Origin of the sequence: Marinospirillum minutulum DSM 6287 (genome assembly GCF_000422325.1) — a bacterium.
In the GTDB taxonomy this organism is placed as follows: domain Bacteria; phylum Pseudomonadota; class Gammaproteobacteria; order Pseudomonadales; family Halomonadaceae; genus Marinospirillum; species Marinospirillum minutulum.
Genome location: NZ_AULO01000010.1, coordinates 173,015 through 288,357 on the forward strand (window position 1 = coordinate 173,015; position 115,343 = coordinate 288,357).

A 115,343-nucleotide genomic window follows, 5' to 3' on the forward strand; every position below is an offset into this window, starting at 1 on the left:
CCTTCAACATTCTTGGTCGCATAGGTGAACCTACTGCAACCACTGTTGCTTGGGTAGAGCCAGAAACAGCACCAAACAAGGTACAAGAAGCAGCCGTACTAACTGCCAATCCACCTTTAATATGGCCTATAAAAGCCATAACTAAATCGACTAGGCGATTAGCTGACTGCCCACGCGTCATTACATCGGCAGCAAAAATAAACATAGGCACAGCAATGAGAGCCGTTGGCCTTATACCGCCCAACATTTGCTGTATAAACGTATCTATTTGACCAAAACCATCAAACATCATTACAAAACCAATAACAGCCGCCACTGTTAAAGGAATCATCATAGGAAAGCCCAGCAGCAATAGAAGAACCATGCTAGACAACATTATTAACATCATCTTCTAGATCTCCTTATCTTTACAGCTAGCTTCTTCATAACCATCTTGTACTTGAGTAGATAGATGCACTTCGGTAGAAGTAAAGTTTTTTATTCCCGTAAAGAAATACTGAACCCCCGTTACAAAGAAACCAACAGGCACCCATAAAAACATCAGATAAACAGGAATACTTAAGGTGGGAAGCAAGCGCCCAGTGGCATAAGCGCCTTGCACATAACTAATAGAAAACCAGCCTAAAAAAAACATGACACCGCCGGTTGAAAAGGCAATAAACATCATTAAGTAACGACGCATATTTTTAGGGAGCAAGTCATAAAAAGCCGACATACGAATATGCCGACCATGCCTTGCTGCATAACCCAAACCAGCAAAAGTTATTAGCACAATTAAAATGCGGTTTACTTCTTCAACAAAAAATAAACTTTCACCAAAAGCAAAGCGGCTAACAATATTTGCAACCGTATTAAGTGCCATCAACAAAACACCCAAGGCTAAAATAACCGACTCTACTGAACTGATTGCCTTGTCGATAGGACCTAAAAAGCCAGGTAAACTCGAATCTGGTTCTTGCGATAAATCATCCATCTATTACCTACCTCCTAGTGCTCTAGGCCACCTTCCTTGGCAGCCCAATAGCCATTACTTACTTAGTCGCAGTAGCTTCTAAGTCAGCTTTAAACTGTTCTAACAGTTTTTGACCACGCTCACCGGTTATCTCAATAAACTTTTGTTCAACCTGAGGCGCTCGATCCATAAAGGCTTGGCGCTCTGCATCGGTTAAACGAGTAACCGTTACTTCATCGCTTGCATCAAGAATTGCTTGTAGCTTTCTTTCACCTAAACCTGGCACATACTCAGTTATGTAGTTAAAAGCATAGCTAGTTGCATCTTTTATTAACTGCTGATTTTCTGCAGAAAGACCATCATAAAACTCTTTATTAGCCATCATTGCTGTAGTGAACTGGTTGTGACCTGTAAAGGTTAGGTTAGGAGAAACTTCATACAAACCACCCGACTCTATCCAAAATAAAGGGTTTTCTTGACCTTGAATAATATTGGTTTGTAAGCCACCGTAGACCTCGCCCCAAGGTAAGAGTGTAGGAATACCACCAAAGGCTTTATAGGTTTCTAACAATAGCGGGTTAGTCATGGTACGAATATTCTTACCCTGTAAATCTTCAGGTGTACGAATAGGCTCATCTGCCGTTAGTACTGTTTCGCCTTCTGGGTACATAGTCAGCAGCTCTAAACCTTGTTCAGCATAAAGTTTAGGGAACTCTTCTTTAATAGCCTTACTTTTTTTGAAGAACTCAATAATGTGCGTTTCTTCAACAGGCAAAAGGTAGGGGATAAAAAAGATTTGTGCTTCTGGAATTAGCGAGCCGGTAAAGCCTGGTGACTGGTTAACAAACTGCAAAATACCCGCTTGTGTTTGCTCCATAATGTCGTCAGATTCACCTAGTTCACCAAAACGGAATACTTCAATGGTGTTTTCTGAGTTGGCTTCGATATACTCTTTAAACTTATAAGCAAAAACATCCTGCACATCATTTTCGTATTCTTCGTGAGCATAACGCCAATTTTGACCTTTAGGCTCTGCAACAGCATTTGAAGTCGATTTTTCTTCATCACCACCACAGGCAACCATGCCTGTTAGCAGAACACCTGCTATCGCTGTGCCTAGAACTTTTTTAAGCAACATTGATCCATCCTCTTTTTTGGTTTCAGCTGAATAGTCAGCCACAATAAAATATTGAAATAACCTTTACGCCACGAAGAATGACAAATGAATTTATGCATATCAAGCTTTTTGATTATTTATTTTTATACTAAAGGTTAACTTACTAAGGGAAAACCTAATAATGAAAGCACTATTACAAAGGGTTAGCCGTGCTAAAGTTACGGTGGAAGGTAAGCGAGTAGGCGAGATAGGCGCTGGGCTGCTAGTGTTTTTGGGTGTTGATAAAGATGACACACCAGCCCTAGCAGAAAAACTTTTACAGAAGGTTTTAAGTTATCGTATTTTTGCTGATGATGCAGGTAAAATGAATCTCGGCTTAAAAGAAACCGAAGGTGGTCTACTGGTAGTTTCACAATTCACCTTGTCTGCAGAAACCCATAAGGGGTTACGACCTGGTTTTTCTTCCGCTGCTGAACCTATAAAAGGTGAATTACTCTATAATCACTTTTTAACCTCTGCCAAAGCTAACCACCCCAAGGTTGCAAGTGGTCAGTTTGGTGCCAATATGCAGGTTGAGCTCATTAACGATGGGCCCGTTACTTTTTTACTAGAAAGTAAATAGCATTTTTAAGGAGTTCTATTTTGAGTGAATCTAAATCACGCCCCGTTGCTCTGGTTACTGGCGGGGCACAAGGTATAGGTCGTGGTATTTCTAGTGCTCTTTTGCAGCAAGGCTGGCAGGTAATGGTTGCCGATATTGACGGAGAAGCAGGAACAGAATGCATTCATCTTTTTGATAGCCTAGGCAAGGTTGCTTTTCACCCTGTTGATGTTTCTCGTGAAGACCAAGTAAAAGAATTAATTAAAGTAACCAACGAAAAATTGGGGCCTATTAGTTTACTAGTCAATAATGCAGGTTTAGCTAACCCCTACACAGGCGCTTTAGAAGATTTAGATTTAACTACTTGGCAACGTTACCTAGATGTTAATTTAACGGGTGTGTTTTTGTGCTGCAAATATGCCGCAGCCGATTTACGCGCTACCCAAGGCAGCATTATTAACCTAGGCTCTACCCGTGCAACCCAGTCCGAGCCGGATACCGAAGCCTATTCTGCAAGCAAAGGTGGTGTTTTGTCTTTAACTCACTCGCTTGCCATTAGTCTTGGCCCAGATGTGCGTGTCAATGCTATTAGCCCAGGCTGGATAGAAGTGGGCGAGTGGCAAAAAAACAGCTCCCGCTACCAGCCCTTTCATTCAGATGAAGACCATGAACAACACCCTGTCGGCCGTATGGGTAAGCCAGATGACGTTGCAGGAATGGTGTTATGGCTAGCATCTGACTTGGCCGGTTTTGTAACTGGGCAAAACTTTATTCTTGATGGTGGCATGAGTCGTAAAATGGTTTATAAAGAAGATTAAAGCCCTAGCGCATTGGTACGTGTCTCTAGCGCTTCACTGCTCTCTAACCATTCCATTTCTAGCGTTTCTAGCTCCTGCTCTAAACGCCCTTGTTCTTTTAACAGTTTTTGCAGCTCGTCTTTACGCTGGTTGTCAGTGTAAAGTTCTGCGTCGCCAAGTGTGGTTTCTATCGCTTTAAGCTGGCTTTGAATTGAACTCATTTGCTGTTCTAACTTATCCACCTGTTTCTTTAAAGGTCGCAACAACTCCCTTAGCCGAGCAGCCTCTTTACGGTCTAGTTTTTTATTAACCCCAGGTGCTGCCGCTGCTTCTTGTGGCTTTTCTGTTTTTTCAGTTCTACGAGCCGCCTGCTGACGTTCTTTTAACCAGTGTGCATAATCGGTTAAATCGCCATCAAAGTCTTCTACCTTGCCATCAGCAACTAGCCAGTATTCATCCACTGTATTATTTAATAGGTGGCGATCATGCGAAACCACTAGCACTGCACCTGAAAACCCCTGTAGTGCCAAAGTTAACGCATGGCGCATTTCTAAATCTAAGTGGTTGGTCGGCTCATCTAATAGCAGCAGGTTAGGTTTTTTCCAAGCAATCATCGCTAAAGCCAAGCGGGCTTTTTCTCCACCAGAAAAACGCCCTACCTCTGCCAGCACTTCATCACCTTGAAAACCAAAACCACCTAAAAAGTTGCGTAATTCTTGCTCCCTAGCATCAGGTGATAAACGCTGTAGGTGTAACAAAGGCGATGCATCAACATCCAAAGCTTCTAACTGGTGCTGCGCAAAGTAACCAATATATAAATGCTCGCCCTGGGTACGCTGCCCTGTAAGGGGTGCTAGATCACCGACTAGGGTTTTAATTAAGGTTGATTTACCTGCACCGTTAGGGCCAAGCAAACCTATGCGCTGACCAGGATGAAGTGTAAAACCCACTTTATTAAGCACTGGCTTAGCTGGATAGCCTAAATCAGCTTCACGCATCACTAACAAAGGATCTGAAAACTGGCTAGCTTCAGGAAACACAAAATGAAAAGGCGAATCAACATGAGCAGCCGCTATTTTTTCCATTCGCTCTAAAGATTTAATACGGCTTTGTGCCTGTTTAGCCTTGGTTGCCTTGGCCTTAAAACGGCGTACAAAATCTTCCATGTGGGCAATTTCACGCTGTTGTTTTTCATACATGGATTGTTGTTGCGCTAAGCGTTCTGAGCGCTGGCGTTCAAAAGCCGAATAACCGCCCTTGTATAAATGCAGTTGTTTGTGTTCAACGTGTAGCAAGTGATCGACTACATTGTCTAAAAAATCACGGTCATGCGAAATAAGAATTAAAGTACCTTGATAACTACGCAGCCAGCCTTCTAGCCAAAGGGTGGCATCTAAATCTAAGTGGTTGGTTGGCTCATCTAACAACATTAAATCAGAGGGCATAAACAAGGTGCGGGCTAAATTTAAGCGAATACGCCAACCACCAGAAAAACTATCCACAGGGTTAGTAAAAACCGCCTGCGGAAAACCCAAACCAGCTAATAACTGTTCGGCTTCGGCCTTTTTGGAGTAGCCTTGCAACAAGTCATACTGGCCATAAAGTTCAGCTAGGCGGTGATTGTCCCCTGCGAGTTCGGCCGCTGCTAAATCTAACTCTACTTGCTTTAACGCTTGGTGACCTTCTAACACATAATCTAAAGCTGCAAGCTGTAAACTAGGTACTTCTTGTGCCATATAGGCTATGCGATCGTAACCCGACATTTGTAGCTCACCAGCATCTGGTGTAAGTTCACCCAGCAGGAGTTTAAATAATGATGACTTGCCCGCACCATTGGCACCAGTAAGACCGACTTTCCAGCCTGAATGAAGACTAACGCTAGCGTTTTCTAGCAAGCGTAAATCGCCTCGTTGCAGTGTAAGTCCAGCTAATGTCATCATAGTCACTACTCCCGACCTATTCCCATGATTTGGAAGGATAAAAAATGCTGCTGCATGATAACCCTTTCTGGCGTTTTTCGCTGAGCCTCTATCAGCTAAAGCGAATAAAAGATGCTTGTTTACAGCTACAAGATGACGGTGGTGCTAATATTAATTTAGTATTTTTTGCTATCTGGACAGCGCAACAACGGCTACGCTTCAGCCCCGATTGGCGTAAAGCCTTTCAACAGTTTGAAAATTGGCATAGAGATTACACACTTCAGCTTAGGCGGCAACGAAATGAGCTTAAATTAATTGCCGAAAAAGCCGATAAGAATGAAGATGGCCCCTTGCATAGAATGCGTGAGCATATTCAAAAAGCAGAGCTTCTAGCAGAACAACAAGAGCAAGCCGTCCTTTATTTTTATTACCAAGCGCGACAAGGTTTAATAGACTGTGAAAACCGTGAAGCTGCTTTATTGGAAAACCTAGCCTACTGCTTTGACGACCCAAGACTAGTCGATGATGAGCCTATTAAAGTTTTGCTAAACATTATGTTGGATGAAAAAGACGTTGAGCTTACCTCGGTGCGCCTACGTGAACACTTAGAAAAACGCTTTATACGAAGTCAGGGAACTAATCCCTCGACCTAAACCCTAAACTTAGACTGCAAAACTTCATCACTCATTAAGGAGTACCCATGTATAAATCTTTTGCCAAGCTAACGCTAGCCACCTCTCTTAGTCTAGCCGTTGCTTTGCCTAGCCTTGCCTTAGCTGCCCCCAAAACAGAAGAAGAGCGTATTGGCTACAGCCTAGGTATTATGGTTGGCCGCCAGCTACAGCAAGATATTAGTGACCTAGATACCGACAGCTTTGGTGAGGCATTAAAAGACCTTTATGAAGGCAACACGCCTAGTTTAGATGATGAAGAAATAGCGAAGGTTTTAGACCAATTGCAGCAGAAACTAGCGGCTCAAGCTCAAGCCGAAGCAACAGCTGCTGCTGAAGCCAACCAAGCTAAGGGTGAAAAATTTCTTGCTGACAATGCTAAAAAGAAAAGCGTAAAAGTTACTGATAGCGGCTTGCAATACAAAGTTATTAAACAGGGTAAGGGAGACAAGCCTGCTGCTACCTCTAGTGTTAAAGTTCACTATGAAGGCAAGCTAATTGACGACACGGTATTTGATAGTTCTTATCAGCGTGGTGAGCCAGTAACTTTTAAAGTGAACCAGGTTATTTCTGGCTGGCAAGAAGCGTTACAGCTAATGCCTGAAGGCAGTGAGTGGGAAGTTTATATTCCTGCAAGCCTAGCTTATGGCCCTGCAGGTGCTGGTGGTTCGATTGGCCCTAATGAAACACTAGTATTTAAAGTTGAACTACTAGAAATAGAAAAATAATATTTTTTAGCTAGTTTAGAAATAAAAATCCCCGCTTGAGCGGGGATTTTTTTGTCTTGCTTTTAAAGATTAAGCTTCTGGGTTTGCCGCAGCAAAAGCCGCTTTATCTTCTTCTGTTACTTCTTTAATAGACAGCTTCACACGGTTACGGTTATCAATATCAATGACTTTAACCAAAATTTCTTGGCCTTCAGTTAGATAATCTTTAACGGCTTCAACGCGCTTGTTGTCTATCTGAGAAATGTGTACTAAACCATCTTGACCTGGCAAGAAGGTAACAAAAGCACCAAAGTCTGCTAGGCGTGCAACCTTGCCCATATAAACCTTGTCGATTTCAGCAGAAGCCGTTAAGCCAATAATCATATCTATCGCAGCTTTAGCTGATTCCGCTGAATCACCGTAAACTTTGATTTCGCCTGAATCGTCGATATCAACCGAAGCGCCGGTTTTTTCAGTAATACTACGGATGGTTGCACCACCCTTACCGATAACATCACGAATCTTATCAGTATCAATTTTAATTGTGCTCATGGTGGGTGCATTGTCAGACAGCTCGGTACGGGCAGAAGGTAATACTTTATTCATCTGCTCTAGTATGTCTAAACGTGCAGCCAAAGCCTGCTCTAAAGCGGCTTCCATAATTTCTTCGTTGATACCTTCAATTTTAATATCCATTTGCAAGGCAGTAATACCTGCAGCAGAACCGGCTACTTTAAAGTCCATATCACCTAAATGGTCTTCGTCGCCTAAAATATCGGTTAATACAGCAAAGCGCTCGCCATCTTTAACCAAGCCCATTGCAATACCGGCTACGGGTGCTTTTAAAGGCACACCTGCATCCATAAGGGCAAGTGAAGAACCGCACACAGAAGCCATAGAGCTAGAACCGTTAGATTCAGTAATTTCTGATACTACACGCAGGGTGTAAGGGAAGTCAGCTTCGCTGGGCAGCATAGACTGAACGCCCCGCTTAGCTAGGCGACCGTGACCAATTTCACGGCGCTTAGGGCCACCCATAAAGCCTGCTTCACCTACCGAGAAAGGAGGGAAGTTATAGTGGAATAAGAAGCTGTCTTTAAACTCACCCTCTAGGCTTTCAATGATTTGTGCATCACGGCTAGTACCGAGTGTTGCCACAACTAAAGCCTGAGTTTCGCCACGAGTAAACAAGGCAGAACCGTGAACTTTAGGTAGAACGCCAACTTCAATGGTTAAGGGGCGAACGGTTTTGTGGTCACGACCATCAATTCTTGGCGAACCATCTAGCACGTTGTTACGTACCACTTCTTTTTCAATTTGTGCAAAAACCGCTTTAACTTCGTCTTTAGTAGGTGCTGTTTCGGCATCAGTCACTAGTTGATCAACAACGCTTTGACGCACTTCACCTAAGCGGTCATAACGCTGCATTTTGTCTGTAATTTTATAGGCTTCACGAATACCTGCTTCTGCTAAAGGACGAACTAAAGCTTCCGTTGTGGTATCTGCAGGTGCTGGCTGCCAATCCCAAGCAGGTTTACCTGCTTCAGCGGCAAACTCTCTGATGGCTTGAATAGCAACTTGCATTTCTTCGTGAGCAAAAAGTACACCACCTAGCATTTGGTCTTCAGTTAGCTCTTTGGCTTCTGATTCAACCATTAGCACGGCACCTTCTGTACCCGCTACCACCATGTTTAAACGTGAATCAACTAGCTGGGCAGAATTAGGGTTAAGCATGTAGCCGTCTGCATCGGTATAACCAACACGCGCTGCTGCTAAAGGACCATTAAAAGGCACACCAGAAATACTTAGCGCTGCTGAAGCACCAATCATTGCCGCTATATCAGATTCCATACCCCGCTCAGCAGAAACAACGGAACAGATAATCTGAACTTCGTTCATAAAGCCCTCTGGGAAAAGAGGACGAATTGGACGGTCGATTAAACGTGAAATTAGGGTTTCTTTTTCAGTAGGACGACCTTCGCGCTTAAAGAAGCCACCAGGAATTTTACCTACGGCATAGGTTTTTTCTTGATAGAAAACAGCTAGTGGAAAGAAGTCTTGCGTTGGACTAACGTCTTTTTTTGCTACGGCGGTACACAACACGCTTGTATTATCGACAGTAACAAGTACCGCACCAGTTGCCTGACGTGCAATACGGCCAGTTTCTAGAGTTACGGTATTCTGACCATATTGGAAAGTTTTTTTGATAGCTACGGGATTCACAGATTTATCCTTTAAATTCAATTTTTTTCGCCATTAATTAGCCCCTTAATCATACGCTGACTAGCAGCACAAACAAAGTACTAGCGGCTAGAATGCAAAACCCCCCGCTGCTTTCGCAACGAGGGGTCTTAAGATTCGCTAGGGAATCTATAACTTAGCGACGTAGACCTAAACGCTTAATTAGATCTGCATAACGCGTTACGTCTTTTTTCTTCAAGTAGTCTAGCAGCTTACGACGCTGACTAACCTTACGAATTAGACCACGACGGCTGTGGTGATCTTTTTTGTTAGTTTCGAAGTGAGATTGTAGTGCATTGATATCAAAAGTTAGCAAGGCAACCTGTACTTCAGGTGAGCCGGTATCATTTTCAGCACGCGCGAATTCTTTTACGATTTCAGCTTTACGTTCAGTAGTTAACATTTTAAAACTCCACAGTCGCTTAGTGACAAGGGCAAAGCCGTGCGACGTTACAGCCTGCCTGAAAATTTTATTTAGTTTAGGCGGTGCTTTGTATTTTAACGGGCTGCAACATTAAGCTTGTTTCACTTGGTTGCACCTGAGCTAAACCCAAAAAACTTTTATCTAAAGCATAAAGGCGCACATTTTGTCCGATAGTTAAGCTTGAGTCCAGAAGTTTTATTGCTTGGCCATTTAATAGCTGGCTTGCTTCAACTTCATTCACTGTATAAGTTGCTAGGTGCTTAATTAAATAATCGGTTGGTTTCAGTAACGAAGCAACGGCTTCTTCACCTTCTGCTTCATGTAAATCAATTAAGCTTTGCAGGCTAACCAGTTCGTTTTCAGCAACACTGCCAGAAACTGTGCGGCGAAGCGCACTTAAATAACCACCGCTACCTAGCGCTTTGGCTAGATCTTCACCTAGTACCCGTATATAAGTGCCTTTGGAACAGCTCACTTCAAGGCTTAGGCTGTCTTTGGTAAAGCCTACCAAGGCTAGCTTAAAGATGGTGATGTCTCTAGGTGGACGCTCTATAGTTTGCCCAGCGCGGGCTAGCTCATACAGCTTTTTACCCTGAAATTTTAAGGCAGAATACATGGGGGGTATTTGTTGTTGCTCGCCTAAAAAACCTGACAAAACTTGTTCTATTTTTGCCTGCGTCATTTCTGGTAAGGGGAAGCGCTCAATCACTTCACCTTCAGCATCGGCCGTGTCTCTTGTTTCGCCTAGCTGAATGGTGGTTAGATAAGTTTTATTAGCTTCTAAACCATAGCTAGCAAACTTGGTTGCCTCACCAAAACAAAGGGGTAAAACCCCCGTTGCTAGCGGGTCTAAATTACCGGTATGACCTGCCTTTTTGGCTTTTAGCAACCATTTAACTTTTTGCAAAGCTTGATTGCTAGACAAACCTAAGGGTTTATCTAGCAGCAGTACGCCATTAACAATTTTACGGGGAATCTTTTTTTGCATAGCTGTGATAGAGGTTTATTCCTCTTCAGACCCTTTTGCTCGCTTAGCATCTTCATTAACTGCACGTTCAATTAGGCTACTAAGGTACTGACCCCGCTGCACGCTTTCATCGTAATGAAAACGTAATTGTGGAATAACACGCAATTTAATGCTTTGCCCTATGCGGCCACGTAAAAACCCTGCTGCTTGCTTAAGTATTGCCATATTTTCGGCAATAATTTCTGGGTTATCTTCCTTGCCTAATACTGTGACATAAACATCTGCATAGCCTAGGTCTTTACTTACCTTCACACCGCTAACGGTAATCATGGCATCTAGTCTGGGGTCTTTAACTTCACGTTGAATCATTACTGCTAATTCACGTTGCATTTGATCAGCAATACGATCTAAACGACTAAATTCTTTCATAGCTGTCTTCCAATAAAAACAGCCTCGATTCTGACTTATCAGAAAACCGAGGCTGCTTAACGTCTTTATGGACTCGTGGTTTAAAGGGTTCTTTCTACTCTGACCTTGTCAAAAACTTCGATCTTATCGCCGACTTTGACGTCATTATAGTTCTTAACACCTATACCACATTCCATACCATTACGTACTTCAGCAGCATCATCTTTAAAGCGACGTAGGGATTCTAGCTCGCCTTCATAAATAACTACGTTGTCACGTAAAACACGGATTTTCTTATTACGGTAAACGGTTCCTTCAACCACCATACAACCGGCAACCTGACCCAGTTTTGGTGAACGGAACACATCACGCACTTCTGCAATACCAACGATATCTTCACGGTATTCAGGTGCTAGTTTACCTGTCATGGCTTGTTTAATTTCTTCTATCAGCTCATAAATAATGCTGTAGTAGCGTAGGTCGATTTCTTCACGCTCAATGATGGCTCGGGCAGAAGCATCGGCACGTACGTTAAAGCCAAGAAGAATGGCATCTGAAGCAAGTGCAAGGTTAGCATCGGTTTCGGTAATACCACCCACACCAGAAGAAACCACGTTAACTTTTACTTCGTCTGTTTCTAGCTCTCTTAATGCACCTATTATGGCTTCAACTGTGCCGCGAACATCCGATTTAAGGATGATATTAACGCTGGCAACTTCACCTGTTTCTAGGTGGCTGAACACATTTTCTAGCTTGGCTTTTTGCTGACGTGCTAGTTTAACTTCACGGTATTTACCTTGACGGAAAAGCGCAACTTCACGTGCTTTTTTCTCGTCCTGAACAACCATGAATTCATCACCTGCTTCAGGCGTACCATCTAGACCTAGAATTTCAACTGGAATAGAAGGGCCAGCAGAGTCAATCTGTTTGCCGTTCTCATCAATTAGTGCACGTACACGACCATAGTTAAGGCCAGCAAGAACGATATCGCCTTTGCGTAAGGTACCATTTTGAACTAGTACGGTAGCAACTGGACCACGACCACGGTCTAGGCGTGATTCTACAACAACACCTTTACCGGGAGCTTCTGGTACTGCTGTTAGCTCTAGCATTTCAGACTGAAGCAATACTGCTTCTAGCAAGGCCTCAAGGCCAGTACCTTGTTTAGCTGAAACGTGGACAAAAGGTGTGTCTCCACCCCATTCTTCAGAAATCACTTCGTATTGCGATAGCTCGTTACGAATACGCTCTGGGTCAGCGGTTTCTTTATCAATTTTGTTAACTGCAACAACTAGGGGGACACCAGCCGCTTTAGAGTGTTGAACGGCTTCAATCGTTTGTGGCATAACACCATCGTCGGCAGCAACAACCAGAATAACAACGTCGGTTGCTTTAGCACCACGGGCACGCATGGCTGTGAAGGCTGCGTGTCCTGGGGTATCTAAAAAAGTAACCATGTTACCCGTTGAGGTTTCTACGTGATAAGCACCAATATGCTGGGTAATACCACCGGCTTCTGCATCGGCCACACTAGCGCGACGAATGTAGTCAAGTAGTGAGGTTTTACCATGGTCTACGTGACCCATAACAGTAACAACGGGGGCACGTGTAATGGCTGTACCTTCGTAGCTAATGGTGTCGATGACTTCTGTTTCTATAGCGTTATCTTTTTGAAGCTTAGGCTGATGACCCATTTCTTCAACAACTATCGCAGCTGTGTCTTGGTCAATTACTTGGTTGATGGTTGCCATAGCACCCATCTTAAACATTACCTTAATTACTTCAGAGCCTTTAACTGCCATGCGATCAGCTAGCTCTGCAACGGTAATACTTTCAGGAATAAGAACTTCCCGTGTTACCGGTGCTGTTGGCTTTTCAAAACCATGTTCACGTGCTGCACCGCCTGAAGAACGACGACCACCTTTACGCTTGTCATCTTTATTACCACGACGGCTTAAACGACGATCATCAAAGCTATCTTCACGCTTGCCACCGGTTTTTTTACCACCTGCAGACTTGCGGTTACCTGGCTTAGATGTTTTGGGTTTTTCATCAACTGCTGCAACTTTAGTATTTTTTAGCAAAGCTTCTTCTGGTTCCTCACGGGTGTCGTCTTCAACACCTGTTACTACTGGATTAGCTCGCGCTTTTCGTGCTTGTTCAGCACGGCGCTTTTCATCTTGCTTGCGGCGTTCTTTGTCAGCTTCTGCTTTTTTCTGCGCTTCAGCATCTAAAGCAGGCTCAGCAACTTTGGACTCTTGCTTAGCTTTGCGTTGAGCTTCTTCTTCAGCTAAAGCAATGCGTGCTGCTTCTTCCGCTTCACGGCGTGCTTTTTCATTAATTTTACGCTTTTCTTCTGCCTCAGCTTCTGCTTTTTGTAGTGCTTCAGCCTCCGCCGCTTTAAGGGCAGCTTCTTGCTTAGCTTCAGCAGCTTTATCAGCCTGCTCTTCTACTTCGCTACGCTTAACAAAAGTACGCTTTTTACGAACTTCTACATTAACGCTTTTACGACCATCAGTTTTTAACTGTTGAGTCGTTTTACGTGTCATGGTTATCCGTGTTGGTTCATCACCACTACCGCTTGCACGTTTCAAAAACTCAAGCAGGGTTTGTTTATCTTTTTCGGATACTTTCTGATCTTCACTTTTGTGCTGTAAACCTGCTTTTTTCATCTGATCAAGCAGACTATCAACAGGGCGCCCTATGGCTTCAGCAAATTCTTTAACGGTATTCTCTGCCACTATGCATCTCCTCTAACTACGACCTGGTACGCTCAAGCTTCATCTTCAAACCAGTGAGCGCGGGCCGCCATAATCATTTTACCGGCACGCTCTTCGGTCATAGCCTCGATATCCATAAGGTCATCAATGGATTGTTCGGCAAGATCATCAAGGGTGGTTAAGCCTTTAAGTGCAAGTGCTGACGCTAAGGTACGGTCCATACCCTCAAGGTTAAGCAGGGCTTCTTCTGGACTAGCAACTGCTAAAGCTTCTTCAGAGGCTATCTCTAAGGTCAGCAATTCGTTCTTCGCACGGCGGCGAAGCTCATTAACCAGGTCTTCATCTAAACCTTCAATTTCAAGGAATTCTTCTAGTGGCACATAAGCCACTTCTTCCAAGCTGGTAAAACCTTCATCAACTAACGTTCTAGCTAAATCATCATCAATATCTAGGTGCTGAATAAAATATTGAATAAGAACATCGGCTTCTTGCTCTTGTTTGCCAGTAGCTTCTTGTTCTGTCATTACATTAAGACGCCAGCCTGTTAGGTCTCTTGCCAGTTTAACGTTTTGACCACCACGACCTATGGCTTGCGCTAGATTATCTTCAGCAACAGCCACGTCCATTGAGTGCGCATCTTCATCAACTATAATGGATGCAACTTCTGCTGGCGCCATGGCGTTAATAACTAGCTGTGCAGGGTTGTCATCCCACAAAACTATGTCGACTCGCTCGTTGCTTAGTTCAGTAGAAACGGCTTGTACACGTGAACCACGCATACCAACACAAGCACCAACTGGATCTATGCGGCGATCATTGGTTTTAACGGCAATTTTAGCACGTGAACCAGGATCTCGCGCAGCACCACGAATTTCTATTAGCTGCTCTGAAATTTCTGGCACTTCAATTTTAAATAGCTCAACCAGCATTTCTGGGCAAGTGCGCGATAGCACTAGCTGTGGACCACGGTTATTAGGGTTCACTTCTAGTAAAATGGCGCGAACGCGATCATTCATGCGGAATTTTTCGCCGGGAATCATTTCGTGGCGTGAAAGGTAAGCTTCTGCATTGCCACCTAAGTCAATGATTAAACCGTCTCGAGTCGTTTTCTTAACAATACCCGATACCAGCCCACCTTGTTGATCTAGGTATTGGCGAACAACTTCTGCTCGCTCGGCTTCACGCACTTTTTGCACTATTACTTGCTTAGCAGTTTGTGCAGCAATACGGCCAAACTCTATGGAGGGTATTTTTTCTTCTTTTACATCACCAACCACCAAGTCTTCTTCTTTTGCTGCCGTTGCTGGAAGCTCATATTCTGGCTCAGAAAAATCTTCGTCATCTACAACTAACCAACGACGGAAGCTATCGTATTCACCCGTTTTACGGTCGATGCTGACACGGATATCAACGCCTTCTTCCATAAAACGTTTTTTGGTTGCACTTGCTAGCGCAGCTTCTATTGCTTCAAAAATGGTCTCTTTGGGAACGCCTTTTTCATTGGAGACGGCATCCACCACCAAAAGGATTTCTTTACTCATGCCTTAGCCTCTTAGAAACAGTCCTTGTTACTTGTTTGGTTTTTCCAGGACAGGTTTAACTCTTGCCTGGTCGATAGTTTCAAACGGAAAACAGTATTCATCCTCGTCTACCTGAAGAATAATCTCATCTTCTTCTACACCTTTTAAAAGGCCGGTAAATTTGCGCTGACCTTCATAAGCTAGGCGTAATTTTAGTTGTACTTGATGACCTGCAAAACGCTGATAATGATCGAGTTTATATAGTGGTCTATCCATACCGGGTGATGACACTTCTAGGTTGTACTCACTTTCGATAGGGTCTTCAACATCCATCAGCGCACTAATCTGACGACTAACCTGGGCACAGTTTTCAACTGTAATACCCTGCTCACTCTCAATATATATTCGTAGCAGCGTATGTTGCCCACGACCACTGAATTCTAGTCCCCAGAACTCGAATCCAAGAGACTGAACAACCGGCTCAATTAGCTGCTCTAGTAGCTTATCTTTACTTGACACAGAAAAGGCTCCAGCTCTGCATTTGCAGATCAGATGATCAAAGGCCGGAAAACTTCGGGGGATAAGGCTGTACGGCGCCACCTGCGCGAAGATTTTTTCGACCTAACAAAAAGCCCCTTAAAAAAGGGGCTTCTGATTAAATCTTGGTAGCGGGGGCTGGATTTGAACCAACGACCTTCGGGTTATGAGCCCGACGAGCTACCAGGCTGCTCCACCCCGCATCAGAGAAGCAGGAATTATAGGGGCTGAACTAGGTTACGTCAACCGCTAACTACAATTCCTTTATAACTAACAAAACACACCTTGGTGCCGAAGGCGGGACTCGAACCCGCACAGGCTTTAGCCCACTACCACCTCAAGGTAGCGCGTCTACCAATTCCGCCACTTCGGCTTAGCTATTCAAAACTTACTAGAACTTCCAAGGCGGCCAAATGATAGTGCCGCTAAGGGTGCTTGGCAAGCCCTAAGACAAAATAAACTTATTGCTTACTGGTTTTGCTGGTTTTCAATTACATCACTGTCATCAAGTAGTGGTAAGCGCTCTCGCTCAAACTCTTCAATGACTTCATCTGAGGGCATACCTAAATCAGGTGAATATTGTTGAGTGGCTAAATAAGCCAGCCCCATACTGGTTGCAAAAAAAGCCGCAGCAAGTAGGCCTGTCATTTTTCCTAGAAAACCTACTGGACCTAAGCTACCAAAAACAGTATTGGAAGCACCGCCACCAAAAGAGGCACCTGCTTCAGCACCCTTACCTTGCTGCATAAGTACCAACAAAATCACACCAAGACCCAGCATTACATGAATTACTAAAACGATACTATGCATCTTTATTATTCCGCTGCTTTTCCGATTGCTAAAAATTGATCAGCATCTAATGATGCTCCACCAATCAACCCGCCATCTATATCTGGCATTTTAAGTAATGACGCAGCATTATCAGGCTTCATACTACCGCCATACAAGAACAACATTTTTGCTGCCAATTCTTTATCTACCTTAGCTACAACTGAACGAAGGAAGGCATGTACTTCTTGCGCTTGCTCAGGTGTTGCAGTTAAGCCTGTACCTATTGCCCACACGGGTTCGTAGGCTACCACTACTTTTTGAAGCTGTGCTAAGGTTAGCTTTTCTATTAGCGGTGTAAGCTGCTGTAAAACCACCTTGTTAGTTTCACCTGCTTCACGCTGGGCTAGGGTTTCACCCACACAGACAACAGGAATTAAATCAGCTGCCAAAACACGCTTGGCTTTTTCTAACACTAGGGCATCTGTTTCTGCATGGTACTGACGGCGCTCTGAGTGCCCTAGCAAAACATGGCTAACACCTAAATCTGCCAGCATTTTTGCAGAAACTTCGCCAGTATAAGCGCCCTCATCTGCTTGCGAACAGTCTTGTGCGCCTATGCCTATTTCACTCTTAGCTAAAAGCTGTATTGCCTGAGACAAATAAGGGTAGGGCGGAAAAACCAATAATTTAGCGCTAGGTGCTTGCTGGCTAAGCATTTTTTCAAGCAAATGTTTAACCATCTGCTGACTGCCATGCATCTTCCAGTTGCCTGCTACCAATTTTTGTCGCATTAATTCAGCCTATAAACAATTCAGGGGCATGGATTCTATTAAAAATCTGCTCTAAGCTCAACTAGCAACATCAGTAATGACTGCCGCTATCTCTTCTGCCAAGGCTTGAACCACTTCTTTTTCATCACCTTCAACCATTACTCTAAGCAATGGCTCAGTGCCCGATGGGCGCAATAAAATTCTACCGCGACCGTTCATACGAGCTTCAACATCTTTTATTTTAGCTTGCACTTGCGGGTGGCGGATTAGTGCGTCTTTGTTGTCATCGGTGCGAATATTAACCAAGCTTTGAGGCATTTTTTTCATGCCCTTTAGCAAAACATCGACTTGCCCATCGGCTTCCTGAATGGCTTGCAAAACTTGCAATGCAGCAACTATACCATCACCTGTGGATTGCACATGACGGCAAACCAAGTGGCCAGAATTTTCACCACCTACCAGCCAGTTGTTTTTTTGTAATTCAGCCATTACATAGCGATCACCCACTTTTGCTCGCACAAAAGGTATGTCTGCTTCTTTTAAGGCCAACTCTAAGCCAAGGTTACTCATTTCAGTACCAACAATACCGCCTTGCAACTGACCTTTATTTTGTAAGTTTTTAGCTAATATATACAGAAGGTCATCGCCATCTAACAAACGACCAGTACGAGTGACCATGACTAGGCGATCACCATCACCATCAAAGCCTACACCTAAGTCTGCCCCTATTTCTAACACTCTATCCTGCAAGGCACGTGGATTAGTTGAACCATAACCCTTGTTAATATTTAAACCATCTGGCTCGGCACCTATCACATCAACCCTAGCGCCCAACTCACTAAAAACCTCAGGTGCTATGTGGTAAGTAGCACCATGCGCACAGTCTACAACGAGAGATACGCCCTGTAAGCTAGCATTAAAAGGCAGGGTATTTTTACAAAACTCTATATAGCGGCCTGCAGCATCGTTAATGCGTCGCGCTTTACCTAAAAGGGCTGGAGCGACTGTTTCCATGGGTTTGTCTAACCAAGACTCTATTTCTAGCTCAACATCATCGGGTAACTTTTCACCACTTCTGGAAAAAAACTTAATGCCGTTATCTTCAAAAGAATTGTGTGAGGCGCTAATAACAATACCTGCATCGGCGTGGAAGGTTTGTGTTAGGTAAGCAATGCCTGGTGTTGGCATAGGACCCAATAAATACACATCAACTCCTGCCGCAGACAAACCTGCTTCAAGTGCTGACTCAAACATATAGCCAGATAAGCGCGTATCTTTACCAATTAAAATGCGCTTTTTACCTTGTTTAGCAAACACCTTACCTGCTGCCCAGCCTAGCTTTAGTACAAAATCAGGGGTAATTGGATGCTCACCCACACGCCCACGAATACCATCTGTACCAAAATATTTTCTAGTCATTATTTATCCTGAGTTTTAGTAAGGTTTAAAGCCTGAGCCGTTGCTTGCCAAACTTGCAAAGCATCTTTTAAGCCTGCAACTGAATGAACACGCAAAATTTTAGCACCCTGCTGAGCTGCTAACAAATGCGCTGCAATACCTGCAGCATCCCTTTCTAGTGCTGGTTTACCAGTAATTTCACCCAGCATACGCTTGCGTGACATACCAACCAGTAAAGGTCGGTTTAAGCTGGTTAGTTTGTTTAGGTTAGCTAACAAGGTTAAATTGTGGGGTAGCAGTTTGGCAAAGCCAAAACCTGGGTCTAGCAAAATTTTATCTTCAGCTATACCGGCAGCAATGCAAACCTGCATACGCTTAACTAACCAGTCTTTAACTTCTGTAACCACATCAGCATAGGTTGTTTGCTGCTGCATGGAAGATGGTTCGCCACGCATGTGCATAATACAAACAGGCAAACCGGTTGCTTGAGCAGCTTCTAGTGCACCCTCTCGGGTAAAGGAACGCACATCATTCAACAAGTTAGCACCTAGCTTAGCAGCCTCTTGCATAAGCTTAGGATTGCTCGTATCAATTGAAATCATTACTGCCGATTCTTTACGCAAACCTTCAAGCACAGGTAGAACACGATCTAACTCTTCTTGCTCTGCTACACCCTCAGCTCCTGGACGAGTTGACTCACCACCTAAATCAATAAACGTAGCACCTTCTTTTTCTAAGGCTAAGGCTTGCTTAATTGCTAGGTCAACCGTTGTATAGCGACCGCCGTCTGAGAAAGAATCAGGTGTTACATTTACTATCCCCATAATTTGGGGCTGATTTAGATCAACTTGTGGAAAAATATCTGCAAACATGGTTTTTATATTGGTCGGTTTTATCACATAAAGAAAACCCCGCTAAAGCGGGGCTAAACTAAACAAGCTAGTCGTTAGTGAACTGAGCCACCTAACGGGTCGGCAGGCTTAATATCTGGCTTCTTTTCATCTTCGGTAGACTCTTGTTCGCCACTTGCAGCGCTAGAGTCAACAGGAACACCACCTTCACCATCATCATTCCAGTCTTTAGGTGGCTGCGGCTTAATGCCTTTCATTATGTCGTCAATTTGGCTGGCATCAATGGTTTCATATTCCATTAACGCATCTTTCATTAACTCCATAGCATCACGGTTTTCTTCTAACAGCCTAACCGCTTCTGCGTAACAGTCATCGAGTATTTTTCTAATTTCAGCATCTAGCAACTTAGCAGTTTCGCCACTTACATTCATGCCACCACTGTCGCCACCGCCACCTTTAAGGAAAGGATCGCTGTCGCCTTCACTGTAAAGTACCGGGCCAGCTTTATCAGACAAACCCCATTTGGTGACCATATTACGCGCCATTTTAGTGGCTTGCTGAATATCATTGGATGCACCAGTTGATACACCGTCTGCACCATAGAACATTTCTTCAGCAATACGACCACCATAGGCAGAAGTAATACGGCTTAGTAAATAACGGCGGCTGTAGGAAACCTTGTCTTCTTCAGGTAGAAACATGGTTACACCCAAGGCACGACCACGTGGGATGATAGAAACCTTGTAAACAGGGTCATGGTCGGGCAGTAGGCGACCCAAAATAGCGTGGCCTGCTTCATGGTAGGCAGTCATGGTTTTGTCTTTTTCAGTCATCACCATGGACTTACGTTCGGCGCCCATCATAATTTTATCTTTAGCTTTATCAAACTCTTCCATGCCCACCAAACGGCGACCCGTACGAGCCGAAAAAAGTGCCGCTTCGTTAACCAGGTTTGCTAAGTCAGCACCTGAGAAGCCTGGCGTACCACGTGCAATGTAAGAAGGATTAACATCGTCTGCCAAAGGTACTTTACGCATGTGCACTTTAAGAATTTGTTCACGGCCACGAATATCTGGTAAAGCCACAACCACTTGACGGTCAAAACGGCCAGGGCGTAGCAAGGCTTGGTCAAGTACATCAGGGCGGTTAGTTGCAGCTATAACAATAACGCCGTCGTTAGCTTCAAAACCATCCATTTCTACTAGTAGCTGGTTAAGCGTTTGTTCACGCTCATCGTTACCACCACCCATACCCGCACCACGGTGGCGACCAACAGCATCAATTTCATCAATAAAAATAATACAGGGTGCGCTTTTTTTGGCTTGCTCAAACATATCACGTACACGAGAAGCACCCACACCAACAAACATTTCTACGAAGTCTGAACCCGAAATACTAAAAAAAGGTACTTTAGCTTCACCAGCGACGGCTTTAGCTAGCAGTGTTTTACCAGTACCAGGGCTACCCACCATTAAAACACCGCGAGGAATTTTACCGCCTAAGCGCTGAAATTTGCCTGGGTCACGTAAAAACTCAACGAGTTCTGCAACGTCTTCTTTAGCTTCATCACACCCAGCAACATCAGCAAAAGTAGTTTTAATTTGATCTTGGGTTAACAGCCGCGCCTTAGATTTACCAAAACTCATAGGGCCGCCTTTACCACCAGCACCACCCTGCATTTGGCGCATAAAAAACATAAATACAGCCATAATTAACAAGATAGGAAAGCTAGCAACTAATAAGCGCATCCAAATACTCTGTCCTTCAGGCTTTTTACCTTCAACCAGAACATTATTGCTAAGCAGATCATCCATTAAGCGAGGGTCATCTGCAGCCGGACGTATCGTTTGGAAGCGAGAACCATCAACTCGCTCACCGAAGATATCGTAGCCATCAATAACAACTTTCTTTACTCTTTTTTGCTGCACTTCATGCACAAACTGCGAATAGTTTGTGGTGTTTGGCGTGGTTTCAACATTAAAGCTGTTAAACACCGTCAGCAAAACTGCTGCGATGACCAGCCATAGAATGAGATTTTTGGCCATATCGTTCAAGGCAATGCCCTCTTTGTAGATTTTGCCTGACCAATAAACAATTGATTAAAATCAGGCTAAACAGAAAACCTATACTACATCACTTAACAGCTAAGACCGATACCAAAGGGTAACAATTCCATTTATTCTTTTAATGATGACCCTAGTTAAAATTAATTGGTTAGCAACCTTTTTTAACCTTTGTAGCCTCTAGCCAACAAATAAACTTCACGAGACCTAGCTCTAGATGCTACCGGCTTACGCGTTAAAACTTTAGTGAAGCGACTACGCAACAACTTCAAATAGTCTTCATAACCTTCACCTTGAAAAACCTTGGCTAATAAATCGCCGCCCGGCTTAAGCACTTGTTCTGCTAAATCTAGCGCTAGTTCAACTAAATACATCGCCTTAGGCTGATCTATAGCATTCATTCCACTGAGATTGGGTGCCATATCAGAAATTACAAGGTCTGCCTGTTTTCCTTGCATGGACTCAAGCAGTAATTCAAGAATTGCATCTTCAGTAAAATCCCCTTGAATAAACTCCACATCGGGAATGGCATCCATAGGTAAAATATCTGAAGCAAGAATTTTCCCTTCACTACCCAACCTTTCAGATAACAACTGCGACCAACCACCCGGTGCTGAACCCAAATCTATAACAGTCATACCTGGGCGAAACAAACGGTCTTTATCATCAATTTCAGCTAGTTTATAGGTAGCACGTGAGCGATAACCATCTTTTTGTGCTTTTTGTACCCACACATCATCTACATGCTCTTTTAACCAAGCCGCACTCGTTTTTGAACGTGCCACAACAACCTCACAAAAAATTAGCTAGCTTAAAGGATGACCTATACCACCCTCAGGCACTAGAATAGGCAAAACAGCAACTGCTGCCCTAATAAACTAAAGCTGAGTAGATTAACATGAGCCTGAAAGGCACACAAAAGAAACAACTAAGAGCACTAGGCCACGACTTAAACCCCGTGGTATTGATTGCAGAGAATGGCTTGTCAGAAGGCGTTGTAAAAGAAGCTGACCGCGCACTGACCGACCACGAACTCATTAAAATACGCTTTAATATGGATGACCGTGATGAGCGCAATGCCATGATGGCGCAACTAGCGAACAAACTACAGGCAGAATTAGTACAAACCATTGGCAAAATGGGGCTTTACTACCGCGCTGCTCGCAAACCCAACCCCAAGCTTTCCAACTTATTACGCTTTGCTGACTAGCTGATAGTAATTATTTATTAGGCTGTTTTCTATAATACATTGGGCATCTTGATCATTTTTTACTAACCTCAAACTGTGCTGATCATTTGATCGCCTTTAAGGAGTATAAAAAATGAGTGATAAACCTAAGTTAACATCCGTTTCTGGGTGCCCAATAGCCAACAACCAAGATAGCCTAACAGCCGGTGCTCGTGGCCCGATGCTACTACAGGATGTTTGGTTTTTAGAAAAACTAGCCCACTTTGACAGAGAAGTCATTCCTGAGCGGCGTATGCATGCTAAAGGCTCGGGTGCCTTTGGAAGCTTCACTGTCACTCACGATATTACCCAATACACCAAGGCCAAACTTTTTGAAGAAGTGGGCAAGCAAACAGAAATGTTTGTGCGCTTTTCTACTGTGGCAGGTGAACGTGGCGCAGCCGATGCAGAACGTGATATTCGCGGCTTTGCGATGCGTTTTTACACCGAACAAGGCAACTGGGACCTAGTCGGTAACAACACGCCAGTTTTCTTCTTCCGCGACCCATTAAAATTCCCCGACCTAAACCATGCCGTTAAGCGTGACCCACGCACCAACATGCGTAGCGCTACGAATAATTGGGATTTTTGGACAGGCCTACCCGAAGCATTACACCAGATCACTATTTTAATGAGTGACCGAGGCATTCCTGCTTCTTATCGTCATATGCACGGCTTTGGTTCGCATACCTTTAGCTTTATTAATGCAGATAATGAGCGCTTTTGGGTTAAGTTCCACTTTAAAACCCAACAAGGCATTAAAAACTTAACCGATCAAGAAGCAGCAGAACTGGTTGGTCAAGACCGTGAAAGCTCGCAGCGTGATTTATACGAAGCCATTGAAGGTGGTGATTTCCCACGCTGGACTATGTATGTGCAAGTTATGCCCGAAGCTGATGCTGCCAAAGTACCTTACCATCCCTTTGATTTAACCAAAATTTGGCCCAAGGGTGACTACCCTTTAATTGAAGTGGGTTATTTTGAACTAAACAAAAACCCAGAAAACTACTTTGCCGATGTTGAGCAAGCTGCATTCAACCCTGCACACATTGTTCCTGGCATTGGTTTCTCGCCAGACCGCATGTTGCAAGGTCGCTTGTTTTCTTACGGCGATGCTCAGCGCTACCGCCTAGGTGTGAACCATTCACAAATTCCTGTGAATACACCCCGTTGCCCTGTACATAACTACCACCGCGATGGCGCAATGCGCGTTGATGGTAACCAGGGTAGCCGTTTGCATTATGAGCCTAACAGCCAAGGTGAGTGGCAAGAGCAGCCCGACTTCTCAGAACCACCTTTAGCCCTTGAAGGTGCAGCTGACCGCTTTGATTTTTGGGAAGATGAGCCAGACTACTTCACTCAGCCCGGCAACCTGTTCCGCTTGTTAAGCCCAGCAGAGCAACAGGTGTTGTTTGAAAATACTGCGAGAAACATGAAGGGCGTGCCAGAAGAAATAAAACGCAAACACATTGAGCATTGTAGTAAAGCAGACCCCGCTTATGGTGAAGGTGTTGCTGCTGCCATGGGATTAAAGCTAAGTCAGTAAGTTTTGCCCATAAAAAAACCGTACTGCCTTAGTTCAAGTCAGTACGGTTTTAATTTTACAAATGAATAAGAAGCTTAGTCTTCTTCACCGTAACGAATTTCACCTATCTCAAACTCAACATCACCCTTAGGGGTTTTAATGTGAGCAACATCGCCTTCTTCTTTACCTATTAGGCCACGCGCTATAGGTGAGGTGTAAGAAATCTTGCCAATTTTTACATCGGCTTCATCTTCACCCACTAGGGTATAGGTCACTTCTTCATCAGTATCTAGGTTGACTAAATCAACCGTAACACCAAAGACTACTTTGCCCACTTTAGGCAAGGTGGTGACATCTATAACCTGAGCATTAGATAATTTACCTTCAATTTCTTGAATACGACCTTCAATAAAGCCCTGCTGCTCTCGTGCAGCATGGTATTCTGCATTTTCTTTCAAATCACCATGCTCACGCGCTTCTGCAATAGCAGCAATAACTTTGGGGCGGTCTACACTTTTTAGCTGGTTTAGCTCTTCTCGTAGACTTTTTTCACCCGCTACTGTCATTGGACTTTTTTGCATAACTATACTTCTCCTTGATGCAGATCCTGCAAACGACGCACTTGAATGTTCATACCATATTCAAGTGCTTGGCACAGGGCAGCCGCTCCGGCTAGGGTAGTGCTATAAGGCACCTTATGTTGTAACGCTGCACGTCGAATACCAGCAGAGTCTGCCGTAGCCTGACGCCCTTCAGTAGTATTCACTATGTAGGCTAGCTCATCATTTTTAACTTTATCTACTATGTGCGGACGACCTTCGGCAACCTTGTTCACTATTTGTGTTTCATAGCCTGCTGCTTTTAATACTGCCGCAGTACCACTGGTTGCTATTAACTTAAAGCCTAGCTTGTCTAAAGAGGCAGCAACACCTGCAATAAAGGGTTTGTCTGCTTCTCTAACAGAAAGGAAAGCTAAACCGCCCGCTTTAGGCATTTTTTCGCCTGCACCTAGCTGTGATTTCATAAAGGCTTCAGCAAAGGTAGCACCACTACCCATCACTTCACCTGTCGATTTCATTTCTGGACCAAGGATAGGGTCAACACCTTGGAATTTATTGAAAGGGAAAACGGCTTCTTTAACACTAAAGAAAGGTGGAATAATTTCCTTTTCAAAACCCTGATCTTTCAGGCTAGTACCTGCCATGCAGCGGGCAGCAATTTGAGCTAAAGAAACACCAATGCACTTAGAAACAAACGGCACTGTACGCGAAGCACGTGGGTTCACTTCTATCACATAAATAGTGTCATCTTGGTAAGCTAGCTGTACGTTCATTAAGCCAACCACGCCTAGCTCACGTGCCATTTTTGCAATAACCACACGCATTCTGTCCTGTACTTCGGCAGGTAAAGAATAAGGCGGTAAGGAACAGGCTGAATCACCTGAGTGAACACCGGCTTGTTCGATATGCTGCATAATGCCACCTATCACCACATCTTTACCGTCACACACTGCATCAACATCAATTTCAATCGCAGCGTTTAAGAAGTGATCTAGCAGTACAGGGCTGTCGTTAGATACTTTAACAGCACTGGTTAGGTAGCGTTCTAATTCTTCTGGGCCATAAACAATTTCCATTGCCCGACCACCTAACACGTAGGAAGGACGCACAACGAGCGGATAACCAATGTTTTCTGCTTTGGCTAGGGCTTCATCGAAACTACGTACAGTAGCGTTAGGTGGCTGTATTAAACCTAGCTTTTCTATCATTTGCTGGAAACGCTCACGGTCTTCAGCACGGTCGATAGCATCAGGTGTTGTACCAATAATTGGCACACCAGCCGCTTCTAATTCACGCGCCAGCTTCAGTGGGGTTTGACCACCAAACTGTACTATCACACCTTTAGGCTGTTCTTTTTGAACAATTTCTAATACGTCTTCTAGGGTTACTGGTTCAAAGTAGAGACGATCAGAAGTGTCATAGTCAGTAGAAACGGTTTCTGGATTACAGTTCACCATGATGGTTTCGTAACCATCATCGCGCATAGCAAAGGCTGCATGAACACAGCAATAATCAAACTCTATACCCTGACCTATACGGTTAGGTCCGCCACCCAGCACCATGATTTTATCGCGGTTTGAAGGGTTGGCTTCGCATTCTTCTTCGTAGGTGGAATACATATAAGCTGTATTTGTTGCAAACTCTGCCGCACAGGTATCCACACGCTTGTAAGTAGGGTGCACCTTGAGCTGATGACGCAGCTTACGGAAAGAACTTTCAGACACGCCGAGCAATTGTGCTAAACGGGCATCAGAAAAGCCTTTGCGTTTAAGGCGATAAACCTTGTCATAATCCAAATCACCAAAGCCGGTACGAGCCACTTCTGCTTCTAAGTTAATTAACTCTTCTAGTTGAACTAGATACCAATGATCTACGTGGGTTAAACGGTGAATTTCTTCTAAATCCATACCTGAACGGAAGGCATCACCTATGTACCAAATACGATCAGCGCCTGGGTTTTGTAGTTCACGGCGAAGGTTAGCTAAAGATTCTGTATCAAACTTTTCTAGCTTAGGATCTAAACCATTCACACCCACTTCTAGGCCACGCAAAGCTTTTTGCAAAGACTCTTGAAAAGTACGACCTATTGCCATGACTTCACCTACCGACTTCATTTGAGTGGTTAGGCGATCATTAGCTTGGGGGAATTTTTCAAAGGTGAAACGAGGAATTTTAGTTACAACATAGTCTATGGTTGGCTCAAAGGATGCCGGTGTTAAACCACCGGTAATATCATTCTGTAGCTCATCCAAGGTATAACCTACCGCTAACTTGGCAGCAATTTTTGCAATTGGGAAGCCAGTTGCCTTAGATGCTAAAGCTGATGAACGGCTAACACGCGGGTTCATTTCTATAACAACCATGCGGCCAGTATCGGGGCAGATACCAAACTGTACGTTAGAACCGCCCGTTTCAACACCAATTTCGCGCAAAACAGCCAAGGAGGCGTCACGCATGATTTGGTATTCTTTGTCGGTTAGGGTTTGTGCTGGTGCTACAGTAATTGAATCGCCGGTATGCACACCCATGGCATCAAAGTTTTCTATAGAGCAGACAATAATGCAGTTGTCATTTTTGTCGCGCACTACTTCCATTTCATATTCTTTCCAGCCAATGAGCGACTCATCAATTAACAGCTCTTTGGTGGGCGAAAGGTCTAGACCGCGCAAACAAATTTCTTCGAATTCTTCTTTGTTGTAAGCAATACCACCACCAGAACCACCCATGGTGAAAGAAGGACGAATAATGCAGGGAAAACCTAAGTCTGCCTGTACCTGCCAAGCTTCTTCCATACTATGAGCAATTTTGGCACGCGGGCATTCTAAGCCAATCTTTTTCATTGCAGTGTCAAAACGCTGACGGTCTTCTGCTTTGTCGATAGTGTCAGCATTAGCACCTATCATTTCTACGCCATACTTTTCTAGTACACCGTATTTTTCTAAATCTAACGCGCAGTTAAGTGCAGTTTGCCCCCCCATGGTAGGCAACAAAGCATCGGGGCGCTCTTTTTCAATAATTTTTTCTACAACTTCCCAAAGTATCGGCTCAATGTAGGTTGCATCAGCCATTACTGGGTCAGTCATAATGGTGGCGGGGTTAGAGTTAACCAAAATAACTCGATAACCCTCTTCACGCAGTGCTTTACAGGCTTGCGCACCTGAGTAGTCAAATTCACAGGCCTGGCCTATAACAATTGGTCCAGCACCTAGAATCAGTATGCTTTTAATATCTGTACGTTTTGGCATAAAACTCTCAATTTCTAACGGGTTCAGGCGGCCGAATTTTTACGGGCTTCGATCAAAGCAATAAAGCGATCAAACAAGGAAGAAACATCCTTGGGACCTGAGCTAGCTTCTGGGTGACCTTGGAAACTAAAAGCAGCTTTATCAGTACGTTCAATACCTTGCAGCGTGCCATCGAATAGTGACTTGTGTGTAGCACGCAAAGTTGTAGGTAAGGATGCTTCGTCCACTGCAAAGCCATGATTTTGGCTAGTAATCATCACTGCCTTGGTGTCTAAGTCTTGTACTGGGTGGTTAGCACCATGGTGACCAGTGGGCATTTTTACCGTTTTAGCGCCTGAGGCTAGGGCTAATAGCTGGTGACCTAAGCAAATACCAAATACAGGAAGGTCTGTTTCTAGTATTTCAGCGATGGCTTTAATGGCGTAATCACAAGGTTCTGGATCACCCGGACCATTGGTTAAAAACACGCCGTCTGGATTCATTGCTAAAACTTCAGCAGCAGGAGTGCTTGCAGGTACTAGAGTGACACGGCAACCACGGCTAGCCAACATGCGTAACATGTTGAACTTCACACCATAGTCATAAGCCACTACATGGTAAGACTGCTTAGCTGGGTCTTGCTGAGGGTAGCCTACACCTAGTTCCCAAACACCTTCAGTCCAGTTTTGAATCGTTTTAGTCGTAACCTCTTTAACAAGATCTAAACCTTTCAAACCTTCTGAGTTTTTTGCAGCAGCTATGGCTTGCTCTTCCGCAGCGCCAACAGCAGCGGCTTCACCTGCTAGAATACAGCCTTTTAACGTGCCTTTATTACGCAACAGGTGCGTTAAACGGCGCGTATCAATTTCACTAATAGCAACGAGGTTGTTCTTTTTTAGGTAAGCTTCTAGCGACATTTCACTACGAAAATTACTCGCTACCAAGGGTAGGTCACGGATAATTAAGCCCGCAGCCCCCATAGCGGCCGATTCAATATCTTCAGAGTTAATGCCGGTGTTACCTATATGCGGGTAGGTGAGAGTCACCAGTTGGCGGGTATAAGATGGGTCAGTCAGAATTTCTTGATAGCCGGTCATTGAGGTGTTGAATACTACCTCACCGACTGTTTGTCCATCGGCACCTATAGCGATACCTCTGAACACACTGCCGTCTTCTAGGGCCAGAATAGCGGGTCTGGTCAAAACAGTTTCCTCCCATAACAGGCTTTCAGCAGGGCCGTCTGTTCACGACCAATACCGATTTTGGGTTGCAAAAAAGCGAGATGAACTGGTGTCCATCCCGCTTTTTTATATAATTTGGTAGGTAAGCTTTTGCCCTGCAATTGGACGCTTATCTAAGCAATTCTACCGCAAAAAGCCTTGAAAGGTCTACAACCAAATTATTTTAAATTAAGTACGTCCTGCATATCATAAAGACCTGCGGGTTTTTCCTCTAACCAAGCTGCTGCTCTTACCGCTCCCTTAGCAAAAGTCATACGGCTTGAGGCTTTGTGTGTAATCTCTACTCTTTCACCTTCATTTCCAAAGACTACGGTGTGATCACCCACCACATCACCCACACGCATAGTGGCAAAACCTATAGTTTCTGGCTTACGCGCACCGGTTTGACCTTCTCTGCCATAAACTGCCACTTCTTTTAAGTTACGACCCAAGGCTTTAGCCACCACTTCACCCATACCCAAAGCAGTGCCTGAAGGCGCATCTACCTTATGGCGATGGTGAGCTTCAACTATTTCTACATCATAATCATCACCCAACGCAGCCGCTGCGAGTTCTAACAAGCGAAAACAGACATTCACACCCACACTCATATTGGGTGCAAAAACAATCGGTGCATTTTGTGCTGCAGCAGCTAGCTCAGCTTTTTCATCATCATTTAAACCTGTGGTACCTATAACCATTGCTTTGCCATTGGCTGCACAAAAAGCAGCATTAGCCAAGGTTACAGTAGGAGCTGTGAAGTCGATTAATAAATCAAAATCGTTCACCACTGCTTCCAAGGTGTCCGCTACCTGGATACCTACTCGACCCACGCTTGCCAGCTCGCCTAAATCAACACCCACTAGACTAGAGCCCGGCTCAACTATCCCTGCTGCTAACTTTACTTTGCTGCTTTCACTTACTGCTTGTATCAAGGTTTTTCCCATGCGGCCACCCGCACCCATGACTGCAACTCTGACCATAACCTTCCCCATAAAATTTAATAAAGTTAAGATGCTTGGCATTATACTTTAATTTTGTCAGTCTAAGGCACTCGAGACTTAGCAAGCTGTATTTGTGAAGCAGTTCACCTTTCTGAGAAGGCTTTTTGCTAAGATAAGTTTTTTATATGCTGTTAAACTAGGGATCAATAATGACACCTATGCCCTCTTCTAACCCTAGCTACGAGCGCGTCAAACGTTTAAATGCCATAGGGGTCGCTCTTTCAGCTCAGAAAGATCAAAGCAAGCTACTAGAAATGATCCTTAATAGCGCCCGCGAACTTACACACGCAGATGCAGGCACGCTTTATATGGTTGAGCCGAATAATGACTCCCTTCGGTTTGTTATGGTGCAAAACGATCAACTCAATATTCATTTGGGTGGTAGCGGCCAACCCGTTGGTGATAGCTTTTCACTTATTCCCTTGCACCTACCCGATGGCTCACCTAATGAGCGCATGATCGTTGCTTGGTCAGTGCTTAACAAAAAAACAGCACGTATTAAAGATGCTTACCACGAGAAGGGCTTCGACTTCTCAGGGACACGTGCCTTTGATGAAAAAACAGGTTATCGCTCTAAATCTTTTTTAACCATTCCACTGCTTAATCATGAAGGCGAAGTAATAGCCGCACTACAACTCTTAAATAAAATTGATAGTGCAGGGACTACCGTTGAGTTTGATGAAGAAGATCAAGGTATTGCTGAATCTCTAGCATCGCAAGCCGCCGTGGCGTTAACCAACCGTCGACTTATTGATGAACTGCGCACCCTTTTTGATAGCTTCACTCAAGTAATCGCTAGTGCCATTGACTCCAAGTCTGCACACACGGGTGCGCATTGTCGCCGTGTACCTGACGTAACACTCATGCTTGCTGAAGCGGCCAACGGAATTAACTTCCCGGGTCTTGAAGGTTTTAGCATGACGGATGAAGACAGGTATGAGCTTAAAACAGCAGCCTGGCTACATGACTGCGGCAAGGTTGTTACACCTCATCACATAATGGAAAAATCAACCAAGTTAGAAACCCTTGTTGATCGCATCCATTTTATTGCCGACCGCTTTGAAATTTTACGCCGCGATTTAGAAATTGCGAAACTCAAAGAAACGTTAGCTGCAGCGAAGCAAGGTAAGCAACTCGATGAATCCCGCTTAACCTTTTATAACCAACTTGAAACACAGCTAAAAGATGACCTTGCCTTTTTACAACTAGCCAATACGGGCGGCGAGTTTATGGCAGACGAACATCTAGCCAGAGTTGCCAACCTAAGCAAACAAGGCTGGATAGATGCAAATGGGCAGCGTAAAGCCTTGCTGAGTGATGACGAGGTTGCCAACCTATGCATACGTCGCGGCACGCTTAATCAAGATGAGCGCAAAATTATGGAAGGGCACATGGTTCATACACTAGCCATGTTAGAGCAGCTACCCTTTCCACGTCATCTACAGCGAGTACCAGAGTATGCTGGTGGGCATCACGAGCGAATGGATGGCAAAGGCTACCCAAGAGGCTTAACACGCGATCAAATGTCGATACCCGCACGCATTATGGGTATAGCAGATGTATTTGAAGCCTTAACTGCCCATGAAAGGCCCTATAAAAAACCCATGCCCTTATCTCAGGCGCTTACCATTATGGGGCGAATGGTTGAAGACAAGCATTTAGATGGTGATATTTACACCTTATTTGTTTACAAAAAAGTTTACCTTGATTACGCTAAAAAACATTTGCGTGATGAACAAATTGATGAAGTAGACATTAACACCCTTCCTGGGATTCAGCTGCAGTCAATTAATGATATAAAAGCAAGGAACTAGCGATGAAGGTAGAAATTTTAGGCTGTAGTGGCGGTATGGGGGCAGAGCAATACACCACCTGTTACCGAGTTAACGACCACATCTTACTAGATGCTGGTACCGGCCTAGGCAAACTAACGCATGACGAACAGTTAAAAATTAAGCACATATTTATAACGCATTCGCATATGGATCATATTTGTTTTTTGCCGCTGCTTATTGACAACCTGTTTGAGCATCTTGAAGAACCACTTCAAGTTTATGCACTACCTGAAGTGCTCGAAACTTTACGCGTTCATATTTTTAACTGGGAAATTTGGCCTGACTTTTCAACCCTGCCTAATGATAAAACGCCCGTTGTTAAATTTAATGCCATAACACCGCATAAGCCTTTAACGATTGAAGACCTAACCTTTACCGCCTTTCCCGTTGAACATATTGTACCCACTTGTGGTTATCACCTAGTTGACCAACAAGGAAAGTCCTTGGCTTTTACTGGTGACACCACCTTTGGGCCAGAGGTTTTGAAAGAGCTAAACAAGCTAGGCAAACTCGATGTACTAATGACCGAATGCGCCTTTCCTAACCGGTTAGACGAGCTAGCTAAACTAGCCAAACACCTCACCCCCTCGTTACTAGACAAATTTATTCATGCCCTAGATAAATCCCCCAAACAAATTTGGCTATCGCACTTAAAACCTAGCCAAACAGAAGAGATTAAAGGAGAGCTAGCACAGCTTAATTTAGACACCCAAGTAAGGTTGCTTGAGTCGGGTGAGCTGTTAGCGGTTTGATAAAGCTTAGTAAAGCTTTTATTTACAAGTCTTTGTCATATCGCTTCTAAGGCTTCGCTTAACCGGCTAACGCCTATCACCTGCATACCGGCTGGCATGTCTTTAGGCACATTGCCTTTGGGTACTATAGCTCGGGTAAAACCATGCTTAGCCGCTTCTCTAATTCTTTCTTGGCCACTGGGTACTGGGCGTATTTCACCCGATAAACCTACTTCGCCTATTACCATTAACTCATGGGGTAAGGGCTGGTTTTTTAGTGAAGAAACAATTGCCATAACAGCGGCTAGGTCAGCGCTAGTTTCTAGCACTTTTACGCCACCTACCACGTTCAAGAACACATCTTGGTCACCCGTAAAAATGCCACCATGCCGGTTTAAAACGGCCAAGAGCATAGACAAATGATTACCATCTAGCCCAACTGCAACTCGCCGTGGGTTGCCTAGCTGAGACTCATCCACCAATGCTTGCACTTCCACTAACAAGGGGCGTGTGCCTTCCCAAGTTGCCATAACCACACTACCAGCTGCTGGCTCTTCATCACGCGATAAAAAAATAGCTGAGGGGTTTTTAACTTCTTTTAGCCCGCCTTCCAGCATGGCAAACACACCCAGCTCATTCACTGCCCCAAAGCGGTTTTTTTGACCTCTTAAAGTACGAAAGCGTGAATCACCATCGCCTTCTAATAAAAGTGAGGCATCAATCATGTGCTCTAACACTTTTGGTCCAGCCAAAGAACCATCTTTAGTTACATGACCCACTAAAAAAAGCACCGTGTGGGTCTGTTTAGCAAAGCGAGTTAAAAATGCAGCGGATTCTCTAACCTGAGCCACACCACCTGGCGCTGACTGAATATCGCTAACATGCATGGTTTGTATGGAGTCCACAATGAGTACTTGGGGCTTTTCTACTTCTGCTACCGCCAAAATATTTTCAACGCTAGTTTCTGCCAGCATTTTTAAGCCTTGAGTAGGCAGTCCTAAGCGCTGCGCTCTTAAGGCCACCTGCTGCAAAGATTCTTCACCTGTGACATAAAGCACTTTCATTAACTGCGCTAGCTTACAAGCCGTTTGTAGTAGCAGGGTAGACTTACCTGCACCGGGATGACCGCCCAGCAAAACAGCAGAACCGGGTACTAAACCACCACCTAGAACGCGATCAAATTCATTAAAGGTGGTTGAAAACCTAGGAAGGTCTTGTAAGTTTATATCGGAAAGGTCTTGCACCTGCTTAGATAATCCACCAGCAAACCCACTGCGCGCAGCAGTAACGGGTGCGCTCCTACTTGTTGCACCTAGGCGAATTTCTTGTACGCTATTCCATTCTTTGCAGGCGGTACACTGACCCTGCCACTTACTATATTCTGCTCCGCATTCTATACAAACGTAGGCGGTTTTTTGTTTTGCCATAACACCCTGCTTTTTATTGACAGTTATAAGAAACACATTCAATATAACCAAAAGTTAAATCTTGCTTAAAATAAGGATACACAGATGAAACGTGAAACGCTTGCACTACACCATGCTTATGAACCCGATGGCCAACATGCGGTTGCTGTACCTATTCACCAAACCACTTCTTTTAGTTTTGATTCTGCCCAACATGCAGCGGATCTTTTTGATTTAAAAGTACCTGGCAACATTTACACCCGCATAATGAACCCAACTTGTGATGTGCTAGAAAAACGCATCGCAGCTTTAGAAGGCGGTATAGCTGCATTAGCTGTAGCTTCTGGCATGGCCGCTATTACTTACACCATTCAAACTATAGCGCAAGCTGGCGACAATATTGTTTCTATTAGCGAGCTTTATGGTGGTACTTACAACCTTTTTGCTCACACCTTACCTCGTCAAGGTATAGAAGTACGCTTTGCAGATAAAAATGATCTAGCTGGCCTAGAAGCATTAATTGATAAAAATACCAAAGCTGTTTTTTGTGAATCCATTGGCAACCCTTCGGGTGGTGTTGTTGATATGGCTGCCTTGGTTGAAGTGGCTCATCGCCATGGAGTACCAGTCGTTGTAGACAACACAGTAGCAACACCTTTCTTATGGCGCCCTATTGAGCAGGGTGCAGACATAGTTATCCACTCAGCAACCAAATACATAGGTGGACACGGCACAACCTTGGGTGGCGTTATAGTTGATTCAGGCAAGTTCCCTTGGGCAGAACATGCAGAACGCTTCCCGCTACTTAATGAGCCAGATGCTTCTTATCATGGTGTTAGCTATACGCGTGACGTAGGTGCTGCCGCTTTTATTACCCGTGCTCGCGTTGTGCCTTTACGCAATATGGGTGCTGCACTGTCTGCCCAAGCGGCGTGGAACTTATTGATGGGTTTAGAAACACTTGCGCTACGCATAGAGCGTACTTGTGAGAATGCACAAAAGGTTGCTGAATACCTTAAGCAACACCCCCAGGTTTCTTGGGTTAACTATGCTGGTTTAACCGACCACCCTGACCACGCCTTAACCCAGAAGTATATGGAAGGTAAGGCCTCTGGCATTCTTAGTTTTGGTATTAAAGGTGGCAAAGAAGCAGGTGTGAAGTTTTATGATGCACTGCAATTATTTAACCGCTTAGTTAATATTGGCGATGCTAAAAGTTGCTCTTCTATCCCTGCTTCAACTACTCACCGTCAACTTAATGCTGAAGAGTTAGCTAATGCTGGCGTTAGTGAAGATATGGTGCGTTTATCTGTAGGCATAGAACATATTGATGACCTATTAGCAGATTTAGAACAGGCTCTAACTGCTGCCAAATAGGTTTTTAATACTTTTAATGCCCTGCTGGCGATGACTAGCAGGGCATTTTTTATGCTTGTCATTCAGTCTTTAGGGCGGCAATCTAGTTGTGGATAAACTATAAAACCATAACAACAATAAGGAACTAACCATGTCAGCACCTCTTAGCCCTTACTTTAACCTACCAACAGAAATTACAGACCTGCCACAAGATATTCAAAAAACAATTCTTGAAGTTCAGGAGAAAGCAGGCTTTGTACCCAATGTGTTTTTAATGCTTGCCTACCGACCTGATGAGTTTCGTGCATTTTTTTCTTATTACAATGCCATCATGGAAAGAGAGTCAGAAACCTTAACCTTGGCAGAAAAAGAGATGATAGTGGTAACAACCAGTGCACAAAATCACTGCCTCTACTGTGTGGTTGCTCATGGTGCTTTACTGCGTATTTACAGCAAAGATCCACTGATTGCAGACCAAGTAGCCATTAATCACCGTACCGCTCCACTGAGTGAGCGTCATAGGGTAATGTTAGATTTTGCTTTATACGTTAGCTTAGAAGCAGGCGAGCTTAATGAAGCCTGGGTAGAAGAATTAGAAGCCGTAGGTTTTACGCGTGAAGATATTTGGGATATAGGTGCTGTGTGTGCTTTTTTTGGACTATCTAACCGCATGGTATCGCTAACAGGCACACCACCCAATCAGGAATTTTACCTGCTTGGGCGGCAGCCTAAGAGCAACTAAACCTTAACGCTTATTTAGCTGACGGCTTCTTTTTAGAAGCTGTTGGCTTAGGTTTAGTTTGATTCGCTTTTGTTGAAGTGGCTGCTGAAGCAGCTGGTTTTTCTTCAACCCTACCTTCAGGTGGAGGACAAGGATCGGGTGTTCCAGGCTTTTTGTTTGGAATATATACGGGTGGCTCATCCTGCAAGAAGTCAGTAACCAACTCTAAAAACTCGGCAAGCAATCGCTTACTTACCACAAAGATATGGCCTACATTCTTCTCAATGGTACGATTCAAACCACCACAAGTCATTTGCAAGTTGCCTTCTTTACGACCCCACCTTTCACTCGTTAAGCACGAGCCAACGGGTGCAATAGGATCACGCAAGCCACGGTAATCAAAGAGCGCGACATCAGCTAGATTCAACATATCCATATTTACTGGCTTACCATCTAACTCTGGGTACTTAGAAGGCAGAGCATACTTCCCTTCCCAAATTTCGTTATCTAGGAAAATTTTCTGAATCCATTCACGGTGCGCACGTGCTGGAAAACGAGTACCCGAGTTTAGCCAATGCATAAAAGGTGCAGCATCATCGATTGCACCCGGGAAGTTAGCACGGGCATAAAAACCTTCGGCAACACTAAAGGCAACACCTGGCTGAATCGCATGCATACCGACTTCAATTGTTTGCGGTGGAACGTTTGAGCCAGCATAGAAGGTTTTCATTACTTCTGGTGAATAATGCTCGCGTATTACATCACGCATGGGTTTATGACCACTAGCTTCATCATCAAAGAAAATAGGTGCAGTCATAAGTACTACCTGACGTATTTGTAGCTCACCACCTTCAATGTTTAATTCTTCAATTCTACGAGCTAGGTAAGGCATAAACAGAGTACCACCCATGCAATAAGACATTACATCAATGCTTTGCTTGGGATGGCGCTCAATAATCATCTCTAAGTATTTGTCATGAACTGTTTTACCGTAAAAGCTCAAACCTAAGTTGGCTTGGTCTGGTTCAGGGTTGCCATAATCAACCATGTAAAGGTCATAACCCTGCTGCAACATGCCTTCAACAACGGATTTGCCTGGGGCAAGGTCAAAAATTTCACAGCGGTTAATCATAGGACTAACCATGTAAAGTGTTTTGCCGTTAGGCTTAACACCCTTGGGTAGCGGGTAATGCCTTAGTTTTACAGAATAAAGGGCAGAACCAGGTACTTCTTCCCACTCACAAGCACCTAGAAAGGAAGCGGGCGACTCTAAAGCAAAGCGGCGTACATCAAAAGCATCACGGGCTAACAATGCAAGCAAACGCAATTCACAGTCTGCTAAATACTTATCGTCTTCTTGCACCTTTTCACCTTCAGGTGTGAGCTTGCGATAAGGATTACGCTTTAAGTCACTTAAAGGTTCACCAGCAATAACTTGTAAGAGTGAACGCAATAATTTTTTCATTGCTCTTAAGCGTGTTTGACCAAAACTATGGTACTGCCATTCCAAACGCTGAAAGGCAGCCAAACTGCTTAGCAACCAAGCTTGTCCTGCTGCTTGTTCACACACTCGATCACAAGCTGCTCGGTCAAAAACTAATTTATAACCTTTACGCGTAACATCATCACGACCCGATGCTATTTCTTCTTCTGTTGCTTTAACTTCTTTAGTTAGAGCAATAACTAAACGCTTAATCCGTGCAGCATAAGCTGACTCAATTCGAATATTGTCTGTTGCAACAGGGTCTGGGTCACGGCCAGAAGCGACTGCTTCGTGCGTTGCTTTAACTAAAGGCTTAAGCCAACCAGTAAATAGTTCAGAAGGCACACCAAAGGGCGCAAAAAAATTACTTTGCTGATGTGAAAAAGACATCATGCCTTTAAGGATTTGACCATTGTAGTTACTTAACCAATGGTTAGTATCTTTTAACCGAGACACGTTATCTGCAGGTGTCACGGTTAAAAAGCTATCTAGTTGATCTGCAGTAAAACGAGGCACAGGTGTGGCTATTCCTTTTAGCATAGTTGAAAGCACATTTGGCAACTCATCATTCATTGTAAACATTGATACACACCTCAGTTTGCTGGTTACATTTTGTAATATTAGCAAAACCTTAAAAAACAATAAAGCCTAGCTTCTACTTCGAATTATGGTACGGCACACTTAACTCATGCACGGCATCAATTAAAACCTTGGCATGTTCCGGATTCACAAACTGGTTAATACCATGGCCCAGATTAAAAACATGCCCATTGCCAGGACCATAGCTTTCTAAAATACGACCTACCTCTGCACGAATAGCAGCAGGTGGTGCAAAAAGACCGCTAGGGTCAAAGTTACCTTGTAAAGCTACACGATGACCCACACGGGCACGTGCATCACTCATTTCTGTTGTCCAGTCTAAGCCCAATGCATCGGCACCCACTGCCGCCATGTGCTCTAGCCATTGACCACCACCCTTAGTAAACAAAATAACCGGTACTTTGCGGCCATCGTGTTCACGAATAAGACCGTGGACTATTTGTTCCATGTATTTCAAAGAAAACTCTAGGTAAGCAGGCGTTGATAAAGTACCACCCCAGGAGTCAAAAATTTGTACAGCTTGAGCACCAGCACGTATTTGTGCGTTCAAGTAGTCAGTCACCGTGCGTGCTAATTTGTCTAGTAGCTGATGCATTACATCGGGCTGACCGTAAAGCATACCTTTAGCGTGACGGTATTCTTTACTGCCTTGGCCTTCAATCATGTAGGTTGCCAAAGTCCAAGGGCTACCTGAAAAACCAATTAAAGGCACACGGCCATTCAGTTCTTTACGAATACTGCTAACAGCATCGGTCACGTAACCTAAATCACTTTCAATATTAGGAATGGGCAGGTCTTCTACATCTTTTGCGGTACGGATGGTTTTTTTGAAACGTGGGCCTTCACCGGTTTCAAAGTAAAGACCTAAACCCATTGCATCAGGAATGGTTAAAATATCTGAAAACAAAATAGCCGCGTCTAAATCGAAGCGCTCTAGTGGTTGCAGGGTTACCTCAGTAGCTAACTCGGTATTACGGCAAAGATCCATAAAAGTCCCAGCCTCTTTACGAGTCGCTAAATATTCAGGTAAATAACGCCCTGCCTGACGCATCATCCAAACCGGCGTAGCATCAACTGACTCACCATTAAGCGCACGTAGAAAACGATCATTTTTTAATTCAGACATGGAACCTTCCCTAAACAGTATTGACTTAAAAACCACTTGATTTGTTAACATTCTAGCCGCCTTATCGCTGGAGGTCAGTTTAATTACAAGAAATACCTTCTTGCAATTGCTGCCTTAACGCTAGTTAGCGAGTAGAATAGCCCAACTTTAATTCCTAAAACTGTGAGACTAACCCTGTGACTTTGCGTTTTGTTGCTGCTTCCCGCTTACCTACCCCTTGGGCTGTATTTACTATGCATGGCTTTGAGGACAGTGAAACTGGTAAAGAACACCTAGTGTTAACCCTTGGTGAGTTAGACAACACCGAACCTGTATTAGCTCGCATTCACTCAGAATGTTTAACTGGTGATGCCTTATTTTCTTTACGTTGTGACTGTGGCTTTCAACTACAAGAAGCACTCAAACGCATTGCTGCTGAAGGCCGTGGTGCCTTATTTTATTTACGTCAGGAAGGTCGTGGCATAGGCCTTCTCAATAAAATTCGTGCTTACCACCTGCAAGATGCAGGTGCAGACACAGTAGAAGCAAATGAGCAGCTAGGGTTTGGGGCAGATATGCGCACCTACGCCATGTTACCTGCCATGTTAGAGCATCTAGGTATAAAAAGTGTTCGCCTGATGACCAACAACCCCCGCAAGGTTGATGCCTTTACTAGTTACGGCATTAAGGTGGATGAACGCCTTCCCCTTACAACAGGCCTTAATCCTCATAACGCTGACTACCTTGAAACTAAAGCCAACAAGCTAGGGCACTTAATGAAGCCTGAAGACTATGAAAAATAACTAGTCGCCCACTACCATAACGGCTTCTGCTTCAAAGGCTACGCCCTTAGGCAACGCAACCACCTGTACGGCAGCTCTGGCTGGGTAGGGTTTGCTGAAATAGCGTGCCATCACATCGTTCACTACAGCAAAGTTAGCTAAATCTATTAAGTAGAGGTTAACTTTTACTACGTCATCCATACTTCCGCCAGCAGCCTCGCACACAGCCTGCAAGTTTTCAAATACCTGTACGGCCTGGGCTTCAAACCCCCCTTCAACAACTTCCATTGTTGAAGGTACTAGCGGAATTTGTCCAGACAAGTAAACGGTATTCCCTGCCTTTACAGCTTGGGAGTAGGTACCTATTGCCTGAGGCGCTTTATCGGTATTTATTACAGCACGATTACTCATAGCATCTTTCTCTTAATATTGAATCTAACGTAGGCGAACCACTCGGTTCACTTCTGGAATTAATCTGAGCTTTTTCATTAACCTAGCTAGGTGCACTCTATTTTTAATTAAGACACCCAAGGTTAAGGTTGAAATTCGGGCATCCCGCTCATCAACACTAATACGATCTATACCTACATCCATTTCTGCCGCTAGCGTTGCAATACGGGCAATAATTCCACGTTGATGTTCTATTTCTAAACGTAGGTTAAGACCAAACTCACCTTCAACTGTATCAGCCCAGCTTAAGGTGACACATTTTTCTGGGTTATTTCTTATTTCAGTTAGGTTGCGACAGGTATCACGGTGAACCACTATGCCGCTACCAAAACTTATATGACCAAGAATAGAATCATCGGGTATAGGGTGACAGCAACGCGCAAAACTCACCACCATACCTTCTGTACCATGAATGACCATTGAGCCTTCTTGGTTTGAATCAGTATCAGCCAGAGTGGTTTTATCATCTAGCAATCGCCGTACAACTACATAGGCCATACGCTTACCTAAACCTATCGCTTCCAAAAGCTCTTGTAAGGAACCTACTTCCATTTCTTTAAGCAGCGGTGCTAAACGTTCATCACTGATTTGTTCTAAATGAACATCAAATTGGCTCAGGGCTTTATCTAATAAGCGACGCCCCAAAGTTTCTGATTCGGTGCGCTGTTGCTGTTTTAAATAATGGCGAATCGCTGAACGTGCCCGAGCCGTAGTTACAAAAGATAGCCAGGCCAAGTTTGGACGTGCGCCTGGTGCAGTAATAATTTCTATTGTTTGCCCACTATGCAGTTTTGCTGACAAAGGCGCTAGCTTACGATCAATACGGCAAGCAACGCAGGCATGACCAATATCTGTGTGTACAGCATAAGCAAAATCGACTGGTGTAGAGCCTTTAGGCAGCTCCATAATTTCACCGCGTGGGGTGAAAACATAGACTTCATCAGGAAATAGGTCGACCTTAACGTGCTCAATAAACTCTAACGAATCACCTGCCCGTTGCTGCATTTCTAACAGGCCTTTAACCCATTGTCTTGCCCGTGCATGACTACCTTCGGCAATGGGGTGATCTGTTTGACCCGCTTTATATAACCAATGAGCAGCCACGCCATTATTTGCCATGGCCTCCATTTCTCGCGTGCGTATTTGCACTTCTATTGGCATACCACTTAAGCCAAATAAAGAAGTGTGCAAAGATTGGTAACCATTGGCCTTAGGGATTGCAACGTAATCTTTAAAGCGTCCAGGCACTGGCTTATAGGTATTGTGTACCGTACCTAGTACACGATAACAGTCATCGACTGACTCAGTAAGAATACGGAAAGCATAAACATCCATAATTTCACTGAAGGACTTCTTTTGGTACTTCATTTTGTTGTAGAGGGAGAGAAGATTTTTTTCTCGCCCAACCACTCGGCCTTTCAAGCCATCTTGTTCTAGCCTTTCTTGTAGGCGTACTTGGATTTTTTTAACAACTTCTTTACGGTTGCCTCGCACCTGTAAAACTGCCCGCTTTAAGCGTTCATATCGCATAGGGTAAATGGCTTGAAAACTTAAATCCTCAAGCTCTAAACGTAGGGTATTAATACCTAAACGGTTAGCAATGGGGGCATAAATATCGAGGGTTTCACGGGCAATGCGCCGTTTTTTATCGGGCCTTAGTACACCCAGAGTACGCATATTGTGTAGTCGGTCGGCTAGCTTCACTATAATAACGCGTATATCTTCCGCCATGGCTAAGACCATTTTACGGAAGTTTTCTGCTTGCGCTTCAGCTTTAGATTCAAAGGTAATCTGGGTTAGTTTAGAAACACCATCCACCAGTTCAGCAACCACTTCACCAAATTGGCGTGTAACCGCTTCTTTATTAATGCCTGTATCTTCAATGACATCATGCAGCAAGGCAGCAATTAATGCCTGATGATCCATGTGCAAATTAGCTAAGATAGTTGCTACGGCAAGTGGATGGGTAACATAAGGCTCACCTGAGCTACGTTTCTGCCCATCATGAGCCTGTTCGGAGTAAAAATAGGCGCGACGAACCTGCTGTACTTCGTCAGCAGGAAGGTAGCCTTTTAATCGATCACAAAGATCATCAATGGTATTCATCACCCTACCTTTTAAGAGTTCAGTACAGCAACAAGGTGGGCAATCAATAGCATGGGATTAGTACTCCTGCGGTGCTTGCTCTTCAACAACTACAGCAGGCTTAACTTCAGCTTCATCTAAAATAGCTGCTGTAGTCATTCCTTCAGCAACTTCTCTTAGGGCAACCACTGTAGCCTTGTCATTTTCCCAAGCTAAACGAGGCTCCTTGCCACCGATTGTTAGTTGGCGGGCACGCTTGCTAGCCACCATAACGAGTTCAAAACGGTTAGCAACATTTTCTAGACAATCTTCAACAGTAACTCGAGCCATTAAGGAACACCTGCTTAAATTTTAATTTAGGGGGGAAAAGATTTACCGATTAACCTAGTGTAACGGAGCAACACACCTTACAACAAGGGGCATCAGTCTTCTGTTGGTACTAGCTCGGCTAATAAAGCTGCATTTTTTTCTTGTTGCCTTGCTAACTCTAACCTGTTGGCAACAAAAATAGCTTTTAATTCACTTAGTGCTAACGAGAAGTCATCATTCACTAGCAGGTAGTCATATTCTTGCCAATGACTCATTTCACTTATTGCCTGCCGCATTCTACCTTGAATCACCTCTGCTGAATCCTGCCCTCGTGCATTAAGGCGCTCTTCAAGTGCCGACAAAGAAGGCGGTAAAATAAATATGCCTATCGCTTCAGGCATTTGCTTTCTCACCTGCTGCGCACCCTGCCAGTCTATCTCTAAAATAACATCGACACCTGCCTCTAAGCGCTCTTGTACCGCTAGGCGTGAAGTACCATAAAAGTTACCAAATACTTCAGCATGTTCAAAAAAAGCACCCGCATCAACCAAGGCTTGAAAAGCTTGCTTCTCAACAAAATGGTAATTAACTCCATCTTTTTCACCAGGACGCATTAAACGTGTGGTATGAGAAACCGATACTTCTAGCTGATTTAATTCTTTTAAAAGTGCAGCGACTAAACTTGTTTTACCTGCACCTGAAGGCGCAGAAATCACATAAAGACGGCCTTTTGATTGCGACATAGCCAACCCTCTAAAAAATAGTTGTTTAATAGTTTACTTGCTCACCAAAAAAGAAGCTAAAAACTTAATGCATTACTTGCCGTAATAATCAGCCTGAGGTATAAATAACACTGTATATATTATCAGGAGGATCGCCATGCTAGTCAGCTTAAGCATTAGACAACTTGCTATTGTAGACCACCTAGAACTTGAGTTTCGCAAGGGCATGACAGTCATTACCGGTGAAACAGGCGCAGGTAAGTCCATACTACTACAAGCACTTGGCCTAGCCTTGGGTGACCGATCTGACAATGACAGCATTCGCCATGGCGCCGACAGGGCAGAAATAACAGCCAGCTTCGACTTAAGCCAATTACCCCAAGCAAAAGAATGGCTTGCAGCAAGAGAACTAGATACTAGCGAGTGCATTCTTCGCCGTAGCCTACTTAATAATGGTCGATCTAAAGCCTGGATAAACGGACAACCCTGCCCAGTACAGCACCTTAAAGAACTAGGTAGCTTGTTACTTGATATTCATGGGCAACACGCGCATCAATCCCTGTTACGCAAAGAAACCCACCTAGAAACACTCGATCAGTATGCTGGCCTAGAAAAACAAACCTCACAACTAACGGCTAGCTACCGAGCTTGGCAGGCTACACATAAACGCCTAGAGAACCTTCGCCAGCAAGATGATTCTCAAAGGGCGCGTATTCAGCTATTACGTTATCAGGTAGAAGAGCTAGATCAACTAGCAATTCAGCCCGATGAGTTATCAGAGTTAGAGGCAGAACAACAACAGCTAGCCAATGCCGAAGCACTTATTCAAACCAGTCAAGCGGCACTCCAGCTTTGTGATAGCGAAGAAGGGGCAGCTCTGCAACAAGTAAACCAGGCCTTACAACTACTTAGCGGCCTTAAAGTTGCCAACCTGCAACCTGTACAACAAATGCTTCAAGAAGCACAAATTCAATTACAAGAAACTAGCCGAGAGCTAGAACACTACGCCAGTACGCTTGAAGTTGACCCTACTCGCCTACAGTGGGTTGAAGACCGCTTGAGCAGCATTTATCAAACAGCTCGCAAACACCACTTGCAAGCGGAAGAACTGGCTGCGCATCACGCACAATTAAAGCAGGAGTTAGATGAACTAGATACAGGTGAGTCAAGCTTAGATGTACTCAGCAATGAATTAGAGAAATTAAGCACTGCCTATCAAATTCAAGCTAAGAAGCTACACCAAAACCGAATCAGTGCTGCTACCAAGCTACAAAAAGCAGTTGACGAGCAGCTGGCGTATTTAGGTATGGAAAAAAGCCAGTTTAGGGTTAGCTTTAAACCTTTAGATGGCTTACATGCCTTAGGCACAGATGACATAGAGTTTCTAATTGCACCCAACCCAGGTCAGCCAGCCAAACCCTTGGTGCGTATTGCTTCTGGCGGAGAATTATCAAGAATTAGCTTAGCAATTCAAGTAATAGCAGCACAAACCAGCAGCATACCAACCTTGGTGTTTGATGAGGTGGATGTTGGTATTTCTGGTGCAACGGCTGAAATTGTAGGTCGCCTACTAAAACAACTAGCAAAACGTGGGCAAATTCTATGTGTTACTCATTTGCCCCAAGTAGCGGCTCAAGGTGATCAACACCTACACATTCATAAACAAATTGATCAAGACACCACCCTCACACAAATGGCGTTACTAGATGAAAAGGGCAGAATCACTGAGCTTGCACGTATGTTGGGCGGTATAAAACTATCAGAACGCACCTTAGCTCACGCTAAAGAAATGCTAAAAGGTAGCCGCCACTAAAGGCGGCTGTTGTTTTAAAGCTAGCTTTGTTTTTTTCGTACATAAAGAACCAACGAGTGATCGACTAACTCTAACCCATGAGACTCTGCTAGCTTGTGCTGTAGTTCTTCTAGCTCCTCATTGTAGAACTCAATTACATCGCCAGTTTCAACATCAACCATATGGTCATGATGCTCCTCAGCCGATAGCTCAAATACTGCATAGCCACCATCAAAGTTATGCTTGTCTACCAAGCCCGCTGCTTCAAATTGTGTTAGAACACGGTAGACTGTTGCTAAACCAACATCTTCACCCGCTTCAATTAACGCCTTATAAACATCTTCTGCGCTTAAGTGGTCGTCTGCATGACGCTCCAACACCTGCAGAATTTTGATACGTGGCAAGGTCACTTTAAGACCTGCTTTTCTCAATTCTTGGTTTTTATCAGCCATCAGAACTCTCAATACAAAAGTGATCAGAACACTTCGCTGTAGAGCAAAGTTTAAGTATCATGTAAACACTACTATTATTGACCGAAGTAAAACAGAGTTAAACACCTAGATGAATAAAAAACCCACTAAAATACTCACCTTTATGCTAATTGCCTTTTTCTTAGGTGGTTGTAGCTGGTTCAGCCCCTACAAACAGGGTATTCAACAAGGCAACATTTTGGATGAAGAAGCCATAGAACAACTAAAAATTGGTATGAGCCAAGAACAGGTTGTCTATCTGCTAGGCACACCTCTGCTTAAATCACCCAACAACCCCTACCAATGGGATTACATTTATCAGCTGCGCCAAGGTCAAAAATTAATTGAGCGCGAAACACTAAGAGTCAACTTTGAAACCAATGCCAAAGGCGAGCTAAGGTTAAGTAAGTTTGTTCACCAGCCTTAAAGTTAGTCGGCTTTTTTCTCAGCACGCTTAGCGCGTGACGCTTTAGGATCAGCTATCAAAGGGCGATAAATTTCTACTCTATCGCCTTGTTTTACTTCTTGCTCTGCTGGTTTAGCTACCAGCTTACCAAAAACTCCCAAGCGGGCAGAGGCAATATCTAAGTCAGGAAAATAATTTTCCATACCTGAATTTAAAGCTGCATCATACACGTTTGTACCTTCAGCCACTTTAACACTTAAAATCTTTTGCTTAGCTGGCAAAGCAAAAGCCACTTCAATTTCTAACTGTTTACCCTGTTCACTAGCCATGCTTTCCGTAGACCTCATCCGCTCGCTTAACAAAAGCTTCAACTTGACTGGCTGCCATTTGGCTAAACAAAGGCGTTAAAGCGGCAGAAACTAATCGACCACCAGCAATTTCAAACTCAATATCAAAGTGAACTTTGCAAGCGTTTTCATTCAAAGGTTGGAAATACCAGCTACCTTCAAGTTTTTTAAAAGGACCATCGAGTAGTTTCAGCTCTATACGTTCTGGCTCAAATAATGCATTACGTGTTGTGAAACTATACTTCATACCCGCTTTAGAAAGCTCTAACTCACCTATTAAATAATCGTCTTCTCGGTGAATCAAACGTGCATTACTGCAACCGGGAAGGAATTTAGGGTAAGATTCACAATCATTAACCAGCTCAAACATTTCTTTCGCAGAATGCATGACTAAAGCGGAGCGACTGATACGGCTCATAATTCACTCCAATTTCTTATCAGTATGGACTGAATTCTAACATGACAGCCAATGACTGCACCTTACCAAAAATCTTTTTATAGTTATAAAACATCAAGAGCTAACAGATAATGGCTAAAAAACCTAAAAAAAAGCTTAGTAGCAACACTATAGCGGTAAACCGCCGCGCTAGGCATGAATACCACATACAAGAAACTTTTGAAGCTGGCTTGGTTTTAGCTGGCTGGGAAGTTAAAAGCCTTAGAGCTGGAAAGTGCCAGCTAACAGATACCTATATTCTCATTAAGGAACAAGAAGCTTGGCTATTAGGCTCGCACATTACGCCACTACTTAGCGCCTCTACGCATGTAGTTGCCGACCCAACACGAACACGCAAACTTTTATTACACCGAAAAGAAATTGCACGCCTACTGGGGCAAATTAATCAAAAGGGCTTTACCTGCGTACCCTTATCACTTTATTGGAAAGGCAATAAAGTTAAATGTGAAATTGCTTTAGTTAAAGGCAAGCAAACACATGACAAACGTGCTACGGACAAAGACCGTGATTGGGAAAGGCAGAAAGGCCGTATTATGCGAGAAAGAAACAAATAAAGTTAATTAACGGAACTTTTTCTTTTGCTTGTGGTTTAACTAGTTGACTGTGGTAGAATACAAGATCACTTAAAGGGGACGTCCTGGCTTCGACGCCGGTAGCAAAACCTAAGGTGCATGCCGAGAGGGAAGTGACTCTCGTAAATAAATTACTTCAAACATTATAGTCGCAAACGACGACAATTACGCTCTAGCCGCTTAAGGCTACTCATGAAGCCATGTTGCCTATCGCCGGTGAATTGAGATTATGAGCGCAGCCAGATAGGATCGCAGCAATGATAGCCTTCGTCGGCGCTGCTAAAACTAAATCGAAGGATCGCTGAAGGGTATCCTGTTCGTCGGAGACCTAACAGTTAAAACAAATGACGAAACTAAGCATGTAGATCCAAGGGCAGAGTGCCGACGGACGCGGGTTCAACTCCCGCCGTCTCCACCAAATACGAAACCCCAACTGTTATCAGTTGGGGTTTTTTATTGCCTGAAACCCGCGCTACAGGCCCTGTATGGCAAGGGTTTACGGACTTCGCACCATTCTTAATCACGGACTTTTCAAGGAAAATATTCTCTAAATAGCCGGATACTCTCTGCGTCTCTCCCCTCCCTGAATACCCAAAGTCCATGACTAGAGAATAGAGAACCCTTTAAAATCAGTGTCTTATTAGTGGACTAATCAAAAGGTTTGTAGGAGGATTGGATAAAGGAAGTAAAACGAACTGTTTATTTAAACAGTATTTATATTGAACTAAAACAGACCTTGATGTACTCTACCGACAGTCGTAACAACAGAGAAGAATAGCTATGGAGCAAGCATTAACTGTTAAACAAGTTGCTGAGCTTCTAAATGTTAACGAACGAACTATCTATAGGATGGCAGCATCTGGAAAAATCCCAGGATTTAAAGTTGCTGACAGCTGGAGATTTCTTCCTAAAGATATCCAAAACTGGATTGAAGACCAAAAAGCTCAAAGCGCAACCAGGGTAGATAGCCAATGAATCATTTAGAAGTGTTAAGCAACGCTTATCCAACATCTTTAACGGATGAATTTAGAAAAAGAGCTACGGGCTGTTATTACTCTCATAAATCAATTGCTGTTCAAATGTTCACCCCCCTGCTGCTGGAAGCTGAATTCGTTAATTCATCCAAGTTAAAGATATTTGACCCATTTGCAGGAGATGGACGCTTAGTAATTTGGCTAATTGAACTCTGCATTGCCCATAACATGCCTAAAGAGTGGGATGTGTACCTATTTGATATCAACCCGTCAGGTCTGCAGGAAGCAGAAGACAGCCTCGAAAAACTAAAGGATAAAGGGGCTGTGATTAACTACACGATAAAATCAGGGGACGCATTTAAAGTTGCTGAATTCTATAAAGAGAAAGCCGATATTGTGGTGACCAACCCTCCTTGGGAGCTACTAAAACCTGATGCGAGAGAACTAAAACAGTTAGATGAGGAGGCAAAGAAAGATTACATTTCATCAATGAGAGGCTATGACAGATTTTTATCTGACAACTATCCAGTTTCACAACCAAAAAGTAAATTTGCTGGGTGGGGCACCAATCTATCTAGAGTGGGCGCTGAACTAAGCCATCGCCTTTTAAAGGAAAATGGCTATTGCTGTATTGTTTTACCAGCATCATTTTTTGCAGATGATCAATCTGAATTAATCCGTAAAGAAATAATTTCGAGTTCAAAACTGATTGATTTAGCTTACTATCCAGCAGAAGCTAAGCTATTCGACAAAGCAGATGTTTCATCTTCCTCTTTGACATATAAGAAGTGCCATAAGCTTGAGAAGAAAACAAAGTTAACTATTTTCAACAAGTTCCTAGAAATTAAATCATCTGGAGAAATAATTCTTGAAGAAGATGATAGCGACGGCTTTATGATACCGATAACACTAGGATCAGAAGCACTAAAAGTATTTCACAAACTCAAGAAAGGAACTCCAGCATGGCGGGAGATAGAAAAAGATAAGTTAGAACTTTGGGCAGGAAGAGAAATTGACGAAACAGGGAGTAAAAAGTGGCTATCTAGTGATGAGGCAGGACTTCAGTTCATCAAAGGACGGATGGTGAATAGATTTGAATTAGACAACCAAGAAATCCTTTACGCAAACAAACCTAACTACTCACCTCCAGAGAGCACGTCTTATAACAGAATTGCGTGGAGAGATGTTTCTAGGCCAAGTCAGAAAAGGCGAGTTATTGCAACAATAATCCCTAAAGATACTATCGCTGGAAATTCTCTAGGCGTTACGTTTTATAGAAATGGAGACGAAAAAAGCCTGTTATCACTGCTAGGAATAGTGAGTTCTTTGTGTTTTGAATTTCAGTTACGTTTCCACTTAGCTACTGGGCATGTATCGCTATCAGCCATAAGAAAAGTTCACATTCCTCCTCAAGGGGTTGTATCTGAACTGACAGAACTTGCAAAAATTTGTGAAGATAGAATCAAAGGTGATATTGCCTCAGATGCAAAAATAGAAGCAGTAGTAGCACGCCAAGTTTATGGTCTTACTAAAAATGAATTTGAACTTGTTATTGATTCATTTGAAAAGGTAACTAAAGAGGAAAAGGATTTAATTTTATCCGAATTTGAACAGCTAATTATGAATAAAAAAACAAGTCATCATTTAATCCCGAATCACTTAAGTTCGAAATTAAGTGAGCTCGATATGAGAATAGTACATTCTGTTCCTCCAGGAGGTAATTGGAAGAATATTCCAGAAGATATCCCCTCAAAAAGAATCGCACAAATACGCGAAAGTTATGCTCAGGGAAAAGGTAGCCGATCAACATATTACGGCAGATTAAGGGCAGATATGCCTTCATATACAATCAATACATATTTCAATAGACCTGGGAATGGTTGTCATATTCACTTCTCACAAGATCGAGTTATTTCTCAAAGAGAGGCTGCGAGGCTGCAATCCTTCCCTGATAACTTCGAGTTCTCTGGACCTCAAACAATAGTAAACACTCAAATAGGAAATGCAGTACCTCCGCTTTTGTCATTTCAAATCGCACAAGAAATAACGAAAAGTATTGGAAAGACAGGTGTTTTTATTGACTTATTCTCAGGAGCTGGAGGAATGGGATTAGGCTTTAAGTGGGCAGGTTGGAAACCTTTGTTGGCTAATGACATTGAATCTCGATTTCTGGAAACTTACGCCAAAAATGTTCACGAAAACATAATGTGTGGAAGTATTTCAGATGATGAATTTTTCAAAAACTTAGTTGATGAGTGTAAAAGACTTAGATCTATGCATTCATCAACCCCGTTTTGGATATTAGGCGGCCCTCCATGTCAAGGGTTCTCAACTGCTGGCAACAAGCGATCGATGGATGATGAGCGGAATTCACTATTTGTCCATTACAAAGAACTTCTTGAAGAGGTTGCACCTGATGGTTTCGTTTTTGAAAACGTAGCTGGCTTATTGAGCATGGAGAAAGGGGCAGTTTTTGAAAGAGTAAAATCTGAGTTTAGTAGTGTTATGAAAAACTTAACAGGGTGGGTTTTAAATAGTGAGAATTATGCAATACCGCAACGAAGAAAGAGGGTGATACTTGTTGGTTCAAAAGAACATGATTTTCGCATCCAACCACCTGAGCCAAAAACTAGCAATAACAAAAAAGACCTTTTTTCAGACTTAAAAAGCTGGGTAACAGTAGAAGATGCTATTTCAGATCTCCCTCCAATATCTCAAGCGGAGAATGGTTCCCATCTAAACTACACATCGCCCCCAACAGGTCACTATCAAAAATTAATGAGAGGAAAAATATCGCCTGAAACTTACCTTTCCTATTTTTCCTAGGATAAGCCACTGTTTTTTTTATGACGCTGAACTGTTTGTGGGTTTAGCGTCATAAAACTTATATTCTTTAGCTTAAAAACAATTAACTAACATCCTCAAACTCTTCCCTTACATACCGATCACTATCCCACATTGAGCTAATCGCATTCCCCACAACTAACATTGCCGAACTCAATACTTTCTTAGCTTTTTCAAATGACTCTATTTCCTGTGAAGGAAAGGTTTGAGCCCACTCTCTAAGAGCATATTCAGATCTACCACCTTCCTGAGAAAAAATAATTTCTTTAATTTCATCATCTAATCTCTGAACTTCCGTATTTGAACAACTTAATATATTAATAGCCTCTTTAACTAACTCCGACACTGCTTCAGCTTCAACTTCAAATCCATGCCTGTTATTCTTCTCAATATAGGTTCTTAGCGCCTCAAAACCTATTCGGATACGCCGGGATTTCTGTTCACTCGAGTATTTTGTCGTCCTAGGTTCTTCGAGCAGGCTGTCAAATATAGTGACAAATTTTTCAGATCTCAAATTTTCAAATTCAACTTTTCGATCGGCATAATGAAGTTCAAGAAGGTACACAAGAAATGCATATTTTTCGCTCTCGAATATAGAGCAAAGTATTTTCATCGCATTTCTTTGATTATCTCTAAGCATCTTTGATAGCCTTAAAGCCTTTTCATCGCTATCCACACTTAGTTTGCGCTGATCCCACAATGGCTTAGCATACCAAGACGCAACCGAGATATCTTTATTTTCACACTCGATCAAATACAGAACGTCTTCCAGAGACATTCTATTATTTTTAGCAGAGTTTGCTGCCTTACTTAAAAGCTTAAACTCAGGGCGATGGCAAAAGCCAAGAGACAATGGACCAATATGATCCGCTGTTGGTGGGCCTTCCCCTCCATCTGCATTGGGTTCATTTCTTAGAAGAGTTTTAACCAATCCCATAAGGCGGTCAGCTGCTATCCAATCACCTTCAGACCAGAATTCAAAAACACGCCTGTCAGTAGTATAACTTCTCAAGTTCGCAGCATGCCTACCAGTGTCAGCCTTCCCCCTACAGCACCGGTTGAAAGAATGAAATCCATCGAATCTGTCCGGCGCGTTTGACATAACGCCAGGACTTAAAATCGATGGTTCATTAGGAATATAGTCATTATCTAGCCAACTGAATATATCATCAATATTTCTTCCTAAATCAGGAATCAAAGCATCCTTAGTACTAAATATTTTTTTAAACGAAGAAAATAGATTTTCAGGGGATAAATCATATGCACGTTGAACCGCTTCGTGAATTGGCTCCATAGTGGATATTTCAAAGTCTTCACCAAGATACTTTTTAAATCTTTTTATTAGATTTGCCTGTGGATAAACATAGGCAATTCTCATTATCTCTCCGCACCTTTTACATGGCTTTTCACCAGTTGGATGAATTTTCTTAGCCGTTTTACTTATCCATTGATCTTTTTTGGTATCAATTCCTAGGCTTTCTGCTTTTGCTCTCCACCAATCTCGTCTTTTATTATGTGTAAATTGGTATTGGCCACCTGATCGGTTAGACGGAGCCTCCCATTGAATTTTTCCATCATCCTTTACTGCATCAGGCATTCCATTGTATGTCGGATGAGTTACTATTGCCTTCATATATGCAACAAATTCGCTTGCCCAGGACTGGCCCTTACTCCCATATTGGGAAGGGTCATCTATAATCTCATTCTTTTCCATACCAAAAACGCCCAAAAGTCGATATAATCACATGATTATATCAGTAGGCTTTTTCAGAACAATGCTTTATATAGATTTTTCCTTCGATCGCTCGGCGAGTTACCAATCCACTTAACATTCGACCACCAGCCCAAACCCACCTAACTAGCTGGGCGGGTACTTCACTATGAGCCTGTCGATTAACCTTCCTGCGTAACGTCGAACACTGAAACGCGCCGGAGCCTAAGTTGTAAGTGAACGATACAAGCGCATCAAAGTAAGCGTTCATTCTAGGGCGTTCTTGACTCATACCTAAATAAGCTATTTAACTTCTTTAAGTGGTGTCAGAAGCTCTGGGGAGACTTTGTATTGTTTACGCCCATCTTCATCTTGGCCTAACACTATCACGCTTTTTCGATTGATTTTGGTTACTAAACCTACCTTAATCCCATCGCGGGCTTCAAAGGTTGCTTTCATGCCTACATGCAGCCTAACTAAAGCCTGAAGGGTCTCTTTTTCACGTAATTCATCAATACGGCGGCAAATTAGATGGTTCAGTTCAAGTAACTGATCCAGTGTAAAACCTTCAAAATTCATGGTGTTTATTCTCTACAGGCTTGATTGTCGCTGAGGGTGGCGTGGGTCGATTAACGCACGTAATGGATTGTCGGCAAATCGTTCTTTCCATAGCCGTGGGGTCAGTTCATTAACTTTGCTAGCCGGGTGCTGACTGATTCGCTGCAATACATCGACTAGGTAGGTGTAGGGATTGAGGTCGTGTAATTTACAGGTACTGATTAGGCTTTGGATGATGCCTAAGTGTTCAGCACCCAGTTCCGTCCAGCAGAACAGCCAGTTCTTACGGCCCAGTGGAATGGGGTGCAGGGTGCGTTCTAAATGATTAGTGTCGGGTTGTACGTCTGAGTCTTCTAAGAAGACGCTTAGGCTGGCTTCACGTTTGAGCACATAATTAAGTGCTTTACTCAGTGGATCACTCGGTAGCAGACCACTGTTTTCCAGTTGGTCTTGGCACCACTGGAAGAAGTGACTGACTAGAGGTTGGGTGTGGTCTTGGCGGTATTGGTGTTTTTTTGGGCTTCAATAAAATAGCGGCGGCTGTGTACCCAACACTGGGCATGAGTGATGTTTTTTTGTGCGGCAGCATAGCGTGCATAAGCGGCATAGCCATCACTGATAAGCGTGCCTGAGAACTGTGATTTCAGCACTTGCTCAATATGAAGCTTGCCTCGACTATTTGAGTAGGTAAACACCACTTCATCGGCATCGCCATACATTGGCCAGAACCACCCGGATTTCATTTTGCCTTTTTGTGCTCCAGGCCGCTTTTGGTGACCGGCTTTAATGGGTGTTTCATCCATTGCCAGCACTCGACTGCGTAAAATGCTGTCGGTTTGGGCATCAACGATGGGGCGCAATAAATCAATGCTGCGTTTAACTAAATTGGTGAGGGTGCTGCGACTAACGGTGATACCCGCTTGTGCCCAAGCCTTAAACCTGAAGCCCAAGCGGTCGAGTTACCCCAGCTATCAGCAGGCAGTTTAACCGAACGTGTACAGCAGCCCTTGATGTCGTGGCTAATGGTGAACTTGCACCAGATACAGCAGCGCAATTTATTAGCAGTGTTGGAATGCTGGCGCGAGTAGTAGAAATTGATGAACTACAGCAACGACTTGAAGCCCTAGAGCGCACAACGACCACCGCAAACAACGACACTATGAAACTAATTACATTGTCTGCACCAGAACAACAAATAAACGGCCTTGCGCATAGTGGTGAACACATTAAGCGCCAGCCAGATGAAAGCCTAGACGTATTACAGCAACGCGCCGTTGCAAGATGGTACACAGGTCAGCCGATTGTATGCGCGGTTATGGGCTGAGTTATGGGCATAGCACCAGAACGAATAAAGCCTAGCTTAACCACTGGGCTTTTTTATACCTACAAGATAACCAGCCTTATTCTTTGTAGTGAACAACATTAAGCGCCAGCAAGAGAATATCTTTAAGTCTGCTGATGCTGTTATACTTGCTGCCTGATTTATTTAAGAACTTTGATTAAGGGCTTTTTCAAAGTCAGTATCAACAAGCTAGGCTAAAGTATCAGATTAAGCCCTAGCCCCTTAAAAATGTTGGTACATACGTTGGTACATTGGAAAGCGGCAGCTTGAAAAGCGTTATAAAACAGTAAGTTAGACTAACTATTCAACTCCCGCCGTCTCCACCAAACACCTAAAAAAGCCCCCGCCTTACAAGGTTGGGGCTTTTTTATCTTTAGTAGTTGATTATAAAAAAACAGGTGCTGTATGCGTATTCTGCTCTACTCAGACTACCCAGCTTTGTTAGAGGCATTACAAGATGAGTCCCGCCGCTACTCTGGGCTGGATGTAATTCAGGCACACCCAGAAACCGAGCTGCTGACTCTACCAGACTTTCAGTTTATGCTTCTAGCGCCCCTTGGTGATACCACGGAAGCGGGTGCAACTAGCAGTACCGCTAATCAGCTAGACTCATGGCAAGAAAAAATTTCAGCACTCGTTGAACTGTGTAGCCTAAGGCAAGCACAAATAATATTAATTTCTTCCGACTTAGTTTTTTCACCTGATCAACCAAGTATTAGTGAACTAGACTCGCCAAGCAACCCATCTTCCTTGGCAAAAAGTCTTTTAGAGCTAGAAAGCAAAGTAGCCGAGCTTCCTAAATCTATTATTTTACGAACCGCACCCAGCCTAAGCTCTTCCATTAGCGGCGGTTTAGCACAACTAGTGGCCAACTGCAAAGCAGGTAAGCCTGCTGAAGCTTTGGCTTACCGTGGTTTACAACCACTAGATGACTTGGCTAGAATTTTATTAGGCATAATATTACAAATTGATGCCGGAGCAAAAGCCTGGGGTCTCTATCACTATGCAGGCAATGAGCCTGTCAGCCAGAGTGAGCTTTATTCAACTTTAGCGCGTTATCTAAACCTAGAACCTCAAACTGTAAAGCCCTCCATAGCTAACCAGCAAACTATGTCTAGCCAACATTTATTAGATACTTTTGGTGTGCACCCACGTGCATGGCGAGAAAAACTACCTGAACTATTGGAGCAGCTGAATGAGTCAGCCCAAACCTCGTAAACCTCGCCCACTAGGCAGTCTTTTATTCTACTTTGGTTATTTTTTTGCCTTATTAGTTATTGGTGCTCCTATGGCTATTTTGTCCATTCCTTTACCATTAAGGCAGCGCTTTTCACTACTCAACGTGTACAACCGCTTTGTGCTTTTTTGGCTAAGAGTTACTTGTGGTATTGAGTATCGTTTTGAAGGCCTAGAAAACATACCTGTCAACAATCATGTAATGGTTGCCAACCATCAAAGTGAGTGGGAAACCATTATTCTTCACACGCTTAAACCACCCCTTTGTGTTGTACTAAAGCAAGAATTATTGAATATACCTATTTTTGGCTGGGGTCTGCGTTTAATCAAACCCATTCCCTTAGATCGTAGCCAGCCAGCTAAAATGCTACGTAAAGTTTTAAAAGTAGGGGGAGAGCGACTTGAAGAAGGTCTATCTGTTCTTATCTTTCCTGAAGGCACTCGTGTTGCACCAGGCCAACGTAAACCCTTTAGCAAAAGTGCTGCCATGATTGCCTGTAAAGCAGGTGTACCTCTAGTGCCTGTTGCCCACAATGCTGGTGAACACTGGGATCCAAAATCTTGGATTAAAATGTCTGGCACACTAACCCTGCGCATAGGCAAACCTATACCAACCCTTGGCCGTAGAGCTGATGAAGTTATAGCTGAAGCCCAAGACTGGGTTGAAAAGCAGCTAGCAGAAATATCTGCTATTCCTCGACCGCCACTATAAAAATTCAGTAAAAAATAACCCCAAACCCTTTAAAGGTTTGGGGTTATTTTATTCTTGCTTAAAAGCTAGATTAGGCTTGCTGATAACGCTTAAAGACTAAGCAAGCATTAGTGCCACCAAAACCAAAGCTGTTCGATAAAACGCTATTTAAAGTCACATTTTCACGTGCCTTACCAATAACTATATCTAAACCAGCCGCAGCTTCATCCAAGTTATCTACGTTGGCAGAAGCGGCAATAAAGTTATTTTCCATCATTATTAAGGAATAAATAGCTTCTTGCACACTCGTTGCACCTAAGGAGTGACCTGTTAAAGACTTGGTTGAGCTAAGTGGGGGGCAAGCATCACCAAACACTTCACGTATAGCTTTCAACTCAGCCATATCACCTACTGGTGTAGAAGTACCATGAGTATTAATGTAATCAACCTTGCCGCCTTCTAAACCAGCCATAGCCTGCTGCATACAACGAACAGCACCTTCTCCAGAGGGAGCAACCATGTCGTAACCATCAGAGGTTGCGCCATAGCCGACTAGCTCAGCATAAATTTTTGCGCCACGTGCTTTTGCATGTTCTAGCTCTTCCAACACCAACATGCCGCCACCGCCAGCAATAACAAAGCCGTCACGGTCTGCGTCATAGGCACGAGAAGCTTTATCTGGGGTTTCATTGAAGTTGGTAGAAAGTGCGCCCATGGCATCAAACAAAGAAGACATAGTCCAGTGCTCTTCTTCACCGCCACCTGCAAAAACCACATCTTGCTTGCCTAGTTGAATCATCTCCATTGCATTACCAATACAATGCGCTGAAGTAGCACAGGCAGAAGAGATAGAGTAGTTAACACCCTTAATTTTAAAAGGTGTAGCCAAGCAAGCAGAAACAGTGCTACCCATGGTACGAGTGACACGGTAAGGCCCTACACGACGCAAGCCTTTCTCACGCAATATATCCGCAGCTTCCACCTGATTAGCAGAAGAAGCACCGCCAGAACCAGCAATTAGCCCGGTGCGCACGTTAGAAACCTGTTCTTCACTTAAACCCGAGTCTTCTATCGCTTGCTGCATAGATAAATAAGCAAAAGCTGCTGCATCACCCATAAAACGTTTTAGTTTACGGTCTATTAATTCATCTAAATTTAGATCAATACTACCTGCGACTTGGCTTCGAAAACCTTTGTCTGCGTATTCTTGTTTGAACTTGATGCCAGAGCGCCCCTGACGTAATGAATCAAGAACGCTTGCCTTATCTGATCCTAGGCATGAAATAATACCCAGACCGGTAACGACGACTCGTCTCATCAATTTGTCCTCTCTTAGAAGCCACTAGTACTGGAAAATAAACCAACTCGCAAATCCTTTGCCTCATAAATTTTACGACCGTCTACTTCCATTACACCGTCCGCAATACCTAAAATTAATTTGCGGCTCATGGTGCGCTTAATATCAATACGGTAGGTTACCAGCTTGGCAGAAGGTAGTACTTGACCAGTAAACTTCACTTCGCCACTACCTAGAGCACGACCGCGCCCAGGGTTGCCTTGCCAACCTAAGTAAAAGCCAACCAGTTGCCACATAGCATCTAAACCTAAGCAGCCAGGCATCACTGGATCACCAGGAAAATGGCAGTCAAAAAACCATAATTCTGGCTTAATATCTAACTCAGCGATAATTTGTCCTTTACCGTAAGACCCACCATCTTTGTCGATTGTTAGAATACGGTCTAACATTAACATGTTGGGTGTTGGTAGTTGGGCGTTGCCAGGGCCAAAAAGTTCACCACGGCCACAAGCTAAAAGTTCTTCATAAGTGTAGGAATTTTGTTGGGTCACTAGATACTTCCGTTTTTAGATTCTTGTTTAGGGGTATTAGAATTAAGTTTACTATCTGCCGTAGTTTACTGACAAAGTTAGTGATTTGCATCTGCTCCAACTTAATTGATGTCAAGTTATAACACTTAATCTACACCCACGCCTTTAACCTGCTACAATATGTGCTTCTAATATTCCATTAAATACGGCAGCACTTGCGACTCCTGTTACCATGAAAATAAACCTGCCAGTTACTGACAAAGAAATACCTTTAACCAACCAAGACAGGTTGGTTTCTACTACTAACCTTAAGGGCAGCACCACTTACGCCAATGATGATTTTCAACGCATCAGTGGCTTTTCTAGTGATGAATTAGTAGGTAAAAATCACAACCTAGTTCGCCACCCAGATATGCCTCCTTTGGCCTTTGCTGACTTATGGGCTCGTATAAAAGCTGGCGATTCTTGGATGGGCGTTGTTAAAAATCGCTGTAAAAATGGGGACACCTACTGGGTTGATGCTTACGTCTCACCCATTTTTGAAAACAACCAACATATAGGCTACCAGTCCGTAAGAGTTAAGCCTGAAGAAAGCCTCGTAAAACGTGCTGAGCGTACCTACACAGCAATCCGTACTGGCAAACAAAAAGCACCCCGCAAGCGTTGGTCAGCCTATGGTCTTTTGTTGGGTTTAGTCTTACTGCAAATTCTTTCTACCCTAACAACACTTTACCTAGTTGATAACCGAAGTTTGGCAGGTTTTACTGTTGGATTTTTTGGGTTAATTATTCTAGGTTCTGCTGCAGTGTTTCTAAACCCGCTTAAAAACATCTACCAAAAAGCACTGAATATAGTAGACAACCCTGTAGCGCAACAAGTTTACAACGGTAGTATGAATGAATTTGGTGCACTTGATTTAGCACTACGTATGCAGCAAGCACAACTACGAACAGTCATAGGCCGAGTGCAAGATGCCACTCACTCTTTAGGTGAAGTTGCTAATACAACAGAAGAAGCCATGCATCAATCTGAGCAGAGTGTAGGAAACCAAGAAGCTCATTTAAATGACTTGGCCAGCATGATAGAACAACTTGATACAAGTATCCGAGAAATTGATCAAAGCATTGAAGGCATTAACCAAGCCAGCCAACACATGGATCAAGAAACTCACCGTGGTCAAGCCAGTGTTGAAGCCAGCGTAGCAAGTGTACACCGCATGGCTGAACAGCTTGACTTGGCAACCACCAGTATTGAAAGCCTGCGTGAAGATGCAGCCTCTATTAGTGAAAGCATTCGCGCCATTACTGATATAGCAGACCAAACCAACCTTTTAGCACTCAATGCAGCCATAGAAGCTGCCAGAGCCGGTGAATCGGGTCGCGGATTTGCAGTCGTAGCCGATGCCGTTCGCCAACTAGCTAGCAGTACGCAAGATGTAACAGAAACTATTACTAGCCGTATAAAAGTTATTCAGCAAAATATCAGCCAAGCTGTAAAACAAATGGGTGAAAGCCACCAAGAAAGCCAAAATACTGTTGAACAAATAGAGCAAGCTGGCCAAGTATTAAGTGAAATGACTAGCGCGGCTGATCAGGTTCTTAACTCTAGCCAGCGAGTAGCAACTGCCGTACATCAACAGTCTCAAGCCAGCTGTAGTGTAATAGAAAGCTTGCAGCAGTTACGTGAGGTAGCAAATAGTACCCGAACTCAAGCTGCTGCCACCTCACGTAGCGCAGACCATCTAACCGAACAAATTAGGCAAATGCACTCACTAGCTAAAGCCTTTTCGGAAAAATAACTCGATGAGCAGCCTTTCAATCTCAATTGCTAGCTTGTTAACTTTTCTACCCCTATCACTAGCCTTAGGTTTTTTTCTTGGTCAGCTGTTTAAAAGCTACCGCAACCGATCAAAAAGAATGACTTTAAGGCTTATGAGTGAGGTTTTTGACCACACTCATGATGGTGTAACCATTACCGATGCCACAGGTACCATAGTTTCAGTTAACCGTACTTTTACGCAGGTTACAGGTTATAGTGAAAAAGAAGTTTTAGGTGAAAACCCACGTATCTTAAACTCTGGCTATCACGACCAAGACTTCTACAAAGAGTATTGGCAAGCACTAATTAATAAAGGCATCTGGCAGGGAGAAATATGGAACCGTCGCAAAGATGGTGAAGTTTACCTAGAGTGGCTAACTTGCAAAGCAGTAAAAGATAATAAAGGCAAGCTTACCCATTTTGTTGCTATTTTTAGTGATATTACTGAGCACCGCCGACAAGAAGCGCGTCTTGCACAAGCAACAGAAAATGACCGCCTTACAGGCCTACCCAACACTGCCAATCTTTTAAGAAAACTAACCAAAAACCTACCTAGCCTCCAAAGGCAGTGGTGTGTATTGCTAGTAGATATCAACAACTTCAAGCTGGTTAACTCTAGCTACGGCTTTAGTGTCGGTGATCAGCTTTTAAATAATATAGCTAAACGCTTACAAAAATGCTGCTCACAAGGCTTGGTTGCCCGCCATTCTGCTGATGTGTTTATTCTAGCCGTACCTGTCATCAACAGCAGTGAAGCAGAACAGCTGGCTGAAATAAGCAGCTTAAGAAAATGCCTCAGCAAACCCTTTTCTATCTTAGGTCGTCTTATGGAGTTCAATATCTCTATAGGCGTTACCATTTGGGATGATGCTAGCCTAACTACCAGCTCAGTTTTACAAGAAGCAGAGTTAGCGCTTCATGCCGCCAAAAGCAAGGGTGCCGGGCAAACTCGCTTTTTTACCGAAGATTTACGCTCAGAAAAAAACCCCTTAGCTTACTTACAGGGACTTCGTGAAGCTTTAAGTAAAAATGAGCTTAGTTTGTTTTATCAGCCACTTATTACAGCAGCAACAGGCAAAACTCATGCGCTAGAGGTATTGTTACGCTGGATACACCCTACTTTGGGCACCATTCCACCCGATGATTTTATTCCACTTGCTGAGCGTCACGGATTAATGGAACCACTTGGCCACTGGATATTGCAACAAGCCCTAAAGCAATTTGCTAAATGGCAGCAGGAAGGGATAGCACCGCCCCGTATAGCTGTTAATGTGTCTCCTGTTGAGTTTCAAAGTGAGCATTTTGTAGGCAATGTGCTTAAAGCTTTAGCTAACTATCAAGTAGACCCAAGCTGCTTAGAGCTAGAGTTAACAGAAGGTGTGTTTGTGGAGCAAGACCCAACCACCTTAGAAAAACTAAACGAGCTTTCTAAAAGTGGGATTAGTCTAGCAATTGATGATTTTGGTACAGGCTACTCTTCTTTAGCTTACTTAAAGCACCTGCCAGTTAATCAATTAAAAATTGATAGGGCTTTTGTTAAAGGTTTACCAGAAAATGAAGCTGATAGAGCAATAATTGAATCAACCTTAGCACTCTGCCGTGGTTTAAAAATGAGTGTGGTTGCTGAAGGGGTGGAAAGTATAGAGCAGGCAAATTACCTACGCCAAGAGGGCTGCGACTATCTGCAAGGTTATTTTTATGGCCGGCCTGCTGACAAAGAGCAAACCAGCCTTAGATTAAAAAAACAAAAACAACCCTTAGTTTAATTGTTGGTTTCTTTATAACGCTGATGAACTAAATGATTCAGCCCCTTGAGTAACGCCCTGCTCTGCACTTCGGCCTTGCTCATCATTTCTACTATCCTCTCGCGCTCAGCAGCACTCGATTGACGGTAAAGTACTGCTGCCTCAGCAAGCTGACTTTGCATTAAACTATAGTTTTTGCGAACTTCATCAAAGCCCTTCAGTTGTGAAGTCTTGGTTGCTGTTGACTGATTTAGCCAATCTTGTAAACGACTAGCAATGGGTGCTTCAGTTTGATTAGACGAGCTTTCAGACTGATTAAAGTTGGCATAGTCACGCTGCTTATTAATGACATGATCTACTTTTAATAGGGAGGCAAAACTTAAGTCTTTAATGTATTCCACTTGCTGTAAAGTCTGACTAGCATCTTCTGCCACCTCGGCAAAACGCTGCTGAAAACCCTCAACCTCACTAATAATTAACTCGGCTAATTCTTTACTCTCTCTTGCGCCTTCAAGCGAAGTTCCAACCTGCTCGTTAAAACCTTGCAAGGTAGAGCCAATGCTTAAAGCGGCTTCTTTTGTTTTATTTGAAAGCTGTTTAACTTCATCAGCAACAACAGCAAAACCTCGGCCTTGCTCACCGGCTCGTGCCGCCTCTATGGAAGCATTAAGAGCGAGCAAGCTAGTTTGATCAGATATATCGGTTATCGCTTGCAGGGAACTCGTAACCGCTTCACTTTGTTCATTTAGCTCTTCTACTGTGCGACCAACCAAAATAACGCTTGCAGTAATTTTTTGTAGCAAACCACCCAACTTAACTGCACTTTCTTGGCTGATCAAAGCATTTTCAGCATTTTTTTCAGAAGATCGAGCTATAGCATTCATCAGCTCACTAATTTCTTTTAAATCTTGCTGACTCAACTCTAAGTTTTCACGCAAATTAAGGGTATTTAGTTTATGTAGTTGTGTTCCTAAGCGGTTTTGTTCTGTAAAAGCATCGTTTGCCTGCATCGCTTCAATTGATTGATTAACGCTTTCTAAGGATCGAGCAAACTCACCTGGCAAACCTTTTGATAAAGCTTTGCGTGAATAGTTTTTTTCTGCCACCGCAGCAAAAGCTGAGTTTACTTCCTTAAAGTAGGTTTCAATTAAGTCTAAAAAGTCATTTAAATCCCAGCTAACCTGCCCTACTTCACCCAACCCCCTTGTGCGAGTTATTCGATGATGCATTTCGCCTACTCTTGCCTTTTGCAGAGCGGAATAAATAAGTGAGAGGGTCATTAAAGGCTTGTGCGAATAACGAGCGACATAAATAGTAAATAACAAAGCAAGTATTGATGGAATTACAACCCAAATCCAGCTAGAACTAAAATAAGCTGCCAAGGCTGTAATGAGTGTTAGTAGGTTAAAAACAACACAAACAATTAAAAACTTACTGCCTAAAAAGGGAATGCCTTTTGAGATATGAGGGCCTTTAGCTGCTCGAAACATGGGCTACTCCTCTAGTCCTTCAAGCCGTGTAAGCAATTCATTATAGCTGCATCCCTGTTGCTTTATTTGCTCTTTTAGCCATAAGAAAGAGGCTTCAGGTGCACGACTAGCCGTTTCTTTAGACTCAATTACCAACATTTTTTTGTACCATTCATTTACCTGCTTAACCGCTGCATAGTTAGGTCGACGACGCACAGAAAAATAACCCGCTAGGCTAGAATCAGTCTTGTAATCAGGCGTAATGTTAGCAAAAACCCAATAAAAGCCACCATCAGAAGTTGCGTTCTTTACGTAACCAAAAAACTCTTCTTTTTGTTGTAAGGTGTGCCACAAAAAACGAAACACACCTCTTGGCATGTCTTTATGGCGAATCAAGTTATGTGGTTTTCCTAACAGCTCTGGCTCAGCATAGCCTGCTATTTGCATAAAGCGTCTATTGGCATAGGTAATTCGACCTTTGGGGTCAGTTTTACTAACAATAATATCGCTTTCACTGAGCTTAACTTCCCGCTCGTGAGACATTATCTAACTCCTGACTAAAATTGGGTGGTGGTCTAGTAAAAGCAAGTAACTCTTAAGAATACTAATGGAGCACTCGTTTACTTGCTTAACAATCAAGAGAAAGTTTAATACAAGTCAATTAGTTTAGTTGCAAAATTTACATAATAAACTTATCCCCATTTATTCACAGAGATATCCACAAGCTAAAAAAGACTTCTTGTACCACTGCTAGCTAAGCTTTCCACTAGCAGGCTAACACCTAACATTAAAATAAAACACCCACCCAAAACCACTAATAAAGCACTAAGCCTAGTTAAAGCCTTGCTTTGCAGTTTAATTAAGCGTTTTGCCAGCAAACGTGCCTTTACTGCTAAAATGGCTAAAAAAGCTACTGTTAGTGCAGTTCCCAAAGCCATTGCTAAAGTAGCCAATACACCTACCCACCACAGCCCTAATAAATTGGTAGCAACCAACACCAAAACTGCACCTGAACAAGGCCGCAAACCGATAGAAAAGACCAAGCTTAGGTTTTGTAACCGGCTACCTCCACTAAGTTGTTCTGGCGTTACGTGGTGTGCTTTACCACAATGACTGCAAGCGCTAGAAGCTAAGCTAGTAGATGAAAGCTGTAAACTCACTGGAGCGTGCGATGATGAAACACTAGTTGCCGATTTTAAAGGTTTAAATTGCAAACTAGGTTTAACAGGTAATAACTGCTTTATCCCCCGAAGCACTAGCAACAAACCCAGCAAAGTAACCAGTAAAAAACTAGCAGCTTCGATATAAACCACACTGGCTAAGGCTTCCTTAGCCAGCCAGCCCAAGCCATGCACTAAAAATGCCACCAATAAAATGGCCGTAATACCCTGAAGCATTGCCGCCATAAAAGAAAGCTGCACACCTTGGCGTAACTTTTCTGGTTGGGTTAATAAATAAGTGGTTAAAACTGCCTTGCCATGCCCAGGCCCTGCGGCGTGAAAAACACCATATAAAAAGCTAAGCAATAATAATAACCAAGTATTTTGTAAGGTCTGCTGTTCATTTAGTGCTTCAATTTTAGCAGAAAGACTACGATGGTATTCGCGCTGCTTTTGCATTACCCAAAAAGTAAATTCTTGCCATCGACTAGCCCTAGTTTTAACTAGGCTTGATTCAGTTGAAAGCTGAGCTACCACTGACGGTTGCTCATTCTTAGGTTCAGTTGCTGGAATACCAGGTAGGGGTGAAGCAATTAAGAAGGAAGTATAAAAAAGGAGTGTAGCTAGCAGGTATTTCATTCTAGGCAACCCAAGGTTACTTGTTCAGCAAAATGCTTACCTAACTCAGGATCTTCTGAAGTTTCCGTTTTATCTAAAGCCAAGGCTTGTTCAATTAAATTAGACGAGGGCGTAGGTGCTTTTAGTTCTAGCTGGCAACCAGCTGTTAGCCCCGTTTTATCTAACCCTGCCTCAGTGGCATGTAGCATTTCAATGTAATAAGTGGGGTCATAAATTTGGTAGTTAAATGAGCTATCTTTTAATAGTAAGGGTTGCGCTAAAGGCAAGTAAAACCTCAGCTCTAAGCGCTGGCCTCTTCTTAAAAGTGTTGCTTCCGTTACCTGCCCCCATTGACTCGCTGCTTGTAAAAAATACCCCTGAGTAAAAAAGTTAACGCTATTTAAGTTTTTTACTATCTCCCAAGCTAACTGGTCATAGCGTTCTTCTAATTCAGCAGCTATCCCGCCCTTTTCTAGTTCTTCGATTAACACCAAACTATAAAAAGGGTCAAAACGCCAAGCTTGCTCTAATCCCAAGAGCGCACTCTGCTCATTCATAACTGGCTTAATGCGTAGGTCTATCCATACATGCGGATGAGCATTAACTTTGGTTGCTGTAATTAACAAGAGCAAAAGGATAAGCAAAACACCCTTTAGCATTCGATACCTACGCATTAGCCTGTCCTTATCTAATTAAATACTTCTATTCTAACGTGGTTAGAAGCGTCTCCAAATTGTGCTGCATCATTTCTAAGTAGCTTGCAGCTGGGCCAGACGCTTCAGATAAGGCGTCGGAATAAAGTGTACCGCCTAGCTTGGCTTTTGTTTCACGTTTTAACTGCTCGACTAAACGTGGGTCGCCAGTATTCTCCATAAAAATAGCCGCTACCCGTTGCTCACGAATTTGTTCTACTAGGTGAGCCATTTCTGAAGCAGAAGGTTCTGAAGTGGTACTAACGCCTTGCGGTGAAACAAACGTTAGCCCATAAGCAGAAGCTAAGTAGCCAAAGGCAGCATGGGGTGTCATAACCTTGCGCTGACTTACCGGCAAGCGATCAAAGCGCGACTTCATAGATTTATGCAAGGCTTGTAAACGTTGAATATAAGCTGCGGCTTGCGCCTCATAATAAGCCTGACCTTGCGGGTCAACTTGAATTAAGCCATCACGAATATTACGTACATACTGTTGAGCAGCCACTAAACTTTGCCAAGCATGAGGATCATACTCACCATGCTGATGTTCATTTTTAGCATGGTCATGGTCATGGTCATGATCGTGGTCGTCCTCTCCCAACATGCTAATTGCTGCAACCCCTTGTGCAGCAATTACTCTTAAACCTTTATATTCACTAGCTGCAACCAAGCGGTTCATCCAGCCTTCAAACTCCAAACCATTTTCTATCACTAAGTCAGCCTTAGCTAATTTGCGTGAATCGGAAGGCTTAGGCTGGTAGGTATGCGAGTCTTCATTAATACCAACTAGCGTTACAACTTCGGCACGATCACCTACTAGCTGCTGAGTCATATCTTGTAAAATACTGAAGCTGGTGACAACTAATAGCTTTTCTTTAGCCTGAAGCTCTTTAACTTGAAGCAGAGATACACCTAAGCCCAGTAAAAGTACAAAAAACAGCCTGCCCATTTTTTTACTCATGTTTTTAACCATCAACGCCATTTTAATCACTCCAAATTAAGATTTAAGGTGTTTATTAGGATGCAGCCAGCGTTTTAGCAATCCATCGCGGCCTGCAAAAAGTGAAAAGATATGCAAACTACCCAGCACTAAAATAATGGCTGGGCCTGTGGGTAAGTCTAAATGCCAAGACATAAGCAAACCTAGCCAGCAACCTAGCAAGGCCAAGCCCAAAGCTACTAACAAGAGTTGGTCTAACTGCCTTGCCCAAAAACGTGCCGCTGTTGCTGGCAGAATCATAATACCCACCGCCATAAGTGTGCCTAAGGCCTGAAAACCCGCCACTAGGTTAAGCACTACTAAGGCTAAAAAAACTAAGTGGGTGGTTGTACCCACCTTGCTATGACGACGCAGAAAATCAGGGTCTAGGCATTCTAAAATTAAAGGCCGCAAAAACACTGCCAACAAAATTAACGTAATGGTGGCTATGCCTGCTAAAAGTATTAGGGCTTCGTTATCTAGCGCCAGCACGCTACCAAACAACAAATGCAATAAATCAATATTGCGGCTTTGCGTAGAAACCAACAGCACACCTAAGGCTAATGAGAGCAGATAAAAAACCGCTAAATTAGCATCTTCTTTAAGCACCGTAATGCGTGCCAAACCACCCGACAACAAAGCCACTACCCAACCCGCAATTAAACCGCCCAAGGTCATAGCGCCTAACGACAAACCCGCCACCATATAGCCCAAGGCAGCGCCCGGCAGAATGGCGTGAGCGATAGCATCGCCAGTTAAACTCATACGCCTTAGCATTAAAAAAACACCCACAGGCGTGGCACTAATACTTAACGCTATACAACCCACCAGGGCCCGGCGCATAAAGCCAAAATCTATAAAAGGTGCAAATAAAGCCTGATAAACCCAATCAATCATCCCTGCACCTCAACTTCATCTAGGTCACAAATAGGTGCTAAAGGATCGGCCAACACCTGCATTTTGCGGGCTTTAGCAAGGTTTTCAGCTGTTAATACTGTTTCTGTGACACCCATGCCTAAAACATCACGGGCTAATAATAAACACTTAGGGAAGTGGGTTCGTACTTGGTGTAAATCATGCAAAACCGCAATAACGGTTCTTCCTTCAGCTTGCCACTGCTTAATTAATGCAAGCAAATCTTCGGTGGTCGCTTCATCTACAGCGGCAAAAGGTTCATCTAAAAGAATTAAAGGGGCATCTTCTAATAATAACCGTGCAAAAAGTACCCTTTGTAATTGCCCACCTGAAAGAGAGTCTAACGAACGTTTACCAAAGCCTGTTAAGCCCACTGCTTTTAATGCCTGCTCTACTGCCTGCTTATCTGTACTTTTAATTGCAGCAAAAGCACCGCGCCTAGGCCAATGACCTAGGCTTACAAAATCGGCTACTCGTAAAGGAAAATCTAAATCTAAGCGAGCACGCTGGGGTAAATAGGCAAGCTGCGAGCGACCTAGTGGCCAGCTAATAGTGCCACCTAAAGGCCGAATTTCTTCCATTAAGCCTTTTAAAAGGGTAGATTTTCCACCCCCGTTAGGGCCGACCACTGCCAGCAAGTCACCGGTTAAAATCTGGCCATGCAAATGGTGTACGGCTGGGTGCATTTCATAACCTAGCGTTAGGTTATTGAATTGTATTAAAGCTTGGGCTGGGTTGTTTGTCATAACAGCATTAACTCATAGCCCAGCGGGTAAGTAGCCATAAAAGAGCGACTAGCGGCATAATTGCTAAAAGGCGAGTAACAACGCCTAGCTGTAAAAGAGAGAAATCGAAAAACTTCATTGCAGACACCAAATGTTATAACATAACAATTAATGCGCAAAGATAGCAGAAGTTATTTTCTGCTACCAGCTTTTTTTAATGAATTATTTCTGTTCTAGCGAAGCATCGACACCCTCATCTTGGCTAGGGTCTTCTACATCAGCAACACCATTACCCAGCATAACTGCTACCCACTGGGTTGAAGAGGATTGTTCTAAAGCAATTTTGGCTATCATGGTAAGTGGTATTGAAAGAAACATACCGGCCGCACCAAATAACCAGCCCCATAGAATCAATGATAAAAACACCACCAAAGGCGACAGACCTAAGCCCTTGCCCATAAAGCGAGGTTCAACCAAATTACCCATAACCAAGTTAACTGCCACATAACCACTAGCAATCAAACCTGCTTGAGGAAAACCTAGCTGCACTATGGCTAATAAAATAGCGGGGATGGCGGCTAAAATAGAGCCCACATTAGGTATAAAATTCATTAGCATGGCTATCAGACCCCACAAGAGTGGAAAATCTAATCCTAAAAACCAAACCCATAGAGCTATTAAGCTACCAGTAACAAGGCTAACGGTTGATTTAATAACCAAGTACTTATTAACCTGCACAACAAACTGACTGGCATTACGCAGTGACTTATCTGCATTAGGTAGCGCTTGGCGTAGTTTCAAAGGAAAGCTAGCCTCTTCTAAAAGCAAAAAAACCACAATAAAAATAATTAAAAATAGGTTGGTTAATAAAGCGCCTAGGTTAGTTAATGCCTTGGCAACCCAATCCATTACTTGTGATGGATTAAAATGCGTTAGTAGTTGTTTACTAGAAACGGGGGCACCAAACCGTTCTAAAGCTGGTAATAGCCCGATCATTTCCGCTTCTAAGCGCTGCTGATAATCAGGTAAACGAGTAATAAAGCTATCAATAGCTGTAGTAACCACCATGCCTAACAAACCACCAAACACCACTAAAAAACTAACAATAATTAAAATAGCTAAAATAGGTGGTACTTTTAGGCGGGTTAAAAAGTGCAGCGGGGGTGTACAAATAATTCCAATAAAAAGCGCTAGCATCACTGGAATTACTATGGCTTCCGCAGCTTTTAAGCCCGCTAAGATTACAATAACTGCAGCTAGCCCTAATAACCAAGCTAACCCCGGGCTTCTTATATCAAATGAACCAGGCATTTCTTTTCCTTGTTAGCGTTTTAATCGCTTTTGGTTTCTGTGTTTTCACTTGTCTGTAAATGGCGCTTTAGTGCATGTACCTTCATCACACCTTTGCGACGCTGTGCATAAATAACATCCAGCTTAAGCTGAAGCGCTTCTGCATCTTCAGGATCAGTGTCAATTTTATCAGCCAGCTTAGCACGCAAATCACGCTCTTTATTTTTTAGTTCTTTTAGTACAGTACGAATTGACTTGATCTCTTCCTGCTGAGTTTTACTATCAGCATCTAAAAACTGACTAAGCAAGGCTAGGAGTTTTTTTGCTTTCATTTTTTTGCCTCAAGACTATTCATGCCTTAAATTAGCTTTAGGATTCTAAAGAGGTAAACCTGCTTCTTTATCTATGAGTTGCTGAATTTCTACATCGTCTAAATTAAAAGACTCAGCCGTCTCTTGCGCTTCTTTAGTTAACAGAGCATGGACTGCTGAAATCAAATTATTGGCTATATCCGTTACGTAATTTTCATCATTCATAATAGAGGTAGCAATATTGGCGGTTAAGCGGCGATAACGAATCATCTCATCTAGCTCATCTGTCATAGTACGACTGGCTTTTTGAACCGATAACCTAAGTGAATCGAGTGCTAATGCCGTTGTACTAGTAGGCTCTTCGGCTAATAAAACTTGCAGCTCTCTTAATAGCCTTGCCAACTGTAGGCGAATTTGGTCATACCTATCTCTTACCGCTAAATTGGCAGATAGCCCATAGCGTGACAGGTTATTATGTAAATGTTTCATTCCTTTTACAGCACTAACTATATCTCGGCTTGCTTGGCGTAATACATACAGCTCTTCCGTTGCAGCACGAGTTGATTCACGCATTTGCGCTTCACTAATAAAAGCAATAATCTCGCTATGTAAACTTTTTATTTTTTCTTCGTAGGCATTTTCTACATCAATTGGAAAAATCCGTCTTGTTGCTTTTACCGCTGCAGATAAAGACTCTTCTGATTCTAGGGTGCTACGCTTAAGGCTTAAACCACTAGCCAGCAAACCAAAAGCATTATCAAACAAATGCTGCACTTCTTTACGAACAGCAGCCACCACGGTAGAAGGCGTTTCTAAAACTTCTGGATAAATATAAATAGGCTGCTCAATACTCTTAGGCACAAAGCGTATGACTTTTATTAAAAAGCTTTCTACCTGACTAATAAAAGGCATAAACACCACTGCACCCAAAACTCTGAAAAGGGTTTGAAAAAGCGCCAGTTTCAATAAATAGTCTTCTGCACCTATACCAAGGCAGCTAGACATCCAATCAACTAGCTGCATTAAAGGATTAATTAGCAGCATAGCCAGCAGGGTAGTAACCAAACTAAACAACACCTGAGCGGCTGCTAATCTTTTACCACCCAGGTTAGCCGCAAAGCCAGCTATAACAGCGCTAATAGCGCTACCTAAACTGGCACCAATAGAAAGTGCTAAAGCATTCTCATAACTAACCTGACCTACAGCTAAAGCAGCAATAACAATTAATAAGGTGGCATGGCTAGATTGCATTACAAAAGTAATTAGCGTACCTATTAAGGTAAAAAGCAAAACACCATAAACACCTGTCATACTGTATGTAGAAAGATCAAAACCTAGTTGGAAAGCTGTAAAACCTTCCTTCATAAAATGAATACCAAAAAACAAAAAACCCACACCTAAAACTAGGTTGCCCACCCCTTTAATAATTTTGCTTTTTTGCATTAATAACAGCACACCAAAAACCAACATAGGCATGGCATAGCTAGCTATATCAACTTTTAAACCCAAGCCTGCAATCAACCAAGCGCCCGTACTGGTTCCTATATTGGCACCTAAAATAATGCCTATACCCCCAGCGAGGGCAATCATTTCTGAACTAACAAAGGAAATGGTGATTAAGGAGACAAGGGTGCTAGATTGCATGAGTGTAGTACTGGTAAAACCTAGCAGAAGACTTTTCCAAAGGCGGTTAGTTGAATTTTGTAAAAGGGTTTCTAGGGCACCACCTGCAAAGGTTTTAAAGCCATCTTCTAAGCAGATCATACCAAAAATAAAGAAGGCTACACCTAGCGCCAGCTCCATAAACTCTGAGCCAACCCAAAGCACATAGGCAAGAAAAAGTAGCACTAATGGTAGGGTAAACCTTCTTAACATACCGCCCACCTAACTAGCTAAAGTTTAATTGTTGGCTTCTTTTAAAAATAAGGAAGGGTTAACACGTGCAGCATTTAAGCTCATGGTCCAATGTAAATGGGGGCCAGTAGAGCGACCCGTTGTTCCTACTTCACCTATCAGCTGCCCTGCCTCTACCTCATCTCCTACTTTTAAGTCAGCAAAACGACTCATGTGGCAGTATAAGCTAGTTAATCCTTGTCCGTGATCTATAACCAAAGTATTGCCATTAAAGAAATAGTTGTTTTTTGCGGTAATACGTCCTGGCAAGGCTGCTTTTATGGGCGTTCCTTGAGGTGCGGCTATATCTAAACCACTGTGCGGGTTTCTTGACTCACCATTAAATACACGACGAAACCCAAACGAACTAGATTTTCTACCTTCTGTGGGTTGAACCAAGTTAGGCAAGGGCAAAACTATGGGTCGAAAATTATTCATTGCACCCCTTAGCTCTGGCGTTTCTTTTCTAACCCTAGCTAAGTCTTCTGAAGACAAATTCACATGCTTGGGTGCTACCTTGAGTTCTTGAACAGGGTAATCTTTATGCTTTACCTGAAAAGGCAGGGGTAAATCACCATCACGCGTACGCCAATAAACTTGTGCCTTACCAGTTTTTTGATTTAAAGGGATACCCACCCAAGCGTACCACTGGTTATTTTTTTTAACGGTATAAACACGCTGCTTGTTAAAAAATACCTGAGGTGGTGCTTCACTCTGCTGGGGTATTTTAATAATCGCTATACCGCCAGGCACGCGCTCCTCTCTTGGCCAGGTAGCTGCTTGAACAAGGGAGCTAACTAGCACCAAACATAAAGTGAGACTTAACCAACCGAAACGCATAACCACTCCTTAATTTCTTACTGCTTTGGGCAGAGTTTGTTCCACTCGACACTCTAGCGCCCCTTCCGCTAGCCTAAGGGTAATAAGATCACCCACCGCTACCTGACTCGCTGTTCTTATTAACTGGTTAGCCTGTGTTTGAGCTAAAGCATAACCTCTATTTAAAGTATTTAATGGGCTTAGACTGTGCAAGCGGCTAACAGCTTGCCTTAGCTTTAAATGCCTTATTTCTTGCTGATTATTTAAGCTGGTTTGTAAACGTCTGCTTAGCTGTACTAAACGCTGTTGCTGCTCTTTTATTTGCTTAGCGGGTGTTGCTGTCGCTAAGCGGTTAGTAAGCTGATGTAGCTGGTTTTGTGTACGTTGCAAACGCTGTTGTGGGTGTTGGCTAGCCAAACGCTTGGCTAGGTAGTGTAAGGCTTGTTGTTTTTGCTGCCCTAGGCGCAAAGGTGCTTCAGCTTTAAGCGACAAATGATCTAAACGCTGTTGTAGGCCACGTAAATAGCTTGTCATAGCAAGGTTTAAATTTTGCCTTAAACGCTCAAGCTGCTGTAAAAGACTAGCCGCATCAGGACTGGCTGTTTCTGCTGCAACAGAAGGAGTAGCTGCACGCTGGTCAGCAACAAAATCTACTAGGGTGAAATCGGTCTCATGACCAACGCCTGTAATAACAGGCATAGCTGAAGCAGCCACCATACGCGCCAGCGTTTCATCATTAAATGCCTGCAAGTCTTCTAAACTTCCACCCCCCCTTGTTAGGAGGATGACTTCTGGTTGACCATGATACTGAGCTAAAGCAAGCGCTCTACGCAAGCTAGCTGGCGCTTCTACACCCTGCACTTGAGCGGGATAAACCAACACCTGCGCTAAAGGCCAGCGGCGCTGTAATACTTGCAAAACATCTTGTAAAGCAGCCCCTTGCAAAGAAGAAATAACACCCAGAGTTAAAGGCATTTTAGGCAGAGCACGTTTATGCTCAGGGGCAAACAAGCCTTCTTCAGCCAACTTCTTTTTTAAGGCCTCTAAACGAGCAAGTAGATCGCCCTCACCACTAAAGCGTAGGGCTTCAGCCAAAAGCTGATACTGACCTCGACCCTCATAAAGACTAAGACTACCTTTTAATAATAAACGGTCGCCATTGTTAGGGCGACGAGGCGTTAAAGCATTGCGCCCAGCAAACATCACACAAGGTAGCTGAGCCTGCTCATCTTTTAAAATAAAATACCAATGTCCTGCGCTGGAGGCAGTGAAATTAGATACCTCACCTTCAACCCACACCTGAGCTAGGTTTCGCTCTAGTAGCTGACGTGCACGTGCATTCAGTTGGCTAACAGTTAAGCTAGCTTGTAACTGATGCTGCTCGGCAGGTTGCAAGTGACTGTTAGCCATAGCCTAAAAACCAATAAATCTGGCTACTGGCAGACCAGCTAACTGGGCTAGAGTGCCAACAAGCAAGCTAGAAAGTAGGTTAATACCTAAAAACACAAAGATTGGCGATAAATCTAAACCACCTAAGCTGGGAATAATTCTTCTAACCGGCGCCATGACTGGCTCGGTTAATTGATAAACCAATACTGCACCTGGGTGGTTTGCCTGAGGTGCAACCCAGCTAAGTACAATAGAAATTATTAACATAAAGAAGTACAAATCTAAAATGGTTTTTACTACTCCAGCAACACTGCCAATAAGAATATTGCCAATGCCTGCTCCTGCTAACAAACCAGTTAAATAAAGGGCTAGCGCTATACCTAAGGCTTTTATTGCTAGGGCAAAAAGTAGGCTGGCTAAATCTAATCGCCCTTGCGGTTTAATTATTGCTTGAAGCGGTAAAATAACTGGATTCGTTGCTTTTACTACGCCCTGAGTAATAGGGTTGAAATAATCTGCTTTACTTAAATGCAGTAAAAACCTTAGCACCACTATAAAAGTAGCCATGCTGAATAACAGCTGAACAAAAGAAGCCAAACCTGCGCCCATTCCCATATTAATACTCCGCTAACTTAGCTCAATAATTGTTTTCTTTTACTATTCTACGTTATGCGCCCTGAACCTAGCAGCCTTTTAGTTCTTCTGCTAATTCTGCCGCTCGATTTGCTGCTGCCTGTGCTGCGCTTTCTACTAACTTAGGCAACCCCTGCTCAATAAATGTTTTTAGTGCCTGCTCTGTTGTTCCACCGGGTGAAGTAACCTTACGCCTTAGTTCAGCTGGCAAGTCTTCTGATTCAACCAGCATTTTACCAGCCCCTGCCGCGGTTGCCTTGGCTAACTCTAAAGCCAGCTCAGAACTCAAACCTAATTTTTCTCCCGCCACTGCCAAGGCCTCGGTAAATAAAAAGTAATAGGCAGGGCCTGAACCAGAAATGGCTGTCACTGCATCTAACTGCTGTTCTTCTTCCACCCAATAAGCTTGACCAACCGCTTGCGTAATTTGTTCAACCCAAGCACGCTGCTGTTCATTCACCCTAGCCGTAGCATAAAGCCCTGCAACCCCAGCACCTAAAAGCGAAGGCGTGTTTGGCATAGAACGTACCAGAGGCAGGTTGCCACCCAGCCAACCAAGTAGAAGATCGCTAGTTAACCCCGCAGCTATGCTTAAGATTAGAGGCTTTTTTTCTTGCACCACCTCTACCAAGGACAAGCACACCTCCTGCATGACTTGAGGCTTAACACCTAAAACCAGCATATCTGCCCAAGCAGCTGCTTGTTGGTTATCCGTCGTAATGGTTATGCCGGTTTCTTTTGCTAACAACTCTAAGCTTTCTAAATCTCGACTCGTAGCCATTAAAGAGGCTGCGGGAAAACCTTGTTTTATTAGGCCACGTAGAATGGCACCACCCATATTACCCGCACCTATAAAAGCGACTCGGGGTTGATCTTTAGTGTTTAACTGCTTCATCTTATTTTCCTATCACTTAAACCTTAGGCTCACGAGCACCGAAAATTGCTGTGCCAATTCTAACGAGAGTACTACCTTCTGCTATTGCCGCCTCTAAATCACCACTCATACCCATAGACAAGGTGGTTAAGTTTAATTCGGGTAAGGCTTGCATTAGTTGGGCTTGTAAATCAGCCAACTGGGCAAAAGCTTGGCGCTGCTGGGTAAAATCTTCGCTGACTTTAGGTATACACATTAAACCGCATACTTCCAAACGGGGCAGCTCAAGTAGTTGCTTGGCAAAACCTAAGACTTCAGAAGGCAGTATTCCAGCCTTGCTGGCTTCATTACTAATATTTACTTGAATAAGCACCTTTAACTTAGGCAACTTAGCTGGCCGCTGGTCATTTAGCCGTTGGGCTATTTTTTGCCTAGCTAGGGTATGTAGCCAAGCAAAGTTCTCCGCTATTTCTCGTGTTTTATTGGACTGAACAGCCCCAATAAAGTGCCACTCTAGTTCGGGTAAATCTGCTAGCTCTTGTTGTTTTTGCAAAGCTTCTTGTAAGTAGTTTTCACCAAAGGCTTGCTGGCCTGTTGCTGCCGCAACCCTTATTGCTTCAGCAGGCTGAGTTTTACTCACCGCTAAAACTTTGACCTCCGAGGGGTTACGACCAAATTTATGACAAGCTTGCTCTACCTGTTGGCGAACCTTTGCGATATGCTCAGTAATGACAGAATGCAACATTAGGTTATTCTTTTTTCAAGGGTTGTGAATGGATATTACAGAATTACTCGCCTTTTGCGCAAAACAGAAGGCTTCTGATCTGCACCTTTCTGCAGATCTTCCCCCGATGATTCGAGTCGATGGCGATATACGTCGTGTCAATGTTCCGGCCATGAGTCATAAGGAAGTTCATGCTTTAGTTTATGACATAATGAATGACAAGCAACGACGTGACTACGAAGAGTTTTTAGAAGTCGACTTTTCTTTTGAGTTGCCTGGTCTGGCTCGCTTTAGGGTTAATGCATTTAACCATAACCGTGGCGCAGGTGCTGTTTTCCGTTTAATTCCATCGCAAGTGCTCACACTCGATGAACTAGGCATGGGTGATGTGTTTCGTAACCTTGCTATGTTGCAGCGTGGTTTGGTGCTGGTTACTGGTCCAACGGGTTCTGGTAAATCGACCACCCTTGCCGCCATGATAGATTACGTTAATGAACGTAAAAATGCTCACATCCTTACCATTGAAGACCCTATAGAGTTTGTGCATGAATCTAAAAAGTGCCTAGTTAATCAGCGTGAAGTCCACCGCGACACCCTTGGCTTTTCTGAAGCACTGCGCTCAGCTTTAAGAGAAGACCCAGACATTATTCTTGTGGGTGAACTACGCGACTTAGAAACCATTCGCCTAGCCTTAACAGCAGCAGAAACCGGTCACACTGTTTTTGGCACGCTACACACCACGGGTGCAGCCAAAACCATTGACCGTATTGTGGATGTTTTCCCTGCGGAAGAAAAATCCATGGTGCGCTCCATGTTGTCGGAATCTTTGCAAGGCGTGGTATCACAGATGCTGCTAAAAAAAGAAGGGGGTGGGCGTATTGCCGCTCACGAAATAATGATAGGCACACCTGCTATTCGTAACCTTATTAGAGAAGATAAAATTGCTCAAATGTACTCGGCTATTCAAACGGGTGCAGTCCACGGTATGCAAACCATGGATCAGTCACTTAAACAGCTGGTTTCTAAGGGGCTAATAACAAAAGAAGCCGCACGTGAAAAAGCCAAACAACCCGAAAGCTTTTAACCTATGAAATTTACTGACTTTTTAAAAACGATGGCAGAGCGCAAAGGCTCTGACTTATTTATTACTACTGGCATGGCACCCTCAATGAAAGTTGACGGGCAACTAGAAGCCTTAGTTGATCAAAAGCTATCCGCAGATCAGGCACGAGAACTGGTTCTTGGCATAATGAATCAAGAACAACGAGAAGAGTTTCGTGCCAAAAAAGAGTGTAACTTTGCCATTAGTGCGGCTGGTATAGGTCGCTTTAGGGTCAGTGCTTTTTATCAACGTAACCAAGCGGGTATGGTTCTTCGCCGTATTGAATTTGATATTCCGCAGCTAGATGCACTTAATCTACCGGAAATCATTAAAGACCTTGCCATGACTAAGCGGGGCTTGATTCTTTTTGTTGGTGCAACAGGTACAGGTAAATCCACCTCTTTGGCTTCAATGATTCAATACCGTAATGAAAACTCACGTGGCCACATTATTAGTATTGAAGACCCAATTGAGTTTATTCACCAACATAAGCAGTGCATTGTTACTCAACGAGAAGTTGGAATAGATACAGAAAGCTTTGAAGTGGCACTTAAAAATACACTACGCCAAGCACCTGACGTTATTATGATAGGTGAAGTGCGTAATCGAGAAACCATGGAGTATGCACTCGCTTTTGCTGAAACTGGCCACCTTTGTTTAGCCACGCTTCATGCCAATAATGCTGACCAAGCACTGGAAAGGGTTATTCACTTTTTTCCAACCGAACGCCACCCACAAATTTTTATGGATTTATCACTTAACCTAAGGGGTATTATTGCTCAACAGCTAGTACCTACGCCTGATGGCAAGGGGCGCAGAGCAGCGATAGAAATATTGCTTAATACACCCTTGGTTTCAGACATTATTCGTAAAGGTGAAATTCATCAATTAAAAAACCTAATGAAAAAATCACGTGACTTAGGTATGCAAACCTTTGATCAGGCTTTATTTGATTTATTCAACCAAGGTTTAGTGAGTGAGCAGGAAGCCTTATTACATGCTGACTCACCCAATGATTTACGTCTAATGATTAAGTTGGGTAGTGACAGTGCGGGTGACTCTTCTGGCTCTAATATTTTTGACAAAGCAGCTAGTAAGTTTACCTTGCAAGATGATTAACTAAGTAAAAAAAAGCCACCCTGGGGGAGGGGTGGCAAAGACTCGCTTGATGATGAGGAGAACCTGAAAAGAGCGGGAACCTACCGCACAGCTAAAAGCTTAAATTCTTTCAGGCTTAGAGATCTCTCGACCTGTTAATTAATGATAATCAGTCTCATTATCTTTGGCAAGTCTTTTTTTGAGAATAATTCGTATTTATTTCTTTGTTGGTAAGGGTAAGGTGGGTAGCTGTCTCTGCAAGCCTTGCATAGCAAGCTTTTGAAAGAAATCTGCTTTACGCTCTTCACCCAAAGCGAGGTAAAGTTGCGACATTTCTGCACAAAGCTGATCTTTAACTTCCAACTGGTAGCTCGCCTGATAGTACTCTAACGCTTTTCCCCACAAGGCTTGCTGTTGGCTAATTCTAGCGAGCGCATGAAGTAGTACTGGGTCATTCGGTCGTTCTTTTAACCATTGTTCTGCCTCTAATAGGCGTCGTTTAGGCTCAGCTTCTTTAGGTAACAAACCATAGTGTTCTACAAGCTTAGCCGACCAGGTATCTTTTAAACTTCGATTAAGTAACTGTTCAGCTAAACCTAGCTCTCCCTGCTTAATCAATACCTTTAGCCAAGCCAGTATTAGCTCGTCTTCGAGTTTCATTCTTGAGGGCAAGCCTTCCCATAAATCTTTGACTGCCATAAAGTTATCGGCAAGGCGCACATCCCTTAATAGCTCATCTAACCTACGTAAATAGACCTGCCTTTCTAGCTGATTTAATTCTTCTAATGAGCCAATTTGATGACGACGTAACTCTGGTAAAAGCTGTATAAGGGGTTTCCAGTCAGCCAAGGCTAGGTGTACATCTCTTAGTTGGCGCAATACCACTGGGTGACTAGGCACTTTTTCATGTAAACGAACCAGGGTAGCTAAGGCTTGTTCATAGTGACCTTGATCTAGCTGAATTCGAGCCTGCAAAAAATCTATTGCTATGCCAGCAGAAGGTGTTGATTTTTCTGCTTCTTTTAGAAAGGTTTCAACGTCTGCATTCTTGCCTTCATAATGAGCAGCTTGAGCAGCCGCTAGGTAGTTTATTAGGGGTGCACCACTATATTTAGCCGACTTAGAAAGCAGTTTTCTTGCTCTACGCCAACGCCCTTGCGCTAATTCAACTAATCCTTTTACTGTTAGTTTAAGTGCCCGTTGGTTTTTAAAGCGCAAATGCCTATCTTTTAAACCACGCAAAGGGTGAACCAACCAGCCTAGAAAGTGTAATAGCCAAGCAGCAACCCACCAACTAATAACCACTAGTACCAAGGCTGTCCAAAAAGACATTTCTATACTGGTTTTTCCGTCGGGCAATACCAGTAAAAAATAACCTGTACCTTTTAATAGTTGCTGCCCTACTAGCACCGCAGCAGCAAGAAAAAACAACCATAAAAAGACGCGCTTAATCATGGCTGCACCTCTTGTTTCATTGTTTCTGAGGGGGCTTCTTCAGGTGAAACCGGTAGTTTTAAGCTATAACGCTGAACAATAAAGGCTTGCAAACTAGCTAGGCTGGTTTCGGTTTCTGGTAGTTTTTGCTGTACTTTTTGTGCTATCAAAGCGTGTAGTTGGGTATTAAAGGTTTGGGTTGCTGGTTGGTTAGTATCAAAGCCTTCTAAACGCTTCTGCGCACCCGCCATACTCGTTTCATAAAGCTGCTGTTCGCCTCTTAGTGCTGCCCAAGACGCTTGAAGCAAGAGTGAGCTGAGTTGATGACGCAGCTCTAGCTCTTCGGCTGTAAAGGGCAGGGCTTCTAGGGGTAGCTCACGTTGGCGCACCACAATTAGGTTCTTAACTTCTTGCCATAGGTATTGGTACCAAGTAAGTTCTGCTGCAATTTCACTAGCCTTAGCTAGATTAAGTGAGGGGGCTTCTGGGAGAGGCTGAACCTTTAATACTAATGCTTGATCTGCTAATTTTTGTAAGCCTAGCGCTATAGAAACCCTATCAATTTTAGGCAAGGCTTTAAGTTCTTCTATGTCTTCTAATAAATCACTGCGTACGCCTAAAGTGCCGGGTACATTAGCTTGTTTTAAACGCTGATCAGCCGTTGTCAGTAGTGTTAAAGCACCTTCAATATCTTCTTCAAGTTGTAAGCGTTGATTAGCTAAGCGCAACAGGTATTCAACTTCTGCCAATAACCAATCATGCGGCTTAGGTTCACTCGACTTGGCTAACGATTGTTGTATATCAGTCAAATGAAGCTGTTGATTTTCAAAACTTCTCTGAAGGTAGAGCTGGCGATCTTGTATATCACCTATAGCTGTTAAGCTTTTTAAAGGTGCTTGTAATGCTTGTTTTGTTGGTCTGTCTGCTAGCTGTTGCTCTAGTTGTATTAGTTGTTGATAACCATGCCAACCAAGCAAAGCCGTTGCAGCAAGGGCAGTTAACACCAAAACAAATAACCCCGTTGTTACTAGCCAGATTTTATTTTTTGCAGGTTTTTTAAGGGTGGCAGCAGTGGAGGGCGTTTTTTGCGGTGATGTGGCTTGCTTAGCACTGGATGTCGCTTTAGTTTGCTCAGCTTCTTTTTTGTCAGCCGGTTCTGCCGTCTGTTTGTTATTTTCGTTTGCTGATTGCTTCGCAGACATAACCTTTCCTCTTAAATGCCTAGCTCTTTAATTTATAAAGCTAAAGCCTTAATTGCGGCTAAAATAGCTTCTGACCCTGCACCATCTGTATTAACAACTCGGTTAAAACCCATTTCTCGTGCTTGTTGTTCTATTCGGTAACTAGGTACTAATAACCAGCAGCGATTCAGCTGTTCTTCTAGTCTTGGTGAATCAGTGAACCTAGTTTTTACAAAAGCTAAATATTGGGCTAAAGCATCGCCACTGGTCACGACTAAAACTTGGTGGCTCCCGGCTAATAACTCTTCAACCTGTTGCGGGTTTAACTTAGGTTTTACTCGTTCATAAAGCGGCAACACACTGACTTTAGCACCTCGGGCGGTTAGGCTGTCATACAATAAATCTCGCCCACCTAGCCCTTTAACTAATAAGGCTTTTTCACCGGCTAGCTGGTGTAATTCTGGGTGCAATAATAGGTCTTCGCTTTTATCGCCTTGTTCAGGACAAACGGCTTCAATGCCTGCTTGCGCTAACCTGAGTTTAGTCCCTTGACCTACTGTGTACCAGTTCACACCTACCGGCCACTGCGGCCAAAAGTCTTCTAATAGTTCTAACAAAACATCGGCAGCACTAGGGCTAATAACCACCACACGCTGAAACAGGTCTAAATCCATTAACCACTGTTTTTGTTGGGCTTGCAAAGTCAGCGGTTCAATCGCCAATAAAGGCACATTGTTCACTTGGTAGCCTGCCGCTTGCAGGGGCAAAACCAACCGCTCTGCCATGGCTTCAGGGCGGGTGGTTAATATTTTAATGGGCAAAGTTTAATCTACCTTAAAACCATAAACTTTAGACAAAATTTCACCTGCACCCTGAGATAAAAGGTCTTCGGCTACTTTAATTCCTAAAGCAACAGGGTCACTGGCTGGGCCTTTAGCTTCAGCACGTAAAATAAGCGTTCCTTCCGGTTCGCCCACTAGCGCACGTAGCCACAGCTGATCGCCTTCTAAAATAGCATAGCCACCAATTGGCACCTGACAACCGCCTTGCAAGCGAGTGTTCATGGCTCTTTCTGCCAACACGCAAGTAGCAGAAGGTACATCGTTTAAAGGTGCAACCAAAGCAGCGCAGCGTTCGTCGTCTTCTCGCAGTTCTATGCCTAAAGCACCCTGACCACAAGCCGGTAAAGAAATTTCGGCTGGAATGTCTAAGCGCACTCGCTCACCCAAGCCCATGCGTTGCAGGCCAGAAGTAGCTAATAAAATAGCATCGTAATCACCAGCATCTAGCTTGCCCATACGAGTTTGAATATTACCGCGCAGCCATTCCACTTTTAAATCGGGGCGGTTAGCCAAAATTTGGCAACTGCGGCGCAGGCTAGAAGTACCTACAATACTGCCGGCTGGCATAGCATCAAAGGAATCATACTTATTTGATACAAAAGCATCGGTAGGTGCATGGCGTTCTAAAATGGGACCAAGCATCAAACCTTCTGGAAATTCCATAGGTACATCTTTCATGGAATGCACGGCTATGTCGGCTTCGCCATTTAACATGCAGGCTTCTAGCTCTTTAACAAACAAACCTTTGCCGCCAATTTTTGACAAGGGCGTGTTTAAAATAATATCGCCCTGCGTTTTAATGGGAACCAACACCACTTCTAAATTAGGGTGCAAAGCTTCTAAACGGGCTTTAACGTGTTCCGCCTGCCACAAGGCTAAAGGACTACGACGCGTGGCAATTTTTAACTGAGACACAAGAACTCCAAAATTTTAAGCGGTTTATCTAATCTACAAACTATTCAACAGTAACAGACTTAGCCAAGTTACGCGGCTGGTCTACGTCGGTGCCTTTAAGTACAGCTACATGATAAGAAAGCAACTGTAAGGGCAGGGTGTAAATAATAGGAGCCAATACATCATGTATAGCAGGAAGGTGGATAACCTTCATGCCTTCTTCTAGCTCTAAGAAACTATCTGGGTCGGCAAATACAAACAGTTCACCGCCCCGCGCTCGCACTTCTTGCAGGTTAGATTTTAGCTTTTCAACTAGGTCGTCTTTAGGTGCCACTGCAATGACTGGCATAGTGTCATCTACTAAAGCTAAAGGACCATGCTTTAACTCACCGGCTGGGTAGGCCTCGGCATGAATGTAAGAAATCTCTTTTAGCTTTAATGCGCCTTCAAGCGCAATGGGGTAATGGCTACCACGGCCTAGGAATAAGGCATGGTTTTTCTCGGCAAAATCTTGTGCCATCACTTCTATTTGCTTGTCTAGCTGTAAGCTTGCTTCTGCAATACGTGGCAAAGAACGCAAGGCCTGAACCAACTCAGCTTCCACTGCATCTTTTGCTTGTGGATCGGGCAGGTGGGCACGGCGCAAAGACAAGGTTAACAACAGCAAGGCGGTTAGCTGAGTAGTGAAAGCTTTGGTTGAAGCCACGCCAATTTCTGGACCGGCTTGGGTCATAAGGCTTAGATCAGACTCGCGCACCAACGAAGAACCTGGCGCATTACAAATGGCCAGCGAGCCTAAATAGCCAGCGTTTTTAGCAAAGCGTAACGCTGCAAGGGTATCGGCGGTTTCGCCCGATTGGGAAATGGTTACAAACAAGCAGTTTTCGGCAACCACCACATCGCGGTAACGGTATTCGCTAGCCACTTCCACTTGGCAGGGCAAACCAGCTAGGCGTTCTATCCAATAACGCGCCACCATGCCAGCATGGTAACTTGTACCGCAGGCGATAATTTGCACCTGTTTAACCTTGGGCAATAATTCCATAGCCACTGCGCCCAAAGCCTGTGGCAAAACTCGGCTGTCGGAGATACGGCCTTCTAGCGTGGCAGCAATAACGGCAGGCTGTTCATAAATTTCTTTCAGCATAAAGTGGCGGTATTCGCCTTTTTCTGCTGCTTGGTTGCCGTGTTCCCATTGCAGGATTGGGCGTTCAATTTTTTCGCCCTGCTGATTAATAATGCGCTGTTCGGTTAAAGTTAGGGTGGCAAGGTCGCCTTCTTCTAGGTAAATAAAGCGGTCGGTTACTTGCAACAAGGCTAGAGGATCTGAAGCACAGAAGGTTTCGCCTATGCCCACACCTATAACCAGCGGACTGCCTTTTCGGGCGCAAACCAGTTCATTTGGGTGTTGTTGATGAATAACCGCCAAAGCATAAGCACCCTCTAGTTGAGCAATGGTTTGTCTAACGGCTTCGGTCAAGTCTTGGGTTTGCTGATAAATTTGGTGAACCAAGTGCGCCACCACTTCAGTGTCTGTTTCTGAAGTAAATTGATAACCTGCCGCTTGTAACTGCTTTCTTAAGGGTTCGTGGTTTTCAATAATGCCGTTATGTACTAAGGCCAACTCATCACTAGAAAGGTGGGGGTGAGCATTATTTTCACTTGGCTTGCCGTGGGTTGCCCAGCGGGTGTGTGCCACACCCAAATGACCTAAGAGGGGGTTAGCCAACAATTTGTTTTCAACTTCAATAACTTTGCCTTGGGCACGGCAACGCTGTAACTTTTTTTCCGTGTTAATGATTGCCAAACCAGCCGAATCATAGCCTCGGTACTCTAAACGCTTCAAACCTTCTAATAAAATGGCGCTGACATTACGTTCAGCCACTGCACCAACAATACCGCACATAGTAGTTTTCCTATTTTTTAACCGGTTTAGGCCAGTTAGCTTTTTGTAATTGTTTGGCTCGGGTCACTGCAAGTGCATTATCATCAACTTTACGAGTAATGGTTGATCCTGCACCCACGGTGGCTCCTGCTCCTATTTCTACTGGTGCAACTAGGCTGCTATTAGAGCCAATAAAAGCACCAGCACCAATTTTAGTGAAGTGTTTATTCACACCATCATAGTTACAGGTAATTGTGCCAGCACCAATATTGGCATTAGCACCTACATCTGCATCACCTATATAACTTAGGTGGTTAATTTTAGCGCCCTGCCCCACCTGCGTTTTTTTGGTCTCAACAAAGTTACCAATTTTGGCACCTGTTTCTAGGTGGGTTCCAGGACGTAAACGAGCAAAAGGGCCAACTTGGTTGTCGCCATCCAGTGTTACATCTTCTAAATGACTAAAAGCCGCTAGCTTAACGCCTGGACCTAAACGGGCATTTTTTAGAATACTATAAGGGCCAACCTCTACCCCTTCGGCTAGTTCAACTTGGCCTTCAAAAATACAGCCTACGTCTATAAAAACATCACGGGCGGTACTTAGTTCACCGCGCACATCTAAACGGGCTGGGTCGGCTAGGCTGACTCCAGCGGTCATTAACTTATCGGCTTGCTCTAGTTGATAAACCCTTTCTAATTCTGCTAGCTGTAAGCGATTATTAACCCCTTCCACCTCAGCGGTAGAAGCTGGCTGTACGGTTTCTATTAGCGTGCCTTCTTGATAAGCCATAGCAATAATGTCGGTTAAATAATATTCGCCCTGTGCATTATTGTTAGAAAGCTGGGGTAGCCAACGATTTAGTTGCTTGCTGGTAACCGCTAGAATGCCGGTATTTATTTCTTGCACGGCTAGCTGCTGCTCATTGGCATCTTTTTGTTCAACTATTGCCGCTACCTTTTGTTGTTCATCACGAATAATCCGACCATAGCCGCTGGGGTTATCTAACTTAACGGTTAGCAAACCTAGGCTAGTTGCTGTGGCATGAACTAAGAGTTTTTCTAGGGTAGCGGCTTTGATGAGTGGCACATCACCATAAAGAATTAGCACTTGGCTGTTTTCACTTAGCTTAGGCAAGGCTTGAGTCACCGCATGACCAGTGCCTAGTTGTTCAAGTTGTTCTACAAAGGCCACATCATCTGCAGCTAAGGATGCACGTACTTTATCTGCACCATGACCTACCACTAGGTAAATACCACTAGCCTTTAAACTACGAACAGTGTCAACCACATGGCCAACCATAGGCTTGCCAGCAATAGGGTGAAGCACTTTTGGTAGGGATGAGCGCATTCTTGTTCCCTGACCAGCAGCTAGAATCACAACTTCAAGCGTCATAACAACTCCACAAAAATGATTTTAATTAAAAGGCTAAGACAGAGGTGGCAATAGCAAAGTAAATAAGTACGCCTATAATATCAGCAATCGAGGTTACTAAGGGGCCGCTTGCAGTTGCTGGATCCCAGCCTACTTTAAGCAGTAAAAAAGGCAGGGTTAAACCAATTAAACTGCCGACCAGTACAATAAGCACCATGCTGTAAGCGACTACTTGAGCTATTTCTATACCACCACGCCAAAAACCTATACCCACGATGGCAAGTGCCATGGTTAAACCTAAAAAGGAAGCGACAATTAACTCGCGTATTAATAACCTGCCCCAGTCTTTAATGCCTATATCACCTGTGGCTAGACCACGAATCATTAGGGTAGAGGCTTGTGATCCTGCATTGCCACCACTAGCAACCAACAAGGGTAAAAAGAATACTAGCACCACATAGGCTTCTATCATTTCTTCATAAAAGGCTATGCCCGCGCCAGAAAGAATATTGGCAAATACTAAAAGCACTAACCAGTTAACTCGGCGACTATAGAGGTTACGAATAGTGGCCTGCCCAAAACCTTCATCGGATGGGCCAATAGATGCACCCTTATGCATATCTTCCGTAGCTTCTGCTTCTGCTACATCCATAGCATCATCGTAAGTCACTATGCCAACAAGGCACTGCTTATCATCAACTGCGGGTAAAGCTAATAAATCATAGCGGCTAATTAATCTTGCTGCTTCTTCTCTTGGTTCAGCAGCATTTATGCTAACCAGCTCTTTGGTCATTACCCTATCAACCTGAGCATCTGGTTTGGCTAGAATTAACTGCCTTAAAGATATTCCACCTACTAGCTGATGGTCTTCATTCAGTATAAATATTTGATAGATGGTTTCTGCATTAGGCGCAGTATGACGTACAACTTCTAGGGCTTGAGCAACGTTAGTTCCTGCAACAACGGTGACATAATCACTCGACATAACTGAGCCAGTCGTGCCTTCTTCATAACTTGCTAAACGGCGTATATCTTCTCGCTCTTCTTTTGCTAAGTGCCTTAAGATACTTTGCCGTTTTATTTCAGATAAACCATTAAAAAAGTCAGCTCGTTCATCTGAGTTCATATGAACAAAAAGCTGGGACAAACCTTTTTCTGTCATTTCCTCAGCTAAACCACACTGACTGGCAACGTCTAGATAACCAAAAACATCTGCGCGTTCTTCTAAGCGTAGGTAGGTTAAAAGCTTTAGACCCAACTCAGGTGTTTGTCGACGAACAAATTCAGCTAAATCAGCTGGCTGAATATCTATGACCAGCTGCTCAAGTACCAGCGTGTCATCTTCTGCCATGGCTTTATGTAAACTAGCTACCTGCTCGTCACTTATCATGTTTTTTTCCTAAACAACAAAACCAGCTTAACGGAGAATTTTTTTGGTTAATTCTTCACCCAAGGTTTGCGCTAAACTATTAGATACTTGAGTTTGCCAAGTATCCTTATTTTTACTTATTAACAGCACCTTAATATTTTCACGGTTTGCTAAATTCAAACTGGCTTCAGTTCCCAACACCATAAAAGCGGTAGCCCAAGCATCTGCAACGGCATTACTAGGATGGATAACAGTAACTGAGGCTAAATTATGTGCAATTGGCCAACCTGTTTTAGGGTTAATGGTGTGCGACATACGCTGACCATCTAGTTCATAAAAATTACGGTAATCACCTGAAGTGGCAACTGATTCGTTGGTTACTTGTAAAATATGGTGGGCAGTTTGTTGGCTTCCATCGGGTACTTCTATACCGACTCGCCAAGGCTGTTGTTCAGCTCTGTAACCAGCAACTATTATTTCGCCACCTACATTGACTAGAAAGTTACTAACACCCTGTTCACCTAACCACTGGGCAACTTTATCGACCGCATAGCCCTTAGCTACACCTGATAAGTCAACAAAACTATTGGTAAGGCGTCGGGCAGCCTGTTGCTCGGCATCTAGCTCTAGGTATTTGTAACCTGTTTCAGCTAAGCGTTCTTCAAGTAAATTGCTGCTAGGAATAGCCTCGGGTCTGGCTTCTGGCCCAAAGCTCCATAGATTAACTAAACCACCAAGCGTTACATCAAAAGCACCTTGGCTAGCCTGAGCAACTGATTGGCTGATACTAAACACTTCAAAAAGGGGGGCAGAAATTTCAACCCACTCATTCAGTGGTGCTTGATTAAACCGATTTAGCTCTGATTCTGGTTTATAGGTAGACATAGCAAGATCCACCTTATCTAGCTCGCCTTGGATACCTTCTTGTAATACTTTAATCTGCTCTGGCGTCCATTCATCTGGCAGGGTTGCTAGCCAAAAGCTTCCAAAAATTTGCCCTTGTAGGCGTACTGGTTGCTTTGTTGTCTCTTCTGTACAGGCCGCTAAGCTGAATAAAAGTACTAGGAGGCTTAGCTTTAAACATAGGTTGAGTTTTCTAAACATGTATTTTCTCTTTTACTGTAACAACAAATAGTTAGCACAAAATTAATGCAAACCTAGCAACCAGGTAGCTAAAGCAAAATAAGTAACTACGCCTCCTGCGTCTGCTAGGGTAGTAACCAGCGGAGTAGAAGCTGTTGCGGGGTCCCATTTTAAACGATGAAGCAAGAAAGGTAGGCTCATACCTAATAAACTTCCGAACAACACTATAACAACCATGCTTAAACCAACAACTAGAGCTATATCTGTACCACCACGAAACATTCCTATAGGCGACACAGCAATTGCCATGGTTAAGCCTAGGGCACCAGCAACTAAAAGTTCTCGACCTAGAAGTCTTGTCCAGTCACCTAAACCCACATCACCTACCGCTAAACCACGCACCATTAGTGTAGAAGCTTGCGCTCCTGCATTACCACCACTCCCAATAAGCAAGGGTAAGAAGAACACCAAGGCAACCTTAGCTGAGATGGTGTCTTCAAAAAAAGTAATGCCTACACCAGAAACCAAGTTGGCAAAAATAAGTAAAATTAACCACATCACACGGCTGCGGTAGAGGTTAACTAGACTGGTACGTAATAAACCTTCTTCTAAAGGCGCAACACTAGCACTTAAGTGAATATCTTCTGTGTCTTCTTCTTCCACAACATCCATTGCATCATCATAAGTAATGATGCCAAGCAAGCGCTGACTTTCATCGACGACAGGCAGGGCTAATAAGTCATAGCGGCTTACCAGTCTAGCGGCTTCCTGTTGATGCTGGTCTGGCAAAATAGTGACCAGTTCTTCTGTCATTAGTTTGTCTAAACTAGCTTTAGGTGGTGCAAGAATTAACTCACGCAAAGAAACCACACCAACAAGCCTGTGGCGTGGGTCAACAATATAGGTATGGTAAATGGTTTCTGAGCCTGCAGCTGTCCGTCGCAAAATTTCTAACGCTCTCTGAACAGTAATACCCGTCGGTAATAGCGATATTTCAGAGGTCATTAAAGCACCCGCAGTACCAACAGGGTAACGGGAAAGGTGCTCTAGAGTGGCACGATTACGGGCTGGAAGGTCTCTTAGTAAATCAGCTTGCTGGTCTGGAGTAAGAAGATTAAATAAATCAGCGGCACTATCTGAGGGGAGTTCTTCTAATAACTCCATTAAAGAATCTAAACTAAAAACAGCAGCAACTTCTTCTTGTATACCCTCGGGTAGGTAATCAAAAATTTCGGTGCGGCGTACTAGGGGTAACAAGTCTAAACAGGCAGCAATTTCTTCTGCTGTTAATAAAGCAGTTAATTGATCAGCAACATCGACAGGCTGTAGATTAGCTTGTGCAAACCGCCAACTTACATCACTTGGCAGAGGTAATTCACTGGCAAGGTTAAGCTCTAGCGGTTTAGTTTCATTGGGTTCGGTCATCAGCTGCCTTCTCCTGCTTTAAATAGTTAACAGTCAAAAGCAGAAAAGGCGACCAAAGCCGCCTTTTCTGACTGTGCAGTAAACTGCACCTAACGCTAATAATAAGTAGAGTTACTTACTTATTACGTATACCTTTCAGTAGCTGAATAGTGCGGAGCTGAGCAGCAGCCTGCTCATAACTCAATTCAACACTTTCATTGTCAACAGCGCGTCTAGCAGCTTCTAAGGCTTCTTTAGCAGCAGCTTCATCTAGGTTTACAGCACGTTCAGCAGAATCTGCCAAAACAGTAACTGTTGAAGACTGTACTTCTAAAAAACCACTAGAAACATAAATTAGCTCTTCAGCACCGCCCTGTTTGGTTAGCTTAATGGTTCCTGGTTTTAGCTCAGATAATAGTGGAGCGTGGCCAGGCAAAATGCCCAGCTCACCCATTACACCTGAGGCCACAAGAAACTCAATTCGGCCATCAAACAGTTTTTTTTCAGCACTGACAACATTGCAATGCATTGTCATCGCCATGGGTATCCCCCTTGGGTTATCCCGTCAAACTTACTTCATACCCTTAGCTTTTTCGACTGCTTCTTCGATAGAGCCAACCATGTAGAAAGCCTGTTCGGGCAGATGATCGTAATCACCGTCCAAAATACCCTGGAAACCACGGATAGTATCTTTCAGAGAAACGTACTTACCAGGTGAACCGGTAAATACTTCTGCAACGAAGAAGGGCTGTGACAGAAAACGCTGAATTTTACGAGCGCGTGATACTGATAGCTTATCTTCTTCTGAAAGCTCATCCATACCCAGAATGGCGATGATGTCTTTTAGTTCTTTATAACGCTGTAGAACCGTTTGCACACCACGAGCAGCTGTATAGTGCTCAACACCTACTACTAGCGGATCTAGCTGGCGCGAAGTAGAGTCTAGAGGATCAACTGCTGGGTAAATACCTAGCGAGGCGATATCACGAGACAGTACAACGGTAGCATCCAAGTGAGAGAAGGTGGTTGCTGGAGAAGGGTCAGTTAAGTCATCGGCAGGTACGTAAACGGCCTGTACCGAGGTGATAGAACCTGTTTTTGTAGAAGTAATACGCTCCTGCAAAACACCCATTTCTTCAGCTAGTGTAGGCTGGTAACCAACCGCAGAAGGCATACGACCTAAGAGTGCAGATACTTCTGTACCGGCTAGGGTATAACGGTAGATGTTGTCTACAAAGAAGAGAACATCACGGCCTTCGTCACGGAATTTCTCAGCCATGGTTAAGCCAGTTAACGCTACACGCAGACGGTTGCCTGGTGGTTCGTTCATCTGACCATAAACCAAAGATACTTTGTCGAGTACGTTGGAATCTTTCATCTCGTGATAGAAGTCGTTACCTTCACGAGTACGCTCACCAACACCAGCAAATACAGAGAAACCTGAGTGCTCTATCGCAATGTTACGAATAAGCTCCATCATGTTTACTGTTTTACCTACACCGGCACCACCAAACAGACCCACTTTACCAGCCTTAGCAAAGGGGCAAACTAGGTCGATTACTTTGATGCCCGTTTCTAGCAGTTCAACCGAGCTAGATTGTTCATCATAGGAAGGTGCTTTACGGTGAATACCCCAACGCTCTTCTTCACCAATCGGACCGGCTTCGTCGATAGGACGGCCTAGAACATCCATGATGCGTCCTAGGGTTTTAACGCCCACAGGAACTTGAATTGGTTCATTAGTGTTATTTGCCACCAGGCCACGTTTTAGACCTTCGGTGGAACCCATTGCAATGCAACGCACGATACCATCACCGAGCTGTTGCTGAACTTCGAGTATCATTTCGCTGCCGTCGACTGTCAGGGCGTCGTACACTTTGGGTACGTCTGCCCGATCAAATTCTACGTCGATAACGGCACCGATGATCTGTACGATATGTCCGCTACTCATCTTGGTTCCTCTCAAACCTGCAAATAAAATCTGCTACCCTTTTAACTTCTATTGAAAAAATAGAAGCACTCATCAGATCGCTGCAGCTCCGCCAACAATTTCGGCGATTTCTTGTGTGATTGCTGCCTGACGCGCTTTGTTGTAAATAAGCTGTAACTCATCAATAAAGTCACCCGCATTATCTGTTGCACTTTTCATTGCAACCATACGCGCAGACTGCTCACAAGCAATGTTTTCGACTACAGCTTGGTAAACCTGAGATTCTATGTACCTGACCAACAAAGTATCCAAAAGGATTCTTGGGTCTGGCTCATAAAGGTAATCCCAACCGGCTACCTTACTCTTGTCACTTTCCTGTTCTGCTTCAGCTTCCAGGGGTAACAGCTGCCGGACCAATGGCTTTTGAGACATGGTATTAATAAATTCATTATAAACCACGTAAAGCCTATCAATTCTGCCTTCTTCATAGGCATCCAGCATGACTTTAACACTACCCACTAGCTCACTAGCACTAGGAGTGTCACCCAGCCCGCTCTTGGCAGCCACCAGACTTCCACCATAACGGCGGAAGAAACTGCCAGCCTTACTGCCGATAGCACAAATATCTACTTCTGCGCCCTTGTCTTTCCATTCAACAATTTCTTTAACAGCTGCTTTGAACAAGTTAATGTTCAAACCACCACAAAGACCACGATCGGATGAAATAACAATAAAACCTACCCTTTTTACGTCACGTTCTTGCATATATACATGACGGTACTCAGGTGTAGCATCAGCAAGATGACTGACCACGTTTCTGATCTGCGTGGCATAAGGGTGGCTGGCTGCCATGCGATCCTGAGCTTTACGCATCTTCGACGCAGCTACCATTTGCATAGCGCTGGTGATTTTCTGCGTATTCTTTATGCTCCCTATTTGGGAGCGGATCTCTTTACCGACTGCCATACGCTTTCGCCTTCTTAGCCAACAAGTGCTTGAGTTGGTTGAATAAAATCAGCCAACTCTAAGCAACTTACCAGGACTGGGTTGCCTTAAACTGCTCTACAGCAGATTTGAGGGCCGCTTCAATATCTTTAGAGTAATCGCCGCTTTCGTTGATCTGATCGATCAAGTCTGCATGCTCGCTTGCCATATAGGCATGTAAAGCTTTTTCGAAAGGCAGTACTTTACGAACTTCAACGTCATCTAAGAAATTGTTTTCTGCAGCAAATAGGGAAATACCCATTTGTGCAATAGTCATCGGGCTGTACTGATCTTGTTTCATCAGTTCAGTAACACGCTGACCATGTTCTAGCTGCTTACGTGTCGCTTCATCTAAATCAGAAGCAAACTGAGAGAAAGCTTCTAGCTCACGGAATTGAGCTAAAGCTAGACTAATACCACCGCCCAGTTTCTTAATGATTTTAGTTTGCGCTGCACCACCAACACGAGAAACCGATACACCGGCGTTCATCGCAGGACGAATACCTGAGTTAAACAGGTTAGTCTCTACGAAAATCTGACCATCGGTAATGGAGATTACGTTAGTTGGTACGAAAGCAGATACGTCACCACCTTGGGTTTCGATAATAGGTAGAGCAGTTAAAGAACCTGTCTGACCTTTAACGGCACCTTTAGTGAACTGTTCTACATACTCTTCACTAACACGTGAAGCACGCTCTAGTAAGCGAGAGTGTAAGTAGAAAACGTCACCAGGGTAGGCTTCTCGGCCAGGTGGGCGCTTAAGCAAGAGTGAAATTTGACGATAAGCCCAAGCTTGCTTGGTTAAATCATCATAAACGATTAGGGCATCTTGACCGCGATCGCGGAAATACTCACCCATGGTGCAACCTGAGTAGGGCGCAATAAATTGTAGTGCAGCTGCTTCAGAGGCAGAGGCAACAACAATAATTGTGTGTGCTAAAGCACCGTGCTCTTCAAGTTTGCGTACTACGTTAGCAATGGTTGATTGCTTCTGACCAACAGCTACGTAAACACACTTAACACCGGTATTTTTTTGGTTGATGATGGCATCAACTGCAATGGCTGTTTTACCGATTTGACGGTCACCGATAATCAGCTCACGCTGACCACGACCCACAGGAACCATGGCATCTATAGCCTTGTAACCTGTTTGTAGAGGCTCATCTACACTTTTACGCCAAATAACACCCGGTGCTACTTTTTCAACTGCGTCTGTTTCTTTTGCTTCGATGGGGCCTTTACCATCGATAGGATTACCTAGTGCATCGACTACACGACCTAGGAGTTCATCACCCACAGGTACTTCTAGAATACGGCCAGTACAACGAGCGGTTTGACCTTCAGCTAAGCCAAGGTAATCGCCCAGTACTACCACACCTACGGAGTCGCGCTCCAAGTTCAGGGCCATACCAAAGGCGCCCTGTTCAAATTCAATCATCTCGCCATACATAACATCGCCAAGACCGTGAATTTTCACGATACCATCAGCAACGCTTACTATGGTGCCCTCGTTTTGGGCGTTCGAAGTGACATCCAAGTTACCGATGCGCTTCTTGATAATGTCACTGATCTCGGATGGATTCAGTTGCTGCATGCCTTGTCCCTCAAAATCAGGATTTCAATGACTCGGCCAGTTTCGCGATTTTTCCGCGAATCGAGCCATCTATCACCAGGTCACCGGTGCGAATAACTACACCGCCAATGAGTCGCTTGTCTATTTCTACCTTGAGTGTTACCTCACGGTTTAAACGCTTGCGTAATGCATCTACTAGCAGTTGCTGCTGCTCACTTTCTATTTCAAAAGCAGAAGTGACTAATGCTTCAACAGACTTTTCCTGCTCGGCCTTAAAGGCCTCATACATTCCAGCAATGACTGGAATTAATGGTAAACGGCTTTTTTCACTTAACAGCTTGATAAAGTTACGACTCTGATCATCGATTTTTGCTTGGCAAATTTCGAGCAGGAGTTCTGCTTTTGCATCACTGTTTAGCGAGGGATTGAGTAAAAATTGTGCTACTTCTTTATTTGTAGCAGCTTCAGCAACTAGTCCTAACATAGCGGACCATTCACTTAGCTTGCCTTCACTCAACGCATACTCAAAAGCGGCCTTCGCATAGGGCCTAGCGAGCGTGTTGTAATCTGCCATAGACACCTCGCTTAGAGCTGTTCGGCAAGTTTGCCGATCAACTTGCTGTGTGCTTTTGCATCAACCGAGCTTTCTAGGATTTGCTCTGTGCCTTGAATAATTAAATCAGACATTTGAGCGCGTAAATCATCCTTAGCACGGTTAATTTCTTGACTAATTTCAGCTTTAGCAGCTTCTACTAGTCTTACACCTTCAGCACGAGCCTGTTCTTTGGCTTCTTCGATCAACAGACTGGCACGCTTATTAGTCTGTTCCAGAATTTGGGCAGACTGTTCTTTCGCTTCACGCAAAAGTTGAGTCGCCTTTTCTTGTGCTAGCTCTAAATCACGCTGTGCACGACTTGCTGAATCTAAGCCTTCAGCAATCTTTTTCTGGCGTTCGCGCATGGCAGTTGTAATAAACGGCCATATATACTTCATGCAAAACCAGACAAAGAGCGCGAAGGAAATAGATTGACCCAAAAGAGTCATATTCATATTCATTGCGATACACCTTTTGTCATTATTTAAGGTTTCGAAAAGTGATATAGGGTGTTAGCAGACTAACGCCCTAGCACTTCGTCTTAACCAGCAACAACAAAAATCAGGTACATCGCCATACCAACACCGATCATTGGAATAGCATCAAGTAGACCAGCCATTAGGAAGGTTTTTACTTGTAGCTGTCCGCCAAGCTCAGGCTGACGTGCAGTGGATTCCAGCAGCTTGCCACCTAAAAGTGCGAAGCCAATGCCAGTGCCCAGTGCACCCATACCAATCATAATAGCGGCTGCAATGTATACGAGTTCCATGAGTTACTCCTAAGGTTACTAAGGTTGATTAAAGGTGGGTTAAGGTTTTTACTACTAAAACTCACCAACCTGCCTTACGGCAAGTTGGCTGGTTACTGGTTAATGCTCTTCGTGTGCTGCACTGAGATAAACTACAGTTAACACCATGAAGATAAACGCCTGCAAGGGAATTACGAGTACGTGGAACACTGCCCACAACCACTGCAAACTAATGCCAAGTGCGCCCATAAATAGGCCTGCACCGTACATAAGAGCAATCAAAATAAAGACAACTTCACCTGCGTACATGTTACCAAACAAACGCAAGGCTAAACTTACTGGCTTAGTGAATAGACCAATTAACTCTAAAACCAAGTTCACAGGTATAAGTAACCAGTGGTTAAAGGGTGTTAATGAAAGTTCTTTAGCAAAGCCACCAACGCCCTTCATTTTTATGCTGTAAAACAGAATTAGGATAAATACGCCAATCGACATACCAAAGGTCGCATTTGGATCAGCGGTAGGTACAATTTTGAAGTATTCAGCACCCATTGCCTGTGCCAAGCTAGGAATCCAGTCTACGGGTAGCCATTTAAGGCTGTTCATTAAGAAAATCCAGACAAAAATGGTTAAAGCTAGGGGGGCAATTAGTGCGTTTTTACCGTGAAAGGTTTCTTTAACAAGACCGTCAACAAACTCAACACAAACTTCGACAAAGTTTTGTAAGCCGCCAGGCACACCGGAAGTTGCTTTTTTAGCAGCCATGCGGAATAAAAACAAAAACACCAACCCCATACCAATCGACCAAGCCATGGTATCAAGGTGAATAGCCATAAAGCCCATATCTGCAGCTTCTTGTGCTGTTTCTGCCATCTTCCAACCTAACTCAGGGTGCTGCCCATAAGTCATGTTTTGCAGGTGATGCTTAATATACTCTACAGGTGTACCAGCCATGATCTACCTCAAACTGTAATTTACAGTTGTGTTTCTTTACTTTATTAGCCAAAAATTCAACCAATGAAGTAAAACAACTGCCGCATAAGTGCTTAAAAGTGAAATTGGGTTTGAGGGTTGCACTAAAACAAAAACAGCTACAAAAAGTACCACCGTCAAACCAAACTTAATACCTTCAGCTAAAAACATCATTTTTATCTGATTTTGTTGCTGTCTCGCTCCCTGATACATAAAAACCAAATAGCCAAAAACCACCTGTGGAATAAAGGCAATAAAGCTACCCAGCAGCGCATCTAACAAGCTTTCTGGCCAAATGATTACAGCTACACCGCAGATAAAAACCAGAGCTATAAACTGTTTAAAAAACAATTTAAATAACGGGGGACGCGGAAGTTTTGCCATAATTTTTTATATGCCTTTTAACCGCTTCCCTTCTAAAACCTGCTACAAATTAGCTAAAAGCCACGGGATTATAGAGACTTAGCGGCTTAGCTTCAAGAAGACTCGCTCGCTTTGTTAAATAGATGCGACCAATGTCTATATTTGCTGACTAACGTAGATGCCGCAAAATACCGTCTAGTTCAGCTAAACTTGAATAACCTATTTCTAACTTGCCCTTGCCTTTAGCCGAGTGCTGTATTTTTACACTTGTGCCTAAGCTTGCCTGCAATTGTGCTTCTAACCTTGCTATATCTGGGTCTTTAACTGGTTTTGTTTTCTGCTCAGCTGGGTTTTCCTGCTCTTTTCTAACCAGAGCTTCGGTTTGCCTTACTGACATTCCTTTAGCCACTACCTGCCGAGCAACAACTAATTGTTTAGTTTCTGTTAAGCCTAATAAAGCACGAGCATGACCCATTTCTAAATCACCGTGCTCTAGCATACGCTGTACATCTTTATGAAGCTGTAATAAACGTAGAAGATTCGTTACTGAGCTGCGGGACTTACCGACAGCTTCGGCTACCTGCTGCTGGGTTAACTCAAACTCTTTTTGTAAACGCTGTAGGGCTATAGCTTCTTCTAGCGGATTAAGATCTTCGCGCTGCAAGTTTTCTATTAAAGCTAAAGCAATAACGTCTCTGTCTTCAGCATTTCTTACTAAAGCAGGAATAAATTCTAACTCAGCTAATTGAGCTGCTCGCCAACGGCGCTCACCGGCGATAATTTCATATTGTCCTCCAGCTATAGGGCGTACCACCACTGGTTGCATAACACCTTGCTGGCGTATAGATGCGGCTAACTCTTCCAGAGCCTCAGGATGCATATCACGACGAGGCTGGTATTTGCCTGGTCTAAGTCTTTCTATAGCTAGTTTTTTAAGCTCACCTTCCTTTGAGCTTTGTTCACTCGTGTTACTAGAATCTATTTGAGTAGGCTCTTGGGTGGCATCACTAAGCAGTGCATCTAAGCCGCGTCCAAGACCTCTTTTTTTTGCAGGTATCATAAGCTCTTGCTAACAATTAAATTACAGGGAATTACGCCTAAGTATCTCACCTGCCAAGGCTAAGTAAGCTAAACTTCCCTTAGATTTAGCATCATAACTGAGTACTGGCATACCATAACTGGGGGCTTCGGCTAAACGCACGTTACGTGGGATTACTGTGCCCAGCACTTGGTCTTTAAAATATTCTGTTAATTGATTCGAAACATCTTGCGTTAAACTAGTGCGTGGATCGTACATAGTACGCAATATCCCCATAACCTCAAGACCGGGGTTAACTGTACTAGCTACCCGCTTTAAAGTATCAAGCAGTGATGCCAAGCCTTCCAAAGCATAATACTCGCATTGTACTGGTACTAGCACACCCCGAGCGGCTGTTAAGGCATTAATCGTCAGTAGGTTCAGGGAAGGAGGGCAGTCAATTAAAATGAAGTCGTATTCTTTTTTAATGCTGTCTAACGCTTCTGCTAAGCGCCTTTCTCTTTGTGGCTCATTTATTAAGTTAACCTCTGCTCCGGCTAAATCAACATTTGCAGGTAGTAGATCATACCCAGCAGGATCGGTTTTTAACCGTACATCTTCAGCTGAAGCTTCTCCCATTAATAAATCATACACTGAGAGTTTTAAATCTTTTTTATCGACACCACTTCCTAAAGTTGCATGACCCTGTGGGTCCATATCAACTAACAACACCTTACGTTTGGTAGCGATAAGCGAGGCTGCAAGATTTACGCAGGTGGTCGTTTTTCCTACTCCACCTTTTTGGTTAGTTACTGCAAATATTTTTGTCACAGCTTTATCCTTTCATCTGCTTAACTAAAACCAGCAGGTGACGCTGTCCTTCTTCCTTAGGTACTTGTAGCAAGTGTGTTTGCTCACAAACATACCCTTCTGGTAGTTCGGCTAGCTCATCTTCTGGGTACAAGCCTTTCATTGCCAACCAACGCGCATCTTCAGCTGCAAAAGGCTCGGTCAAATTTACAAAGTCTTTCAGACTAGCAAATGCACGACTAACCAACTGTTTACTTCTTGTGCTAAGTTGCAAAGCTTCAGCACGAACCTGCTGTACATCAAAGTTTTTTAGATTCAACGTTGTTTTTACTTGAAACTGAAAACGGGTTTTTTTGCCGTTAGAATCTAAGGATAATACCTGCAATTCTGGTTTCATTATTGCAAGCGGAATACCCGGCAAACCTGCACCTGACCCTATATCAGTTAGCTCGCCTTCTGTTAGGTAGGGCAAAATAGATAAACTATCAAACAAGTGACGGTAAATCATTTCTATCGGATCACGGACAGCTGTCAAGTTATATGCTTGATTCCACTTAATTAATAACTGCAAATAACTAAGTAGCTGATTCACTTGGAATTCACTGGCGTTAATCTGCATTTCGTTAAGGCCAGATCTAAGTGTTTGTTCAAGCTGAGTATCTATATCCATACCTACTTTACCAACAAAGAACGTTTTTTTAGATGAACGAGCAACATCGAAACAGCCGCTGGTGTTACACCAGGAATACGACCCGCCTGCGCTAAGGTAGCAGGTTTTACATTGGCTAATTTGTTTTTAATTTCATTTGATAGCCCGCTAACTTGGGTATAATCCAAATCTAAAGGCAAACGAGTGTCTTCTTGCCGTCTAACTCTAAGTATTTCTTCTGCCTGACGATCAATATAACCTGCGTACTTAACTTGAATTTGAACCTGTTCTTGAACCTGTGGGTCTAGTGGTAGTTCGCCAGGCGCTAAATGTGCTAAATCCCAGTAATCTAATTCAGGTCTTTTTAGTAAATCTAACAAGGGATGCTCTTTACTTAAAGGCTGTTCTAACTTACTAGCCAAAGCATTTGCCGCAGCAGTGTTAGGGTGAATAAAAGTGCCTTTTAGGCGTGCTTTTTCTAACTCTATGGCATCACGCTTAGTTTCAAAAGCTTGCCAGCGTAAATCATCAATTAAACCTAATTCGCGGCCTTTTTCTGTTAAACGTAAGTCTGCATTATCTTCACGAAGCAAAAGACGGTATTCAGCCCGCGATGTAAACATACGGTAAGGCTCTGAAGTACCTAGTGTAATTAAGTCATCTATCAATACACCAAGATAAGCTTCATCACGCCTTGGGCTCCAACTTTCTTTTTCTTGCACCCTACGTGCTGCATTCATTCCAGCTAACAAACCTTGAGCTGCAGCCTCTTCATAGCCAGTTGTGCCGTTAATTTGTCCGGCAAAAAATAGGTTGTGGATAACTTTAGTTTCTAGACTTGGCTGTAAATCTTGTGGATTAAAGTAGTCATACTCAATGGCATAGCCTGGACGAATAATATGCGCCTTTTCTAAGCCTCTTATGGTACGAACTAGTTCTATTTGCACATCAAAAGGTAGGGAGGTAGAAATACCATTAGGGTAAAGTTCGTGTGTGGTAAGCCCTTCAGGTTCCATAAAAATCTGATGGCTAGCTTTGTCTGCAAAGCGATGGATTTTATCTTCTATGGAAGGACAGTAACGTGGCCCAACCCCTTCTATAACACCAGCATACATAGGTGATCTATCGAGATTATTACGAATAATTTCGTGTGTACGCTCGTTTGTGTGGGTGATATAGCAACTTATTTGCTCTGGATGATCTTCAGGTTTACCCAAAAATGACATGACCGGTAGAGTTTCATCACTTGGCTGAGCTTCCATAAGTGAAAAGTCTACACTTCTTGCATCAATACGCGGTGGTGTACCTGTTTTTAAGCGGCCTACACGGAGAGGCAATTCTCTTAATCTTGCTGCTAAAGCCGTAGAAGGTGGATCACCCGCACGGCCACCAGAATAATTTTGCAAGCCTAGGTGAATAACACCACCTAAAAATGTACCTGTGGTGAGAACAACGCTAGTAGCATAAATTTTTATACCTGTTTGAGTTACAGCACCACAAACTTTGTCGCCTTGAACAATTAAGTCATCTGCAGCTTGTTGAAAAATTTGTAAGTTAGGCTGATTTTCTAATATTTTTCTAATGGCTGCTTTGTAAAGCACTCTATCTGCTTGCGCTCTAGTTGCTCTTACAGCAGGGCCTTTACGTGAATTTAATACTCTAAATTGAATCCCTGCCAAGTCAGTTGCTTGAGCCATAGCCCCACCTAGCGCATCAACTTCACGAACCAGATGACTTTTTCCAATTCCACCTATAGCAGGGTTACAGGACATTTGCCCAAGCGTTTCAACATTGTGGGTCAACAACAAAGTATTACAACCCATCCGTGCTGCAGCTAACGCGGCTTCCGTTCCTGCGTGGCCACCGCCAATTACTAGCACATCAAAGCGGGTTGGATAATCCACAGGTCACCTCAAAAGAATTCTTTTAACTTAGCGGGCGATTATAGCCTGAATGTAGCCCAACTACAGCACAAATCTACTTTATCCCCACTAAGTAACAATAGTAATAGTTGTTAAAGGTTTTTTATAACTACTGTTATTACTAGTGTGGACACTTTCTGTGGATAACTAGCGCTAGGCCTTATTTTATAGTAGTTACAGAACTGGATAAGTAAGTGCGTTTACTTGGGAGAAGGTGTAACCAACCTGCTGACTGCTTGTAGATAACTCGCTATCTTATACACAGGCGCTAGTTATTCGGCTAGTTAAGCCCAGCTTATTTACTGTTAAACTCTTGAGTTATCCCCAACCATAAGTTGTTTATTTGGAGAAAAACGATGGCTTACAACATTGTTTTAAAGCGTGTTTATCAAGCGATAGAGACAAAAGATGGTTTTAGACTGCTGGCTGATCGATTATGGCCAAGAGGTTTTAAGAAGGATTCATTGAATTTAGACTTGTGGTTACCAAAAATTTGCCCTAGCAATGCACTTAGAAAAAAGTGGCATGATCAAGTGCTAACTTTTGATGAATTTAGTCAGCAGTACCGAGAAGAACTCTCAGAAGTTGAAGAGGACTTACTTCCTTTGCTTATTGCAGCTCGTAAAGGACGCTTAACGCTATTGAGTGCGGTAAAAAATCTAGAGGAGTCTCACCTATCCATTTTAAAAAATAAGGTATTAGACTTGTTAAGGCAGGAAGATAGATTGGATAAAGGCAATGAACAGACTTCATCGCCTTGCTATATGAATGAATTTAATTCTTGGTAATTGCTATTTACCGATACAGAATTCTCCAAAAATCTTGCCTAGTAAATCATCAGCAGTAAATTGCCCTGTTATTTCTGCTAGGCTTTCTTGTGCGCTGCGTAGGTCTTCTGCTAAGAGTTCCCCTGCACCATTTAACTCTAACTGTAGTTTTCCCTTGTGGATAACTTGACTTGCTCTTTGAAGCGCATCTAGGTGTCGTCTTCGGGCAGAAAACCCTCCTTCCGTTGTATTTTGAAACCCCATAACTTCTTTAAGGTGCTTCCTTAAGTTATCCACACCCACTAGCTGTTTAGCTGCAATACGAATAACAGGAGGGCTGGTGGATAAGTCAGCTACGGGGTCTTCCGCTGTTAAATCTATTTTATTTCTAACCAGCGTTAAACGCTCTGGATGAGGTAGGCGTTTAACAAATTCTGGCCAAATTTCGAAAGGGTCTAAACTAGTTGTTTCTTGAGCATCAACTAAAAGTAAAATACGGTCGGCTTTTTCAATTTCTTGCCAAGCTCGTTCCACACCAAGTTGCTCTACTAGGTCTTCCGTTTCTCTTAGGCCAGCAGTATCTATTAAATGTAGGGGCATACCATCAAGGTGGATATGTTCTTTTAAAACATCACGGGTAGTGCCTGCTATTTCAGTCACTAGAGCTTTATCATAACCAGCCAAAGCATTCATTAGGCTAGACTTACCAGCGTTAGGTCTGCCAGCTAACACCACATTCATGCCTTCGCGCATTAAAAAGCCTTGTTGCGCTTCGTTTTTTACTGCATCTAATTGCCTAATTATTGCGTTTAAATCTTCTTTAACCTTGCCATCACTTATAAAATCGATTTCTTCTTCAGGAAAATCTATGGCTGCTTCAACATACATGCGCAGATAGATTAACTTATCCACAAGGGTATGAACTTTTTGTGAAAAAACACCCTGTAAAGATTTAAGTGCATTGTCAGCTGCTTGGCGTGAGGTGGCATCAATCATATCCGCTATCGCTTCTGCCTGAGCTAAGTCTAACTTATCGTTTAAAAAAGCCCTTTGTGAAAATTCGCCAGGTTCTGCCAACCTTACACCTAGTTGTAATAAGTTTTCTAATAGCCTATCTAGCAATACAGGTCCACCATGGCCTTGAAACTCTAAAACATCTTCGCCTGTAAATGAGTTAGGGCCAGGGAAATACAAAGCTAACCCTTCATCAATAACGTCACCCTGCACATCTAAAAATGGTAGGTAGTGTGCGTAACGTGGGGTAGGGGTTATACCCAGCAGCTTTTTAGCTAGTATTTTGCATAAAGCGCCAGATACCCTAACAATACCAACGCCACCTCTACCTGGTGGTGTGGCAACTGCGGCAATGGTGTCTTGCTGACTCATGTTTTTTTACTCTTAGATAGCAAAACCCCCTCACTGGGAGGGGGTTAGGTTAAATCAAGTTTTGGCTAATTTATCTTTTTCTTTATCTTCTTTTTCAATTTTTTGAGTAATGTACCACTGCTGTAAAATTGATAAGAGGTTGTTTACTACCCAGTAAAGTACTAGCCCTGCTGGGAAGAAGAGGAAAAAGAAGGTGAAAATGATAGGCAGCATCTTCATTATTTTTGCCTGCATAGGATCTGGAGGCGTAGGGTTAAGCATCTGCTGAACAAACATACTTGCACCCATAATGATTGGGAGTACAAAGTAGGGGTCTTTCATGGAAAGGTCAGCTATCCATAAAACAAATGGCGCATGACGTAACTCCACCGACTCCATTAGCATCCAGTAGAGGGCAATAAATACTGGCATCTGCACTAAAATTGGCAAACACCCACCCATGGGGTTAATTTTTTCTTTGCGGTAAAGTTCCATCATAGCTTGTGAAAGCTTTTGACGGTCATCCCCTGCTTCTTCTTTTATGCGGGTTAGCTTAGGTGCAACTCGACGCATATTAGCCATAGAGCGGTAAGCTGTTGCTGATAACTTATAGAAGGCTAGTTTGATTACTACAGTAACTAGGATAATAGAAAAACCCCAGTTACCAATAAAGCCATGAAACCAGTTCAGCAACCAAAACAAAGGTTGTGCAATAAACCAAAGCCAACCGTAATCAACAGTTAAATCTAGGTTAGGAGCAACAGCTTCCATGTCTTTCTGTATTTTAGGGCCAATGTAAATGCCTGCAGAAAGGTTAGTACTTGTTCCTGGTTCAACTAGGTATTCAGAACCATTAAAGCCAACAATGTGATTGCCAGCTCTGTCAGTACGGGTACTAAAGAAATTGCTTTCATTTTGAGGCGGTATCCAAGAAGTAATAAAGTAGTGTTGAAGCATAGCAGCCCAACCACCTACTGAATCAGCTTGAAAACCTTTGCTTTTAATGTCATCAAAATCTATTTTTTGATAGCGTTTTTCATCAGTAGAAAAAGCACCACCTAAGTAGGCTTGCATACCCATGGATTCACTTTTGCTTGGGTCTGCACTGGCATCACGCTTAATTAAACCTATAAAGCTAGTCGTTAGGGTACGGTCAGATTGGTTATTAAGCTGGTAATCAACACTAATCAAATGACTAGCACGTTTGAAGGTAAAGGTTTTTGTTAGCTCTACACCTTCAACATTAGCGGTTAAGTGAACTTCTAGCTCATCCTGCCCTTTAGACAAAACATAAGCATTTTTTGGGCTTGTTAGCAGTAAGCGTTGCTTGTTACCTAGACCACTTAAATCACTTTGCACCACATAGTGACGTAAATTGTCATCCTGAAGGAGTACAAAAGGCTGGTCAGAATCAACCTTAGTTTTGTGGTTTAACAAAGCAGCATAAACTATATCACCGCCTTTAGGATTAATCCGAATATCAAAGGTATCGGTCTTAACACTAATTAAATTTTGTGTACTGGCGGTGGTACTGGTTGCTGTTTGAATTGTATTGGCTGGTTCACCTAGTTTCAGAACTTCGTTATCTTCAGTTGCTGAATCATTATTGGTTATTATTTGCTGTACTTGAGGTGCCTGAGCTTGTACATCTTGCTGCTGGTAGTCTTTATTCCACTGAAGCATCAGCAGATAGGCGACTACCGCCAGGGATGAAAAGAGCACTATGCGTTTTACGTCCATGGGATCATTGCCGCTTAATCGAGGAGGATAATTTTGCAGTCGCTTTGTTTACGCGTCTACCGAGTTGTGGCCAAGCTTCAGTCAGGCTTTTGCTGAGTTCATCAGTCGTGACTTGGTTGGCACCTTTGATAGCAAGAACAATAATATCAATGCTCGGCAGCTGGTGTTGATTTAACCGAAAAGATTCACGAAAAATTCGTTTAATTCTGTTGCGGTTAACTGCAAGTTTGACATTTTTCTTGCCTATTACAAAGCCTAGTCGAGTTACTTTATGCCTGCTTGGTGTTGCAAGCAACAAAAAACCTGGACAGTAAACTTTGTAATGGGTGTTTTCAAAAACATAACGGAAATCCCCAGGCTTAAGAAGTCTAAGTTGCCGGGGATAACCGAAAATTTTCATCGCTAGACTGTCGCTTAAGCTGACAGACGCTGACGACCTTTGGCACGACGACGAGCCAGAACTTGACGACCAGCTTTAGTGGCCATACGAGCACGAAAACCGTGATTACGCTTGCGTTTTAGAACGCTGGGCTGAAAAGTACGTTTCATTTTTTTACTTCCACATGGTGTTGCAGGTTTAAGGAATCTCCATGGGTTGGAGACCCTAGAGAAACTTTTTTTGTTACAAGACCGGCGATTTTAAAGCCTTCTGAAGCAAAGCGCAATTTTTCCTTGAAGTTTATGTTTTAATCCCACAAGAAATAACTAGATATAAGTATTTAAAAGGTCTTTAACTACTATTACTATAATAAGAGGCGCTTTTATCTGTTAGTAAGTCAATTTTTTATTTATTAAACAATAGGTTAGCTTGTTTGTACTTGGGTCTGTTAGCTTGTTCACAGGCTTAGTGCAACCTGTACTCTCCTTGTTGATAACTTGGTGCTTTATCCACACGCCAATTTATCCTCAAGGTTATGCCTAGTTTGTGCAACCCTTTTAGCTCTAGTTATCCACACCTATTTTTCTCTGCTTTGAAATAAGTTTTATTTTTGCTTGTGGATAACTTAGGGTTAAGCAGTTAGAATATGGTCATTATTAAGAGGAGTGGAAACGTGTCAGTTGATGATTTGTGGTCGCAGTGTTTAGCGATTTTAGAAAAAGAAATACCTGCCCAGCAGATATCGACATGGATACGACCCTTGCAAGCAGAAATGAATGGTCGTAGCTTGCAATTATTAGCACCTAACCGTTTTGTTTTGCAGTGGGTTACAGATAAATATTCCGACCGTCTAGAACAGTTGTTGCAAGAGTTATCTGCTGGACAGGTAGCAGATGTACGCTTTGCCGTAGGCAGTAAGTCGCAACCGAGTGTTGGCTCTGCACCGAGTGTTCCGGTAATGCCTAGTAGCGCTAGCCAAGCTGTTGGTGGTGTAACACAAACGCCGTTTACTGAATACCAGGCCAAATCTGCTGATCACGTTGAAACGACTACTGCGTCTAAAGCTCCTAAAGCTAAAGCGCGTAAACGTGAAGGTGTTCAGGTAGAAGGTGGAATAAAGCATAACTCCTCACTAAACCCTGCACATACATTTGATAGTTTAGTTGAAGGTAAGTCTAACCAATTAGCCCGTGCGGCATCTTTTCAAGTGGCAGAGAATCCCGGTAGTGCTTATAACCCTCTGTTTATTTATGGAGGTGTTGGTTTAGGTAAAACGCACTTAATGCACGCCGTTGGTAATCAAATTCTTAAGCAAAATCCTAATGCTAAGGTGGTTTACCTTAATTCAGAACGCTTTGTTCAAGATATGGTTAAGGCCTTGCAGTTAGGCGCTATAAATGAATTTAAACGCTACTACCGTAATTTAGATGCTTTATTGATAGATGATATCCAATTTTTTGTCGGTAAAGACCGCACTCAAGAAGAATTTTTCCATACTTTTAATGCACTATTGGAAGGTGGGCAGCAAATTATTCTAACTTCTGACCGTTATCCAAAAGAAATTGGTGTTGAAGAAAGATTGAAGAGTCGTTTCGGCTGGGGTTTAACCGTTGCTATAGATCCACCTGAGCTAGAGTTACGTGTTGCTATCCTTATGAAAAAAGCTGAAATAGCAAAAGTCGATCTACCCCAAGAAGTTGCTTTTTTTATTGCTCAAAAAATTCGCTCTCATGTTAGAGATCTTGAAGGCGCTCTCAATAGAGTCATTGCCGACTCTAGATTTAAAGGCCAAGCCATAAGTGTAGAGCTAGTTAGAGAATCACTAAAAGACTTGTTTGCTGTACAAGACAAGCAAGTAGGCGTTGAAAACATACAGCGTACAGTGGCTGATTATTATAAAATTAAAATTGCTGATTTACACTCTAAACGCCGTAACAGGTCTATTGCTAGACCTAGACAATTAGCTATGGCTTTAGCAAAAGAATTAACGAATCATTCATTGCCAGAAATTGGTGATGCTTTTGGTGGGCGTGATCACACAACTGTTTTACATGCTTGTCGAAAAATTAAGTCTTTACAGGATGAAAGCCCTGATATTCGTGAAGACTGGAAAAACCTACTCCGTTTATTGACCAGCTAATTTTTAAGGTTACCAAGATGAAATTTTCCGTATCCCGTGAAACACTTTTACGACCACTTTCTATTATGGTTGGTGTTGTTGCACGTCGACCAACCCTTCCTATACTTTCTCATTTACGTATAGAAGCTAATGAAGAAGGTTTTACGCTAACAGGTTTAGATTTAGAAGTAGAGCTGACTTGGCAGTTAAGCTTACATAGGCTGGATGTTGGTGGAAGCATTACTGTACCGGCTAAAAAACTATCTGATATTTGCCGTTCGTTAAGCGAAGGCTCTTTGCTGGAATTTAGTTTAGATGATCAGCGTGTGGTGGTTAAGTCAGGTCGTAGTCGTTTTGTGCTAGCTACCTTACCCTCCTCTGAATTTCCTTCAATTCAACTGAGTCCCATTAAACACCAGGTTACCCTGCCACAAGGTCAGCTACTTAATTTGATACGTCGTAATGACTTTGCTATGGCCAGGCAAGATGTTCGCTTCTATCTAAATGGTATGTATTTTGAACTTGCTACTAACCGCTTAAGAGCAGTTGCCACTGATGGACACCGTTTAGCTATGGCAGATGCAGCTGTTCAAACAGGTGAGGTTGAAAAGTCGAGCATGATAGTTCCTGCTAAGGCTGTAAATGACCTAGCAAAGCTTCTAGATGAAATTGAAGACCCTGTAACCTTAATTTTTGGTGAACAGCATTTCCAAGTCAATATGCCTAATGCTACTTTTGTGTCTAAGCACATTGAAGGGCGCTACCCAGACTATGAACAGGTTATTCCACGTCAAAGTGATAAGCTGGTTGTGTGTGATCGTTTAGAGTTACGTAACATGCTATCTAGAATTAGTATTCTAGCTAACGAAAAGCTCTTAGGTATTCATTTGCAGCTAACAGAAAATACCCTAACCCTAATAGCTAAAAACCCAGATCAAGAAGAAGCAGAAGAAAGTATTAATATTAATTATCAAGGTGAGCCGCTAGATATTGGCTTTAATGTGGGTTACTTAGTTGATGTGATGGATAACATAGGCGATCAAGTTGAGCAGGTTCAAATAGCACTTTCTTCACCTACCTCCAGTGCTTTAATTCAAGCCGCTGGCGGGGGCGATGCTTTTTACGTTGTTATGCCCATGCGTCTTTAAATCTTTTTAGCCAGTTTGCCCTAGGTGAACTGGCTAGCCCTCTCTCAATGACAATCCAAAGTCTTAAGTTAACTAATTTTCGTAATATTACTTCTGCTGAAATATTTCCATCTGCAGGCGTAAATTTATTAGTGGGTGAAAACGCTAGTGGTAAAACTTCTATACTGGAAGCTATTTATCTGCTGAGTATGGTTCGCTCCTTTCGTAGTAAAAAAACTAAAAATCTAATAAATCATACTGCAGATCAATTCACTGTTTTTGCTAACCTTAATGCTGGGGAAGCTAATACTTACAGTCTTGGTATTCAACGACACCAGCAAGCTGCTGATACTGATATTTTATTCCGTGGGCAAAAACCCTCGGGTGTTGCAGAATTAACGGCAGCACTTCCTGTGCAGCTTATTAACCCTGATGCATTTCGTTTACTTGAAGGAAGTCCTAAAGATCGAAGGCAGTTTTTAGACTGGGGGGTGTTCCACGTGGAACCAACCTTTATGCACTGTTGGAAGCGCTTTCAGCGGGCGCTAAAACAGCGCAATAGCCTGCTTAGGCATGGTAGAATAGATGAGTTAGAACTGCAGTTATGGGAGAAGGAATTAGCAGTCAATGGTGAGCAAATAACAGCCTTAAGACAGGCTTATCTTGCTAGCTTGAAACCAATTTTTGCTAACTTGTTAGATAGGTTTCTTGGCTTGCAAAATTTTACGCTTAACTTTCAACGTGGCTGGGATAAAAATGTAGATTTAACCGAGTCTTTATTTTTATCTAGAGTTAAAGATCGTGAGCAAGGATTTACTCAAGCTGGCCCACAACGAGCTGATATTCGCGTTGCCATGAACGGCTATACAGCAATGGATGTTTTATCAAGAGGGCAGCAGAAACTTGTTGTATCAGCTTTAAAGCTGGCACAAGGAGCTCTACTTTCAGAAGCAAGAAACAAACAGTGTGTTTATTTAATTGATGATTTGCCAGCAGAATTAGATAAACAACATAGAAGAATTTTTTGTGAAGTGCTAGAGAAGCAGTCAGGGCAAGTATTTATTACTGGTGTTGATGCTGAAGCACTTGCAGATGGGTGGCAAAAGCCAGAAAGTATTTCATGGTTTCACGTGGAACATGGACAAATCAGTCTAAAGCCATGCCCTAGCACCAAGTAAATACATTTGAGTTTATTTGGTACTAGGAATTAAGGGGAGTGGGTAATGAGCGAAAATAATTCCTATGACTCATCCAGCATTAAAGTGCTGAAAGGGTTAGACGCAGTACGTAAACGACCTGGTATGTATATCGGGGATACCGATGATGGTACGGGTTTACACCATATGGTGTTTGAGTTAGTAGATAACTCAATTGATGAAGCCTTAGCAGGCCACTGTAATGAAGTGAAGGTTATTATTCATCAGGATGAATCAGTTAGTGTTTCAGATGATGGTCGAGGTATGCCTGCAGATATTCATGAAGAAGAAGGTGTGTCTGCCGCAGAAGTAATTATGACGGTACTTCATGCGGGCGGTAAGTTTGACGATAACTCCTACAAAGTATCCGGTGGTTTGCACGGTGTTGGTGTTTCTGTAGTGAATGCTTTATCTGAAGAGTTAACCCTTACTATTTGGCGTGATAAGCAGGTTTATGAGCAGGTATATCGTCATGGTGTTCCACAGACACCCTTAACTGTTATTGGCTCGACTGATAAAAGTGGAACGCTGGTACGCTTCCGTCCATCCAATGAAACCTTTACTAATATTGAATTTAGCTTTGATACTTTGGCTAAACGTTTACGTGAATTATCTTTCCTAAACTCAGGTGTAAAAATATCCTTGGTCGATGAACGTAATGGTCGGGAAGAAATATTTCATTACGAAGGTGGACTAAGGGCTTTTGTTGACCATTTGAATACTAATAAAACTACCCTAGGAAAGGTGTTCTATTTTAGTAATCAACGTGAAGAAGATGGTGTAAACGTTGAAGTGGCCATGCAGTGGAATGATGGTTATTCAGAAAATATTTATTGCTACACTAACAACATTCCTCAGCGCGATGGTGGCGCACACCTTGCTGGCTTTAGAGGTGCGTTAACCCGTGTACTTAACCAATATATAGAGCAAGAAGGCCTAGCTAAAAAAGCCAAGGTAAGCACTACGGGTGATGATGCTAGAGAAGGTTTAACCGCCATCGTTTCGGTTAAAGTGCCAGACCCTAAATTCTCCTCACAAACAAAAGACAAGTTAGTATCTTCAGAAGTGCGAACAGCTGTAGAGCAAGAAATGGGTAAGACCTTTTCTGATTTCTTATTAGAGTTTCCACAAGAAGCAAAAGCTATTGTCAGTAAAATGTTAGATGCAGCAAGAGCACGTGAAGCTGCTCGTAAAGCCCGTGAAATGACTCGCCGTAAAGGTGCTTTAGATATTGCAGGCTTGCCTGGCAAACTAGCTGACTGTCAGGAAAAAGACCCCGCACTTTCAGAAATTTACCTAGTAGAGGGTGATTCTGCTGGTGGTTCAGCCAAGCAAGGCCGTGATCGTAGAACTCAGGCTATACTGCCGTTAAAGGGTAAAATTCTTAACGTAGAAAAAGCCCGCTTTGACAAAATGCTTTCCTCAGCAGAAGTAGGAACGTTAATTACAGCTTTGGGTTGCGGTATAGGGCGTGAAGAGTTCAATCCAGATAAGTTACGTTACCACTCCATCATTATTATGACGGATGCTGATGTGGATGGTTCGCATATACGTACGCTACTCTTAACCTTCTTTTTCCGCCAAACGCTAGAGCTAATAGAGCGCGGACATATATTTATTGCCCAGCCACCCTTATATAAAATTAAGCGTGGTAAACACGAACAGTATTTAAAAGATGAAGCTGCCTTAGAAGATTATCTAACTCAGACTGCTTTAGAGGGTACTTCGCTTTATACTAACCCTGAAGCACCAGGAATTTCTGGAAGGGCTTTGGAAGAATTGGTAATTAATTACCGTACAACCAGAGCACGTATTGAGCGACTATCTAGGGTTTATCCAGAATTTGTGCTTACTCAGATGATTGATGCCGCTACTTTAAATACAGAAGATTTAAAAAATAAAGCGAAGGTCGCAGCTTGGGTAGAACAGCTAGAGGAATGGGTCGTTTTAGCAGCCAGCGAAACCACTCAAGTACACATGCATATTGTTGAAGATAGTGAACGTGGACTTTTCCTACCTGCCGCTGAAGTTATAGCGCACGGTGTTCCAACTGATTATGTCTTTAATATGGATTTCTTTAAGTCGGCAGACTATGCCGCACTAAGAGCCTATGGTGAAGAGATGGATGGTTTGCTAGAAGAAGGCGCCTATATCGCTCGTGGTGAAAAGAAGAAACCAGTAAAACGCTTTGAAGATGTGCTTGACTGGATGATGGTTGAAGCACGTCGAGGTGTGAACATTCAGCGTTATAAAGGGCTAGGTGAGATGAACCCAGAGCAATTATGGGATACCACCATGAACCCAGAAACACGCCGTATGCTACAAGTAACCATTGATGATGCTGTAGCTGCAGACATGATGTTTACTACTCTGATGGGTGATGAAGTAGAACCCCGCCGTCAGTTTATTGAGAAGAATGCACTGTCGGTATCTAACTTAGATATCTAAGTTATTTACTAGCCAATAAAAAGCCCGAAGAACACTAATTTCTTCGGGCTTTTTTGTATTAAAAGTTTTATTTTAATTAAATAGCAAGCAGGTAATCAGCTAATTCAGCCAGATTATCCACAATCATTACTCCCTCTAACCCCTCATCTGTAGCTAGGGTTTTCATACCCTTGCCGGTACGTACTAATACAGCTTGGCAGCCTTTTGCTTGCCCTGCTTGTAAGTCACGTAAGGCATCACCCACCATAAAACCACCTGTTAAATCTAGATCTAATGCTTGGCTTATTTGATCTAAAAGACCTGCTTTAGGTTTACGGCAGTTACAGCCATCATCCGGTCCATGAGGACACCAGGCAATATGGTGAAGATCGCCACCAGCTTGGTGAATCAGGTTAAGCATTTTTGTATGTTGGTTATCCAAGTCTAGTGGACTAAATTTTCCACGCGCTAAGCCAGATTGGTTAGTGGCAACTGCTAATATCCAACCTGCTTTATAAAGCTTAGCAATTGCTTCTATTGAACCAGGTAAAGGAATCCATTCAGCAGCACTTTTAACAAAAGCATCTGAATCTTGGTTAATGACACCATCACGGTCGAGGATTAGTATTTTTTTCATGGTGCTAGCCAAATTTTACCTAAAAAAAGGGGCCCTTAAGGCCCCAAATTAGTTATTAGTGTTGCAGTTGAGCTATGTCAGCTGTGTGCATAAACAAAGCTTGTAAGGAAGCTAACAAAGCTAAGCGGTTATTCCGTACAGCCTCATCTTCTGTCATTACCATCACATCATTAAAGAAATTATCTACAGCTTCACGTAAGCCAGCTAAACAATGTAAGGCAGCTTGGTAGTCGCCCTTAGCGTAATGAGGTGCAACTTCTAAGCTTTTAGCTGCTACCTGCTTAGCTAGTTCTATTTCAGCAGCTTCAGTTAAGAGGTTGCTGTTAACTTCCGTTGTTGCTGAGTAGTTTTGCTTACTAAGAATGTTATTAACACGCTTATTTGCTTCGGCCAAAGCAGCAGCTTCATCTAGCTTGCTAAAGCTAGCAACGGCTTGTACACGGCGGTCAAAGTCATAAGGGTGGGTAACACCTCGACCACGCACTGCCAAGAAAACACCAGTAGCAATGGCTTGCGCTTGATACCAAGCACGGAAGCGGTCAAGCATGTAATCGAGTAGTTCTTTTTCTACTTCAGCAGCCTTAGGCAAGTTTTTATGCTGCTCTAGCGCTAGATGAATGAGTTCTTTAAGGTCTAAGTCTAGCTGGCGATTAACCAAAATATTTAACACGGCTAAAGCGGCGCGACGTAGAGCAAAAGGATCTCTAGCACCGCTAGGCTTTTGGCCTAAACCAAAAATACCGGTTAGAGTATCTAAACGGTCTGCTAAAGCTAGGCAAGTACCTACACCAGAGGTTGGAAGGCTGTCGCTAGGGTTGCGAGGTAAATACTGTTCTCGTAAAGCTAGACTAACTTCCGCAGGCTCACCATCGTGGATAGCATAGGCTTCACCCATAATGCCTTGCAACTCGGGGAACTCTAAAACCATTTCAGTGTTTAAGTCGCACTTACTTAAATAAGCTGCCCGCTCAACAAGCTTGGAATCCGCTTGGATCTTTTTAGCAATGGCTTGTGCGATAACGCTAACCCTTTGGCTTTTATCGGCTAAAGTTCCTAGCTGTTTTTGGAAGACGACACTTTCTAAGCCGGTGTAACGACTTGCTAGGGGGGTCTTTTTATCTGACTCAAAAAAGAAAGCGGCATCGGCTAAACGTGGACGAATGACTTTTTCATTACCAGCAATGACGACTGCTGGCTCATGGCTTTCAATGTTGCTAATGGTAGTAAATAAAGGTAATAAAGCGCCTTTAGCATCAACCATGTGAAAGTATTTTTGATTGGCTTTCATAGAAGAAAT

At 43.3% G+C, this 115,343-nt stretch carries 108 protein-coding genes, 2 tRNA genes, 1 other RNA gene and 1 pseudogene (2 of these 112 running past the window's edge); 29 read left to right on the forward strand and 83 right to left on the reverse strand.

Annotation, left to right across the window (positions count from 1 at the left end; all coding sequences use genetic code 11):
• The 3 genes in view from H571_RS0104355 to dctP are tightly spaced (at most 58 nt apart) and all read right to left on the reverse strand, a layout consistent with a single transcriptional unit that may run on beyond the window.
• Positions 1–388 carry the 5' end (the start) of a TRAP transporter large permease gene (locus tag H571_RS0104355; RefSeq protein WP_027848243.1) on the reverse strand. 896 nt of this gene lie to the left of the window's left edge, so only the first 388 of its 1,284 coding nucleotides appear in the window; it begins with the start codon at positions 386–388; its stop codon lies beyond the left edge, outside the window.
• A gap of 3 nt (positions 389–391) precedes the next feature.
• Complete coding sequence (locus H571_RS0104360) at positions 392–973, reverse strand: TRAP transporter small permease (protein ID WP_027848244.1); 582 nt, start codon at positions 971–973, stop codon at positions 392–394.
• Between the two features lie 58 nt (positions 974–1,031).
• Complete coding sequence (gene dctP, locus H571_RS0104365; protein WP_027848245.1) at positions 1,032–2,090, reverse strand: TRAP transporter substrate-binding protein DctP; 1,059 nt, start codon at positions 2,088–2,090, stop codon at positions 1,032–1,034.
• Positions 2,091–2,250: 160 nt separating this feature from the next.
• Between dctP and dtd the strand changes: the two genes are divergently transcribed.
• Both dtd and H571_RS0104375 read left to right on the forward strand, forming a co-directional pair.
• Positions 2,251–2,691, forward strand: a complete 441-nt coding sequence (gene dtd / locus H571_RS0104370; protein ID WP_027848246.1) for a D-aminoacyl-tRNA deacylase — start codon at positions 2,251–2,253, stop codon at positions 2,689–2,691.
• 20 nt (positions 2,692–2,711) lie between these two features.
• Entirely contained in the window at positions 2,712–3,488 is a 777-nt protein-coding gene (locus H571_RS0104375) for an SDR family oxidoreductase (protein ID WP_027848247.1), read from the forward strand.
• On the opposite strand, the gene H571_RS0104380 is transcribed toward H571_RS0104375, so the two are convergent.
• A complete protein-coding gene (locus H571_RS0104380; protein WP_027848248.1) occupies positions 3,485–5,407 on the reverse strand; it encodes an ATP-binding cassette domain-containing protein in 1,923 nt (640 codons plus the stop codon). The genes H571_RS0104375 and H571_RS0104380 overlap by 4 nt on opposite strands.
• Positions 5,408–5,451: 44 nt before the next feature.
• Here H571_RS0104380 and H571_RS0104385 point away from each other — a divergent pair, with 44 nt between their 5' ends.
• A complete protein-coding gene (locus H571_RS0104385) occupies positions 5,452–6,039 on the forward strand; it encodes a TIGR02444 family protein (RefSeq protein ID WP_027848249.1) in 588 nt (195 codons plus the stop codon).
• A 47-nt stretch (positions 6,040–6,086) separates the two neighbouring features.
• Complete coding sequence (gene bamJ, locus H571_RS0104390; protein WP_027848250.1) at positions 6,087–6,785, forward strand: BamJ family beta-barrel-assembly machinery protein; 699 nt, start codon at positions 6,087–6,089, stop codon at positions 6,783–6,785.
• Between the two features lie 69 nt (positions 6,786–6,854).
• Here bamJ and pnp read toward each other — a convergent pair whose 3' ends face one another.
• The 15 genes from pnp to rlmE all read right to left on the reverse strand — a co-directional run bounded on the left by pnp (position 6,855) and on the right by rlmE (position 22,219).
• On the reverse strand, positions 6,855–8,987 hold the full coding sequence (gene pnp / locus H571_RS0104395; protein ID WP_027848251.1) for a polyribonucleotide nucleotidyltransferase: 2,133 nt from the start codon (positions 8,985–8,987) through the stop codon (positions 6,855–6,857).
• A 154-nt stretch (positions 8,988–9,141) separates the two neighbouring features.
• Positions 9,142–9,408 carry a 30S ribosomal protein S15 gene (gene rpsO / locus H571_RS0104400; protein ID WP_027848252.1) on the reverse strand — a complete coding sequence of 89 codons (267 nt, stop codon included), beginning with the start codon at positions 9,406–9,408 and terminating at the stop codon, positions 9,142–9,144.
• A gap of 76 nt (positions 9,409–9,484) precedes the next feature.
• Positions 9,485–10,417 carry a tRNA pseudouridine(55) synthase TruB gene (truB, locus tag H571_RS0104405; protein WP_036217559.1) on the reverse strand — a complete coding sequence of 311 codons (933 nt, stop codon included), beginning with the start codon at positions 10,415–10,417 and terminating at the stop codon, positions 9,485–9,487.
• 15 nt (positions 10,418–10,432) lie between these two features.
• Entirely contained in the window at positions 10,433–10,825 is a 393-nt protein-coding gene (gene rbfA, locus H571_RS0104410; protein WP_027848254.1) for a 30S ribosome-binding factor RbfA, read from the reverse strand.
• 80 nt (positions 10,826–10,905) lie between these two features.
• Positions 10,906–13,545 carry a translation initiation factor IF-2 gene (infB, locus tag H571_RS0104415; protein ID WP_027848255.1) on the reverse strand — a complete coding sequence of 880 codons (2,640 nt, stop codon included), beginning with the start codon at positions 13,543–13,545 and terminating at the stop codon, positions 10,906–10,908.
• Between the two features lie 32 nt (positions 13,546–13,577).
• A complete protein-coding gene (gene nusA, locus H571_RS0104420; protein WP_027848256.1) occupies positions 13,578–15,065 on the reverse strand; it encodes a transcription termination factor NusA in 1,488 nt (495 codons plus the stop codon).
• 27 nt (positions 15,066–15,092) lie between these two features.
• Positions 15,093–15,563, reverse strand: a complete 471-nt coding sequence (rimP, locus tag H571_RS0104425; protein ID WP_027848257.1) for a ribosome maturation factor RimP — start codon at positions 15,561–15,563, stop codon at positions 15,093–15,095.
• 144 nt (positions 15,564–15,707) lie between these two features.
• Positions 15,708–15,784, reverse strand: a tRNA-Met gene (locus H571_RS0104430).
• Between the two features lie 83 nt (positions 15,785–15,867).
• Positions 15,868–15,954: transfer RNA gene (locus H571_RS0104435), tRNA-Leu, on the reverse strand.
• Between the two features lie 95 nt (positions 15,955–16,049).
• Entirely contained in the window at positions 16,050–16,391 is a 342-nt protein-coding gene (gene secG, locus H571_RS0104440; protein ID WP_027848258.1) for a preprotein translocase subunit SecG, read from the reverse strand.
• 5 nt (positions 16,392–16,396) lie between these two features.
• Positions 16,397–17,143 carry a triose-phosphate isomerase gene (gene tpiA, locus H571_RS0104445; RefSeq protein ID WP_027848259.1) on the reverse strand — a complete coding sequence of 249 codons (747 nt, stop codon included), beginning with the start codon at positions 17,141–17,143 and terminating at the stop codon, positions 16,397–16,399.
• Positions 17,144–17,200: 57 nt separating this feature from the next.
• Complete coding sequence (gene glmM, locus H571_RS0104450) at positions 17,201–18,541, reverse strand: phosphoglucosamine mutase (RefSeq protein WP_027848260.1); 1,341 nt, start codon at positions 18,539–18,541, stop codon at positions 17,201–17,203.
• Positions 18,541–19,419, reverse strand: coding sequence for a dihydropteroate synthase (gene folP, locus H571_RS0104455; protein ID WP_245562318.1), 879 nt, complete (start codon positions 19,417–19,419; stop codon positions 18,541–18,543). The genes glmM and folP overlap by 1 nt, the downstream gene beginning before the upstream one ends.
• A gap of 47 nt (positions 19,420–19,466) precedes the next feature.
• Complete coding sequence (ftsH, locus tag H571_RS0104460; protein ID WP_027848262.1) at positions 19,467–21,425, reverse strand: ATP-dependent zinc metalloprotease FtsH; 1,959 nt, start codon at positions 21,423–21,425, stop codon at positions 19,467–19,469.
• Between the two features lie 173 nt (positions 21,426–21,598).
• Positions 21,599–22,219: a 23S rRNA (uridine(2552)-2'-O)-methyltransferase RlmE gene (gene rlmE, locus H571_RS0104465; RefSeq protein ID WP_027848263.1), complete on the reverse strand. Its 621-nt coding sequence runs from the start codon at positions 22,217–22,219 to the stop codon at positions 21,599–21,601.
• A gap of 113 nt (positions 22,220–22,332) precedes the next feature.
• Here rlmE and H571_RS0104470 point away from each other — a divergent pair, with 113 nt between their 5' ends.
• Together H571_RS0104470 and H571_RS0104475 are read left to right on the forward strand one after the other, a co-directional pair.
• Positions 22,333–22,644: a YhbY family RNA-binding protein gene (locus H571_RS0104470; protein WP_027848264.1), complete on the forward strand. Its 312-nt coding sequence runs from the start codon at positions 22,333–22,335 to the stop codon at positions 22,642–22,644.
• Between the two features lie 112 nt (positions 22,645–22,756).
• Positions 22,757–24,208 (forward strand): catalase, encoded by a 1,452-nt coding sequence (locus H571_RS0104475; protein ID WP_027848265.1) that lies wholly within the window; start codon positions 22,757–22,759, stop codon positions 24,206–24,208.
• A 74-nt stretch (positions 24,209–24,282) separates the two neighbouring features.
• Here the strand turns inward: H571_RS0104475 and greA are convergent, their stop codons facing one another.
• The 4 genes from greA to dapB form a co-directional block, all read right to left on the reverse strand.
• Positions 24,283–24,768, reverse strand: coding sequence for a transcription elongation factor GreA (greA, locus tag H571_RS0104480; RefSeq protein WP_027848266.1), 486 nt, complete (start codon positions 24,766–24,768; stop codon positions 24,283–24,285).
• Between the two features lie 2 nt (positions 24,769–24,770).
• Complete coding sequence (gene carB / locus H571_RS0104485) at positions 24,771–27,992, reverse strand: carbamoyl-phosphate synthase large subunit (protein ID WP_027848267.1); 3,222 nt, start codon at positions 27,990–27,992, stop codon at positions 24,771–24,773.
• Positions 27,993–28,015: 23 nt separating this feature from the next.
• Positions 28,016–29,173: a glutamine-hydrolyzing carbamoyl-phosphate synthase small subunit gene (gene carA / locus H571_RS0104490; RefSeq protein WP_027848268.1), complete on the reverse strand. Its 1,158-nt coding sequence runs from the start codon at positions 29,171–29,173 to the stop codon at positions 28,016–28,018.
• Positions 29,174–29,370: 197 nt separating this feature from the next.
• Positions 29,371–30,174: a 4-hydroxy-tetrahydrodipicolinate reductase gene (gene dapB, locus H571_RS0104495; RefSeq protein ID WP_027848269.1), complete on the reverse strand. Its 804-nt coding sequence runs from the start codon at positions 30,172–30,174 to the stop codon at positions 29,371–29,373.
• Between the two features lie 170 nt (positions 30,175–30,344).
• Between dapB and H571_RS0104500 the strand changes: the two genes are divergently transcribed.
• Both H571_RS0104500 and H571_RS0104505 read left to right on the forward strand, forming a co-directional pair.
• The gene (locus tag H571_RS0104500; protein ID WP_027848270.1) at positions 30,345–32,009 is read left to right on the forward strand and encodes an HD family phosphohydrolase; all 1,665 of its coding nucleotides are present in this window, start codon (positions 30,345–30,347) and stop codon (positions 32,007–32,009) included.
• A gap of 2 nt (positions 32,010–32,011) precedes the next feature.
• Positions 32,012–32,782: a 3',5'-cyclic-nucleotide phosphodiesterase gene (locus H571_RS0104505; protein WP_027848271.1), complete on the forward strand. Its 771-nt coding sequence runs from the start codon at positions 32,012–32,014 to the stop codon at positions 32,780–32,782.
• A 35-nt stretch (positions 32,783–32,817) separates the two neighbouring features.
• Here H571_RS0104505 and radA read toward each other — a convergent pair whose 3' ends face one another.
• A complete protein-coding gene (gene radA, locus H571_RS0104510; protein ID WP_027848272.1) occupies positions 32,818–34,188 on the reverse strand; it encodes a DNA repair protein RadA in 1,371 nt (456 codons plus the stop codon).
• Between the two features lie 84 nt (positions 34,189–34,272).
• On the opposite strand from radA, the gene H571_RS0104515 reads away from it, so the two are divergent.
• Together H571_RS0104515 and H571_RS0104520 are read left to right on the forward strand one after the other, a co-directional pair.
• Complete coding sequence (locus tag H571_RS0104515; RefSeq protein ID WP_027848273.1) at positions 34,273–35,544, forward strand: O-acetylhomoserine aminocarboxypropyltransferase/cysteine synthase family protein; 1,272 nt, start codon at positions 34,273–34,275, stop codon at positions 35,542–35,544.
• A 130-nt stretch (positions 35,545–35,674) separates the two neighbouring features.
• A complete protein-coding gene (locus H571_RS0104520) occupies positions 35,675–36,265 on the forward strand; it encodes a peroxidase-related enzyme (protein WP_027848274.1) in 591 nt (196 codons plus the stop codon).
• Positions 36,266–36,275: 10 nt separating this feature from the next.
• Here H571_RS0104520 and H571_RS0104525 read toward each other — a convergent pair whose 3' ends face one another.
• On the reverse strand, positions 36,276–38,309 hold the full coding sequence (locus H571_RS0104525) for an alpha/beta hydrolase (protein ID WP_027848275.1): 2,034 nt from the start codon (positions 38,307–38,309) through the stop codon (positions 36,276–36,278).
• Positions 38,310–38,382: 73 nt separating this feature from the next.
• Positions 38,383–39,453: a uroporphyrinogen decarboxylase gene (gene hemE / locus H571_RS0104530; RefSeq protein ID WP_036217687.1), complete on the reverse strand. Its 1,071-nt coding sequence runs from the start codon at positions 39,451–39,453 to the stop codon at positions 38,383–38,385.
• Between the two features lie 176 nt (positions 39,454–39,629).
• Here hemE and ribA point away from each other — a divergent pair, with 176 nt between their 5' ends.
• On the forward strand, positions 39,630–40,235 hold the full coding sequence (gene ribA, locus H571_RS0104535; RefSeq protein ID WP_027848277.1) for a GTP cyclohydrolase II: 606 nt from the start codon (positions 39,630–39,632) through the stop codon (positions 40,233–40,235).
• On the opposite strand, the gene H571_RS0104540 is transcribed toward ribA, so the two are convergent.
• From H571_RS0104540 to gmk, 4 genes are all read right to left on the reverse strand, one after another.
• A complete protein-coding gene (locus H571_RS0104540; protein ID WP_027848278.1) occupies positions 40,236–40,625 on the reverse strand; it encodes a RidA family protein in 390 nt (129 codons plus the stop codon).
• Positions 40,626–40,649: 24 nt separating this feature from the next.
• Entirely contained in the window at positions 40,650–42,770 is a 2,121-nt protein-coding gene (spoT, locus tag H571_RS0104545) for a bifunctional GTP diphosphokinase/guanosine-3',5'-bis pyrophosphate 3'-pyrophosphohydrolase (RefSeq protein WP_027848279.1), read from the reverse strand.
• A 57-nt stretch (positions 42,771–42,827) separates the two neighbouring features.
• Positions 42,828–43,079, reverse strand: coding sequence for a DNA-directed RNA polymerase subunit omega (gene rpoZ, locus H571_RS0104550; RefSeq protein ID WP_027848280.1), 252 nt, complete (start codon positions 43,077–43,079; stop codon positions 42,828–42,830).
• A 92-nt stretch (positions 43,080–43,171) separates the two neighbouring features.
• On the reverse strand, positions 43,172–43,801 hold the full coding sequence (gene gmk, locus H571_RS0104555) for a guanylate kinase (RefSeq protein WP_027848281.1): 630 nt from the start codon (positions 43,799–43,801) through the stop codon (positions 43,172–43,174).
• 136 nt (positions 43,802–43,937) lie between these two features.
• On the opposite strand from gmk, the gene recN reads away from it, so the two are divergent.
• Positions 43,938–45,593, forward strand: a complete 1,656-nt coding sequence (gene recN / locus H571_RS0104560) for a DNA repair protein RecN (protein ID WP_027848282.1) — start codon at positions 43,938–43,940, stop codon at positions 45,591–45,593.
• 20 nt (positions 45,594–45,613) lie between these two features.
• Here the strand turns inward: recN and fur are convergent, their stop codons facing one another.
• Positions 45,614–46,024: a ferric iron uptake transcriptional regulator gene (gene fur, locus H571_RS0104565; RefSeq protein ID WP_027848283.1), complete on the reverse strand. Its 411-nt coding sequence runs from the start codon at positions 46,022–46,024 to the stop codon at positions 45,614–45,616.
• A 109-nt stretch (positions 46,025–46,133) separates the two neighbouring features.
• On the opposite strand from fur, the gene H571_RS14205 reads away from it, so the two are divergent.
• Positions 46,134–46,469 carry an outer membrane protein assembly factor BamE gene (locus H571_RS14205; protein WP_051168146.1) on the forward strand — a complete coding sequence of 112 codons (336 nt, stop codon included), beginning with the start codon at positions 46,134–46,136 and terminating at the stop codon, positions 46,467–46,469.
• Positions 46,470–46,471: 2 nt separating this feature from the next.
• On the opposite strand, the gene H571_RS0104575 is transcribed toward H571_RS14205, so the two are convergent.
• Together H571_RS0104575 and H571_RS0104580 are read right to left on the reverse strand one after the other, a co-directional pair.
• Complete coding sequence (locus H571_RS0104575) at positions 46,472–46,777, reverse strand: RnfH family protein (protein ID WP_027848284.1); 306 nt, start codon at positions 46,775–46,777, stop codon at positions 46,472–46,474.
• Positions 46,770–47,213: a type II toxin-antitoxin system RatA family toxin gene (locus tag H571_RS0104580; protein WP_027848285.1), complete on the reverse strand. Its 444-nt coding sequence runs from the start codon at positions 47,211–47,213 to the stop codon at positions 46,770–46,772. The genes H571_RS0104575 and H571_RS0104580 overlap by 8 nt, the downstream gene beginning before the upstream one ends.
• Positions 47,214–47,323: 110 nt before the next feature.
• Between H571_RS0104580 and smpB the strand changes: the two genes are divergently transcribed.
• The 4 genes from smpB to H571_RS15740 all read left to right on the forward strand — a co-directional run bounded on the left by smpB (position 47,324) and on the right by H571_RS15740 (position 51,624).
• Complete coding sequence (gene smpB / locus H571_RS0104585) at positions 47,324–47,806, forward strand: SsrA-binding protein SmpB (RefSeq protein WP_027848286.1); 483 nt, start codon at positions 47,324–47,326, stop codon at positions 47,804–47,806.
• Positions 47,807–47,880: 74 nt separating this feature from the next.
• Positions 47,881–48,242: a transfer-messenger RNA gene (gene ssrA / locus H571_RS15735) on the forward strand.
• 362 nt (positions 48,243–48,604) lie between these two features.
• Positions 48,605–48,799, forward strand: a complete 195-nt coding sequence (locus H571_RS0104595) for a helix-turn-helix domain-containing protein (protein ID WP_036217566.1) — start codon at positions 48,605–48,607, stop codon at positions 48,797–48,799.
• Entirely contained in the window at positions 48,796–51,624 is a 2,829-nt protein-coding gene (locus H571_RS15740; protein ID WP_084482674.1) for an Alw26I/Eco31I/Esp3I family type II restriction adenine-specific DNA-methyltransferase, read from the forward strand. The genes H571_RS0104595 and H571_RS15740 overlap by 4 nt, the downstream gene beginning before the upstream one ends.
• Positions 51,625–51,706: 82 nt before the next feature.
• On the opposite strand, the gene H571_RS14215 is transcribed toward H571_RS15740, so the two are convergent.
• From H571_RS14215 to H571_RS15750, 5 genes and pseudogenes are all read right to left on the reverse strand, one after another.
• Positions 51,707–53,356 (reverse strand): Alw26I/Eco31I/Esp3I family type II restriction endonuclease, encoded by a 1,650-nt coding sequence (locus H571_RS14215; RefSeq protein WP_036217569.1) that lies wholly within the window; start codon positions 53,354–53,356, stop codon positions 51,707–51,709.
• Between the two features lie 40 nt (positions 53,357–53,396).
• The gene (locus tag H571_RS15745; RefSeq protein WP_084482676.1) at positions 53,397–53,645 is read right to left on the reverse strand and encodes a glycoside hydrolase family protein; all 249 of its coding nucleotides are present in this window, start codon (positions 53,643–53,645) and stop codon (positions 53,397–53,399) included.
• 11 nt (positions 53,646–53,656) lie between these two features.
• Positions 53,657–53,932 (reverse strand): hypothetical protein, encoded by a 276-nt coding sequence (locus H571_RS0104620; RefSeq protein ID WP_027848289.1) that lies wholly within the window; start codon positions 53,930–53,932, stop codon positions 53,657–53,659.
• 12 nt (positions 53,933–53,944) lie between these two features.
• The gene (locus H571_RS16235; RefSeq protein WP_342664331.1) at positions 53,945–54,220 is read right to left on the reverse strand and encodes a transposase domain-containing protein; all 276 of its coding nucleotides are present in this window, start codon (positions 54,218–54,220) and stop codon (positions 53,945–53,947) included.
• Positions 54,218–54,861, reverse strand: a pseudogene (locus H571_RS15750) (IS66 family transposase); the annotation flags it as partial. The pseudogene H571_RS15750 and the gene H571_RS16235, both read right to left, overlap by 3 nt.
• Before the next feature lie 65 nt (positions 54,862–54,926).
• Between H571_RS15750 and H571_RS15880 the strand changes: the two are divergent.
• The 3 genes from H571_RS15880 to H571_RS0104645 all read left to right on the forward strand — a co-directional run bounded on the left by H571_RS15880 (position 54,927) and on the right by H571_RS0104645 (position 57,201).
• On the forward strand, positions 54,927–55,235 hold the full coding sequence (locus H571_RS15880) for a hypothetical protein (protein ID WP_027848291.1): 309 nt from the start codon (positions 54,927–54,929) through the stop codon (positions 55,233–55,235).
• Between the two features lie 423 nt (positions 55,236–55,658).
• Positions 55,659–56,471, forward strand: a complete 813-nt coding sequence (locus H571_RS0104640; RefSeq protein ID WP_027848292.1) for a sugar nucleotide-binding protein — start codon at positions 55,659–55,661, stop codon at positions 56,469–56,471.
• The gene (locus H571_RS0104645) at positions 56,449–57,201 is read left to right on the forward strand and encodes a lysophospholipid acyltransferase family protein (protein WP_027848293.1); all 753 of its coding nucleotides are present in this window, start codon (positions 56,449–56,451) and stop codon (positions 57,199–57,201) included. Before H571_RS0104640 ends, H571_RS0104645 begins: the two co-directional genes overlap by 23 nt.
• Positions 57,202–57,271: 70 nt before the next feature.
• On the opposite strand, the gene fabB is transcribed toward H571_RS0104645, so the two are convergent.
• Both fabB and fabA read right to left on the reverse strand, forming a co-directional pair.
• A complete protein-coding gene (fabB, locus tag H571_RS0104650) occupies positions 57,272–58,498 on the reverse strand; it encodes a beta-ketoacyl-ACP synthase I (RefSeq protein ID WP_027848294.1) in 1,227 nt (408 codons plus the stop codon).
• Positions 58,499–58,512: 14 nt separating this feature from the next.
• Positions 58,513–59,028 carry a 3-hydroxyacyl-[acyl-carrier-protein] dehydratase FabA gene (gene fabA, locus H571_RS0104655; RefSeq protein WP_027848295.1) on the reverse strand — a complete coding sequence of 172 codons (516 nt, stop codon included), beginning with the start codon at positions 59,026–59,028 and terminating at the stop codon, positions 58,513–58,515.
• 211 nt (positions 59,029–59,239) lie between these two features.
• Between fabA and H571_RS0104660 the strand changes: the two genes are divergently transcribed.
• The gene (locus tag H571_RS0104660) at positions 59,240–60,805 is read left to right on the forward strand and encodes a methyl-accepting chemotaxis protein (RefSeq protein ID WP_027848296.1); all 1,566 of its coding nucleotides are present in this window, start codon (positions 59,240–59,242) and stop codon (positions 60,803–60,805) included.
• Between the two features lie 4 nt (positions 60,806–60,809).
• Positions 60,810–62,591 (forward strand): putative bifunctional diguanylate cyclase/phosphodiesterase, encoded by a 1,782-nt coding sequence (locus tag H571_RS14230; RefSeq protein ID WP_051168148.1) that lies wholly within the window; start codon positions 60,810–60,812, stop codon positions 62,589–62,591.
• On the opposite strand, the gene H571_RS16170 is transcribed toward H571_RS14230, so the two are convergent.
• From H571_RS16170 to H571_RS0104745, 15 genes are all read right to left on the reverse strand, one after another.
• Positions 62,588–64,060: a methyl-accepting chemotaxis protein gene (locus H571_RS16170; RefSeq protein ID WP_027848297.1), complete on the reverse strand. Its 1,473-nt coding sequence runs from the start codon at positions 64,058–64,060 to the stop codon at positions 62,588–62,590. The genes H571_RS14230 and H571_RS16170 overlap by 4 nt on opposite strands.
• 3 nt (positions 64,061–64,063) lie before the next feature.
• Positions 64,064–64,582, reverse strand: coding sequence for a PAS domain-containing protein (locus H571_RS0104675; protein WP_027848298.1), 519 nt, complete (start codon positions 64,580–64,582; stop codon positions 64,064–64,066).
• A 182-nt stretch (positions 64,583–64,764) separates the two neighbouring features.
• Complete coding sequence (locus H571_RS0104680; RefSeq protein ID WP_051168149.1) at positions 64,765–65,838, reverse strand: nickel/cobalt transporter; 1,074 nt, start codon at positions 65,836–65,838, stop codon at positions 64,765–64,767.
• Entirely contained in the window at positions 65,835–66,491 is a 657-nt protein-coding gene (locus H571_RS14235) for a DUF1007 family protein (protein WP_036217572.1), read from the reverse strand. The genes H571_RS0104680 and H571_RS14235 overlap by 4 nt, the downstream gene beginning before the upstream one ends.
• A 28-nt stretch (positions 66,492–66,519) precedes the next feature.
• On the reverse strand, positions 66,520–67,491 hold the full coding sequence (locus H571_RS0104690; protein WP_211219756.1) for a metal ABC transporter solute-binding protein, Zn/Mn family: 972 nt from the start codon (positions 67,489–67,491) through the stop codon (positions 66,520–66,522).
• 15 nt (positions 67,492–67,506) lie between these two features.
• A complete protein-coding gene (locus H571_RS0104695) occupies positions 67,507–68,385 on the reverse strand; it encodes a metal ABC transporter permease (protein ID WP_027848301.1) in 879 nt (292 codons plus the stop codon).
• Positions 68,382–69,149, reverse strand: a complete 768-nt coding sequence (locus H571_RS0104700; protein ID WP_036217575.1) for a metal ABC transporter ATP-binding protein — start codon at positions 69,147–69,149, stop codon at positions 68,382–68,384. The genes H571_RS0104695 and H571_RS0104700 overlap by 4 nt, the downstream gene beginning before the upstream one ends.
• Positions 69,150–69,350: 201 nt before the next feature.
• Positions 69,351–70,439: an AI-2E family transporter gene (locus H571_RS14240; RefSeq protein ID WP_036217578.1), complete on the reverse strand. Its 1,089-nt coding sequence runs from the start codon at positions 70,437–70,439 to the stop codon at positions 69,351–69,353.
• Positions 70,440–70,459: 20 nt separating this feature from the next.
• Positions 70,460–70,750, reverse strand: a complete 291-nt coding sequence (locus H571_RS14245) for a hypothetical protein (protein WP_051168151.1) — start codon at positions 70,748–70,750, stop codon at positions 70,460–70,462.
• 45 nt (positions 70,751–70,795) lie between these two features.
• Positions 70,796–72,604 (reverse strand): Na/Pi cotransporter family protein, encoded by a 1,809-nt coding sequence (locus tag H571_RS0104720; protein WP_027848303.1) that lies wholly within the window; start codon positions 72,602–72,604, stop codon positions 70,796–70,798.
• Positions 72,605–72,628: 24 nt separating this feature from the next.
• The gene (locus H571_RS0104725; protein WP_027848304.1) at positions 72,629–73,462 is read right to left on the reverse strand and encodes a peptidoglycan DD-metalloendopeptidase family protein; all 834 of its coding nucleotides are present in this window, start codon (positions 73,460–73,462) and stop codon (positions 72,629–72,631) included.
• A gap of 9 nt (positions 73,463–73,471) precedes the next feature.
• On the reverse strand, positions 73,472–74,851 hold the full coding sequence (gene xseA, locus H571_RS0104730; protein WP_051168152.1) for an exodeoxyribonuclease VII large subunit: 1,380 nt from the start codon (positions 74,849–74,851) through the stop codon (positions 73,472–73,474).
• A gap of 3 nt (positions 74,852–74,854) precedes the next feature.
• Positions 74,855–75,445 carry a YggT family protein gene (locus H571_RS0104735; protein WP_027848306.1) on the reverse strand — a complete coding sequence of 197 codons (591 nt, stop codon included), beginning with the start codon at positions 75,443–75,445 and terminating at the stop codon, positions 74,855–74,857.
• Positions 75,446–75,512: 67 nt separating this feature from the next.
• Positions 75,513–76,358: a pyrroline-5-carboxylate reductase gene (proC, locus tag H571_RS0104740; protein WP_027848307.1), complete on the reverse strand. Its 846-nt coding sequence runs from the start codon at positions 76,356–76,358 to the stop codon at positions 75,513–75,515.
• A 16-nt stretch (positions 76,359–76,374) separates the two neighbouring features.
• A complete protein-coding gene (locus H571_RS0104745; RefSeq protein ID WP_027848308.1) occupies positions 76,375–77,082 on the reverse strand; it encodes a YggS family pyridoxal phosphate-dependent enzyme in 708 nt (235 codons plus the stop codon).
• Positions 77,083–77,110: 28 nt separating this feature from the next.
• Between H571_RS0104745 and H571_RS0104750 the strand changes: the two genes are divergently transcribed.
• Both H571_RS0104750 and H571_RS0104755 read left to right on the forward strand, forming a co-directional pair.
• Complete coding sequence (locus H571_RS0104750; protein WP_027848309.1) at positions 77,111–78,145, forward strand: type IV pilus twitching motility protein PilT; 1,035 nt, start codon at positions 77,111–77,113, stop codon at positions 78,143–78,145.
• A gap of 3 nt (positions 78,146–78,148) precedes the next feature.
• Positions 78,149–79,282: a PilT/PilU family type 4a pilus ATPase gene (locus H571_RS0104755; RefSeq protein WP_027848310.1), complete on the forward strand. Its 1,134-nt coding sequence runs from the start codon at positions 78,149–78,151 to the stop codon at positions 79,280–79,282.
• Between the two features lie 195 nt (positions 79,283–79,477).
• Here the strand turns inward: H571_RS0104755 and H571_RS0104760 are convergent, their stop codons facing one another.
• The 22 genes from H571_RS0104760 to mnmG form a co-directional block, all read right to left on the reverse strand.
• A complete protein-coding gene (locus tag H571_RS0104760; protein WP_027848311.1) occupies positions 79,478–80,716 on the reverse strand; it encodes a heme biosynthesis protein HemY in 1,239 nt (412 codons plus the stop codon).
• Positions 80,713–81,897 carry a uroporphyrinogen-III C-methyltransferase gene (locus H571_RS0104765; protein ID WP_027848312.1) on the reverse strand — a complete coding sequence of 395 codons (1,185 nt, stop codon included), beginning with the start codon at positions 81,895–81,897 and terminating at the stop codon, positions 80,713–80,715. The genes H571_RS0104760 and H571_RS0104765 overlap by 4 nt, the downstream gene beginning before the upstream one ends.
• A 32-nt stretch (positions 81,898–81,929) precedes the next feature.
• Positions 81,930–82,697: a uroporphyrinogen-III synthase gene (locus H571_RS14250; RefSeq protein ID WP_051168153.1), complete on the reverse strand. Its 768-nt coding sequence runs from the start codon at positions 82,695–82,697 to the stop codon at positions 81,930–81,932.
• 3 nt (positions 82,698–82,700) lie between these two features.
• Entirely contained in the window at positions 82,701–83,633 is a 933-nt protein-coding gene (gene hemC / locus H571_RS0104775) for a hydroxymethylbilane synthase (protein WP_027848313.1), read from the reverse strand.
• Positions 83,634–83,673: 40 nt separating this feature from the next.
• Positions 83,674–85,518, reverse strand: coding sequence for a glutamine--fructose-6-phosphate transaminase (isomerizing) (gene glmS / locus H571_RS0104780; protein ID WP_027848314.1), 1,845 nt, complete (start codon positions 85,516–85,518; stop codon positions 83,674–83,676).
• Positions 85,519–85,528: 10 nt separating this feature from the next.
• Positions 85,529–86,890: a bifunctional UDP-N-acetylglucosamine diphosphorylase/glucosamine-1-phosphate N-acetyltransferase GlmU gene (glmU, locus tag H571_RS0104785; protein ID WP_027848315.1), complete on the reverse strand. Its 1,362-nt coding sequence runs from the start codon at positions 86,888–86,890 to the stop codon at positions 85,529–85,531.
• 25 nt (positions 86,891–86,915) lie between these two features.
• Positions 86,916–88,259: a magnesium transporter gene (mgtE, locus tag H571_RS0104790; protein WP_027848316.1), complete on the reverse strand. Its 1,344-nt coding sequence runs from the start codon at positions 88,257–88,259 to the stop codon at positions 86,916–86,918.
• Between the two features lie 27 nt (positions 88,260–88,286).
• Positions 88,287–89,342, reverse strand: coding sequence for an FAD:protein FMN transferase (locus H571_RS0104795; RefSeq protein WP_027848317.1), 1,056 nt, complete (start codon positions 89,340–89,342; stop codon positions 88,287–88,289).
• 42 nt (positions 89,343–89,384) lie between these two features.
• The gene (mgtE, locus tag H571_RS0104800; RefSeq protein WP_027848318.1) at positions 89,385–90,746 is read right to left on the reverse strand and encodes a magnesium transporter; all 1,362 of its coding nucleotides are present in this window, start codon (positions 90,744–90,746) and stop codon (positions 89,385–89,387) included.
• 115 nt (positions 90,747–90,861) lie between these two features.
• Positions 90,862–91,266, reverse strand: coding sequence for a F0F1 ATP synthase subunit epsilon (locus tag H571_RS0104805; protein WP_027848319.1), 405 nt, complete (start codon positions 91,264–91,266; stop codon positions 90,862–90,864).
• A 30-nt stretch (positions 91,267–91,296) separates the two neighbouring features.
• Positions 91,297–92,676 (reverse strand): F0F1 ATP synthase subunit beta, encoded by a 1,380-nt coding sequence (gene atpD / locus H571_RS0104810; protein ID WP_027848320.1) that lies wholly within the window; start codon positions 92,674–92,676, stop codon positions 91,297–91,299.
• A 72-nt stretch (positions 92,677–92,748) separates the two neighbouring features.
• Positions 92,749–93,621, reverse strand: coding sequence for a F0F1 ATP synthase subunit gamma (gene atpG, locus H571_RS0104815; protein WP_027848321.1), 873 nt, complete (start codon positions 93,619–93,621; stop codon positions 92,749–92,751).
• Between the two features lie 67 nt (positions 93,622–93,688).
• On the reverse strand, positions 93,689–95,233 hold the full coding sequence (gene atpA, locus H571_RS0104820; RefSeq protein WP_027848322.1) for a F0F1 ATP synthase subunit alpha: 1,545 nt from the start codon (positions 95,231–95,233) through the stop codon (positions 93,689–93,691).
• 16 nt (positions 95,234–95,249) lie between these two features.
• Positions 95,250–95,786: a F0F1 ATP synthase subunit delta gene (locus H571_RS0104825; RefSeq protein WP_027848323.1), complete on the reverse strand. Its 537-nt coding sequence runs from the start codon at positions 95,784–95,786 to the stop codon at positions 95,250–95,252.
• Positions 95,787–95,797: 11 nt separating this feature from the next.
• Positions 95,798–96,268 carry a F0F1 ATP synthase subunit B gene (locus tag H571_RS0104830; RefSeq protein ID WP_027848324.1) on the reverse strand — a complete coding sequence of 157 codons (471 nt, stop codon included), beginning with the start codon at positions 96,266–96,268 and terminating at the stop codon, positions 95,798–95,800.
• A gap of 80 nt (positions 96,269–96,348) precedes the next feature.
• The gene (gene atpE / locus H571_RS0104835; protein ID WP_027848325.1) at positions 96,349–96,576 is read right to left on the reverse strand and encodes a F0F1 ATP synthase subunit C; all 228 of its coding nucleotides are present in this window, start codon (positions 96,574–96,576) and stop codon (positions 96,349–96,351) included.
• A gap of 99 nt (positions 96,577–96,675) precedes the next feature.
• Positions 96,676–97,509 carry a F0F1 ATP synthase subunit A gene (gene atpB / locus H571_RS0104840; RefSeq protein ID WP_027848326.1) on the reverse strand — a complete coding sequence of 278 codons (834 nt, stop codon included), beginning with the start codon at positions 97,507–97,509 and terminating at the stop codon, positions 96,676–96,678.
• A gap of 36 nt (positions 97,510–97,545) precedes the next feature.
• The gene (locus H571_RS14255) at positions 97,546–97,911 is read right to left on the reverse strand and encodes an ATP synthase subunit I (RefSeq protein WP_051168154.1); all 366 of its coding nucleotides are present in this window, start codon (positions 97,909–97,911) and stop codon (positions 97,546–97,548) included.
• Between the two features lie 148 nt (positions 97,912–98,059).
• The gene (locus H571_RS0104850; protein WP_036217583.1) at positions 98,060–98,950 is read right to left on the reverse strand and encodes a ParB/RepB/Spo0J family partition protein; all 891 of its coding nucleotides are present in this window, start codon (positions 98,948–98,950) and stop codon (positions 98,060–98,062) included.
• A 21-nt stretch (positions 98,951–98,971) separates the two neighbouring features.
• Positions 98,972–99,739, reverse strand: coding sequence for a ParA family protein (locus H571_RS0104855; protein ID WP_027848328.1), 768 nt, complete (start codon positions 99,737–99,739; stop codon positions 98,972–98,974).
• A gap of 4 nt (positions 99,740–99,743) precedes the next feature.
• Positions 99,744–100,388, reverse strand: a complete 645-nt coding sequence (gene rsmG / locus H571_RS0104860; protein ID WP_027848329.1) for a 16S rRNA (guanine(527)-N(7))-methyltransferase RsmG — start codon at positions 100,386–100,388, stop codon at positions 99,744–99,746.
• A 2-nt stretch (positions 100,389–100,390) separates the two neighbouring features.
• Positions 100,391–102,271, reverse strand: coding sequence for a tRNA uridine-5-carboxymethylaminomethyl(34) synthesis enzyme MnmG (gene mnmG / locus H571_RS0104865; protein WP_027848330.1), 1,881 nt, complete (start codon positions 102,269–102,271; stop codon positions 100,391–100,393).
• Between the two features lie 374 nt (positions 102,272–102,645).
• Between mnmG and H571_RS0104870 the strand changes: the two genes are divergently transcribed.
• Entirely contained in the window at positions 102,646–103,077 is a 432-nt protein-coding gene (locus H571_RS0104870; RefSeq protein ID WP_027848331.1) for a DUF488 domain-containing protein, read from the forward strand.
• A 3-nt stretch (positions 103,078–103,080) separates the two neighbouring features.
• On the opposite strand, the gene mnmE is transcribed toward H571_RS0104870, so the two are convergent.
• Genes mnmE through rpmH form a run of 4 tightly spaced genes read right to left on the reverse strand, consistent with a single transcriptional unit; the run spans position 103,081 to position 106,710 of the window.
• Positions 103,081–104,442, reverse strand: a complete 1,362-nt coding sequence (gene mnmE, locus H571_RS0104875; RefSeq protein ID WP_027848332.1) for a tRNA uridine-5-carboxymethylaminomethyl(34) synthesis GTPase MnmE — start codon at positions 104,440–104,442, stop codon at positions 103,081–103,083.
• A 54-nt stretch (positions 104,443–104,496) separates the two neighbouring features.
• Positions 104,497–106,161 carry a membrane protein insertase YidC gene (gene yidC / locus H571_RS14260; RefSeq protein ID WP_036217587.1) on the reverse strand — a complete coding sequence of 555 codons (1,665 nt, stop codon included), beginning with the start codon at positions 106,159–106,161 and terminating at the stop codon, positions 104,497–104,499.
• A 4-nt stretch (positions 106,162–106,165) separates the two neighbouring features.
• Positions 106,166–106,561: a ribonuclease P protein component gene (gene rnpA, locus H571_RS0104885; protein WP_027848333.1), complete on the reverse strand. Its 396-nt coding sequence runs from the start codon at positions 106,559–106,561 to the stop codon at positions 106,166–106,168.
• Positions 106,562–106,575: 14 nt separating this feature from the next.
• Positions 106,576–106,710: a 50S ribosomal protein L34 gene (gene rpmH, locus H571_RS0104890; RefSeq protein WP_027848334.1), complete on the reverse strand. Its 135-nt coding sequence runs from the start codon at positions 106,708–106,710 to the stop codon at positions 106,576–106,578.
• A 476-nt stretch (positions 106,711–107,186) separates the two neighbouring features.
• Between rpmH and dnaA the strand changes: the two genes are divergently transcribed.
• Genes dnaA through gyrB form a run of 4 tightly spaced genes read left to right on the forward strand, consistent with a single transcriptional unit; the run spans position 107,187 to position 113,430 of the window.
• A complete protein-coding gene (gene dnaA / locus H571_RS0104895; RefSeq protein ID WP_425411345.1) occupies positions 107,187–108,680 on the forward strand; it encodes a chromosomal replication initiator protein DnaA in 1,494 nt (497 codons plus the stop codon).
• A gap of 17 nt (positions 108,681–108,697) precedes the next feature.
• Positions 108,698–109,807, forward strand: coding sequence for a DNA polymerase III subunit beta (dnaN, locus tag H571_RS0104900; RefSeq protein WP_027848336.1), 1,110 nt, complete (start codon positions 108,698–108,700; stop codon positions 109,805–109,807).
• A 47-nt stretch (positions 109,808–109,854) separates the two neighbouring features.
• Positions 109,855–110,964: a DNA replication/repair protein RecF gene (recF, locus tag H571_RS0104905; RefSeq protein WP_027848337.1), complete on the forward strand. Its 1,110-nt coding sequence runs from the start codon at positions 109,855–109,857 to the stop codon at positions 110,962–110,964.
• A 45-nt stretch (positions 110,965–111,009) separates the two neighbouring features.
• A complete protein-coding gene (gyrB, locus tag H571_RS0104910; protein WP_027848338.1) occupies positions 111,010–113,430 on the forward strand; it encodes a DNA topoisomerase (ATP-hydrolyzing) subunit B in 2,421 nt (806 codons plus the stop codon).
• 76 nt (positions 113,431–113,506) lie between these two features.
• Here gyrB and gmhB read toward each other — a convergent pair whose 3' ends face one another.
• Positions 113,507–114,046 (reverse strand): D-glycero-beta-D-manno-heptose 1,7-bisphosphate 7-phosphatase, encoded by a 540-nt coding sequence (gene gmhB, locus H571_RS0104915; RefSeq protein WP_036217590.1) that lies wholly within the window; start codon positions 114,044–114,046, stop codon positions 113,507–113,509.
• A 55-nt stretch (positions 114,047–114,101) separates the two neighbouring features.
• On the reverse strand, positions 114,102–115,343 hold the 3' portion of the coding sequence (glyS, locus tag H571_RS0104920; protein ID WP_027848340.1) for a glycine--tRNA ligase subunit beta. It continues 825 nt past the right edge of the window; the window shows 1,242 of its 2,067 coding nt (coding positions 826–2,067); the start codon falls outside the window, past its right edge — the gene reads right to left on this strand; its stop codon occupies positions 114,102–114,104.

Bases quoted from the DNA above. Each gene is read 5' to 3' on its own strand.
- H571_RS0104360 (WP_027848244.1), bottom strand. From the start codon at position 973: ATGGATGATTTATCGCAAGAACCAGATTCGAGTTTACCTGGCTTTTTA.
- dctP (WP_027848245.1), bottom strand. From the start codon at position 2,090: ATGTTGCTTAAAAAAGTTCTAGGCACAGCGATAGCAGGTGTTCTGCTA.
- dtd (WP_027848246.1), top strand. From the start codon at position 2,251: ATGAAAGCACTATTACAAAGGGTTAGCCGTGCTAAAGTTACGGTGGAA.
- H571_RS0104380 (WP_027848248.1), bottom strand. From the start codon at position 5,407: ATGATGACATTAGCTGGACTTACACTGCAACGAGGCGATTTACGCTTG.
- H571_RS0104385 (WP_027848249.1), top strand. From the start codon at position 5,452: ATGCTGCTGCATGATAACCCTTTCTGGCGTTTTTCGCTGAGCCTCTAT.
- bamJ (WP_027848250.1), top strand. From the start codon at position 6,087: ATGTATAAATCTTTTGCCAAGCTAACGCTAGCCACCTCTCTTAGTCTA.
- rpsO (WP_027848252.1), bottom strand. From the start codon at position 9,408: ATGTTAACTACTGAACGTAAAGCTGAAATCGTAAAAGAATTCGCGCGT.
- truB (WP_036217559.1), bottom strand. From the start codon at position 10,417: ATGCAAAAAAAGATTCCCCGTAAAATTGTTAATGGCGTACTGCTGCTA.
- rbfA (WP_027848254.1), bottom strand. From the start codon at position 10,825: ATGAAAGAATTTAGTCGTTTAGATCGTATTGCTGATCAAATGCAACGT.
- nusA (WP_027848256.1), bottom strand. From the start codon at position 15,065: ATGAGTAAAGAAATCCTTTTGGTGGTGGATGCCGTCTCCAATGAAAAA.
- secG (WP_027848258.1), bottom strand. From the start codon at position 16,391: ATGCATAGTATCGTTTTAGTAATTCATGTAATGCTGGGTCTTGGTGTG.
- tpiA (WP_027848259.1), bottom strand. From the start codon at position 17,143: ATGCGACAAAAATTGGTAGCAGGCAACTGGAAGATGCATGGCAGTCAG.
- glmM (WP_027848260.1), bottom strand. From the start codon at position 18,541: ATGACTAGAAAATATTTTGGTACAGATGGTATTCGTGGGCGTGTGGGT.
- H571_RS0104470 (WP_027848264.1), top strand. From the start codon at position 22,333: ATGAGCCTGAAAGGCACACAAAAGAAACAACTAAGAGCACTAGGCCAC.
- H571_RS0104475 (WP_027848265.1), top strand. From the start codon at position 22,757: ATGAGTGATAAACCTAAGTTAACATCCGTTTCTGGGTGCCCAATAGCC.
- greA (WP_027848266.1), bottom strand. From the start codon at position 24,768: ATGCAAAAAAGTCCAATGACAGTAGCGGGTGAAAAAAGTCTACGAGAA.
- carB (WP_027848267.1), bottom strand. From the start codon at position 27,992: ATGCCAAAACGTACAGATATTAAAAGCATACTGATTCTAGGTGCTGGA.
- dapB (WP_027848269.1), bottom strand. From the start codon at position 30,174: ATGGTCAGAGTTGCAGTCATGGGTGCGGGTGGCCGCATGGGAAAAACC.
- H571_RS0104500 (WP_027848270.1), top strand. From the start codon at position 30,345: ATGACACCTATGCCCTCTTCTAACCCTAGCTACGAGCGCGTCAAACGT.
- H571_RS0104505 (WP_027848271.1), top strand. From the start codon at position 32,012: ATGAAGGTAGAAATTTTAGGCTGTAGTGGCGGTATGGGGGCAGAGCAA.
- radA (WP_027848272.1), bottom strand. From the start codon at position 34,188: ATGGCAAAACAAAAAACCGCCTACGTTTGTATAGAATGCGGAGCAGAA.
- H571_RS0104515 (WP_027848273.1), top strand. From the start codon at position 34,273: ATGAAACGTGAAACGCTTGCACTACACCATGCTTATGAACCCGATGGC.
- H571_RS0104520 (WP_027848274.1), top strand. From the start codon at position 35,675: ATGTCAGCACCTCTTAGCCCTTACTTTAACCTACCAACAGAAATTACA.
- H571_RS0104525 (WP_027848275.1), bottom strand. From the start codon at position 38,309: ATGTTTACAATGAATGATGAGTTGCCAAATGTGCTTTCAACTATGCTA.
- hemE (WP_036217687.1), bottom strand. From the start codon at position 39,453: ATGTCTGAATTAAAAAATGATCGTTTTCTACGTGCGCTTAATGGTGAG.
- H571_RS0104540 (WP_027848278.1), bottom strand. From the start codon at position 40,625: ATGAGTAATCGTGCTGTAATAAATACCGATAAAGCGCCTCAGGCAATA.
- spoT (WP_027848279.1), bottom strand. From the start codon at position 42,770: ATGAATACCATTGATGATCTTTGTGATCGATTAAAAGGCTACCTTCCT.
- rpoZ (WP_027848280.1), bottom strand. From the start codon at position 43,079: ATGGCTCGAGTTACTGTTGAAGATTGTCTAGAAAATGTTGCTAACCGT.
- gmk (WP_027848281.1), bottom strand. From the start codon at position 43,801: ATGTCGCAATCAAAAGGCCGTCTTTATGTGATTTCTGCGCCTTCAGGT.
- recN (WP_027848282.1), top strand. From the start codon at position 43,938: ATGCTAGTCAGCTTAAGCATTAGACAACTTGCTATTGTAGACCACCTA.
- fur (WP_027848283.1), bottom strand. From the start codon at position 46,024: ATGGCTGATAAAAACCAAGAATTGAGAAAAGCAGGTCTTAAAGTGACC.
- H571_RS14205 (WP_051168146.1), top strand. From the start codon at position 46,134: ATGAATAAAAAACCCACTAAAATACTCACCTTTATGCTAATTGCCTTT.
- H571_RS0104575 (WP_027848284.1), bottom strand. From the start codon at position 46,777: ATGGCTAGTGAACAGGGTAAACAGTTAGAAATTGAAGTGGCTTTTGCT.
- H571_RS0104580 (WP_027848285.1), bottom strand. From the start codon at position 47,213: ATGAGCCGTATCAGTCGCTCCGCTTTAGTCATGCATTCTGCGAAAGAA.
- smpB (WP_027848286.1), top strand. From the start codon at position 47,324: ATGGCTAAAAAACCTAAAAAAAAGCTTAGTAGCAACACTATAGCGGTA.
- H571_RS0104595 (WP_036217566.1), top strand. From the start codon at position 48,605: ATGGAGCAAGCATTAACTGTTAAACAAGTTGCTGAGCTTCTAAATGTT.
- H571_RS15740 (WP_084482674.1), top strand. From the start codon at position 48,796: ATGAATCATTTAGAAGTGTTAAGCAACGCTTATCCAACATCTTTAACG.
- H571_RS14215 (WP_036217569.1), bottom strand. From the start codon at position 53,356: ATGGAAAAGAATGAGATTATAGATGACCCTTCCCAATATGGGAGTAAG.
- H571_RS15745 (WP_084482676.1), bottom strand. From the start codon at position 53,645: ATGAGTCAAGAACGCCCTAGAATGAACGCTTACTTTGATGCGCTTGTA.
- H571_RS0104620 (WP_027848289.1), bottom strand. From the start codon at position 53,932: ATGAATTTTGAAGGTTTTACACTGGATCAGTTACTTGAACTGAACCAT.
- H571_RS0104640 (WP_027848292.1), top strand. From the start codon at position 55,659: ATGCGTATTCTGCTCTACTCAGACTACCCAGCTTTGTTAGAGGCATTA.
- H571_RS0104645 (WP_027848293.1), top strand. From the start codon at position 56,449: ATGAGTCAGCCCAAACCTCGTAAACCTCGCCCACTAGGCAGTCTTTTA.
- fabB (WP_027848294.1), bottom strand. From the start codon at position 58,498: ATGAGACGAGTCGTCGTTACCGGTCTGGGTATTATTTCATGCCTAGGA.
- H571_RS0104660 (WP_027848296.1), top strand. From the start codon at position 59,240: ATGAAAATAAACCTGCCAGTTACTGACAAAGAAATACCTTTAACCAAC.
- H571_RS14230 (WP_051168148.1), top strand. From the start codon at position 60,810: ATGAGCAGCCTTTCAATCTCAATTGCTAGCTTGTTAACTTTTCTACCC.
- H571_RS16170 (WP_027848297.1), bottom strand. From the start codon at position 64,060: ATGTTTCGAGCAGCTAAAGGCCCTCATATCTCAAAAGGCATTCCCTTT.
- H571_RS0104675 (WP_027848298.1), bottom strand. From the start codon at position 64,582: ATGTCTCACGAGCGGGAAGTTAAGCTCAGTGAAAGCGATATTATTGTT.
- H571_RS0104680 (WP_051168149.1), bottom strand. From the start codon at position 65,838: ATGAAATACCTGCTAGCTACACTCCTTTTTTATACTTCCTTCTTAATT.
- H571_RS14235 (WP_036217572.1), bottom strand. From the start codon at position 66,491: ATGCGTAGGTATCGAATGCTAAAGGGTGTTTTGCTTATCCTTTTGCTC.
- H571_RS0104690 (WP_211219756.1), bottom strand. From the start codon at position 67,491: ATGGCGTTGATGGTTAAAAACATGAGTAAAAAAATGGGCAGGCTGTTT.
- H571_RS0104695 (WP_027848301.1), bottom strand. From the start codon at position 68,385: ATGATTGATTGGGTTTATCAGGCTTTATTTGCACCTTTTATAGATTTT.
- H571_RS0104700 (WP_036217575.1), bottom strand. From the start codon at position 69,149: ATGACAAACAACCCAGCCCAAGCTTTAATACAATTCAATAACCTAACG.
- H571_RS14240 (WP_036217578.1), bottom strand. From the start codon at position 70,439: ATGCCTGGTTCATTTGATATAAGAAGCCCGGGGTTAGCTTGGTTATTA.
- H571_RS14245 (WP_051168151.1), bottom strand. From the start codon at position 70,750: ATGAAAGCAAAAAAACTCCTAGCCTTGCTTAGTCAGTTTTTAGATGCT.
- H571_RS0104720 (WP_027848303.1), bottom strand. From the start codon at position 72,604: ATGTTAAGAAGGTTTACCCTACCATTAGTGCTACTTTTTCTTGCCTAT.
- H571_RS0104725 (WP_027848304.1), bottom strand. From the start codon at position 73,462: ATGCGTTTCGGTTGGTTAAGTCTCACTTTATGTTTGGTGCTAGTTAGC.
- xseA (WP_051168152.1), bottom strand. From the start codon at position 74,851: ATGGCTAACAGTCACTTGCAACCTGCCGAGCAGCATCAGTTACAAGCT.
- H571_RS0104735 (WP_027848306.1), bottom strand. From the start codon at position 75,445: ATGGGAATGGGCGCAGGTTTGGCTTCTTTTGTTCAGCTGTTATTCAGC.
- proC (WP_027848307.1), bottom strand. From the start codon at position 76,358: ATGAAGCAGTTAAACACTAAAGATCAACCCCGAGTCGCTTTTATAGGT.
- H571_RS0104745 (WP_027848308.1), bottom strand. From the start codon at position 77,082: ATGTTGCATTCTGTCATTACTGAGCATATCGCAAAGGTTCGCCAACAG.
- H571_RS0104750 (WP_027848309.1), top strand. From the start codon at position 77,111: ATGGATATTACAGAATTACTCGCCTTTTGCGCAAAACAGAAGGCTTCT.
- H571_RS0104755 (WP_027848310.1), top strand. From the start codon at position 78,149: ATGAAATTTACTGACTTTTTAAAAACGATGGCAGAGCGCAAAGGCTCT.
- H571_RS0104760 (WP_027848311.1), bottom strand. From the start codon at position 80,716: ATGATTAAGCGCGTCTTTTTATGGTTGTTTTTTCTTGCTGCTGCGGTG.
- H571_RS0104765 (WP_027848312.1), bottom strand. From the start codon at position 81,897: ATGTCTGCGAAGCAATCAGCAAACGAAAATAACAAACAGACGGCAGAA.
- glmS (WP_027848314.1), bottom strand. From the start codon at position 85,518: ATGTGCGGTATTGTTGGTGCAGTGGCTGAACGTAATGTCAGCGCCATT.
- glmU (WP_027848315.1), bottom strand. From the start codon at position 86,890: ATGACGCTTGAAGTTGTGATTCTAGCTGCTGGTCAGGGAACAAGAATG.
- mgtE (WP_027848316.1), bottom strand. From the start codon at position 88,259: ATGATAAGTGACGAGCAGGTAGCTAGTTTACATAAAGCCATGGCAGAA.
- H571_RS0104795 (WP_027848317.1), bottom strand. From the start codon at position 89,342: ATGTTTAGAAAACTCAACCTATGTTTAAAGCTAAGCCTCCTAGTACTT.
- mgtE (WP_027848318.1), bottom strand. From the start codon at position 90,746: ATGACCGAACCCAATGAAACTAAACCGCTAGAGCTTAACCTTGCCAGT.
- H571_RS0104805 (WP_027848319.1), bottom strand. From the start codon at position 91,266: ATGGCGATGACAATGCATTGCAATGTTGTCAGTGCTGAAAAAAAACTG.
- atpD (WP_027848320.1), bottom strand. From the start codon at position 92,676: ATGAGTAGCGGACATATCGTACAGATCATCGGTGCCGTTATCGACGTA.
- atpG (WP_027848321.1), bottom strand. From the start codon at position 93,621: ATGGCAGTCGGTAAAGAGATCCGCTCCCAAATAGGGAGCATAAAGAAT.
- atpA (WP_027848322.1), bottom strand. From the start codon at position 95,233: ATGCAGCAACTGAATCCATCCGAGATCAGTGACATTATCAAGAAGCGC.
- H571_RS0104825 (WP_027848323.1), bottom strand. From the start codon at position 95,786: ATGGCAGATTACAACACGCTCGCTAGGCCCTATGCGAAGGCCGCTTTT.
- H571_RS0104830 (WP_027848324.1), bottom strand. From the start codon at position 96,268: ATGAATATGAATATGACTCTTTTGGGTCAATCTATTTCCTTCGCGCTC.
- atpE (WP_027848325.1), bottom strand. From the start codon at position 96,576: ATGGAACTCGTATACATTGCAGCCGCTATTATGATTGGTATGGGTGCA.
- atpB (WP_027848326.1), bottom strand. From the start codon at position 97,509: ATGGCTGGTACACCTGTAGAGTATATTAAGCATCACCTGCAAAACATG.
- H571_RS14255 (WP_051168154.1), bottom strand. From the start codon at position 97,911: ATGGCAAAACTTCCGCGTCCCCCGTTATTTAAATTGTTTTTTAAACAG.
- H571_RS0104850 (WP_036217583.1), bottom strand. From the start codon at position 98,950: ATGATACCTGCAAAAAAAAGAGGTCTTGGACGCGGCTTAGATGCACTG.
- rsmG (WP_027848329.1), bottom strand. From the start codon at position 100,388: ATGGATATAGATACTCAGCTTGAACAAACACTTAGATCTGGCCTTAAC.
- H571_RS0104870 (WP_027848331.1), top strand. From the start codon at position 102,646: ATGGCTTACAACATTGTTTTAAAGCGTGTTTATCAAGCGATAGAGACA.
- mnmE (WP_027848332.1), bottom strand. From the start codon at position 104,442: ATGAGTCAGCAAGACACCATTGCCGCAGTTGCCACACCACCAGGTAGA.
- yidC (WP_036217587.1), bottom strand. From the start codon at position 106,161: ATGGACGTAAAACGCATAGTGCTCTTTTCATCCCTGGCGGTAGTCGCC.
- rnpA (WP_027848333.1), bottom strand. From the start codon at position 106,561: ATGAAAATTTTCGGTTATCCCCGGCAACTTAGACTTCTTAAGCCTGGG.
- rpmH (WP_027848334.1), bottom strand. From the start codon at position 106,710: ATGAAACGTACTTTTCAGCCCAGCGTTCTAAAACGCAAGCGTAATCAC.
- dnaA (WP_425411345.1), top strand. From the start codon at position 107,187: ATGGTCATTATTAAGAGGAGTGGAAACGTGTCAGTTGATGATTTGTGG.
- dnaN (WP_027848336.1), top strand. From the start codon at position 108,698: ATGAAATTTTCCGTATCCCGTGAAACACTTTTACGACCACTTTCTATT.
- recF (WP_027848337.1), top strand. From the start codon at position 109,855: ATGACAATCCAAAGTCTTAAGTTAACTAATTTTCGTAATATTACTTCT.
- gyrB (WP_027848338.1), top strand. From the start codon at position 111,010: ATGAGCGAAAATAATTCCTATGACTCATCCAGCATTAAAGTGCTGAAA.
- gmhB (WP_036217590.1), bottom strand. From the start codon at position 114,046: ATGAAAAAAATACTAATCCTCGACCGTGATGGTGTCATTAACCAAGAT.